General features: G+C 71.7%; 72 protein-coding genes, 1 tRNA gene, 2 rRNA genes and 1 pseudogene (1 of these 76 cut by a window edge). 23 read left to right on the forward strand and 53 right to left on the reverse strand.

Annotated elements, in window-relative coordinates; translation table 11 throughout:
• The 5 genes from TU31_RS29010 to TU31_RS29030 all read right to left on the reverse strand — a co-directional run.
• A protein-coding gene (locus TU31_RS29010) for an RNA polymerase sigma factor (protein WP_275451867.1) crosses the window boundary here: on the reverse strand, window positions 1–288 show its 5' end (the start). Its footprint begins 1,266 nt before the window's first position; only the first 288 of its 1,554 coding nucleotides appear in the window; the start codon lies at window positions 286–288; its stop codon lies beyond the left edge, outside the window.
• A gap of 403 nt (window positions 289–691) precedes the next feature.
• Window positions 692–1,693: a FadR/GntR family transcriptional regulator gene (locus tag TU31_RS29015; RefSeq protein WP_042159811.1), complete on the reverse strand. Its 1,002-nt coding sequence runs from the start codon at window positions 1,691–1,693 to the stop codon at window positions 692–694.
• An 828-nt stretch (window positions 1,694–2,521) separates the two neighbouring features.
• A complete protein-coding gene (locus TU31_RS29020; protein WP_181018681.1) occupies window positions 2,522–3,283 on the reverse strand; it encodes an NUDIX hydrolase in 762 nt (253 codons plus the stop codon).
• A 48-nt stretch (window positions 3,284–3,331) separates the two neighbouring features.
• On the reverse strand, window positions 3,332–5,335 hold the full coding sequence (locus TU31_RS29025) for a glycogen debranching N-terminal domain-containing protein (RefSeq protein WP_078886039.1): 2,004 nt from the start codon (window positions 5,333–5,335) through the stop codon (window positions 3,332–3,334).
• 216 nt (window positions 5,336–5,551) lie between these two features.
• Complete coding sequence (locus TU31_RS29030) at window positions 5,552–7,186, reverse strand: DUF4192 domain-containing protein (protein WP_245698848.1); 1,635 nt, start codon at window positions 7,184–7,186, stop codon at window positions 5,552–5,554.
• A 125-nt stretch (window positions 7,187–7,311) separates the two neighbouring features.
• On the opposite strand from TU31_RS29030, the gene TU31_RS29035 reads away from it, so the two are divergent.
• Window positions 7,312–9,477 carry a RecQ family ATP-dependent DNA helicase gene (locus TU31_RS29035; RefSeq protein WP_042159814.1) on the forward strand — a complete coding sequence of 722 codons (2,166 nt, stop codon included), beginning with the start codon at window positions 7,312–7,314 and terminating at the stop codon, window positions 9,475–9,477.
• 216 nt (window positions 9,478–9,693) lie between these two features.
• Entirely contained in the window at window positions 9,694–10,395 is a 702-nt protein-coding gene (locus TU31_RS29040; protein ID WP_042159816.1) for a hypothetical protein, read from the forward strand.
• A gap of 153 nt (window positions 10,396–10,548) precedes the next feature.
• On the opposite strand, the gene TU31_RS29045 is transcribed toward TU31_RS29040, so the two are convergent.
• The 5 genes from TU31_RS29045 to TU31_RS29065 all read right to left on the reverse strand — a co-directional run bounded on the left by TU31_RS29045 (window position 10,549) and on the right by TU31_RS29065 (window position 15,755).
• Complete coding sequence (locus tag TU31_RS29045; protein WP_042159818.1) at window positions 10,549–11,199, reverse strand: hypothetical protein; 651 nt, start codon at window positions 11,197–11,199, stop codon at window positions 10,549–10,551.
• Window positions 11,200–11,265: 66 nt separating this feature from the next.
• On the reverse strand, window positions 11,266–11,967 hold the full coding sequence (rnhB, locus tag TU31_RS29050; RefSeq protein ID WP_042159820.1) for a ribonuclease HII: 702 nt from the start codon (window positions 11,965–11,967) through the stop codon (window positions 11,266–11,268).
• A gap of 303 nt (window positions 11,968–12,270) precedes the next feature.
• Entirely contained in the window at window positions 12,271–13,182 is a 912-nt protein-coding gene (locus TU31_RS29055; protein WP_042159822.1) for an ADP-ribosylglycohydrolase family protein, read from the reverse strand.
• Between the two features lie 11 nt (window positions 13,183–13,193).
• Window positions 13,194–13,853, reverse strand: coding sequence for a histidine phosphatase family protein (locus TU31_RS29060; RefSeq protein WP_042159829.1), 660 nt, complete (start codon window positions 13,851–13,853; stop codon window positions 13,194–13,196).
• 267 nt (window positions 13,854–14,120) lie between these two features.
• A complete protein-coding gene (locus TU31_RS29065; protein ID WP_042159831.1) occupies window positions 14,121–15,755 on the reverse strand; it encodes an ABC-F family ATP-binding cassette domain-containing protein in 1,635 nt (544 codons plus the stop codon).
• 83 nt (window positions 15,756–15,838) lie between these two features.
• Between TU31_RS29065 and TU31_RS29070 the strand changes: the two genes are divergently transcribed.
• A complete protein-coding gene (locus TU31_RS29070; RefSeq protein ID WP_042159832.1) occupies window positions 15,839–16,570 on the forward strand; it encodes a TetR/AcrR family transcriptional regulator in 732 nt (243 codons plus the stop codon).
• A 12-nt stretch (window positions 16,571–16,582) separates the two neighbouring features.
• On the opposite strand, the gene TU31_RS29075 is transcribed toward TU31_RS29070, so the two are convergent.
• Both TU31_RS29075 and TU31_RS29080 read right to left on the reverse strand, forming a co-directional pair.
• Window positions 16,583–17,188 carry a YdbC family protein gene (locus TU31_RS29075; protein WP_042159834.1) on the reverse strand — a complete coding sequence of 202 codons (606 nt, stop codon included), beginning with the start codon at window positions 17,186–17,188 and terminating at the stop codon, window positions 16,583–16,585.
• Window positions 17,189–17,257: 69 nt separating this feature from the next.
• Window positions 17,258–18,670 (reverse strand): amidase, encoded by a 1,413-nt coding sequence (locus TU31_RS29080; RefSeq protein ID WP_042159836.1) that lies wholly within the window; start codon window positions 18,668–18,670, stop codon window positions 17,258–17,260.
• Window positions 18,671–18,808: 138 nt separating this feature from the next.
• Between TU31_RS29080 and TU31_RS29085 the strand changes: the two genes are divergently transcribed.
• Complete coding sequence (locus TU31_RS29085) at window positions 18,809–19,396, forward strand: TetR/AcrR family transcriptional regulator (RefSeq protein ID WP_042159838.1); 588 nt, start codon at window positions 18,809–18,811, stop codon at window positions 19,394–19,396.
• Window positions 19,397–19,600: 204 nt separating this feature from the next.
• On the forward strand, window positions 19,601–20,122 hold the full coding sequence (locus TU31_RS29090; RefSeq protein WP_042159840.1) for a TerD family protein: 522 nt from the start codon (window positions 19,601–19,603) through the stop codon (window positions 20,120–20,122).
• A 94-nt stretch (window positions 20,123–20,216) separates the two neighbouring features.
• On the opposite strand, the pseudogene TU31_RS37365 reads toward TU31_RS29090, so the two are convergent.
• The 3 genes and pseudogenes from TU31_RS37365 to nrdR form a co-directional block, all read right to left on the reverse strand.
• Window positions 20,217–20,378, reverse strand: a pseudogene (locus TU31_RS37365) (CGNR zinc finger domain-containing protein); the annotation flags it as partial.
• A gap of 188 nt (window positions 20,379–20,566) precedes the next feature.
• Window positions 20,567–23,443, reverse strand: a complete 2,877-nt coding sequence (locus TU31_RS29095) for a vitamin B12-dependent ribonucleotide reductase (protein ID WP_042159842.1) — start codon at window positions 23,441–23,443, stop codon at window positions 20,567–20,569.
• 124 nt (window positions 23,444–23,567) lie between these two features.
• Window positions 23,568–24,098 carry a transcriptional regulator NrdR gene (gene nrdR / locus TU31_RS29100; protein WP_042159844.1) on the reverse strand — a complete coding sequence of 177 codons (531 nt, stop codon included), beginning with the start codon at window positions 24,096–24,098 and terminating at the stop codon, window positions 23,568–23,570.
• Between the two features lie 547 nt (window positions 24,099–24,645).
• Here nrdR and lexA point away from each other — a divergent pair.
• A complete protein-coding gene (gene lexA / locus TU31_RS29105; RefSeq protein WP_042159846.1) occupies window positions 24,646–25,443 on the forward strand; it encodes a transcriptional repressor LexA in 798 nt (265 codons plus the stop codon).
• Window positions 25,444–25,563: 120 nt separating this feature from the next.
• Here the strand turns inward: lexA and TU31_RS29110 are convergent, their stop codons facing one another.
• From TU31_RS29110 to TU31_RS29130, 5 genes are all read right to left on the reverse strand, one after another.
• Window positions 25,564–27,540 carry an ATP-dependent DNA helicase gene (locus tag TU31_RS29110; protein ID WP_042159848.1) on the reverse strand — a complete coding sequence of 659 codons (1,977 nt, stop codon included), beginning with the start codon at window positions 27,538–27,540 and terminating at the stop codon, window positions 25,564–25,566.
• Between the two features lie 41 nt (window positions 27,541–27,581).
• Complete coding sequence (locus TU31_RS29115) at window positions 27,582–29,348, reverse strand: IucA/IucC family protein (protein ID WP_042159850.1); 1,767 nt, start codon at window positions 29,346–29,348, stop codon at window positions 27,582–27,584.
• A gap of 105 nt (window positions 29,349–29,453) precedes the next feature.
• Window positions 29,454–30,155 carry a GNAT family N-acetyltransferase gene (locus TU31_RS29120; RefSeq protein WP_042159852.1) on the reverse strand — a complete coding sequence of 234 codons (702 nt, stop codon included), beginning with the start codon at window positions 30,153–30,155 and terminating at the stop codon, window positions 29,454–29,456.
• A gap of 108 nt (window positions 30,156–30,263) precedes the next feature.
• Window positions 30,264–32,288: an IucA/IucC family protein gene (locus tag TU31_RS29125; RefSeq protein WP_042159854.1), complete on the reverse strand. Its 2,025-nt coding sequence runs from the start codon at window positions 32,286–32,288 to the stop codon at window positions 30,264–30,266.
• Window positions 32,285–33,673 carry a diaminobutyrate--2-oxoglutarate transaminase family protein gene (locus TU31_RS29130; protein WP_042159857.1) on the reverse strand — a complete coding sequence of 463 codons (1,389 nt, stop codon included), beginning with the start codon at window positions 33,671–33,673 and terminating at the stop codon, window positions 32,285–32,287. Before TU31_RS29130 ends, TU31_RS29125 begins: the two co-directional genes overlap by 4 nt.
• Window positions 33,674–33,954: 281 nt before the next feature.
• Between TU31_RS29130 and TU31_RS29135 the strand changes: the two genes are divergently transcribed.
• The gene (locus TU31_RS29135; RefSeq protein WP_042159858.1) at window positions 33,955–35,142 is read left to right on the forward strand and encodes a trypsin-like serine peptidase; all 1,188 of its coding nucleotides are present in this window, start codon (window positions 33,955–33,957) and stop codon (window positions 35,140–35,142) included.
• Between the two features lie 112 nt (window positions 35,143–35,254).
• Here the strand turns inward: TU31_RS29135 and hflX are convergent, their stop codons facing one another.
• From hflX to miaA, 6 genes are all read right to left on the reverse strand, one after another.
• Entirely contained in the window at window positions 35,255–36,742 is a 1,488-nt protein-coding gene (gene hflX, locus TU31_RS29140) for a GTPase HflX (protein ID WP_042159859.1), read from the reverse strand.
• A 181-nt stretch (window positions 36,743–36,923) separates the two neighbouring features.
• Entirely contained in the window at window positions 36,924–38,552 is a 1,629-nt protein-coding gene (locus TU31_RS29145) for a M1 family metallopeptidase (protein WP_063770839.1), read from the reverse strand.
• 143 nt (window positions 38,553–38,695) lie between these two features.
• Window positions 38,696–40,888: a RelA/SpoT family protein gene (locus TU31_RS29150; protein WP_042159861.1), complete on the reverse strand. Its 2,193-nt coding sequence runs from the start codon at window positions 40,886–40,888 to the stop codon at window positions 38,696–38,698.
• A 197-nt stretch (window positions 40,889–41,085) separates the two neighbouring features.
• A complete protein-coding gene (dapF, locus tag TU31_RS29155; RefSeq protein WP_042159863.1) occupies window positions 41,086–41,961 on the reverse strand; it encodes a diaminopimelate epimerase in 876 nt (291 codons plus the stop codon).
• A gap of 411 nt (window positions 41,962–42,372) precedes the next feature.
• Window positions 42,373–42,900: a hypothetical protein gene (locus tag TU31_RS29160; protein ID WP_042159865.1), complete on the reverse strand. Its 528-nt coding sequence runs from the start codon at window positions 42,898–42,900 to the stop codon at window positions 42,373–42,375.
• 108 nt (window positions 42,901–43,008) lie between these two features.
• A complete protein-coding gene (gene miaA / locus TU31_RS29165) occupies window positions 43,009–43,947 on the reverse strand; it encodes a tRNA (adenosine(37)-N6)-dimethylallyltransferase MiaA (protein WP_042159867.1) in 939 nt (312 codons plus the stop codon).
• 187 nt (window positions 43,948–44,134) lie between these two features.
• Here miaA and TU31_RS29170 point away from each other — a divergent pair, with 187 nt between their 5' ends.
• Entirely contained in the window at window positions 44,135–44,482 is a 348-nt protein-coding gene (locus TU31_RS29170; protein WP_158894771.1) for a hypothetical protein, read from the forward strand.
• A gap of 70 nt (window positions 44,483–44,552) precedes the next feature.
• On the opposite strand, the gene TU31_RS29175 is transcribed toward TU31_RS29170, so the two are convergent.
• The 3 genes from TU31_RS29175 to TU31_RS29185 form a co-directional block, all read right to left on the reverse strand.
• Window positions 44,553–45,263, reverse strand: coding sequence for a class III extradiol dioxygenase subunit B-like domain-containing protein (locus TU31_RS29175; RefSeq protein ID WP_042159871.1), 711 nt, complete (start codon window positions 45,261–45,263; stop codon window positions 44,553–44,555).
• Between the two features lie 68 nt (window positions 45,264–45,331).
• The gene (gene miaB, locus TU31_RS29180; RefSeq protein ID WP_042159873.1) at window positions 45,332–46,846 is read right to left on the reverse strand and encodes a tRNA (N6-isopentenyl adenosine(37)-C2)-methylthiotransferase MiaB; all 1,515 of its coding nucleotides are present in this window, start codon (window positions 46,844–46,846) and stop codon (window positions 45,332–45,334) included.
• A 94-nt stretch (window positions 46,847–46,940) separates the two neighbouring features.
• A complete protein-coding gene (locus tag TU31_RS29185; protein WP_052719096.1) occupies window positions 46,941–47,483 on the reverse strand; it encodes a DoxX family protein in 543 nt (180 codons plus the stop codon).
• A gap of 385 nt (window positions 47,484–47,868) precedes the next feature.
• On the opposite strand from TU31_RS29185, the gene TU31_RS29190 reads away from it, so the two are divergent.
• Window positions 47,869–48,864, forward strand: a complete 996-nt coding sequence (locus tag TU31_RS29190; RefSeq protein ID WP_042159875.1) for a TAXI family TRAP transporter solute-binding subunit — start codon at window positions 47,869–47,871, stop codon at window positions 48,862–48,864.
• Between the two features lie 84 nt (window positions 48,865–48,948).
• Here the strand turns inward: TU31_RS29190 and TU31_RS29195 are convergent, their stop codons facing one another.
• The 3 genes from TU31_RS29195 to TU31_RS29205 all read right to left on the reverse strand — a co-directional run bounded on the left by TU31_RS29195 (window position 48,949) and on the right by TU31_RS29205 (window position 51,536).
• Window positions 48,949–49,152, reverse strand: a complete 204-nt coding sequence (locus TU31_RS29195; protein WP_042160117.1) for a cold-shock protein — start codon at window positions 49,150–49,152, stop codon at window positions 48,949–48,951.
• Between the two features lie 211 nt (window positions 49,153–49,363).
• Window positions 49,364–50,779, reverse strand: coding sequence for a HAMP domain-containing sensor histidine kinase (locus tag TU31_RS29200; protein WP_042159877.1), 1,416 nt, complete (start codon window positions 50,777–50,779; stop codon window positions 49,364–49,366).
• Between the two features lie 16 nt (window positions 50,780–50,795).
• A complete protein-coding gene (locus tag TU31_RS29205; RefSeq protein ID WP_042159879.1) occupies window positions 50,796–51,536 on the reverse strand; it encodes a response regulator transcription factor in 741 nt (246 codons plus the stop codon).
• A 279-nt stretch (window positions 51,537–51,815) separates the two neighbouring features.
• On the opposite strand from TU31_RS29205, the gene TU31_RS29210 reads away from it, so the two are divergent.
• The 8 genes from TU31_RS29210 (at window position 51,816) to TU31_RS29240 (ending at window position 58,410) form a co-directional block, all read left to right on the forward strand.
• Window positions 51,816–52,601, forward strand: a complete 786-nt coding sequence (locus TU31_RS29210; RefSeq protein WP_042159881.1) for an amino acid ABC transporter ATP-binding protein — start codon at window positions 51,816–51,818, stop codon at window positions 52,599–52,601.
• Between the two features lie 56 nt (window positions 52,602–52,657).
• Window positions 52,658–53,566 carry a glutamate ABC transporter substrate-binding protein gene (locus TU31_RS29215; RefSeq protein WP_042160118.1) on the forward strand — a complete coding sequence of 303 codons (909 nt, stop codon included), beginning with the start codon at window positions 52,658–52,660 and terminating at the stop codon, window positions 53,564–53,566.
• Between the two features lie 132 nt (window positions 53,567–53,698).
• Window positions 53,699–54,346 carry an amino acid ABC transporter permease gene (locus TU31_RS29220; protein WP_042159884.1) on the forward strand — a complete coding sequence of 216 codons (648 nt, stop codon included), beginning with the start codon at window positions 53,699–53,701 and terminating at the stop codon, window positions 54,344–54,346.
• A gap of 73 nt (window positions 54,347–54,419) precedes the next feature.
• The gene (locus tag TU31_RS29225) at window positions 54,420–55,355 is read left to right on the forward strand and encodes an amino acid ABC transporter permease (protein WP_042159886.1); all 936 of its coding nucleotides are present in this window, start codon (window positions 54,420–54,422) and stop codon (window positions 55,353–55,355) included.
• 183 nt (window positions 55,356–55,538) lie between these two features.
• A complete protein-coding gene (locus TU31_RS29230; RefSeq protein ID WP_042159888.1) occupies window positions 55,539–57,332 on the forward strand; it encodes an FAD-dependent monooxygenase in 1,794 nt (597 codons plus the stop codon).
• Complete coding sequence (locus TU31_RS40685) at window positions 57,325–57,411, forward strand: putative leader peptide (protein WP_311044721.1); 87 nt, start codon at window positions 57,325–57,327, stop codon at window positions 57,409–57,411. Before TU31_RS29230 ends, TU31_RS40685 begins: the two co-directional genes overlap by 8 nt.
• A 79-nt stretch (window positions 57,412–57,490) precedes the next feature.
• The gene (locus TU31_RS29235; protein WP_042159889.1) at window positions 57,491–58,033 is read left to right on the forward strand and encodes a cupin domain-containing protein; all 543 of its coding nucleotides are present in this window, start codon (window positions 57,491–57,493) and stop codon (window positions 58,031–58,033) included.
• Window positions 58,030–58,410 (forward strand): rhodanese-like domain-containing protein, encoded by a 381-nt coding sequence (locus TU31_RS29240; RefSeq protein ID WP_042159892.1) that lies wholly within the window; start codon window positions 58,030–58,032, stop codon window positions 58,408–58,410. The genes TU31_RS29235 and TU31_RS29240 overlap by 4 nt, the downstream gene beginning before the upstream one ends.
• Window positions 58,411–58,626: 216 nt before the next feature.
• On the opposite strand, the gene recX is transcribed toward TU31_RS29240, so the two are convergent.
• The 4 genes from recX to TU31_RS29260 form a co-directional block, all read right to left on the reverse strand.
• Window positions 58,627–59,283, reverse strand: coding sequence for a recombination regulator RecX (gene recX / locus TU31_RS29245; RefSeq protein WP_042159894.1), 657 nt, complete (start codon window positions 59,281–59,283; stop codon window positions 58,627–58,629).
• Between the two features lie 6 nt (window positions 59,284–59,289).
• Window positions 59,290–60,408, reverse strand: a complete 1,119-nt coding sequence (recA, locus tag TU31_RS29250; RefSeq protein ID WP_042159895.1) for a recombinase RecA — start codon at window positions 60,406–60,408, stop codon at window positions 59,290–59,292.
• 243 nt (window positions 60,409–60,651) lie between these two features.
• Window positions 60,652–61,872 (reverse strand): AI-2E family transporter, encoded by a 1,221-nt coding sequence (locus TU31_RS29255; protein ID WP_285440662.1) that lies wholly within the window; start codon window positions 61,870–61,872, stop codon window positions 60,652–60,654.
• Window positions 61,873–62,006: 134 nt separating this feature from the next.
• On the reverse strand, window positions 62,007–62,201 hold the full coding sequence (locus TU31_RS29260; protein ID WP_042159897.1) for a DUF3046 domain-containing protein: 195 nt from the start codon (window positions 62,199–62,201) through the stop codon (window positions 62,007–62,009).
• Window positions 62,202–62,278: 77 nt separating this feature from the next.
• Here TU31_RS29260 and TU31_RS29265 point away from each other — a divergent pair, with 77 nt between their 5' ends.
• Window positions 62,279–63,199, forward strand: coding sequence for a hypothetical protein (locus tag TU31_RS29265; protein WP_042159899.1), 921 nt, complete (start codon window positions 62,279–62,281; stop codon window positions 63,197–63,199).
• A 30-nt stretch (window positions 63,200–63,229) separates the two neighbouring features.
• Here the strand turns inward: TU31_RS29265 and TU31_RS29270 are convergent, their stop codons facing one another.
• The 3 genes from TU31_RS29270 to TU31_RS29280 all read right to left on the reverse strand — a co-directional run bounded on the left by TU31_RS29270 (window position 63,230) and on the right by TU31_RS29280 (window position 65,359).
• The gene (locus TU31_RS29270; protein ID WP_042159901.1) at window positions 63,230–63,538 is read right to left on the reverse strand and encodes an AzlD domain-containing protein; all 309 of its coding nucleotides are present in this window, start codon (window positions 63,536–63,538) and stop codon (window positions 63,230–63,232) included.
• Window positions 63,535–64,368, reverse strand: coding sequence for an AzlC family ABC transporter permease (locus TU31_RS29275; protein WP_042159903.1), 834 nt, complete (start codon window positions 64,366–64,368; stop codon window positions 63,535–63,537). Before TU31_RS29275 ends, TU31_RS29270 begins: the two co-directional genes overlap by 4 nt.
• Window positions 64,369–64,447: 79 nt before the next feature.
• On the reverse strand, window positions 64,448–65,359 hold the full coding sequence (locus tag TU31_RS29280; RefSeq protein WP_042159905.1) for an AraC family transcriptional regulator: 912 nt from the start codon (window positions 65,357–65,359) through the stop codon (window positions 64,448–64,450).
• 135 nt (window positions 65,360–65,494) lie between these two features.
• On the opposite strand from TU31_RS29280, the gene TU31_RS29285 reads away from it, so the two are divergent.
• The 3 genes from TU31_RS29285 to TU31_RS29295 all read left to right on the forward strand — a co-directional run bounded on the left by TU31_RS29285 (window position 65,495) and on the right by TU31_RS29295 (window position 72,038).
• Window positions 65,495–70,267 (forward strand): Lhr family helicase, encoded by a 4,773-nt coding sequence (locus TU31_RS29285; protein WP_042159907.1) that lies wholly within the window; start codon window positions 65,495–65,497, stop codon window positions 70,265–70,267.
• Between the two features lie 125 nt (window positions 70,268–70,392).
• A complete protein-coding gene (locus TU31_RS29290; protein WP_042159910.1) occupies window positions 70,393–71,229 on the forward strand; it encodes an Fpg/Nei family DNA glycosylase in 837 nt (278 codons plus the stop codon).
• 32 nt (window positions 71,230–71,261) lie between these two features.
• The gene (locus TU31_RS29295; RefSeq protein WP_042159912.1) at window positions 71,262–72,038 is read left to right on the forward strand and encodes an SDR family NAD(P)-dependent oxidoreductase; all 777 of its coding nucleotides are present in this window, start codon (window positions 71,262–71,264) and stop codon (window positions 72,036–72,038) included.
• Here TU31_RS29295 and TU31_RS37370 read toward each other — a convergent pair.
• The 10 genes from TU31_RS37370 to TU31_RS29340 all read right to left on the reverse strand — a co-directional run bounded on the left by TU31_RS37370 (window position 71,986) and on the right by TU31_RS29340 (window position 86,749).
• Window positions 71,986–72,339, reverse strand: coding sequence for a hypothetical protein (locus tag TU31_RS37370; RefSeq protein ID WP_181018682.1), 354 nt, complete (start codon window positions 72,337–72,339; stop codon window positions 71,986–71,988). The genes TU31_RS29295 and TU31_RS37370 overlap by 53 nt on opposite strands.
• Before the next feature lie 168 nt (window positions 72,340–72,507).
• Window positions 72,508–72,978 carry a Dps family protein gene (locus tag TU31_RS29300; protein ID WP_042159914.1) on the reverse strand — a complete coding sequence of 157 codons (471 nt, stop codon included), beginning with the start codon at window positions 72,976–72,978 and terminating at the stop codon, window positions 72,508–72,510.
• A gap of 195 nt (window positions 72,979–73,173) precedes the next feature.
• The gene (locus TU31_RS29305; RefSeq protein WP_018092941.1) at window positions 73,174–73,557 is read right to left on the reverse strand and encodes a helix-turn-helix domain-containing protein; all 384 of its coding nucleotides are present in this window, start codon (window positions 73,555–73,557) and stop codon (window positions 73,174–73,176) included.
• Between the two features lie 94 nt (window positions 73,558–73,651).
• The gene (locus tag TU31_RS29310; RefSeq protein ID WP_042159917.1) at window positions 73,652–74,188 is read right to left on the reverse strand and encodes a CinA family protein; all 537 of its coding nucleotides are present in this window, start codon (window positions 74,186–74,188) and stop codon (window positions 73,652–73,654) included.
• Window positions 74,185–74,835, reverse strand: a complete 651-nt coding sequence (pgsA, locus tag TU31_RS29315; RefSeq protein ID WP_042159918.1) for a CDP-diacylglycerol--glycerol-3-phosphate 3-phosphatidyltransferase — start codon at window positions 74,833–74,835, stop codon at window positions 74,185–74,187. The genes TU31_RS29310 and pgsA overlap by 4 nt, the downstream gene beginning before the upstream one ends.
• Window positions 74,832–76,334, reverse strand: a complete 1,503-nt coding sequence (gene rimO, locus TU31_RS29320) for a 30S ribosomal protein S12 methylthiotransferase RimO (RefSeq protein ID WP_042159920.1) — start codon at window positions 76,332–76,334, stop codon at window positions 74,832–74,834. Before rimO ends, pgsA begins: the two co-directional genes overlap by 4 nt.
• 103 nt (window positions 76,335–76,437) lie before the next feature.
• Complete coding sequence (locus tag TU31_RS29325) at window positions 76,438–77,247, reverse strand: helix-turn-helix domain-containing protein (RefSeq protein ID WP_042159922.1); 810 nt, start codon at window positions 77,245–77,247, stop codon at window positions 76,438–76,440.
• Between the two features lie 224 nt (window positions 77,248–77,471).
• Complete coding sequence (locus TU31_RS29330) at window positions 77,472–80,237, reverse strand: DNA translocase FtsK (protein WP_245698850.1); 2,766 nt, start codon at window positions 80,235–80,237, stop codon at window positions 77,472–77,474.
• A gap of 92 nt (window positions 80,238–80,329) precedes the next feature.
• The gene (locus TU31_RS29335) at window positions 80,330–80,989 is read right to left on the reverse strand and encodes a response regulator (protein ID WP_042159926.1); all 660 of its coding nucleotides are present in this window, start codon (window positions 80,987–80,989) and stop codon (window positions 80,330–80,332) included.
• Window positions 80,990–81,244: 255 nt separating this feature from the next.
• Entirely contained in the window at window positions 81,245–86,749 is a 5,505-nt protein-coding gene (locus TU31_RS29340; RefSeq protein ID WP_078886040.1) for a HAMP domain-containing protein, read from the reverse strand.
• 261 nt (window positions 86,750–87,010) lie between these two features.
• Here TU31_RS29340 and TU31_RS29345 point away from each other — a divergent pair, with 261 nt between their 5' ends.
• Window positions 87,011–89,680 carry a SpoIIE family protein phosphatase gene (locus TU31_RS29345; protein WP_042159930.1) on the forward strand — a complete coding sequence of 890 codons (2,670 nt, stop codon included), beginning with the start codon at window positions 87,011–87,013 and terminating at the stop codon, window positions 89,678–89,680.
• Window positions 89,681–89,823: 143 nt separating this feature from the next.
• Window positions 89,824–90,870, forward strand: coding sequence for a YncE family protein (locus tag TU31_RS29350; RefSeq protein WP_042159931.1), 1,047 nt, complete (start codon window positions 89,824–89,826; stop codon window positions 90,868–90,870).
• Between the two features lie 66 nt (window positions 90,871–90,936).
• Here TU31_RS29350 and TU31_RS29355 read toward each other — a convergent pair.
• The 4 genes from TU31_RS29355 to TU31_RS29370 form a co-directional block, all read right to left on the reverse strand.
• Window positions 90,937–91,012, reverse strand: a tRNA-Thr gene (locus tag TU31_RS29355).
• 63 nt (window positions 91,013–91,075) lie between these two features.
• The gene (locus TU31_RS29360; RefSeq protein WP_042159932.1) at window positions 91,076–91,753 is read right to left on the reverse strand and encodes a DegT/DnrJ/EryC1/StrS family aminotransferase; all 678 of its coding nucleotides are present in this window, start codon (window positions 91,751–91,753) and stop codon (window positions 91,076–91,078) included.
• 114 nt (window positions 91,754–91,867) lie between these two features.
• A 5S ribosomal RNA gene (gene rrf, locus TU31_RS29365) occupies window positions 91,868–91,984 on the reverse strand.
• Between the two features lie 73 nt (window positions 91,985–92,057).
• Window positions 92,058–92,322: ribosomal RNA gene (locus tag TU31_RS29370) — 23S ribosomal RNA — on the reverse strand; the annotation flags it as partial.

Here is a 92,322-nt window from a genome sequence, read left to right on the forward strand (position 1 = left end):
CTTGGTGGCGGTGCGCTTCGCCGGACTCTTCGCTGCGACGCTCTTGCGGGTGCGCTTGGGCGCCTCTGCGGCACTGACCATCAGCGTCACACCCTCCTCGTCGAGGATCTGGTTGAGGCTGCGCAGAACGTTCTTCCACTGGGTTGGCGGAATCTGGTCAGCCTCGAAGGCCCGACGCACGTCATCGCCGGCGATCTGCCCATCTGCCTTTCCCCGCTCGATGAGCGCCATCACAGACTCGGACTCGGCGATCTCCGGCGGGAGCGTACGGGATGTGCTGGCCGACACGAACAACCTCTCGGAACGATGGAAACGGCTTCCGACCCCGTCCACTGTGGATCGGAGCCGACGACCGCCGGTGGGGATGGACCGACGGCGCAGGGGCAACCGGGGAGTTGAACAGCGTCACGAACGCCGCTCGTATTCCCTCCTCGGCTATCACCTCTTAAGTCATCGCGCTTCCCTGAAGAGCGTTACGCCCAATCTGCGTGGCCCGAGTCACACCCCATAACGACCCATTCCCAGTCATATGACATGCAACCCTCCCAAGGTCTCTCGCCGGATCCGGTCGACGACCCGGATCCGGCGATCTCGTGCGCCATCGCCGCGTACGGCGTGCCCTGCCCGGAGGGGTGTGCAGGGCACGGGGGCCGCGCGGCGCCTACTGTCCGTACGCGGTCGGGTACGGCCTTCAGTGCTCGCGGGGCGCGGGGACGACGTGGTCCACGGGCGTCCCGGAGCCCTGGCCGACGACCTCGCCGTGGGCGGCGAGGAGCTGCCGCATCGCGGATTCGGCCGCCGTGGCGTCGCCGGAGCCGATGGCGTCGACGACCCGCATGTGCTGCCCCACGGACGTCTCGACCGGTCGCTCACAGCCGCCGGCGGTGCCACCCGAGACGTGCAGGGCGGCGGAGACGATGCCCGAGAGGTGCTCGAGCATGCGGTTGCCGGCGAGCTGGAGCAGCAGCGAGTGGAACTCGGCGTCGGCGCGGGAGAAGGTCATGGTGTCGCCCTGGGCCGCGGAGTGGCCCATGATCTCGACCATGTCCGCCAGTCGCTGCTGGATGTCCTCACGGCCGTGGCCGGCGGCGAGCCGGGCGGCGAGGGGCTCGATCGTCCAGCGGAGCTCACACAGCTCACGGCGCTGGTCGTCACGCTGTGGCCCGTAGGCCCGCCATTCGATGATGTCGGGGTCGAGGAGGTTCCAGTCGCTGACCGGTCGCACTCGGGTGCCCACGTTCGGGCGGGCACTGACGAGGCCCTTGGCCTCGAGAACGCGCAGCGATTCACGGACGACGGTGCGGGAGACCTCGAAGCGCTGGCCGATCTCCTCGGGTACGAGCGGGCGGTCGGCGCCGAGATCGCCGGAGACGATCATCTGGCCCAGCTGCTGGACGAGTTGGCCGTGCAGGCCTCTGCCGCGACTGCCGGCCGCGCGACGGCCGACCCGGCCGATGTCTGCTTCGGAGCCGTCCCAGACCTGCGAAACCCGCTCGGCACGGTCCTGGCCGGCTGCGTTGTTGGCGTTCGCGGCGTTGGCCGCGTTGGCGTAGGGGTAGCGGTCAAGCTCGCCCGGGCCTGCGAGGCCGGTGTCGCCGGGGCGAGCCGCGGTCATCATGGTGTGCGCAAGGGTACTCACGCATCTTTTGTCGGCGACACCCTGAACACCCTTGAGGTCTTTGGTGAAAAGCACACGAAAGGGTGATCGCCCCCCATCCCTGAATTGACGCTTTATCGGAAAGAAATGCGCTCTCCCAGGCGAGTTGTGGACAGCGGCCACAACAACAGGACACCAAAACATATGCATTACTCGATCAGCAGCTGAAGCGGCCCGGCCCGGTGGACACATCACCGCAGACCAGGCCGGTCGACCCCAACACGGTTGCTCCACTTGCGGGTTGGCACGTGAAGCGCATCACGAACAGATGCACCTTGGTCGATTCCGAACGAGCCCTTGACGCGGCGACTGAACGGCGGGAGCCCTTCGGTCGCAGCGTTATGAGAAGCGCCGCGGACAATCCCATTGCGAGGGAACGGAATACGCCGATGCCCCAAACCTTCGCCTAGGTAAAATCGGCGGCAGCCGTCCAACTGGGGCCGCGAAAAGGCCACTCGACGACTGTGGTGACGGAGGGCGCCCGCGGCCGGCGTCGGACCGTGACGGGGAGACGGAATGCGGACGAGCGGCCGCCCGGCCAGGGCATGGGGAACGGCTCGTTCGGGCCGGCCGGGGCGGGCCGCGCTAGCGAGGAGGCACCCCGGTCGAGCGGCGCCGGGCGACCGGGGGTGCCAATGACGGCGGAATGCACGCCATAGGGGCCGCAAGGCGGCCCGGCAGCGCGGGGCGCCGCACCCCTCGCGGGGCGTGAGGCCGGTCGGGAGATACGGGAGATACGAGAGGACTCACCCGGCCAAGGTACCGCAATATGTCCTATTTTCTCGCAATTGCGCAATCTTGATGGCCCACCGTGTCACCGCGGGTGAAATTCAGCCCCACGATGCGCCGGGGCTGCCCCCGGACTCAGACCTCCGGGCGCAGCATCGGCGGGTTGAGCAGCGTCGCCCCACCGGCTCTGAACAGCTGTGCGGGACGGCCGCCCTGACGCGTCGTCGTGCCGCCCGTGGGCACCAGGAAGCCGGGGGTGCCGGTCACCTTGCGGTGGAAGTTGCGGGGGTCCAGCGCGACGCCCCAGACGGCCTCGTACACCCGGCGCAGCTCGCCGACGGTGAACTCCGGCGGGCAGAAGGCCGTGGCCAGCGAGGAGTACTCGATCTTCGAGCGGGCGCGCTCCACGCCGTCACCGAGGATCCGGGCATGGTCAAAAGCGAGGGGGGCCGCCAGCTCGCCCTCCCGGGTGGTGTCGTCCTGCTCCAGGAGGGTCTCGACCGGTGCCCAGCGTGCGCTGTGGGCGTCGCCGCCGGCCCGGGGAGCGGGGAGGTCGGGGGCGAGGACCAGGTGCGCGACGCTGACGACACGCATCCGGGGGTCCCGCTTGGGGTCGCCGTACGTGGCGAGCTGCTCGAGGTGCGCGCCGTAGATCGGCGACGCGCCCGCCGGGGTCTGGGCTTGCAGACCGGTCTCCTCGGTGAGCTCCCGGGCGGCCGCGGCCTCGAGGTCCTCATCGGCCCGGACGAATCCACCGGGCAGCGCCCAGCGGCCCTGGAACGGCGGCTCACCGCGGCGCACGGCCAGCGCGCACAGGGCGTGGCGGCGCACGGTGAGCACGACCAGGTCGACGGTGACAGCGAAGGGCGGGAAGGCCGACGGGTCGTAGGGAGGCATGGGCGTGATCATAGTCGTCCGCCTGACGATAAACAGGCCCGAAGCGCCTCACGAGCCCAGCCGCAGACCGTCCGCCGCCATTTCCACCACCCCCGTGCCGAGTCTGCTGATCCGTACGGCGAACGGTTGCTCCGCGACGCTCAGGCCGGTGAACTGAAGCGCGCCGAGCGGGGCCGTACCCGGTGGCCGCACGGACACCGTCTTGGCGGGCACATCGGGTCGCAGGCCGGCGAGCGCGACCAGTAGGTGCACCGCGCCGGCCGCCGCCACGGCAGCGGGGCGGCAGGCCGCCGGATGCGGCACGGGGGCGCTGCCGACGGTGCGCTGCTCCCCCGCGTACATCTCGGGTAGGCGGTACCCGAAGCTTTCCGCGGCATCGAGGACCCCTTTGGTCAGGGCGCCGGCTGTCCGCTCATGGCCGGCTGCGGCCAACCCGGCGGCCGCGACCGCCGTTTCGTGGACACGGACCGCGCCACTGCGGTGGCCGAACGGGTTGTAGCCGCTCTCCTTGGCGCCGAGCCCCCGCAGGCCCCAACCGGAGTCCATGGCCGGGCTGCCCAGCAGTCCGGCCAGCTGGTCGGTCCGGGCCGCGTCCAGCAGGCCGGGGGCAAGAGCGCCGCCGCCGAGCAGACCGGTGTCGAGGAGTGCGGCGGTGGTGGAGGCGAGGTGCGGGACGGGGCGTCCGTCGGCGGTGAGCAGGACAGCGGGGCGGCCGCCTGCGCCGTCGTCCAGCCAGAAGTCCGTACGGAACCGGGTGCGCAGTTCGTCGGCCCAGTCCCGTAGCGCTGCCGCGTCGGGGGATCCGAAGGCATCGAGGAGATCGGCGCCCAGCAGAGCGGCGCGATGAGCATGAGCCTGGGTCTCGCAGCGGTACGGTCCGCCGGGCGCGGGGTCGGGGACGTAGCCTCGGGGGCCGCCGCCCGGTGGGTCGGTGACGATCCTCAGCCATCGCAGACAGCGCTCCGCGGCGGGGAGCAGCCGCTCCGTCTCCCGTTCGGGCAGGCCCCAGCGGCGGGCCTCCGCGAGCACGACGGGGAACAGCAGGGTGGCCTCGATGCCGGTGCAGCTCGGTGGCGCGTGTGGTCCGGCGTCCCTGAGAGAGCCGGGGATTCGGCCGAAATCCGTCCCTGGAGCGGCTTGTTGACCACGGGCGAGGGCACGCAGTGTGCCCGCGGCGAGCCGGGTGCCCAGGGGAAGCAGCATCCGGGCGGCCCACAGCGCTTCGACCGGTGCCAGGCCGCAACGCCAGGGGAACCCGCCGGCGAGATACAGGTCCGCGGTGGCCACCGGGTCGCGCATCAGCAGGCCGTGGAGATCGTCGAGGCTGCCCGCCAGGAGCGCGTCGGCCCGATGGTCGTCGCACTCCAGCCGGGCCGCCGACCAGGGACGCGGTGGCCGGTCGCCACGCGTCCGCGGGGCCACCGGTCCCGTGCGGGGGCCGGGGATACGGGCGTCACCGGGGAGCCGGTGGTTGACCGGAGCGCCTCCCGGGCCGCCCCTGTCTCTTTCCAGGCCGACGCGCAGTTCGATGGTGCGTTGGGCGCCGGGTGGCAGATCCAGTTCCCAGCGCAGCAGACCCGCCGATGCCAGCGCGTCCGCGGGACCTGGGGTCGCGGACACCACCGCGTGCACACCGGGCCCGGACCAGCGGAGTCCGGAGCCGTGGACCGTCGCTTGCAGGCCGGGGCCCGGGAAGCCGACGGCGACGGACCCGAGCTCCGCGAGATCCGTGCCCAGCCGAATCTCGACCGGAAGCCGGACGGGCCGGGGGCCACTGCTGCGGAACGTGATCTGCTCGGTGCCGTCGGCGGACCGCAGCCGCTCCATCTGGATCTCCGGATCCGGCCCCCGCTCGCCGGTCCTGCGGATCGTCCCGACGAACCGGGCACGGTCCGCTCCGGTCAACCGCCCCTGGACGACGAGCGGTTCCGCGCCCGCGACCAGCAGTTCGCAACGGGACAGAACCCGCCGGCCGTCGCGGTAGAAGCCGTCCATGCCCTGGGCGGTCAGCTGCCCCGACGCCGGGGAGACGGCGAGGGACGGGAGGGCCACACAGACGAGTGCGGAGTGGACCGGTTGCGGTTGTGGGGCCCTGGGCGGTACCGGGCACCGCGCTCCGGGCAGCCGGCGGACCGGCTGAGCTGTGGGGACGAGGCCTGGCACGCGCTGTGCTCCCTGGTGAGGTCGGGGGGTCCGGACGGGTTACGCCACTCGGGTGAACGCACCGGTCGGCTCCCAGGTCACGCCGGCCTCGCAGCAGCGGCCCGGTCACCGTCGGCTCCCATCCCGGCCGGCCCGGCGCCTGCCGCGTCCGTCGGTCGTACGGCTGCCCGGGCCCGTGGCGCCGCGCGGCCCCCGGGGGCGGCCTGCGGCTCCGGAACGGGTCGGCCCGGAGCGCTTCGTGGGCCGCGGTGTTTCCTTGGCGGCCGGAGCGGTGGAAGACGACGTGGGCACCTCGGTGGCGGCCCCGGCCTCCTGGTGCTGCTCGCGCAGACAGCGGCGCAGCGGTTCCGGGTCGAGGCCTTCATTGATCGCGCGGTGCAGCAACTGGGCGAAGGTGTAGTCGGGGTCGAGCGACAGCGCGCAGTTAAGGGCAACGCGTGCCGACGGTCCGTCCTCGGTGGACCAGCAGACCCAGCCGGCGAGGGTGAGCGGGGCCACCGCGTGCTCGGCATAGCCACCGGCGCAGCGGCGGGCGAGGGCTCGCCAGAGCCGGAGGGCCGGCGCGGCAACTGAGCCGTCCATCCACTCCGCTGCCCGGTCGCGCGTGACCCGGTCCTGGAGGCCGAGGATGAGATCGGCGGCCTCGGAGTCGGTGATCAGCGCGTCGTCGCAGGCGTCCCTGGCCCGGTTGCTGCCCGAGGGAGTGTCCTGACGGAACCGGTGGATCATGGCGCCGGCCAGGTCGAGGGTGTTCCGCCGGACGGCCGCCGCGCCGTCCCTCTCGAGCATGCGCGGTACCAGCGCGCCGGCAGCCGCATCCAGCATCTTCTCCTGCTCCACGGCCCGCCTGCCGGTACGGGGCCTCAGCCTGGCCTCCATCTCCTTGAGGGAGCCGCGCACCTGCATTCCCGCGTATGCGGCCGCCGCGGCCATCACGGATGTGCCGGGCATGACCATGGGTGTGCCCTCCGCGGGGCAGCAGCGGAAGTCGGGACAGCAGTAGGACCAGAAGCGGCCGTTGGAGAGACAGAGGGCTTCCAGGACCGGTACGTCGAGAGCGCCGCAGGCGGTACGCAGCCGCTGGGCGAACGGGCGCAGCCGGTCCTTGACGTCCTTGCCGCTCTCGCCCGCCGCGGGCTCCTGGCAGAGGTAGACGATGATCGCCGCAGGCCGGTCGTCACGCTCCTGACCTGCCGAGATCAGGCAGTCGGCGAGCTGGTCGGCGACATCCGGCCACTGCGCGGTGTCGGACGGAATGCCGAGCCTGACCCGGCCGCCGAACCGGCCGCGCTCGCCGTGCAGGGCGACCATCACGACGCTGTCGTCCGGATAGAAGCCCAGGAAGTACGGCAGGGCGTCGGCGAGCTCGGCCGGGCTGCGCAGGGTGACCTGGGCGTCGGCGGACGGCGAGGTGCTCCCATCGGTGGAGGCGGAGGGGGCGGAGTGGGAGGAGTCGGACGGGCTCGCGCAGCCGGCGATGTAGGCGGGGTTGGAGAGCGCGGAGGGGGTGGTGGTGTGTGCGGGATCGGCCGGACCGGCCGGTTCCGCGGCGCTGGTGGAGTCAGTGGGGCCACTCGGTGCGATGGGGCGGGAGGGCTTGGTGGTGTTCGGCGGCTTGGCAGGGGGCGATGGCTTGGGCGGGCGGGGGGAGTTCGAGGGTGTGGGGGCGGACGAAGGAGAGGAGTTGGCAGCGGAGTTGGTGTCGCCGGTGCGCTTGCTCGGTTCGCTGTGCGGATTCATGACTCGAAGATCCCGCGGCCGGCCGCGGCGCCGCGACCCCTGTGGATAACTCGTGGGCGACGAGGTTATCCACAGGTTCGGGCGGGGGTTCGCGCGATGTCAGTGGCATCGGGTTGCATGGGGGCATGAGCAACGAAGATCTGCGTGCCGCAGCCGATGCCGTCCTGACCCGCCTCGTCGGAGACCCCGGCGGCGACGTCAGGCTGCGTGAGGATCAGTGGCGCGCGATCGAGGCCCTGGTCGCCGACCACCGCCGCGCCCTGGTCGTGCAGCGCACGGGCTGGGGCAAGTCCGCGGTCTATTTCGTCGCGACGGCGCTGCTGCGCGAGCGCGGCAGCGGCCCGACCGTGATTGTCTCCCCGCTGCTCGCCCTGATGCGTAACCAGGTCGAGGCGGCCGCGCGCGCCGGGATCCGCGCGCGCACGATCAACTCCGCCAACACCGAGGAGTGGGACACCGTCCAGGCCGAGGTGGCGGCCGGTGAGGTGGATGTCCTGCTGGTGAGCCCCGAGCGGCTCAACAATCCCGATTTCCGCGATCAGGTGCTGCCCAAGCTCGCCGCGGCGACGGGGCTGCTGGTGGTCGACGAGGCCCACTGCATTTCCGACTGGGGCCACGACTTCCGGCCGGACTACCGACGGCTGCGCACGATGCTCGCCGATCTCCCGCCCGGTGTGCCGGTGCTCGCCACCACCGCGACGGCCAACGCGCGGGTGACTGCCGATGTCGCCGAACAGCTCGGCACGGGCGAGGGCTCCACGGAGGCGCTGGTGCTGCGGGGGCCGCTGGACCGGGAGAGTCTGAGCCTGGGGGTGCTCCCGCTGCCGGATGCCGCGCACCGGCTCGCCTGGCTCGCGGACCATCTGCACGAGCTGCCGGGCTCGGGGATCATCTACACGCTCACCGTCGCCGCGGCCGAGGAGATCACGGCGTTCCTCCGTCATCGGGGGCACACGGTCTCCTCGTACACCGGCAAGACGGAGAACGCGGACCGCCAGCAGGCCGAGGACGATCTGCTCGCCAACCGGGTCAAGGCGCTGGTGGCGACCTCGGCGCTGGGCATGGGCTTCGACAAGCCCGACCTGGGGTTCGTGGTGCATCTGGGCTCGCCGTCGTCCCCCATCGCCTACTACCAGCAGGTGGGCCGGGCCGGCCGTGGGGTCGAGCACGCCGAGGTGCTGCTGCTGCCCGGGCGGGAGGACGAGGCGATCTGGAAGTACTTCGCTTCGCTGGCGTTCCCGCCCGAGGAGCAGGTGCGGCGCACCCTGGACGTCCTGGCGGCCGCCGGCCGGCCGGTGTCGCTGCCGGCCCTGGAGCCCCAGGTCGAACTGCGCCGCTCGCGCCTGGAGATCATGCTCAAGGTCCTGGATGTGGACGGCGCCGTGCAGCGCGTCAAGGGAGGCTGGATCTCCACCGGCCGCCCGTGGGCGTACGACGCCGAGCGCTATGCGTGGGTGTCGCGTCAGCGCGAGGCCGAGCAGCAGGCGATGCGGGAGTACGCCACCACGACGGGCTGCCGGATGGAGTTCCTGCGGCGGCAGTTGGACGACGAGGCGGCGGTGGCGTGCGGCCGCTGTGACAACTGCGCCGGGGCGCGGTTCACCACCGAGGTGTCCGCGGCATCGCTGGACGCGGCGCGCGGTGAGCTGGGGCGGCCGGGCGTGGAGGTCGAGCCGCGCCGGATGTGGCCGACGGGGCTGCCGGCCGTCGGTGTCGATCTCAAGGGGCGCATCCCGGCCGGTGAGCTGGCCGCGACCGGCCGCGCCCTGGGGCGGCTCTCCGACATCGGGTGGGGCAACCGGCTGCGTCCGATGCTCGCCCCGCAGGCCGCGGACGGTCCGGTCCCGGACGATGTGGCGGCCGCGGTGGTCACGGTTCTCGCCGACTGGGCGAAGGGGCCCGGGGGTTGGGCCTCGGGGGCGGCGGAGGCACCGGCCCGCCCGGTGGGGGTCGTCGCGCTCTCTTCACGCAGCCGTCCGCAGCTGATCCGGTCGCTGGCCGAGCGGATCGCCACGGTCGGCCGGATGCCGTTTCTGGGCACGGTGACCTCGTCGGACGACGGTGCCGAGGGCAGGATTCCGCGCAGCAACAGCGCCCAGCGGCTGCGGGCCCTGCACGGTTCGCTGGGTGTGCCGCCGGAGCTGACGCAGGCCCTGGCCGCGGCGGATGGCCCGGTGCTGCTGGTGGACGACTACGCCGACACCGGCTGGACCCTGGCCGTGGCCGCTCGGCTGCTGCGCCGGGCGGGAGCAGAGGGGGTGTTTCCGCTGGTCCTCGCCGTACAGGGCTGAGCGCGGGACGACCCGCGGAGACGCGCAGGGATATTTGGGATACCTGCGGCGATTCCGGTCATGGGCGGAAATTGCTCGTTGCCGCATGCGTGTACGACCGCGAGAATTGGAGGTGCTTCCCCTTACCGGCCGTCCGTGGTCAGGCAGGGCCATGCCGTGGTGCGTACCGCGCCCGGCCGCCGCCCGACGCGCGGACGCGTAGACGAAGGGAGGAACGTGACCTTCGGCTTCGCCTCGCCCTCGCATGTGCCCCCGCCCCCATCCGCCGATTCCGCCCGACTGGGACGGATGCTGGAGCCCGCCGAATGGGCCTCGGCCGGTATCCCGTTGCTGCGCAACCCCCGTGAGGTCGTCGCCGGCCTGCACGATCGTCATCGCCCGGGGCCGTCGACGGCCATCGTCGCCGTGCTCGATGCGCAGGAGCGGGTGACGGCCAGCGCTTCATTCACCGAGCACGCGGCCGCTCCCGACGGCTGGGGGTTCCGCAATGTGCTGCTGGCGCATCTGCGCCGGGTCACCCCGCATGACCTGCGGCTGCGGGCCCCGGTGCGGACCGCCGTGCTGCTCTACTGCCGTGAGGGCGAGCCCCGTTGGACGGAGACGGACGGGGCCTGGATGTGGGGGCTGCGCGATGCCTGCACCCTTCACGGGCTGCGCTGCGGGGCGTACATCACGCTGACCCCCGACCGCTGGCAGGTACTGGGAGAGGGCCGGGGCGGGCGCCGCCCCAGGCAGGCCCCGATGGATGAGCCGCCCGGAGATGCGACCGGGGTGAGCCGCCGGGAGATGCGTCGCACGACGGCCTCATTTCCGGATGCCCCGCGCACGGCCGTGGGTATTCCCGCGCAGAACCGGTCGGTGCCGCGGCGCACCGGTGGCGGCGCCCCGGAAGCCCATCGGCACACGGCGGCGCGCTGAGCGGTGCGGGCGCGCGCCCCGGGTTCCCGCGCACGGCGGGAACAGCAGGCCGCCCTCACTCGGCATCGGCGTACCGTCCGGGCCTCGGCTGTCGGGTACGCAAGCGAGCCCGACGGCCTCCAAGGCCGACGGGCTGTTGCGAACCGGCAGCGGTCAGGCGTGAGCGCCGAGCACGGCGTTGATCCGCTGCGGGTCACCGCAGACGATCAGCAGCGTGCCGGCACGGGCCATCGCCGCGGGCAGCGCCCGCCCGGTGACCTCGTCCGAACCACCATTGACGGCGACGACCACGACGGGCCGGCCGGTGGCACGCTCGGCCGTGGCGTCCGCGTAGAACACGTCGTCCGCGGCGTCGTGTTGGGCCCAGTAGGACGCCTCACCGAAGGACCGTTCATGCACGGCCCACGGATGGGTTTCGCCGGTGGTCAGCACCAGGATTTCGCCCGGCGCACGCCCGGATTCCAGCAGCAGGTCGACGGCCTCGTCGGCAGCGTCGACGGCGCCGTCGGCGGGGGCCGGGATCAGCTGGAGCTGCGCTCCCGCGGCAGTACCGGGCTTACCGGCAGGCGGCTGCGGGGAGTTGGTGCGCTGCGCCGGCGGAGCGGCGACAGGCCCACGCGGCGGGGCAGCAGGTCCGGGCTTGCCCGGACGGACACTGGACGCGGGCGCGCCACGCGGAGGCGCGGGGCGGGGACCGGGGCCAGGAACGGGGCGGGGGGTCGACGCGGTACGGCCGGCGGCCGGAGTTGCGCGGGGACCCGGGACACTCTCGTGAATCTGAGGCTCCTCGGGGATGAGAGGCATAAAGGGATGTCTATCAAACGTAAGTGCGGAACACGTCATCGGGTACCGAATTCATGTCCGCACCGCTCAGAAGTCGAAGCCGAGTTGGCCACCGGCTTGCAGAGCGGCTGCTTCGGGGGTGATGCGCACCTTCTTCAGATGCCGCCACCGGGGCAGGGCGTCCATGTAGGACCACGACACTCGGTGGTGCGGCGTAGGACCGTACTCCTCCAGGGCGATGCGATGGGTCGGAGAGGGGTAGCCGGCGTTGGCCGCGAAGTCGAAGTCGGCGTAGGCCAGGCCCAGTTCGGCCATCATCGCGTCGCGCCGCACCTTGGCGATCACGGACGCGGCGGCAACCGCGATGCAGGACTGGTCGCCTTTGATGACCGTGCGGACGCGCCACGGCGCGCCCAGGTAGTTGTGCTTGCCGTCGAGGATGATCGCGTCCGGCCGGACCGGCAGCGCCTCCAGGGCGCGTACGGCCGCGAGCCGCAGGGCAGCGGTCATGCCCAGCTCGTCGATCTCCTCCGGTGAGGAGTGCCCCAGGGCATACGACGTGACCCACTCGCCGAGCACATCGCACAGGTCGGTGCGGCGCTTGGGAGTCAGCAGCTTGGAATCGGTGAGTCCGTCGGGCGGCCGGCGCAGACCGGTGATGGCTGCGCAGACGCTGACCGGACCGGCCCACGCTCCGCGTCCGACCTCGTCGATACCTGCAACGATCTTGGCGCCCGTCGTGGCGCGCAATGATCGCTCGACGGAATGTGTGGGGGGCTCGTACGGCATGGCGCCAGCAAGGTTACGCCTATTCGGCCCAGCCGTCCGCATCGGATCCGAACCTGGCGGCAAACGGTGTCGGCGACCCCACGACCAGCGCCTGGCGGTGCCGCTACCGGCGGGTATGCCGAAGCGGGCGGGGGCGGCCCACGGACGCTGCTGTTCCACCTTCCCGCGCGCATCCGTACGGAGGCGAACTCACCGCACAGCGCAGCCTGTTGGAAGACACCGCAGGGCGCGAAGGCAGCCGCGGACGGTCAGGCTACGAGGGGCGCGGAAGGGGTAAGGGGTGTGGCGGTAATACGGCGGTGATCAGTCGGCGAGGGCGGGGGCCCACGACGGGAGGGGCTCGGTGCCGTCCAGCCACGCCTCGGGCGGGGCGCCGGCGGGACCGGCTGCGGCGACGATGCCGCCGACGATGGCGCATGTGGTGTCGACGTCGCCGCCCGCCTGCACGGTGGTCCAGAACGCCCGCTCGTAGTTGCCGAGATGCTGGGCGGCGGCCCACAGGGCGAAGGGCACGGTGTCATGGGCGCTGGTGCGTCGTCCGCAGCCCAGGACGGCGGCGACGGTGCCGGAGTCGGCGTAGTCGAGCATGTCGCGGGCCCGGCGCAGCCCGGCCTGTACGGCGCTGCGCGGGATCAGCTCCAGTACCCCGTCGAGCAGCTGCTCGGGACCGGTGCCGCGGGTCGGGTCAGCCACCAGGGCGGCCGCGGCGGCGACGGCCATGGCGCCGACGACGGCCTCGCGGTGCTGGTGGGTGGTGTAGGCGGAGATCTCCGCCTGGTGGGTGGCCTGCTCGGGATCATCGGCGTACCAGGCGCCGAGGGGAGCGATGCGCATCGCGGCGCCGTTGCCCCACGAGCCCTGGCCATTGAAGAGCCCGGACGCCAGCTCGCGCCAGTCGCCGCCCTCGCGGATCAGCCGCAGCATGCGGTTGACGGCAGGACCGTAGCCGCGGTCGAAATCATGGTGGTCGGCGAAGGAGCGGGCGAGGGCGTCCTGGTCGATCCGTCCGTGCGCGGTGAGGACGGCCAGGACGGAACAGGCCATCTCGGTGTCGTCGGTCCACTGCCAGGGGGCGGGAGGCGGCTCACGGCGCTTGAGGGAGGGGTAGTTCGCGGGGACGAAGAACTGGGATCCGAGGGCATCACCCACGGACAGTCCACGCAGGCTCGCCAGAGCCCGCTCACAGCGGTCTGCGTCACGGTGGTCGAGGGTCATCGGTGTGCACTCTAACCGGTGGCCCCATAAGGAACGGGTTCACACCAGCGCTCGAAGGGCCGGTCGAGGGTGTAGCGGCCGTCCGGGCCGAGCAGCAGGGTGCGCCACTCCGCATTGCCGGGGTTGGACAGCGACTCGAAGTCCGCCACCGTCCAGTGGAACCAGCGCATGCAGAACAGCCGCATGGTGAGCCCGTGCGTGACGATCAGGACGTTCGGCGGGTGCTGGGGGTCCTCGAAGCTGCGCCACAGGCTCTCCAGGAAGGCCCCGACCCGGTCGTAGACATCGGCTCCGGACTCGCCCTGGGCGAAGCGGTAGAAGAAGTGTCCGTAGGCGTCCCGATAGGCCTTCTGCCGGCGGACGTCCTCACGGTCCTGCCAGTTGCCCCAGTCCTGCTCGCGCAGCCGGGGTTCCTCGCGTACCCGGACCTTGGCGGGGTCGAGGCGGAGTTCGCGGAAGGTCTGGTGGGTGCGGCGATACGGCGAGACATAGGCGGAGACCCGCTCATCGCCGAACATCTCCCGCACCGCGCCGCCGGCCTCCGCCGCCTGCCGCAGCCCGGCCCCGGTGAGGGCGAGCGCGTGATCGGGTTCCCGCTCGTACACGGTGTCGTCGATATTCCCCTCCGACTCTCCGTGGCGGATGAGAACGATGCGTCGGGGCCGAGCCATGCCGCCAGCCTAAATCGGGTGGCTTGTGCATGTCGCACGCTGTCATGGTCGCGACCCGGTCGAGTGGCCGTCCGTCACCTTCCGGTCTCCTTACTGCACGTTTCCCGAACTGCACGTTTCCCGAGCGAGGCGTGGTTCGGGTGTCGGGGGCCCGTCGCCAGGGGTGGTCGTCGCCGTCGGATGTCCGTTGCCCGGGGCGCGGCCGGCGTCGATGCCCGGAGGCAGCGACTGCACGGAGGCCACGCCGGACCGTCGGGGCGTACCCGATCAAGGGGCGGCGGCCAGTGAGGCGGCCAGGGCCGGGCGGCCGTCGCGTATCTCGTAGGAGCGGCCGCCGAAGCGTCGCCGCAGCAGCCGGTCGTGGGAGACGACGACCAGGGCGCCGGGCCATGCCGCCAGCGCGGCTTCGAGCTCTTCGACGAGGCCGAGCGCCAGGTGGTTGGTGGGTTCATCGAGCAGCAGCAGGTCGGCCGGGCGGGCCAGCAGCCGGGCCAGAGCGAGCCGGCGCCGCTGCCCGGCGGAGAGCGCCCCCACGGGGACATCGAGGTCGCGTTCGCGGAACAGGCCGAAGGACAGCAGCAGGGTGGCGTGCTCCGCCACATCCCCGGCCAGTCCGCGTCGGAACACGGAGAGCAGCGGTTCGGCGGGACGGGAAACCGGTATTTCCTGCGCGAGGTAGCCGGTCCGCCCTCGCCGCCGCACCGTGCCGCTGTCCGGTGTGGTGACCCCCGCCAGCACCCGGAGCAGCGTGGTCTTGCCGGCTCCGTTGGCGCCGTGGATCAGCAGACGTTCACCGGCGGCGACGGTGAAGGAGTCCACCGCGAGCCGGTCCCCCACCCGCACCCCGTCGAGCCGGACGAGGGTGCCCTGGGCCTCGCCGATGTCCGGTGCGGCACGGAACCGGAGTGGGTCGGGCGGCCTGGGAACGGGATGCTGCCGGAGTCTGCGCAGCCGTTCCTGCGCGTTGCGCACCCGGCCGGCCACGGAGGCCTGGACGCGGCCCTCGGCCCGGTCGTACGCCATCTTGTTGCCGTCCTTCATGGCCCGGCCCTGCGCGACGTTCCGCGCCGCGCCCCCGGCGAACTCGGTGAGCTGCGCGATCTGTGCGCACCACTGGGCATGGTTCTGCTCCCAGCGCCGGCGGGCGGCGTCCCTGGCCGCGAGGAAGGTGCCGTAACCGCCGCCGTAGCGGACCAGGGTCCGGCGGTCGGCGTCGACCTCGACGAGTGCGGTGGCGATGCGCTGAAGGAAGAGCCGGTCGTGCGAGACGGCAAGGACCGTGCCCCGGTGGGCGAGCAGGGCGCCTTCCAGCCAGTCCAGGGCGGTGGCGTCGAGATGGTTGGTGGGTTCGTCGAGAAGCATGACCTCGGGGGCCGCGGCGATCAGACAGGCGATCCCCAGCCGGGCCTGTTCACCCCCGGAGAGGCTGCCGAGCACTCGGTCGTGACCCAGCTGCGCCAGCCCCAGGGCGTGCAGTGCCCGGTCGACGCGGGTGTCGGCTTCATAGCCGCCGCGCAGCTCGAAGAGGGTGAGCAGATCGCCGTACTCCTCCAGCCCGCCGGGCGTGGCCCGGTCGAGCCCGCGCTCCAGGGAGCGGAGCCGGCGCTCCATGTCCCTGAGGTCCGCCAGAGCGGCGTCGATCGTGTCCTGGACGGTGCGGTCCGGCGGGAGGTCAGGGGTCTGGCCCAGGTAGCCGATGCCACCGTCGGCCCGCAGCACCACCTGGCCTTCATCGGGCCGCTCGGCACCTGCGACGATGCGGAGCAGTGTCGACTTCCCGGCACCGTTCTCCCCCACGATCCCGATGCGTTCGCCGGGGCGCACCGACAAAGAGACGCCGTCGAGCAGCAGGTGGTCACCGTAGGACTTGGTGATGTCGTGCAAGGAAATCTGAGTGGTCACACTTCCCCCCGAGGCAAACGCAACCTCCGTCGCATTACGATGATGATGACAGACGGAAGCCGCTAACGCAACTGGAGTAGCAATTGCCTGACGAGACGGTGCCCGCCAGCGGCCGCGAGAGCGGCGGTTCCGCACCCTCCCCCGGTACCCGCCGCCCCGGCGGCCGCACCGCCCGCACCCGCGCCGCCGTCCGCGACGCCGTGCTCGCCGGCCTCACCGAGCACGGCTACCCCGGCCTGACCGTCGAATATGTCGCCGCCCACTCCGGCGTGCACAAGACGACGCTCTACCGGCGCTGGAAGGACGTCGAGGGCCTGGTGGCGGACGCTCTGGATCTTGCGGGGGAGGACAGCTGGGTCCCGCCCGACACCGGGTCCCTGGAGGGCGATCTGCGCGCCCTCGCCCAGGAGGTCGTCGATTCGTTCACCGACCCGGCGGTGGCCGCGTCGGGCTCGGCGATGATCGCCGCCGCCTTCCAGTCGGAGCGGGCGGCCGACGCCCTGCGCGACTACTACGCCGAGCGGTTCGCGCGCTGCGAGGCCCTCGTCGAACGCGCCGTGCGGCGAGGAGAGTTGGCAGCGGCCCCGGACGCCGCTGCGGAAGCCGCCTCCGGCGCCACCCCGCACCGTGGCATCGACGCCGGAGCGCTCGTCCGCTCCGTCTCCGCGCCGCTGTTCTTCCGCCTGTTCATCACCCGGGAGCCGGTCGACGACACCGTCGCCGAGCAGGCCGTGGCGGCCACGCTGGCGGCCGCCCGCGCCGGGGCGTTCACGGTCGCAGGCCGGACGGATGCCTCCCCCGGAGCGGCCCCTTGACCACGCCGCCCGTCACACCGTCCACGACGGTTCGAGCTGCACCACGTCCCCCGCGATGGCCCGGACATCCGCGGCTATCTGGGCACGCAGCGCCAGCCGCTCCACCCGCTCGGGCCGGTACTTCCCCCGCTCGGCCGCCGACTGCCACATCGACAGCACCAGGAACTCCTCCCCCGGAGCGCGTCCCAGCATCCCTCGCAGCATGCCCGGTGAACCCGCCATCGCCGGGTTCCAGACCTTCTCCTGCATCAGCATGAAGTGATCCACCCGGTCCTGGCGCACCTGGCAGTGCGCCAGCCGCAGGACGTCCACATCGCCGAACGACGGGCGGAAGCCCACCTTCACATCAAACTCGTGCTCGAACAGCCGGACCTGAGCATCCTTGTACGTGCCGACCTGGGAGGCTGCCAGCCGGTCGTGCGAGCGCGCCATGAAGGAGTCGTAGAACGCCCGGCTCTCCCAGAAGGCGACCAGATGCGCGACGCCCGGCCGCCCCCGGCTCCACCCCCCGCCCTGCCCCCGGAACCCCGGCTCACCCAGCAGCCCCGCCCATTTCCGCTGCCCCCGCTCGAACCCTCGACGGTCCACAACGGTGAGGCGAATCCACTTGACCAGCACCGCGCCATCGTACGGCCCAAGGGCGGACCGGGATCACTGCGCGTCACGTTCACACCACCCCGAACTTCCTTACGGGCGCGGATCGATGGGCGTGCGGACACCGAGTCGCCGCTCCACCGCCTCGGCCGCCGCCAGGCACAGGTCCTCCCGGTAGGAGCGCCCGATCAGTTGCACTCCGTACGGGAGCCCGTCCGCCACCCCGGTGGGGACGGCCACCGCGGGCACCCCGACGAAGCTCGTCGCGGTACACAGCCGCATCGCGTGCTGCACCCGCCGATAGCTCTCCTCGTCCCGTATCTCCTCCCCCGGAGCGAACGGCGGGTCGGTGAACACCGGCCCCAGGACCAGCGGATACTCGTCCAGAAACGCCGCCCAGTCCCGCTGGATACCCAGCCGCACCCCGGTCAGCCGCAGATACTCCGGCAGCTCCACGGGGGCCGACCTCGCCATCCCCCACTCGACATAGCGATGGCCGCCCTCCCCGAGCAGCGGCTTGACGGCCGGCCAGGTGGTGGCGAACTCCGTGAGCGTCATCCGGGCGTAGACGTCGAGGGCGTCGTCCAGCCGCGGCACGTCGGCCACTTCGCGCACCTCGTACCCCGCGTCCCGCAGCGCGTCCGCCGCGCTTTCCACGGCCCGGCGCACCACGGGATGCGCCCCGCCACCTCCGGGATCCGCCACCATCGCCACCTTGAGGGGACGCCCCGGCGGCGGCCCGTAGGGCGGCACCGGCACGGCCCGCGGGTCGCGCGGATCGGCCCCGGCCAGCACCTCGTACGCGAGCCGCAGATCATCGACCGTACGGGCCAGCGGGCCGTCGACCACGAGGAACTGGGCGGCGAGAGAGGGGTCGTCCGGGCCGATGCGGTGATCGGCGGCGAACCGCCCGTAGGTCGGCTTCAGCCCCGCGACGCCACAGAAGGACGCAGGAATGCGCACCGACCCCCCGGAGTCGTTGCCGAGTCCGAGCGGGGCCATGCCGCTCGCCACGGCCGCGCCGTCGCCGCCACTACTGCCGCCCGGCGTGACCGCGGCACTCCAGGGGTTCACGGTGTCCCCGAACAGCTCACTGCGGGAATGGATGCCGGCCAGGATGAGCGTCGGCATGTTGCTGTGCCCTATGGGGATACCGCCCGCCGCACGCAGACGCGCCACCGGGGGCGCATCGGAGTGCGCGACGAAGTCACGGAAGCGTTCCGCGCCGTAGGTCGTCGGCACCCCTTCGATGGCCGTGGTCTCTTTGACGGTGAACGGCACACCGGCCAGCGGCCCCAGCTCCGCACCCGCCGCCCGCCCGCGGTCGACCTCCGCCGCCTCGCCCCGCGCCCGTTCGGCGAGCAGCTGGGTGACGGCGTTGACGGCCGGGTTGACCTCGGCGATCCGCTCCAGGTGCGCCTCGACCAGCTCCACCGCCGACACCTCACCGGTGCGTACCGCCGCCGCCTGGGCGCGGGCCGTCCTCTTCCACAGCGCGTCGCGCATGTCCTCCCCTTCCCGTGGCCTCAGCAGGCCCTTCCCTGGGCCGCCAGGACCTTCCCCAACGTTCCGATGCACTTGCATCGGTTCAGCATCGTAACCTTGTTGCCGATTCGCACGCATCGAATAACCGGAGTACGGGGCATGCCCAAGCAGGTCGACCACGAGAGCCGGCGCCGCCAGATCGCCGAGGCGGTGTGCCAACTCGCCGACGAGAGCGGCCTGGAGGGCGTCACGCTCCGCGACGTGGCGGCCCGCGCACAGGTCTCCATGGGCGCCGTGCAGCGCTGCTTCCGGACCAAGGAGGAGATGCTGGTTTTCGCGCTCGGCCACATCGGCGAACGGGTCACCGCCCGGGTCTCGGCCCGGCTCGCCGCCTCGCCCGCCCAGTCGGCCCGCACGGCGCTGGGGCACGCCACGACGGAGGTGTCACTCCTCCGGGAGGAACATCGTGCCGAGGCGCGGGTCTGGCTGGCCTTCGTGGCGCAGGCCGCTGTCAGTCCGCCCCTGGCCGGAACTCTGCGCACCAACTATGCCGGTCTACAGGCGGTGTTCGCACGGCTGATCGCCGAAGCCTCCGACACCACCGACCCGGACCGCGCGGCCCGCACCCTCCTCGCCCTGGCGGACGGCCTCACCACCCATGTGCTGATCGGCCACCTCTCCCCCGCCGAGGCGCTGGACGTACTGGACGGCCAGCTCAACCGCCTCTGGGACGAGCGGACAAGCTGAGCCGCATCCGGCGCCCCCGTTGCCCCGACGGCACTTTCCAGCCACCTGAGCCTGAGACAAACCAGGTGTGACCAGGGGCAGTTCAGCCCGCCCACGGGCCGTGAGGCGTGGCACGATGGACAGCCAACGGGAAGCCCTGGGGAGTCGTCCGCCTGTCCGCGCAGGCCGCGCCACACCCCCGGGAGATGACGGGAGGGAAGTCCGGTGAGCACGCTCAGCAAAGGGATCGAGAAGGTCGAGGTAACGCTCAAGTGGGACCCGAGCCCCCTCGGGACGCCGGACAATGATCTCGACATCGTCGCGGCCACCTATACGGCCGACGCGCCGCACGGCGAGCCCGCCTATCTGGTGCACTTCGACAGCCGGTCGCCGGACGGGACCATCACCCTCAACCGGGACAGCAGGACCGGTCAGGGGTTCGGCTTCGACGAGATCATGACGCTGGAGCTGGACCGGCTGGCCGAGACCTACACCCGGGTGATCGTGGGGGTGGCCATCCAGCAGGGCGAGGGCCGCAAGGTCTTCGGCGATATCGCGAACACCGCCGTACGGATCCGCGAGGGATACACCGATCTGACGGAGCACGACTTCACCGAGGTCGCGGGGGCAACCGCCGCGACCGTCGCCGAATTCACCCGGGACGAGGGAGGGCAGTGGCGCTTCCACTCGGCTCTCCGGGGGTTCGACACCGACCCCAACGCGTTCACCTCGGAAATGGGCCGCTGACAGGCAAACGGCGCGCGGGCAGCGTCGAGCCCGAGGGCAGCAACGAGGGGGAGGTGGCCATGTGCCGCCTCCCCCGTTGCCATGCCCCGCGCCGTCAGCCGGCCGCCCGTTTGCGGCGGCGGTGCGCCGCCACCCGTTCCCGCGCGGCACAGGCCGTCGAGCAGTAACGGCGGGCGCTCCCGGGGCCGGTGCCCAGATAGAGCGTGCCGCATCGGGCGGACGCGCACTCACCCCAGGGGACACGGCCGTATTCGGAACGGCGCCCCAGCCCCGGCCCTCCGCCGACGAACGGCGGTCTCACACAGGCCGCCCGCTCAGGCCGTACCCACGCCTCGCAAGACGCCGAAGAGGGTGCCGACCGATGGTCGACACCCTCTCTCAGGTGCGGTGCGGCGCCCTCAGCGGCAGTTGCTCAAGGTCGCGTCGGACGCCGTTCCGTGCGTGTCAGCTGCAACCGCTGGTCGATCCGCAGCCCTCGCACAGGTAGCAGCTGCCGGCCCGCTGCATCTTCGTCCCGCAGGAGAAGCACAGGGGAGCATCGGCGTTGATGCCCAGCTGCATCTCGACGAGTTCGGCGTTGGTGTGCGCCTGCTTGGGAGCGGGGGCGGCGGCCTCCTCGACGATCTTCGTCGCCGGGGTGGACTCCTTCACCGACTCCGTCTGGCGGGGCGCCGACTGGGCCAGGCCCTCGACGTCGACCTCGTCGTCGGACGGCTCGTACGAACCGGTCTCCAGGTGGCGCTGGCGCTCCTCGACGGAGTGGATGCCGAGCGCCGAGCGGGTCTCGAACGGCAGGAAGTCCAGCGCCAGGCGGCGGAAGATGTAGTCGACGATCGACTGCGCCATCCGCACGTCCGGGTCGTCCGTCATACCGGCCGGCTCGAAGCGCATGTTGGTGAACTTCGAGACGTAGGTCTCCAGCGGCACGCCGTACTGGAGGCCCACCGACACCGCGATGGAGAAGGCGTCCATCATGCCCGCGAGGGTCGAGCCCTGCTTGGACATCTTCAGGAAGACCTCACCGAGACCGTCGTCCGGGTAGGAGTTGGCGGTCATGTAGCCCTCGGCGCCGCCGACCGTGAAGGAGGTGGTGATGCCGGGACGGCCCTTGGGGAGGCGCTTGCGCACCGGGCGGTACTCGACGACCTTCTTCTCGGCGACCGGCTCGGCCTTCTTCTCCTCCTCCTTCTTCTTGGCGGAGAGCGGCTGGCCGACCTTGCAGTTGTCGCGGTAGATCGCCAGCGCCTTCAGGCCGAGCTTCCAGCCCTGGAAGTAGACGTCCTCGATCTCCTCGACGGTGGCCGACTCGGGGACGTTGACCGTCTTGGAGATCGCACCGGAGAGGAAGGGCTGCGCGGCCGCCATCATGCGCACATGGCCCATGGCGGAGATCGAGCGCGCGCCCATGGCGCAGTCGAAGACCTCGTAGTGCTCGGCCTTCAGGGCCGGGGCGTCGATGACATTGCCGTGGTCGGCGATGTGGGCGACGATCGCCTCGACCTGCTCGGGCTGGTAGCCGAGCCGCTTGAGCGCCTTGGGGACCGTGTTGTTCACGATCTGCATGGAGCCGCCGCCGACCAGCTTCTTGAACTTGACCAGCGCCAGGTCCGGCTCGACGCCCGTGGTGTCGCAGTCCATCATCAGGCCGATGGTGCCGGTCGGCGCGAGCACCGACGCCTGGGCGTTGCGGAAGCCGTTCTTCTCGCCGAGCCGCAGCACGTCCTGCCAGGCCTCGGTCGCCGCGGCCCACACCGGGGTGTCCAGGTCGTCCATGCGCACGGCGCTGCCGTTGGCGTCCGAGTGCTGCTTCATGACGCGCTTGTGGGCGTCGGCGTTACGGGCGTAGCCGTCGTACGGGCCGACGACCGCGGCCAGTTCGGCCGAGCGACGGTAGGAGGTGCCCGTCATCAGGGAGGTGATGGCACCGGCCAGCGCGCGGCCGCCGTCCGAGTCGTAGGCGTGGCCGGTGGCCATCAGCAGGGCGCCGAGGTTGGCGTAGCCGATGCCCAGCTGGCGGTAGGCGCGGGTGGTCTCGCCGATCTTCTGGGTCGGGAAGTCGGCGAAGCAGATGGAGATGTCCATCGCGGTGATGACCAGCTCGACGACCTTGGCGAAGCGCTCGGCGTCGAAGGACTGGTTGCCCAGGTCGTCGTCGCGCAGGAACTTCAGGAGGTTGAGCGAGGCGAGGTTGCACGAGGAGTTGTCCAGGTGCATGTACTCGCTGCACGGGTTGGACGCGGTGATCCGGCCCGACTCCGGCGAGGTGTGCCAGTGGTTGATGGTGTCGTCGTACTGGATGCCGGGGTCGGCGCACGCCCAGGCGGCCTCCGCCATCTTGCGGAAGAGCCCCTTGGCGTCGATCTCCTCGATGACCTCACCGGTCATCCGGCCGCGCAGCCCGAACTTCGATCCGGTCTCGACGGCCTTCATGAACTCGTCGTTCACACGGACCGAGTTGTTGGCGTTCTGGTACTGGACGGAGGTGATGTCCTCGCCGCCCAGGTCCATGTCGAAGCCCGCGTCGCGCAGCGCGCGGACCTTCTCCTCCTCCTTGACCTTGGTCTCGATGAAGGCCTCGACGTCCGGGTGGTCCACGTCCAGGACGACCATCTTGGCCGCACGGCGGGTGGCACCGCCCGACTTGATCGTTCCGGCCGACGCGTCGGCGCCGCGCATGAAGGAGACCGGGCCGGAGGCGTTGCCACCGGAGGAGAGCAGCTCCTTGGAGGAGCGGATACGGGAGAGGTTCAGGCCGGCACCGGAGCCGCCCTTGAAGATCATCCCCTCTTCCTTGTACCAGTCGAGGATCGACTCCATGGAGTCGTCGACGGAGAGGATGAAGCAGGCGCTGACCTGCTGCGGCTGCTGGGTGCCGACGTTGAACCACACCGGCGAGTTGAAGCTGAAGACCTGGTGGAGCAGGGCGTATGCCAGCTCGTGCTCGAAGATCTCGGCATCCGCCGGGGAGGCGAAGTAACCGTTCTCCTCGCCGCTCTTCCGGTACGTCTTGACCACTCGGTCGATGAGCTGCTTGAGGCTGGACTCACGGGTCGGGGAACCCACCGCGCCACGGAAGTACTTGCTCGTGACGATGTTGACCGCGTTCACCGACCAGAAGTCGGGGAACTCGACGCCACGCTGCTCGAAGTTCACCGAGCCGTCGCGCCAGTTGGTCATGACGACGTCACGAGACGCCCACTCCACCTCGTCGTACGGATGCACGCCGGGTGTGGTGTGGATGCGCTCGATACGCAGACCCTTGCTCGCCTTGCTGCCCTTGGCGCGGGAGCCTCGTGCCGGGCCGCTCGTCGTCTCTGTCATTCCGCCTCCCTGTATACGGGCAAACGCCCATATGTGCGCACGCATTCCGTGGCACGGTGTATGTCTTTCTGCCACCGGGACGCCCTGCTCTCGCCCCGGTACAGGTCCTGGATGCGCGCCGAGCTCAGTCGGCGGCGGTGGCGGGCACGGGGACGGCCGGGCCGCCGGCCTCCCCCTCGGTCCCGCATTCCTGCCCGGGCGGCCCCTGCTCGCGCTGCTCCCGCAGCTCGGCGATGGCCGCCTCGAAGTCCTCGAGCGAGTCGAAGGCCCGGTAAACGGAGGCGAAGCGCAGGTACGCGACCAGGTCGAGTTCCTGCAACGGCCCCAGTATGGCGAGCCCGACGTCATGGGTGGACAGCTCGGCACTGCCGGTGGCGCGCACCGCCTCCTCGACCCGCTGGCCGAGCTTGGCGAGGGCGTCCTCGGTGACCGGCCGGCCCTGGCACGCCTTGCGCACTCCCGCGATGACCTTGTTGCGGCTGAAGGGCTCGGTGACCCCGCTCCGCTTGATCACCATCAGTGACGCCGTCTCGATGGTCGTGAAACGGCGGGAGCAGTCGGGGCACTGGCGGCGCCGGCGGATCGCCGTCCCGTCATCGGTGGTGCGACTGTCGACGACCCGGCTGTCCGGGTGCCTACAGAAGGGGCAGTGCATGGCTCCACCCTCCTCACCCTGTGATATACGGACGTACGTACGCCGACGGGCCCCGCGTACGGCGACAGACCTCTGACCGGTCCGTACGGGCCCTTCGGAGCAGTCACCAGCATAGGCGATTCCCGACCCCCTGAGGGACCAGGCACCACAACTTCTGGGTGACCGAACGCATCTAACCACTAGATGTGGTGTCGGGCCGCTTACATCTGCCTACCGCGTGTCGCGGTGGAGGCGGGCCGGGCGGTCGCCCATGAGAGTACGGGAAGCCACCCGGCCGGCGGTGCGGCGGGGCCGGGATGACAGAATCGACCGGGCCGGGACGGCCGGCCGCCGAGAGCTTCGCAGACGACGGTCCGGCCCGCCGCCCGGCCGGAAAAACCCGGCGCACGCAGTCCCCTGCGGGCCCGGAATGCCACTCGGCCATACACCCAGCCACTTGATCCGGGTAGGCAATAGGCGAATATTTCACTCGAACGTGTGTTTGGCGCAACCTTTCGAAAGCAACTACCGTTGGCTAACTAGGGAGAACATTTCGAGAGGGGCCGACGTGACCACCACCGCAGACAGCGCGACCATCACCGCACAAAGCCACTCCCAGAGCCGGTTCGAGCACCCGCAGAAGGCACAGCGGCCGATGGACGACGCCACGTTGGACTCCGAAGAGCAGAAGCCCCCCCGCGCCCTGCCCGGCCGGCCCCCAGGGATCCGCGCCGACAGCTCGGGCCTCACCGACCGCCAGCGCAGGGTGATCGAGGTGATCCGCGATTCCGTGCAGCGGCGTGGCTACCCGCCGTCCATGCGCGAGATCGGCCAGGCCGTCGGGCTGTCCAGCACCTCGTCCGTCGCCCATCAGCTCATGGCGCTCGAGCGCAAGGGCTTCCTGCGGCGCGACCCGCACCGCCCCCGGGCGTACGAGGTCCGCGGCTCGGACCAGACCAGCACCGCCGCGACGGAGACCGCGGGCAAGCCCGCCGCGTCCTATGTCCCACTGGTCGGCCGGATCGCCGCCGGCGGCCCGATCCTCGCGGAGGAGTCGGTTGAGGACGTTTTCCCGCTCCCCCGCCAGCTCGTCGGCGACGGCGAACTGTTCGTGCTGAAGGTCGTCGGCGACTCCATGATCGAGGCCGCCATCTGCGACGGCGACTGGGTCACGGTCCGCCGCCAGCCGGTCGCGGAGAACGGTGACATCGTCGCCGCGATGCTGGACGGTGAAGCCACCGTCAAGCGCTTCAAGCGCGAGGACGGCCATGTGTGGCTGCTGCCGCACAACTCCGCGTACCAGCCGATCCCCGGCGACGAGGCGACCATCCTCGGCAAGGTGGTGGCGGTACTGCGCCGCGTCTGACCCACCCCTCACGACCGAGCCCCGGAACCACTGCGCCGGTTCCGGGGCTCTGCGCTGTGCGCCTGAGCCGGCGCCGCTCTCGCGGGGAGTTGCGGTGCAAGACCCCGGATGGTGCGCCGTCTACGCGTCGGCCTGTGCGGCCTTCGCCGCTGCGTCGATGGCGGCCAAGGAGCGGCGGACCTGGTTGCGGTCGGTGGTGTACCAGAACTCGGGCATCGACTTGCGGAGGAAGGAGCCGTAGCGGGCCCGCTCCACCCGGGGGTCGAGGACGGCGACCACACCACGGTCGCCGGTGGCGCGGACCAGACGGCCGGCGCCCTGGGCCATCAGCAACGCCGCATGGGTCGCCGCGACCGACATGAAGCCATTGCCGCCGGCCTCCTCCACGGCCTTCTGCCGGGCGCTCATCAGCGGGTCGTCCGGCCGCGGGAACGGCACCCGGTCCATCACCACCAGCTGGCAGTTCGCACCCGGCACATCGACACCCTGCCAGAGGGACAGCGTGCCGAACAGGCAGGTACGGGCGTCCTCGGCGAAGGCGCGGATCAGCTCGCCGAGGGTCTCCTCGCCCTGGAGGAGGATCGGCAGGTCCAGCCGGCCGCGCAGCTCCTCCGCGGCGGCCTGGGCGGCGCGCATGGAGGAGAAGAGGCCGAGGGTGCGGCCGCCCGCCGCCTCGATCAGCTCGGTGAGCTCATCGAGCATGTCCGTACGGCTGCCCTCCCGGCCCGGCTGGGCCAGATGCTTGGCGACGTACAGGATGCCCTGCTTCGAGTAGTCGAAGGGCGAGCCGACATCGAGGCCCTTCCAGGGCGGGACGTCCTCGCCCTCCGTGCCCTCGGGGGCCAGCCCCAGGGAGGCGGCGACCCCGTTGAAGTCGCCGCCCAGCTTGAGGGTGGCGGAGGTGAGGGTCACCGAGCGGTCGTCGAAGAGCTTCTCGCGCAGCAGTCCCGAGACGGACAGCGGCGCCACCCGGAGGGACGCGCCGAAGCGGTCATGGCGCTCGTACCAGACCACGTCGTACTCGGAGCCGTTCGCGATGCGCTCGGCGACGGCATGGACGTTCTCCAGCGAGGCAAGGGCCTGCTTGCGGACGGCGTCCTCGTCCTGGACCGACTTGTCGCGGGTCGAGCCAAGGGCCGAGATGACCGTACGGGCCGCGTCCCGCAGCGCCATCAGGCAGTAGCCGAGGTCCTCGGGGATCTCCTCCAGGCGGCCGGGCAGGGCCAGCTCCATGAGGCGCTCGAAGGTCTCCGATGCCGTCTGGAGCTGGTCCGCGGCCTTCTCGTTGACGAGCTTGGCGGCCCGGCGGACGGCGCGGTTGACCTGGCCGGGGGTGAGCTCGCCGGTGGCGACGCCGGTGACCCGGGAGACCAGCTCATGGGCCTCGTCGATGATCAGGACCTCGTGCTGCGGGAGGACCGGGGCGCCCTCGATCGCGTCGATGGCGAGCAGCGCGTGGTTGGTGACGACCACGTCGGCGAGCTTGGCGCGCTCCCTGGCGGCCTCGGCGAAGCACTCCGCCCCGTACGCGCACTTCGAGGCACCCAGGCACTCCCGGGAGGAGACCGAGACCTGGCCCCAGGCCTTGTCGGAGACCCCGGGGGTCAGCGCGTCGCGGTCGCCGGTCTCGGTCTCGTCCGCCCAGTCGCGCAGCCGCAGCAGGTCCTTGCCGAGCTTGCTGGTCGGCGTGGCCTGCTCGAACACGTCGAAGAGGCCGTCCTCCTCTTCCTGCGGGACACCCTCGTGGAGGCGGTGCAGACACAGGTAGTTCGAGCGGCCCTTGAGCATGGCGAACTCCGGGCGGCGGCGCAGCAGCGGATGCAGGGCCTCGACCGTCCGCGGCAGATCGCGCTCCACGAGCTGGCGCTGGAGCGCCAGGGTGGCCGTGGCGACCACCACTCTTTCGCCATGGGCGAGCGCCGGGACCAGATAGCCGAGGGACTTACCGGTGCCGGTGCCGGCCTGCACCAGCAGATGGGCCTGGTCGTCCACGGCCTCGGCGACGGCCTCGGCCATCGCCACCTGGCCGGGGCGCTCGGTGCCGCCGACGGCGGTGACGGCGGCGTGGAGCAGATCGGGGAGGGAGGGCTTTGTCATAGCGCTGCAAGCCTACGCGGGACCACTGACAGCCGGGTCCGTCACGGCAGGTGGAGCGGATTGGGGACGGTGCCGTGCACGGCCGCGTGCGGGCGGTCGGTGCGGTCCCGGTAGCCGTCCACATGCAGACGGTTGCGGTTCAGACACAGCCGCTCGATCCGCGGGGTGAGCAGGTCGAAGGTCTCGTGCCGCTCCTTGAGAGCGGGGAAACGTTCGTGGTGGCGCAGGATCTCCGCCCGTACGAGTGACCAGAACTCGGCCTCGGGCACGCCCAGTTGGTCCGCGCACAGCGGCGCGAGGTAGCGGAAGACGCCGACGAACAGGCCGGAATGGATGAACTGGGTGAGGAAGGCGGGCGGTTCGGTCAGCAGCACCGCCCGTACGTCGTCCGGCATGGAGTCGTGCTCCGGGAGGGGCACGGAGCTGGTGTTGACGTCGTCGACGAAGTCCTTGACCGCGAGGCGGGTGGGGACGTCGTGCTCGTCGAAGACGACGATGGCGTTCTCGCCGTGCGGGGAGAAGACCGTGCCGTACCGGTAGAGGAAGTGCAGCAGCGGAGGCAGCAGCGCGGCGAACAGCCGGGCCAGCCAGGCGCGCGGGGCCAGCCCCGAGCGGCGCACCAGCTCCGCGGTCAGCGCGCGGCCCCGGGGGTCGGTCTGGAGCAGCGCGGCCAGGGTGCGGGCGCGTTCGCCGGGGTCCAGATGTCTGCTGACGGGCTCGCGCCAGATACAGCCGAGCAGCTCCTTGAACTGGTACGGGACTCCGGGCAGCCGGTCGTAGAGGGGGTGCTCGACGGTGACGGACGCGGTCTCGCCGAGCAGGATCACCCGGGTCTCGTCGCGCAGATACGGGTCGGCGTCGCGCAGGCCGTGGACCCAGCGGGTGACGGCCGGTGCGGCGAGGGTGCGCTCGGTGGGCAGACCGCGCCAGACGAGGGTGTTGAGGATGGACAGCGGCAGCTTGACCGTCCGGGCGTCGGGCCGGCTGAGGTTGAGGAAGGTGCGGATCGACTGCTGCGGCAGGCGGAGGTCGTTGTCAGTGGGCAGCGCGATGATGGATCTGTCCGCGAGTTGCGGGGCGAAGAGCGGGGCGATGGTCTCGTCCCATTGCCAGGGGTGCACGGGGAGATAGAGGTAGTCGGCGGGGTCGAAGCCCTCGTCGCTGATGGTGCGGGCGAAGGCGTGCCGGGTGGCGGGGTCGAGTTCCTCGCCGTAGAGACGGTCGGGGGTGGCCAGGGTGGGGATACCGCGGTAGTGGGCGATGGTGTGGTGCGCGGCGAGCCAGGGCAGGCGCCGGGCGGTGCGGGCCTCGGGGGCCCAGGTCGCCGCGTCGGTGGCGGAGAAGCCCAGCCGGCCCTTGTTCGCGACGAGCCAGGGGTGGCCGGTCTGGTGGCCTTCGAGGGAGGCGTAGTCCAGGTCGGCGAGTTCGGCGGCGCTGAGCGCGGTGGCGTCGAGGCGGGTGTCGGCGGCGAGGGTGGCGGTCAGCTCGCGGATGAGGTGGCCGGTGGTGTCGCCGGACAGGCCCAGCACGGCGTCGTGGGCGTGTGTGAGGAAGTGGAAGGGGTCGGCGTCCGGGGTGATCGAAGCGGGGTCGACGCGCCAGTGGCCGTAGGCGCCGCGTCGGGCACCGAAGCGGTAGACCAGGGCCTCGGTGACCGGCAGGCGGTATCGCGGCGTGCCGTCGGGGGCGGTGCCGTCGGGCTCGGGGGTGAGGACTTCCTCGTAGGCGAACTCCGCCAGGATCTTGGCGAACAGTCGGCGCGCGGCGTGCTGCCAGGCGCGGTGCGAGGGCTGGGGCTCAGGAGACAAGGCGGGACTCCTCGAAGCGGGACCGCCCCGGCTCGTACGGGGGACAACCGGGGCAGCGCGGTGGACGGCGGACCGGAGCGGGACCGTCGACGGACGACCCCGGGGTCAGAGCTGGTGGCGGCGGGCGCGGTCGCGGACCATCAACGCCGCGCGCTTCGCGGGCAGTTCGATCTCGTCGGCGCAGCGGAACCCCGCGCTCCGGAAGGCCGCGACGGAGGCGGCGTTCCGCAGATCGGGCTCGGCGACGACCCGGGTGCACTGCGGGCGGTGGTCAAGGATGAGATCGGCGGTGGCGCGCAGCAGGGTGCTGCCCAGTCCGCGCCCCCGGTCGCCGGCCCCGCCGATGAGCAGATGGACCCCGGTGTCCTGGGGTCGTGCGCGGTAGTGGCGGGCGAGGGGGTCGAGGTCGGCGCGGTAGATCTCCCAGTAGCTCATCGGGACCCCGGCCAGCACGCCCAGGCAGGGCACGCTGCGGCCGTCGCCGTCGAGCTGGCCGCGCAGATGGGCGGCGGTGATCTCCGGCGGACCCGCCAGCTCCCAGAAGGCCGCGACGGCCGGATCGTTCATCCAGCCGGTGATCCGGTCGAGATCGCGGTCCGGCCGGACGGGCACGAGCACGAACGGCCCGGCGGGTGTCTCGGCCGCTTTCCAGCCCGCCAGGTTGTCGAGCAGCGGGCCGGCGGCCGGGGCGTCCGGGGACACCGCCGGCCGCGGGCCGTCGTCGGACCGCGCGCTGCGTTCGGGCGGGTGCTGCCGGCCGAGGGTGTCGTCGGATCTGAGGCTGAGGCCGGAATCGGTGGGTGGCACGGCGACGCTCTCCTCTCGTGGCCGCGTGCCGCGTGGCCGTATGGGTCGCGGGGCGCCGGCGCCGGGGACGGGATGCGGTGGTCTGCTGTCGGGGGCCGTGGTGGGCGGCTACGGGGCGAGGGGGTTGGGCAGGGTGACGTAGACGGACTGGGTTTCGACCGGGCCGACGAGTTCGTCCAGGCCGTGCAGCCGGGTCGCCAGGTTGGCCTTGCAGCGCAGGGTGCGGGCGGCGAGCAACTGTTCCGGGAGCGGCGAGCGGTGGGCCCGCGGGGCCGCGGCGGCATCGGCGAGGAACCGGCGGAAGGCGGCGAGCAGGATCTCCTCGCGGACCAGGCGCTGGGAGCCGAAGGCCCCGATGAGGCCGAGGACGTTGTTGATACCGAGGTAGTAGGCGAAGCGTTCGTCGGTGACGTCGTCCGCGACGAAGCTGTCGCTGGCCGCGCCGATGCCGGGCAGCCGTCGTTCCAGTTCGGCGCGGCGCGAGGTGCGGAAGTAGTAGCCCTGGTTGTCGCGGTAGCGGCCGCCGACCGGCCAGCCGTCGGGGTCCAGCAGCACCACGGTGTTCTGCTGGTGGGCTTCCAGCACGATGCCCGCCGTGCCGTCGAGCCACAGCACGGGCCGTACGACCGCTTCGAGGTAGCGCAGGAACCACTCGGTGGCCACCGCGCCCAGGGGGCGGCCGGTGCGGGCGCCGAGCGTGCCGACGAGGTCTTCGAGCCGGGAGCGCACGCCGGAGCGGCCGGGCCAGGGCCGGGGGCAGGTGAGGCCGGCGATGCAGACGGCGTCGTCGGTGGTGCTGAAGGGGTTGTGGCGGATGACGACATCGAGGCCCTGGACGGGTTCGCCGTCGAAGCCGTCGACGGCGAGATAGGCCGGGTCGCGGACGATGTCGAAGCCGGGGTGGACGGTCTGCCACTGCTTGGCGAGCCCGGTGCGCAGCAGCCGGTGCACCTCGACCCCGCGGGCCAGTTCCTTACGGAGGTTCTCCCGGCGGGAGTTGGTGATGCGCAGCCCGAGGGAGAGCTTGAGCATGGCGTCCGCGTCGGGGCGGTAGACCGTGCGGACGGAGGAGGTGGGGTGCCAGAGCGGCCCGTGGGTGCCGAGGTCGTGCAGCAGACCGGCCTCGCGGAGGGCGGTGACGTCGGAGCGGTCGGCGAGTTCCCTGGCCTGCCAGGGGTGCAGCGGCAACGGCACGGTGTCGTCGGGGAGTTGGCAGCCGCTCCCCGCGAGTTCCCGGGTGAGCCGGTCGGCCGGTACGGGCTTGCCGCGTACGGTCCAGGCGGAGTCGGCGGCCAGGACGGAGCGGTGCACGGCCATCCAGCGCAGCGGGAAGGCGCCGCGCAGTTCGGGCGAATAGGCGCGGGTCTCGGCGTCGGAGAGCCCTTCGCGGCTCTTGGGTGTGGGGTGCAGCGGGTGGCCGAGGAGGAGGGACTGTTCGGCTTCGAGGAAGAGGGCGCCGTGGTCGTCGGCCGGCCGGGCGCGCCGGTCGGTGAGGAAGGCGGCGACATTGCGGACGGAGTTGGCGACCCGGCCGACGAGTTCGGTGCCGTCGCCGTCCGGTGCCTGCTGCGGTGTGGCGTCCGGTTCCGGCCGCTCCCCGCCGTCCGCCACCCGGTGCTCGCCGCCGTCGGACGCCCGCCGGTCGCCGTGCGCGGCCTCCCGGCGCAGCATTGCGGCGAGGGTGACGGCGTCCAGCGGGGCGGCGCCGGGCGGGGCGCCTTCGAGGATGGGGGCGCCCAGGCGGTGCCAGCCCGTGGGGGACCAGTAGCGGACGGGGATGATCAGGGCGCTCGCGGCGGCGGCCCGCAGCGGGAGGCGCAGCCGGCCCTCGGCGGGGTGGTGGGTGCCGCTCTCCCGGAGCCAGCAGCGCAGGAGGTGCTCGATACCCGCGGCGTCGGCGGCGACCGCCGGATCCGGGTGATCGAGCGGGTCGTGGTCACCGCGGGCGCGGTCGTGCGAAGCGGCGGCGCCATGGGGCACGGGCTGGTCCGGCCGCTCATGGGGCTGCTGGTGGCAGGCCTCGTCCGGGGCCCGCCGCTGCTGGCGCGGTACCGACTCGATGATGCCCGCACCCTGGTGGGCGGGGATGCGCTCGGCGGGCTGACCGCCGTCGGGGCCGGGGCGTTCGTTCATGGGGTGGTGCCTCGCATTGTCGTGGGGAACGAGCCCATCGGCCCGGGGGTGGTGCGGACCGCCACCGTGATGGCGTCGGCGAGGCGGTCGAGGATCGCGTCCGCCTGTTCGTCGGTGATGGTCAGGGGCGGCAGCAGCCGGACGACGGCGGAGTGCCGGCCGCCCAGTTCGACGATCAGGCCGCGGTCCAGGCAGGCGTCCCGGACGGCGGCGGCGAGCTCGGGGGCGGCGGGGCGGGCGCCGGTGGCATCGGCGTCGGCGTCGCGGTCGACGAGTTCGACGCCGAGCATCAGACCGCGGCCGCGGACGTCGCCGATGCAGTCATGGGCGGCGGCGAGGGAGGTGAGCCGGGCGAGCATCCGGGCGCCGAGCTCCCCGGCCCGCCGGTCCAGGCCGTTCGCCCGGACGTAGGCGAGGGTGGCGGCGCCGGCGGCCATGGCGAGCTGGTTGCCGCGGAAGGTGCCGGCGTGCGCGCCGGGCTGCCAGGCGTCCAGTTCCTCGCGGTAGACGATCACGGCGAGCGGCAGACTGCCGCCGATCGCCTTCGACAGCACGATCACGTCGGGCACGATGCCGCTGTGGTCCACCGCCCAGAAGGCGCCGGTGCGGCCGACACCGGTCTGCACCTCGTCCACGATCAGCGGGATCTGCCGGGCGGCGGTGATCTCCCGCATCCGCCGCAGCCAGCCGTCCGGTGCGGGGATCACCCCGCCCTCGCCCTGGACGGGTTCCAGGATCATCCCGGCCGGGCTGGGCACCCCGCTCTTGTGGTCGTCGAGGAGGTTCTGGGTCCAGCGCGCGGCGAGTTCGGCACCGCGTTCGCCGCCGGTCCCGAAGGGGCAGCGGTAGTCGTACGGATAGGGCAGCCGGACCACGCTGGTGTGCTGTGCTCCCCCGGACGCGGCGAGCGCCTCCGAGGTCATGCCGTGGTAGGCGCCGGAGAAGGCCATCAGGCCGTCCCGCCCGGTCGCGGTGCGGACGAGTTTGAAGGCGGCCTCGACGGCGTCCGTGCCGGCCGGGCCACAGAACTGGATGCGCGCCTTTTCGGCCAACTCTCCGGGCAGCGTGGCGAAGAGCTCGGTGGTGAAGGCGTCCTTGACGGGCGTGGCCAGGTCGAGGACGTGCAGCGGCGCACCGGAGTCGAGGACGGTGCGGATCGCTTCGAGCACCACGGGGTGGTTGTGGCCGAGCGCCAGGGTGCCGGCGCCGGAGAGACAGTCGAGATAGCGCCTGCCGTCGGCGCCCTCGATGGTGAGCCCGCGGGCGCGCACCGGGACGATGGGCAGCGAGCGCGCGTAGGTGCGGGCGGCGGACTCACGCAGGGACTGCCGGCGCAGGATCCCTTCGTGGGCCGGCGCGGCCGGCACGGTTTCGGTCAACGCCACGGCAGTTGTGTCCTCCTGCTGGTGAGCTGCGGAAGGCCGCGGGCCCTGCGGGCGGCCCGGCCGTCCCCCGTCCGTACCAACGACGGCGGCGACGTGGGATCACGGTTGTCGCCAAGATCCTTGGCGGCGTGGAACCGGGGACCCGAGTACCGCCGTCCCCATCGTCACCGGCATAGTGGGGTGTTGCACCGGGATCTTGAGGTTCATGACAAAGAACGGACCGGCGCAAGATCAGCTCACGTCACACCGGCACAGTCCGATTCACCAGGGGGAACTCACCCATGCGATCCATACGTCGGCCAGTCCTGGCCGCCGCCGCTCTCACCGCCGTCATGGCGCTGACCGCCACCGGTTGCGGGCCGGAGGGCGGCAACGCGGACGCCAAGCCCACCCAGGGCGCCGGCCAGGAAGCGGGCGGGGGTGACTTCAAGATCCCTCAGGACATCCAGGACAAGCTCAAGGCACACGGCGTCGACCTGGACAAGTGGAAGAACGGCGAGTGGAAGAACTGGGACCGGGACAAGTGGCTCCGGGAGGCCGGGGAGTTCATCAACCCGATCATCAAGGACTTCTGGGACAAGGACAAGATCGACAAGGTCAAGCCGCCCCAGGACCCCAGCAAGCCTGAGGACATCTCCGAGGACCAGGGCAAGACCGACCCCGAGCCGTCCGCCGTCCCGGCGCAGCCCGTCAAGACCCCTTACACCTCCACCGCCCCCGGCGTGGGCCTGCTGCTGTTCAGCACCCCCGAGGGCGATTCCCGCTGCTCCGCCACCGTCGTCAAGGACCCGGCGCACCCCGGTAAGTCCAACCTGGTGTGGACCGCGGCGCACTGTGTGCACGCCGGCAAGAACGGCGGCTGGTACCGCAACATGATGTTCGTGCCGAACTTCAACAAGACCGGTGGTTCCGCCGGCGAGTTGAAGAACAAGCCCTTCGAGGACCGGGTCCCGTCGGGCAAGTGGTGGGCGGACGACATGGCGACGTCCCAGCAGTGGATCAAGGCCGGCGGCGCCGTTCCGGGTGTCCCGATGGCTCCGTACGACTACGCGCTGATGCATGTGAAGCCGGAGCAGGGCACCGGCGGCAAGTCGCTGGAGGAAGTGGCCGGCGGCGCCTACGAGGTCGACTTCAACGCCCCGGCGATGGCCAAGATTCCGAGCCTGACCGCGCAGGGCTACCCGGCCGAGCCGCCGTTCGACGGTGCGGCGCAGCAGCAGTGCACCGACAAGCCGACCCGGCTGTCGATGGACGCCAAGAAGCCGACCATGTACCGGATCGGCTGCACCATGACCGGTGGCTCCTCCGGTGGCCCCTGGTTCGCCAAGGACGCGAACGGCAAGCAGGTGCTGATCTCCAACATGTCGATGGGTCCGCGTCCGGCCCGCTGGTCGGCCGGTCCGCACCTGGGCCCCGAGGCCAAGGCCCTGTTCGACAACATGAGCAAGAAGTGGGCGAGCAAGCAGTAGTCGCCTGAGGCGGGTGGTGCCGGACGGTGCCACCCGCTCCGCCCGTGAGCAGGACGAAGGCCCGCCCCCGGTCTCCCGGGGGCGGGCCTTCTGTCGCTCTACTACGGGCCCGTCAGGCAGCCGGCACGAAGGGCTCGAACTCGGCGGCCAGCTCCGCGTGCACCCGCGCCTTGAGGACCGTGCCCTCGGCGGTGTGCTCCTCGGAGATGACCTCGCCCTCGGCGTGCGCCCGCGAGACCAGGGCGCCCTGGGTGTAGGGCACCAGGACCTCGATCTCGACCTGCGGCCGGGGGAGTTCCTCGTCGAGCAGCTCCAGCAGCTCCGCCATGCCCTGGCCCGTACGGGCCGAGACCGCGAGGGCGTGCTTCTCCTTGCGCAGCAGTCGCTGGAGCACCAGCGGATCGGCCGCGTCGGCCTTGTTGACCACCACGATCTCGGGCACGTCCGTCGCGCCCACGTCGCGGATCACCTCGCGTACCGCGGCCAGCTGCTCCTCGGGCACCGGGTGCGAGCCGTCGACCACATGCAGGATGAGATCGGACTCGCCGACCTCCTCCATCGTGGAGCGGAAGGCCTCGACGAGGTGGTGCGGGAGATGGCGGACGAAGCCGACGGTGTCGGCGAGGGTGTAGAGCCGTCCGCTGGGGGTCTCGGCCCGCCGGACGGTCGGGTCCAGAGTGGCGAACAGGGCGTTCTCCACCAGGACGCCGGCCCCGGTCAGGCGGTTGAGCAGGGACGACTTGCCGGCGTTGGTGTAGCCGGCGATGGCGACCGAGGGGACCTTGTTGCGCCGGCGCTCCTGGCGCTTGATGTCCCGGCCGGTCTTCATCTCCGCGATCTCCCGGCGCATCTTCGCCATCTTCTCGCGGATCCGCCGCCGGTCCGTCTCGATCTTGGTCTCACCGGGACCACGGGTGGCCATACCGCCGCCCGCCGAACCGGAGCCACCGCCACCCATCTGCCGGGAGAGCGACTGACCCCAGCCACGGAGCCGGGGGAGCATGTACTGCATCTGCGCCAGCGAGACCTGCGCCTTGCCCTCCCGGGACTTGGCGTGCTGGGCGAAGATGTCGAGGATCAGGGCGGTCCGGTCGACCACCTTGACCTTGACGACATCCTCCAGGTGGATCAGCTGGCCCGGGGAGAGCTCACCGTCACACACCACGGTGTCCGCCCCGGATTCGAGGACGATGTCCCGCAGCTCCAGGGCCTTGCCCGAGCCGATGTAGGTGGCCGGGTCGGGCTTGTCCCGGCGCTGGATGACGCCGTCGAGCACCATCGCACCGGCGGTCTCGGCGAGGGCGGCGAGCTCGGCGAGCGAGTTCTCCGCCTCCTGGACCGTGCCCGTGGTCCAGACACCGACGAGCACCACGCGCTCCAGACGGAGCTGTCGGTACTCGACCTCGGTGACGTCCTCGAGCTCGGTGGAAAGGCCCGCTACGCGGCGTAGTGCGGCGCGTGCCGAGCGGTCGTACTGGTCGCCGTCACGCTCCCCGTCGATCTCGTGGCTCCAGGCGACGTCCTCTTCCATCAGGGCGTTCGCCCGAAGGCTCTCGGGGAGGCGCTGCCGGTCCTGCGGAAGGGAAGAAGAGGAGGTCATTTGATCCTTCGCGTCGTTGGGAAGCCCGCACGGGGGCCTGGCGGCCCCACCGGGACTGTCGTCGTGGCGACCGCCGCGGTGATGCCGCGACCGTCGCTGGTGTCAACGTCCGAGCCGTCCGGGAGATTCCCGGGCCGGCCCGGTGCCGACCTGACGATGGTCCCACGGCCGGAGAGGGCCGTCACGCGGGTTTTGCGGGGTTTCCGGCGGCCGCCTTGGGACCCCCGGGCGTCGGAGCGGGCTTCTTGGCGCCGGGGCCGGGGCCGGCTCCCTTGGCGCCGGGCTTGTCCGCGCCCTTCCTGGGCTGCCACTGCGGGTGCCCCGGCATCGGCGGCGTCCGCTCGCCGTAGAGCCACCCCTGGAAGAAGGCGGTGAGGTCCTGCCCGGTCACCTGGGAGGCCAGCTGGACGAAGTCGGAGGTGTCGGCCACACCGTCGCGGTGCCGGGCCACCCACTCGCGTTCGATCCGGTCGAAGGCGGCGGGGCCGATCTTCTGCCGCAGGGCGTAGAGGACCAGCGCACTGCCGTCGTAGACGACCGGGCGGAAGATGCTGATCTTCTCCCCCGGGCTGGGGGCCTTGGGCGCGGCGGGCGGTCCGCCCTCGGCGCGCCAGCCGTCGGACTGCTCGTAGGCATGCCGCATACGGGCCTCCAGCGAGGCCCGGTGGTCGCCCTTCTCCTGGGCGAAGAGGGCCTCGTACCAGGTGGCATGGGCCTCGTTGAGCCAGACGTCGGACCAGCGGCGCGGGCTGACGCTGTTGCCGAACCACTGGTGGGCCAGCTCGTGCACCATCACGGACTCGACGTACCAGTCGGGCAGCTGATCGGTGGTGAACAGGGCCTTCTCGAAGAGCGACAGGGTCTGGGTCTCCAGCTCGAAGCCGGTCCTGGCGTTGGCGATCAGCACCCCGTACGTCTCGAAGGGGTAGGGACCGACCTTGCGCTCCATCCAGGTCACGTGGCCGGGGGTCTTGGCCAGCCAGTGCGCGAGGGCGGCCCGGTCCGCGGTCGGTACGACATCCCGGACCGGCAGGCCGTGCGGCCCGTGGCGCAGCAGCACGCTGGACTTCCCGATGGAGACCTGAGCCAGCTCGGTGGCCATGGGGTGGTCCGTGCGGTAGGTCCAGGTGCGGCGCCCCGCGCGGGCGCCGGGGCGCAGCGGCAGCCCATTGGCGACGGCGGTCAGCTGCTGGGGCGCGGTGATGTGGAAGGTGAAGAGGGCCTTGTCGGAGGGGTGGTCGTTGCAGGGGAAGACCCGGTGTGCGGCGTCGGCCTGGTTGGCCATCGCCAGCCCGTCGGAGGTGCGGATCCAGCCGCCGTCGCTCTTGCCGCCGGGGTCGCTGGTGTGCTCGATCGAGATCTTCAGATCCTGCCCCCGGGAGATGTGGAAGGCCGGGGTGAGCACCAGGTCCTCGCCGTGCTGCTCGTGCCGGGCGGCCTGGCCGCCGATCTTCACGGAGCGTACGGCGCCGCGGGCGAAGTCGAGGTTGAGGTGGTCGAGCTCGCTGGTGGCGCGGGCGGTGATCTCGGTGGTGGCGTTCAGCGGCCGGTCGTTGTGGCCGGAGTAGTCCAGGGAGACGTCATAGGACGTGACGTCGTAGCCGGTGTTGCCGAGGGTGGGGAAGAGGCGGTCGCCGAGGCCCTGCGGCCCCACGGCCGGCGGCTCGGCCACCCCGAGGGTGGCCAGGGCGGCCAGCCCGAGGGCGGCGGCCCGCAGACCCGTCCACCGGCCCCGCCCGCTCGGGCCACGGGGCAGGACGGGGACGGGGCTGGCGGGGTCGCGGGACGGGCGGCGCAAGGGAAGGGACATGAACTACGGCTACCAACGCGGCCCCCTCCCCCGCGGGTGACGGGGCAAACGGCACCCGAACGGGCGGCGGATCGTCCACCCGTCTTACGCCGCCGGACGGAGGAGCGTCCGACGGGGCGTCAGCTTCCGTGCCCCCGGGCCCTTCAGGGGCGCAGGGCCGCGGGCTGCCGGGCCCGCCCGGCGCGCAACACATCGAAGACGCCGGGCACTTGGCGCATGGCGCGCATCAGGGACGGCAGCCCGGCGGCGTTCGGCAGATGCAGCGTGTAGGTGTGGCGGACCCGCTGTTCGTGCGGGGGTTCGACGGCGGCCGACACCACGGCGGCGCCCTGGGAGGCGATGGCTTCGGTGAGGTCGGCCAGGAGCTGCGGCCGGCTGAAGGCCTCGGCCAGGAGGGTGACCCGGCAGCCGTGGCCCCCCTGGCCGGCCCCGCGCCAGCGCACCCCGACCGGCTGCCGGCCGGTCGCCGCCATCCGCGCCACGACGGGGCACAGGGCGCGGTGCACGGTGACGGTGCCGCCGCGTACGGCGAAGCCGGTGACGGCGTCCGGCGGCACCGGGGTGCAGCAGCGGGCCAGCCGGACCGACGCGCCGGGCAGATCAGCCACCGCGAGGACCGAGGCGGGGGCGACCGGGTCGGCACCGGGGTGGTCGGGCCCCGCGGCGCGGCGGTCGGGGGACGCCACGCCGTGCCCCTCGCCGGGGGCTGCCGGGCGGGCGCAGGACTCCTGTGGCCCGGCCAGCCACCGGGCGATGGCGAGCCGGGCAGCGGGTGTCCGGGCGTGCTCCAGCCATTCGGGCGAGGGACCGGCCGCGGATTCCGGTGCCCTCAGCAGCTCCAGGCTGTCGCCGTCGTGCAGGACCGTGGAGAGGGTGGCGAGCCGCCCGTTGACGCGCGCGCCGATGCAACAGTGCGCCCCCTCGCCGTGCCGTTCGTACGCGGCGTCCACGCAACTCGCCCCGGCGGGCAGACCGATCACGCCCCCCGTGCCGCCGGACGAGCCGTCCGGCGGGGCGTCGGTGCAGAAGACGGTGATCTCCCGGTCCTGGGCGAGATCGTCGCGCAGCGAGGTCCAGAACGTGTCCGGGTCGGGGGTGGTGCGCTGCCACTCCAGCAGCCGGGAGAGCCAGCCGGGGCGGGTCGGGTCAGCCCGCTCACCCTCGGGGGCGTCCACGCCGTCCGGGGGCGCGTAGGGGTTGCCGAGCGCGATCACCCCGGCCTCGGCGACCCGGTGCATCTGGTGCGTACGGATCAGGGTCTCGGCGACCTCGCCGGACGGGCCGGTGACCGCGGTGTGCAGCGACTGGTAGAGGTTGAACTTGGGGACCGCGATGAAGTCCTTGAACTCGGAGATCACCGGGGTGAAGCAGGTGTGCAGCTCGCCGAGGACCGCGTAGCAGTCGGCGTCCTCGGCCACCAGCACCAGCAGCCGCCCCAGGTCCGCACCGGTCAGCGCACCGCGCGCGAGGCGCACCCGGTGGACGGAGACGAAGTGCCGGGGCCGGACGAGGACTTCGGCGTCGATACCGGCCTCGTCGAGGACCGTGCGCACCCGCTGTGCGAGGGCGGTGAGCGGGTCGGGCCGGGAGGCGTACTCCATGACCAGGGCCCGGGTGGTGGCGTACTCCTCGGGATGCAGGATCGCGAAGACCAGGTCCTCCAGCTCGGCCTTGAGCGCCTGGACGCCGAGGCGTTCGGCGAGCGGGATCAGCACATCGCGGGTCACCTTGGCGATCCGGACCTGCTTCTCGGGGCGCATCACGCCGAGAGTGCGCATGTTGTGCAGCCGGTCGGCGAGCTTGATGGACATCACCCGGACGTCGTTGCCGGTCGCCACCAGCATCTTGCGGAAGGTCTCCGGCTCGGCCGCCGCGCCGTAGTCGACCTTCTCCAGCTTGGTGACCCCGTCGACGAGATAGCAGACCTCGGCGCCGAACAGCTCCCGCACCTGATCCAGCGTCACTTCCGTGTCCTCGACGGTGTCGTGGAGCAGGGAGGCGGTCAAGGTCGTGGTCTCCGCGCCGAGTTCGGCGAGGATCAGGGTCACCGCGAGCGGGTGGGTGATGTACGGCTCGCCGCTCTTGCGCAGCTGGCCGCGGTGCGAGGATTCGGCGAGCAGATAGGCCCTGGTGAGGGTGTCCAGATCGGCGTCGGGGTGGTGGCCGCGGTGCACCTTGGCGACGTGTTCGAGGGCGTGCGGGAGGCCGTCGCGCGGGGCCGGGCCGAGCAGTGCGGCGCGGCCGATGCGGCGCAGCCCGCTGAGTTCCAGTCGGCGGCGGCCGCGCCTGCGGCCCGCTGCTCCAGGATTACCAGGGTTAGTGGCCTCTGCGCTCATGGGCACCTCCGGCAGCGTCGACCGGCGGTGGAACGCGTCAGTTCGGGCGCCCGGGCCGGTGCTTGATGCTACCGAGCCCATCACGCACCGCTGTCCGCCTCTCGCTCAGCGTGATTCGGATCACCCGTTCGAGCGAATCTTTTGGCCGGAACCCTTTCCCGGAGCGGGCCGGGGAGGCGGTACGCGGCGAGGCCGCGTCAGGCGAGCGCGCCGGCCAGCCAGGCGGCGTCGAAAGTGCCCTCGGCGACGATCTCGGCCGGGCCGGTCATCTCGACCGTGCCGTCGGGCCGCTCGGTGATGGACAGGCTGCCGCCGAGCACATCGACCCGGTACGTGGCGGGCGTACCGGTCTCGGCGGGGTCCAGACCGTCCCGGCGGGCGGTGGCCACGGCGACCGCACAGGCGCCGGTGCCGCAGGAGCGGGTCTCGCCCGAACCGCGTTCATGGACCCGCATCGCCACATGGCGCGGACCGCGGTCGACGACGAACTCGACGTTCACGCCGGCGGGATAAACCGACGCTGGGCTGAACGGCGGTACGGCCAGCAGGTCGCCGGCGTGGGCCAGATCCTCGACGAAGGTGACCGCGTGCGGATTGCCCATGTTCACGTTGCGGGCCGGCCAGCTGCGGCCGCCGAGGGTGACGACGACGCTCTCGTCGGGAAGTTCGGCCCGGCCCATGGAGACCGTGACATCGCCGGTCTTGGCGAGGTGCACACGGCGAACGCCGGCGCGGGTGGCGATGGCGAGGTCACCGGCCTCGACCAGACCGGCGTGCAGCAGATAGCGCGCGAAGACGCGGACGCCGTTGCCGCACATCTCGGCGATCGAGCCGTCGCTGTTGCGGTAGTCCATGAACCACTCGGCCTCGCCGGCCTGGTCGTGCGCCTCGGGGTGCGCGGCGGACCGTACGACGCGCAGCAGGCCGTCGCCGCCGAGGCCGGCCCGCCGGTCGCAGATCCTGGCGACGGCGGTCGCGGGCAGGTCGAGCCGCCCGTCCGGGTCAGGGACGATCACGAAGTCGTTCTCGGTGCCGTGGCCCTTGAGAAAGGCGAGGCGCTGCGTGCTGGTCACCCTTGCATCGTACGGGGAGGGCGGGGGTGGGGGTGTACGGGGCTCGGGGGCGGTGGCCCTGGCGCCCAGGGCCTGGGGCCGGGGTGCTCACCTGCGCCCGACCGCCCCGAAGCGCGAGTGCTCACCTGTACTCGCCCGCCTCCGAAGCCCGGGTGCTCGCCTGTATCCGGCCACCCCTGAAGCCCGGGTGCTCACCTGTCCCGCCCACCCCCCGAAGGGGGGTGGGCGGCGGGGAAACAACGGGAGGGGAAACAACAGGGGCCAGAACTGGAGGCGCCCAAGCTGGAGGCGCCCAAGCTTGAGACGCGAAAACCGAGGGCGCCCAAGCTTCAGGCGCGAAACCGAGTGGGTGCAAACGAGCGGCAGGAAGACGGTCTGCGTACCGACCGGCCGCCCCGCCCGGGCCACGCCTCAGCGCAGCCGGGCCACGCGCCATATGGCCAGCGATGCCGGGATGGCCACCAGGACGGTGTAGATCAGCACCACGCGCCAGCAGGCGCGGCGGCCGGAGCCCTGCGCGGGAAGGCCGGGCCAGGTGTAGCCGACGCGGCGGGCGGCCATCATGCCCCAGCCCGCGGCGCAGCAGCACAGCAGCAGGCCGAGCATCGCGATCATCGCGCCGCCGTCGCCGCCCAGCTCGAAGGCGAGCGGGAAGGCGAACATCAGCGAGCCGAGGGCGGCGAGGGCGACGATCGGGGCCAGCTGCCACAGCCGCAGACGGCGCGGCGGGCGCAGCTCCCGGAAGGACTCGCCGCCCTCCCCGGGGCCGTCGTCCGGTGCGTCGGAGTCGTCCAGGGTATCCGGGTCGGTGAGCGGTCCGCCGCCGACACCGCCGGGGCCGGACAGACCGTCGTCGGCGTCCGGACCGTCGTCGGTCAGGGGAGCCGTGTCGGCGCCGCTGTCCGGTTGCTGCGCTCCGTTGCGAGGGCCGGCCTCCATTGCCACGCGCCCTCCCCACTCCAGACTGCACGCCTCGATCGAAGGTCGATGATGACACGCCCTCAGGGGCCCGGATGACGGCCGGAGCGTCCCGATGCCATGACGTGATCAGGCTGTGACCGGTCGTTCGAGCAACGCCAGTGCCTGTCCAGGAAGTTCCCCCCGGTGCTCGGCGGCGCCGCTGAGCCAGTGGACCCGCGGGTCCCGGCGGAACCACGAGTCCTGGCGGCGCGCGAAGCGCTTGGTGGCGCGCACCGTCTCGTCGCGCGCCTCCTGCTCGGTGCACTCCCCCGCGAGCTGGGCGAGCACCTGCTGGTAGCCGAGCGCCCGGGACGCCGTACGGCCCTCGCGCAGCCCCTCGCCCTCCAGCCGGCGCACCTCGTCGACCAGGCCCGCCTCCCACATACGGTCGACCCGCCGCGCGATCCGCTCGTCGAGTTCGGGGCGCGCGACGTCGACGCCGATCTGGAGGGTGTCGTAGACCGCTTCATGGCCGGGGAGGTTGGCAGTGAAGGGGCGGCCGGTGATCTCGATGACCTCCAGGGCACGCACGATGCGGCGGCCGTTGCTCGCCAGGATCGCGCGGCCGGCCTCGGGGTCGGCGGCGGCCAGCCGGGCGTGGAGGGGGCCGCTGCCCAGTTCGGCGAGTTCGGCCTCCAGGCGGGCGCGCACCTCCGGGTCGGTGCCGGGGAAGTCGAGGGCGTCGATGGCGCCGCGTACGTAGAGGCCGGAGCCGCCGACCAGGACCGGGGTACGGCCCTCGGCGAGCAGCCGGTCGATCTCGGCGCGGGCCAGCCGCTGGTACTCGGCGACGCTGGCGGCGCGGGTCACATCCCAGATGTCCAGGAGGCGGTGCGGAACGCCCTGCTGCTCCTCGGGCGTGAGTTTGGCGGTGCCGATGTCCATGCCGCGGTAGAGCTGCATGGAGTCGGCGTTGATGACCTCGCCCCCCAGGTGTTGTGCGAGCGCGACGCCCAGATCGGACTTTCCGGCCGCGGTGGGACCGACGACGGCGATGACCCGCGGAGCGGGAACGGCGGTGTTCACCCCGTCAGTCTCGCAAACCTCACGCCCCCATCTCGAACGAGCGACGTGACGGGCCACCGATGACCTCGTTGCCTGTTGCGAGGTCCAGAGAGCCGGCGCAGCACCCGGCGCCCGCGGGCGGCGCAACGGTCCGCTCCCGGGCGGACCGGGATGTCACCAGATGAAGAGCGTAGGAGCAGTTATGGGTGTGTTTTCGCGGTTTCGCCGCCGTACGTCCGAGGCGCTGACGGAGGAGAGTGCCACTACGGCGGTGGCGGCCGAGGTGGAGGAGCCGACGACGCCGGCCGTTCCGTCCGAGTCCGGGGACGCCGATCACGCCGGAGACGCCGCGGACGGCACCGAGAGCCCGGCGGCGGCCGCGCCGGCAGCCGGGGAGGCGCCGGAAGCGCCGGAAGCGCCGGAAGCGCCGGAAGCGGGGGCGGCGGACGCCGGGACACCGCGCGCGGAGCAGGCCGGTGAGAGCGCCGGGATCCCCCGGCAGCAGTCGGCGGAGGCCGCCGCGGACAGCGAGAGCGCGCGGCACCAGGCGCGCTGAGCGGAGCACCGCCACGACGGCCGCGGGCGAAGCGCCTCGCGGCCGTGGGCATACCCCCCGGGCGGCCGCGCTACGACCAGGCCGCCACGAAGTAACCCACCCCGTAGGGCGCCTCCTCGCGGAGCAGCCGTCCGCTCCGGTCCGCGTTCTCCGCCGCCCCCGCCAGGACCTGCCAGCAGGCCCGTCCGGACGCCTGGAGGCCGGCCGCCCGCTCCTCGTCGAGCGCGGCCAGTGCGGCGATGTCGGCGCCGCCCAGGGCGCGGGCCACTTCGGCGTCGAAGGGCTCGGCCCGCTCGTCGAAGTAGCCGGGCGCCTTCACCGTCCGGCAGGCACTGCCGTCCCCCAGCACCAGCAGAGCGACCCGGGGAGCGGCCGCGGCGGCCTCCCGGCCCAGTTCCAGACAGCGGTCGCGGGGCAGCGATTGTGCCACTCCCAGCCCCTCCACGGGGGCGTCGTCCCAGTCCGTACGGGACAGCAGCCAGGCGCCGACGGCCAGCGACGGCGGGAGTTCCCGCTCCGGTGCGGTCTCCGCGGCGCCCAGCGGCACCTGGAGGTCCACCCCGAAGCCGCGGAAGGAGCCGGTGGCCCCCTGGGGGTACGGGCCACTGCCGGCCTCGTCGGTGGGGCCGAGGACGACCAGCCGGTCGGGGCGGGCCGCCGCGAGCACGCCGATCGCGTCCAGACAGGCGGCGCGCAGCGCGTCGAGTTCGGGCGCCGCCCCGGCGGCCACCTCCGGGACGAGCAGCGGCGGGCAGGGGCAGAGGGCGGCGGCTACGAGCATGACACGCAGCGTAACGCCCCTGGTGCGGGGCGGGTCGCCGTGCCCCGGGGCGCCCTGTGCGAGCCGGGTCAGTCGCAGCCGCAGCCGGCGGCGGGCGCCGGGCTCGGTGCCGGGGCCCCGATGGTGGGCAGGCCCAGTAGTACGCCCTTGGGCTTGTCCGCCGGGGCGGCGTTGCGCTTCTCCCAGGCGTCCCCGGCGCGGGTGCGGCGGACCGCCTTGGCCGGGCCCTCCGCCAGGAGGTGGTGCGGAGCGGCGTAGGTGACCTCGACGGTCACCACATCGCCGGGGCGGACCGGCTCGTCGGGGCGGGTGAAGTGGACCAGCCGGTTGTCGGCGGCACGGCCGGACAGGCGGTGGGTCGCCTCGTCCTTGCGGCCCTCGCCCTCGGCGACCAGGACCTCCAGGGTGCGACCGACCTGCTTCTTGTTCTCCGCCCAGGAGATCTCCTCCTGGAGGGCGACCAGGCGCTCGTAGCGCTCCTGGACGACGGCCTTGGGGATCTGGCCGTCCATGTCGGCGGCCGGGGTGCCGGGGCGCTTGGAGTACTGGAAGGTGAAGGCCTGGGCGAAGCGGGACTCGCGGACCGTGTGCAGGGTCTGCTCGAAGTCCTCCTCGGTCTCGCCGGGGAAGCCGACGATGATGTCCGTGGAGATGGCGGCGTCCGGCATCGCGGCGCGGACCTTCTCGATGATGCCGAGGAAGCGCTCCTGGCGGTACGAGCGGCGCATCGCCTTCAGGACGCGGTCGGAGCCGGACTGGAGCGGCATGTGGAGCTGCGGCATCACGTTCGGCGTCTCGGCCATGGCGGCGATGACGTCGTCGGTGAAGTCGCGGGGGTGCGGGGAGGTGAAGCGGACCCGCTCCAGGCCCTCGATCTTGCCGCAGGCGCGCAGCAGCTTGCTGAAGGCCTCACGGTCGCCGATGTCGGAGCCGTAGGCGTTGACGTTCTGGCCGAGCAGGGTGATCTCGCTGACGCCCTCGGAGACCAGCGCCTCGATCTCGGCCAGGATGTCGCCGGGCCGGCGGTCCTTCTCCTTGCCGCGCAGCGCGGGCACGATGCAGAAGGTGCAGGTGTTGTTGCAGCCCACGGAGATGGAGACCCAGGCCGCGTAGGCGCTCTCCCGCCGGGTGGGCAGGGTCGAGGGGAACGCCTCCAGGGATTCGGCGATCTCGACCTGCGCCTCTTCCTGGACGCGGGCACGCTCCAGCAGCACCGGCAGCTTGCCGATGTTGTGGGTCCCGAAGACCACGTCGACCCAGGGGGCCTTCTTGACGATGGTGTCGCGGTCCTTCTGAGCGAGGCAGCCGCCCACGGCGATCTGCATGCCGGGCCGCGCGGCCTTCTTCGGGGCGAGCTGACCGAGGTTGCCGTAGAGCCGGTTGTCGGCGTTCTCCCGCACCGCGCAGGTGTTGAAGACCACGACATCGGCGCCGTCGCCGTCCTTGGGCGCGGGCACGTATCCGGCCTCTTCCAGCAGGCCGGACAACCGCTCGGAGTCGTGGACGTTCATCTGGCACCCGTAGGTGCGGATCTCGTAACTCTTGTTGACGCCCACTGCCTGGCTCCGGTCGCTGCTGCTCATGCCACAAGGGTAGGCGGTGCCGGAAGTACCTCCTGACGCCGGAGGCCCGGCCGGGAACATCCGGTACCGGGCGCGGGAAGGCCCGGAGGCACGCTCAGAGGGCCAGTACGAGGGCGGCGCCGAGGCCGCCGGCTCCCAGGGCGAAGGCCGCGCTGCGCCAGCCGCCGCGCCCCCAGCGGAAGGGCCGGTCGAGGGCGTAGCGGCCGGGGCCGGTGGCCGCGACGGTCAGTGCGGCGACGGCGATGGTCAGCGGGTATTCGAGGCCGCCGGTCTCCGCCCAGAGTCCCTTGGGCGCCGCCAGGACCATGGCGTTGATCATCACGCCGATCAGTGCGGCGGCTGCCAGGGGGGTGAGCAGTCCCAGGGCGAGGCCGAGGCCGCCGAGGAGTTCCGAGGTTCCGGCGAGGCCGGCGAAGAAGGTGCCGGGCCGGTAGCCGAGGGATTCGAAGCCCTTGGCGGTGATATCGAGCCCCCGGCCGCCGAAGAGTCCGAAGAGTTTCTGGGCGCCGTGGCCGGCCAGGATCAGTCCCACGGCAAGCCGCAGGAGGAGCAGCCCGGCATCGGCGGCGACGGGGGGTGGGCGGACGGCTTCGGACCGGGCACGGGTGTCGGGCCGCAGTGCGGTGGGCGGTTTCATGAGGTGTCGCTTCCCGCACCGGCGCATCAGGGGGCCGTGGTGTGGGGGCACCGACGCCGGTGCGCTGAGGGTGGAGGGAGTTCTCTTGGCGTGCGCGCCGCAGGGCGCGCGGTAGGGACGTGCCGGGTCCCCGCTGGGTCCAGGTAGGGAGGGGCTGCCCGCTGCCGCCGGAGCGGATCGGGCGCCACTTCGCCACCGTAACTCCTGCTGTTGCGGGTGCAAGCGCGGCCGGTCCCGGGGCCCTGACGCCCGTCCGTTCCCGGCCCCCAAGGGCGGCGGCACGTGCCGCGCCGGCAGCCAGGAGAGCCGGTCCGGACGCCGGTGACCTCACCGGACCGGGCCCCGCCCCTCCCTTTCCCGCCGCGGTCCTGGCAGTATCCCGCCCATGGTCACAGCACTCCCCCGCACCGGTCGCCGGGCCGTCCAGGCGGCGATCGCGGCACTGGTCGCCCTCGGGCTGGGGCTGTGGTGGCTGCTGTCGACGGGCGGTACGCCCGCTCCCGGGGGCCGGGTGACGCTGGCGACGGGCGTCCCGACCGGCGTCTACGCGCGCTACGGGGAGCTGCTGAAGCAGGATCTGGCCCATGACCTGCCGGACGTGGATCTGCGGCTGGCCCGCACCGAGGGCTCGATCGACAATCTGCGGCAGCTGGTCGCCGGGCGCGCGGAGTACAGCATCGCGACGGCGGACGCGGTCGCCACGTACAAGATCAGGGGCGAGCCGGGCGCGGACCGGCTGCGGGCCTGCGCGCGGCTGTACGACGACTACATGCAGCTGGTGGTGCCGAAGGACTCCGCGGTGCGCTCGACGAAGGATCTGCGGCGGCTGCGGGTCGGGGTCGGGACCGACGGCTCCGGCGTCCAGCTGATCACCCGGCGGCTGCTGGAGGCGGCCGGACTGGACTTCGCCAGGGACATCGAGCCGGTGCGGGTCGGTATCGACCGGATGCCGCAGCTGCTGGAGCAGCACAAGCTGGACGCCTTCTTCTGGTCCGGCGGGCTGCCGACCACGGCGGTGCAGCACCTGACGCAGCGCTTCCCGGTGCGCCTGGTCCAGCTCGGGGATCTGAGCGAGGCGCTGCACCGGCAGGGCGAGCGCACCCGCTATTACCGGGCCGCGGTGATGCCCGCCGACGCCTACCCGAGGGCCCAGGGCGGGCAGGCCGTGAAGACGATCGCGGTGGCGAATCTGCTGGTGACGACGGACCGCCAGGACGCCGCGCTGACCGAGGGCATCACCCGGACCGTCATCGACAGCCGGGACTGGATCGGACGCCAGGTGCATGCCGCGCAGAAGGTGGATCTGCGGACGGCGGTGTTCACCGACCCGCTGGAGCTGCACACCGGGGCCCGGCGCTATTACGTGTCGCAGAAGCCCTGAGGCGTCCGCCCGGGCCGGCCCGCGAACGGAGCGGGGCCCGCACCGGACGTGCCGGTGCGGGCCCCGCTCACGGGACGCGGTGCGTCAGGCAGCGGCGATGTTCTCCGCCTGCGGGCCCTTGGGGCCCTGGGTCACGTCGAAGGTGACCTTCTGGCCCTCGAGGAGCTCACGGAAGCCCTGCGCGTTGATGTTCGAGTAGTGGGCGAAGACATCGGGGCCGCCGCCGTCCTGCTCGATGAAGCCGAAGCCCTTTTCCGAGTTGAACCACTTGACGGTGCCGGAAGCCATGTTTTTCTCCTTCATGGGGCAAACGGGAGACCGTACTGCACGGCCTCCTTGTCGCCGAGATGATTGCCCCATACCGGAACAGGTCCGGAAAACAAGGAACGCCCGGGGCATCCAGCCTCCGGGCGCGCACATCGTTCATGGGTACCACAACTGCAACGTCATCGACGGTAGCACAGTCGGCGGGGCCGCCGACGCCTGCGCACCGGCTCTCTCACGGTGCGGTGCGCGGCACGGTCACGGTGACCTTCAGCCCGTGCGGGGGGTGCGGGGCATAGGCGATGGTGGCGCCGCCCGCGGTGAGCAGCGCGCGGGTGATCGACAGGCCGAGGCCCGATCCGGAGACGTTCTGGTGGCGGCTGCTGCGCCAGAAGCGGTCACCGACCCGGGAGAGCTCGTCGTCGGTGAGGCCGGGGCCCCGGTCGGCGACGGTGACGTGGACACGCTCACCGTCCGGTGCGACGCCGACGGTGACCGGACGGCCCTCCGGGGTGAATTTCAGGGCGTTGTCGATCACGGCGTCCAGGGCGCTGGAGAGGGCCACCGGGTCGGCCCAGCCGGTGACGGCGCTCTGCCCCTCATAGGTGAGGCCGACGCCCTTGTCGTCGGCCAGCGGGCGCCAGGAGTCGACGCGCTCGGCGGTCAGCGCCGCGACATCGGTGAGCTGGAGGTCGGCGGCGGTGTGTTCGGCGAGGGCGAGGTCGAGCAGATCGTCCAGGACCCGGGCCAGGCGTTTGCCCTCGGTGCGGACCGAGGCGATCTCCGCGTTGCCGTCGGGGAGTTCGAGCGCCAGCAGCTCGATCCGCAGCAGCAGCGCGGACAGCGGGTTGCGCAGTTGGTGGGACGCGTCGGCGACAAAGGCGCGCTGCTGCTCCAGGACGTCCTCGACGTTGTCGGCCATCTCGTTGAACGAGCGGGCCAGCCGGCGCAGTTCGGGCGGGCCCGCGGTGGCGGCGACCCGGGCGTTCATCCGGCCGGTGGCGATGTCGTGGCTGGCCGCGTCCAGGACCCGTACGGGACGCAGCACCCAGCCCGTGAGACGGAAGGCCGCGGCGACGGCGACGAGCATGGCCGCACACTCGCCGGCCGCGATCAGCAGCCAGCCGCGCAGGACGTGCGAGCGCAGCTGGCCCGTGGGCGAGTCGGTCATCACGACGGCGACCACATCGCCGTCGCGGATCACCGGTGAGGCGACCGGGATGCGGCCCTTGTCGTCCCAGGGCCAGACCTGGTGCGGGTCATGGCTGCGACGGCCGGCCAGCGCCTCGCTGAAGGCTCGTGCGGCCTCCCCGTCCTGGGGTACCGGCAGGCCGACGGGGGCGGCGGCCATGGGGGTGCGATCGCGGTAGAAGACACCGGCACGTATGCCGTAGAGGTCGTAGTAGCGCGCGAGCTCGGTTCGGAGGGTGGCGCGCCGCTCGTCCTCCTCCGGGGTCTTGTGCCCGTCGTCCGCGTCGGGGCGGGCGGTGACGAACTGGGCGAGGGAGGCGAAGCGGGCGGCGTCGTCGATCCGGTCGACGACCACCCGCTGCTGCTCCACCCCGGCCGTGATGACGCCGAGCGGGATGCCGAGCGCGAGCAGGACACCGGCCATGAGGACGATGAGGAGTGGGAGGAGTCGGGTGCGCACGTGGTCGCGGCGGCCTTCAGGAGGCCGGGGCGGCAGAGGTGCGCACGCCCGGCCCGGCGGCCGGGACGACCAGACGGTAGCCGACCCCGCGCACCGTCTCGATCAGCGCGGGCATGCGCAGTTTGGCGCGGAGTGAGGCGATATGCACCTCCAGGGTCCGGCCGGTGCCCTCCCAGCTCGTGCGCCACACCTCGCTGATGATCTGCTCCCGGCGGAAGACCACACCGGGGCGCTGGGCGAGCAGCGCGAGCAGGTCGAACTCCTTGCGGGTGAGCGGGACCGCGGCGCCGTCCACCGCCACCTGGCGGGTGGAGAGTTCGACGGTGACCGCGCCCAGGCGCAGCGCCTCGCCGGCGGTGCTCTCCTCGGCGGCCTGCTCACCGCCGCCGGGCGCGTTGCGCCGGCTCACCGCGTGGATGCGGGCCAGCAGCTCACCGGTGTCGTACGGCTTGACGACATAGTCGTCCGCGCCGAGGTTGAGCCCGTGGATGCGCGAGCGCACATCGGAGCGCGCGGTGACCATGATGACGGGGGTGGCGCAGAGCTTGCGGATCCGGCCGCACACCTCGAAACCGTCCTGGTCGGGCAGCCCGAGGTCGAGCAGCACCACCGCGAACGGCTCCCCGTGGTCGGGCAGCAGGGCCTTGAGCGCGTCCTCGCCGTTGCGCGCATGCACGACGGCCAGGCCGTGCTTGGCGAGCACCGCGGACAGGGCCGCGGCGACATGATCGTCATCCTCGACGAGCAGCAGTCTCATCTGGCCTCCTCCCGGGTGCATGCGTACAGGCCACAGGGCATCTACGGCGATAGGAGGCCCATGCGTCAAGAGGTGGCCACCTCCGCGCCGCCATCCGTTACCCAGCCGGTACGCCGGGGACACCACCATGGCGTCCTGTCCACCGCGGACGGCGCGCTGCGCGCCCGGGGTCCCGTCGCGGCCGGATCGTTATGCTCAAGTTCAGCTCAGATGTAATGACGCTGGTCGCGGGGCGTCACTAGGGTCCTCCCCAATCGAGGAGGACGGAGCCACACGCCGATGAGCGAAGTATCGGTGACCAAGAACGCCGACGGTCCCGCGCCGGCAGCGGACCAGCTGGTCGTGCTGGACAACGTGAACAAGCACTTCGGCGCGCTGCACGTGCTCCAGGACATCGACCTGACGATCAACCGCGGCGAGGTCGTCGTCGTGATCGGGCCCTCGGGCTCGGGCAAGTCGACGCTCTGCCGCACGATCAACCGCCTGGAGACCATCGACAGCGGCAGCATCACGATCGACGGGAAGCCACTGCCGCAGGAGGGCCGCGAACTGGCCCGGCTGCGCGCCGATGTGGGCATGGTCTTCCAGTCCTTCAACCTCTTCGCGCACAAGACCGTGCTCGAGAATGTGATGCTGGGCCAGACCAAGGTCCGCAAAACGGACAAGGCGGAAGCCGCGAAGAAGGCCCGCGCCCTGCTCGACCGGGTCGGTGTCGGCACCCAGGCGGACAAGTACCCCGCGCAGCTCTCCGGCGGTCAGCAGCAGCGGGTGGCGATCGCCCGTGCGCTGGCGATGGACCCGAAGGTGATGCTGTTCGACGAGCCGACCTCCGCGCTCGACCCGGAAATGATCAACGAGGTGCTGGACGTCATGCAGCAGCTCGCCCGGGACGGCATGACGATGGTCGTCGTCACCCATGAGATGGGGTTCGCGCGCTCCGCGGCGAACCGGGTCGTCTTCATGGCGGACGGCCGCATCGTCGAAGAGGCCGAGCCGAACCAGTTCTTCAACAACCCGCGCAGCGACCGCGCCAAGGACTTCCTGTCGAAGATCCTCCACCACTGAGCCCGCAGTTGGGCCACCATCATTGCCAACACTTGCTGAACCAAAGGATGTTCACCATGAGGATTCGTAAGACGGCTGCGGCCGGTGCGGTGGTGCTCGCGCTGGCGGCGACGGCGACCGCCTGTGGCGGCGAGTCGGGCGCGGCGGGCGACAAGCCGGCCGGCGGCGATCTCTTCAGCGGCAAGTACAAGGTCGCCTCGGCGCCCAAGATCGACTCGCCGGTGCTGAAGAAGGCGCAGAAGGCCAAGAAGATCGTCATCGGCGTCAAGGCCGACCAGCCGTTCCTGGGCTTCAAGGACACCACCGGCAAGTACTCCGGCTTCGACATCGAGATCGCCAAGATGGTCGCCGCCGACCTCGGCTTCTCCGAGAAGCAGATCGAGTTCAAGACGATCGACTCCAACGTCCGTGAGACCACCATCTCCAACGGGCAGGTCGACTACTACGTCGGTACCTACACGATCAACGACGAGCGCAAGAAGCAGGTCGGCTTCGCGGGCCCGTACTACACGGCCGGCGCGGACCTCCTGGTGCGCAAGGACGACAAGGCCATCACCGGACCGGACACCCTCAAGGGCAAGAAGGTCTGCTCGATCGTCGGCTCCACTCCGCTCCAGGAGATCAAGAAGAAGAAGTACGGCGCCGTCACCAGCGAGCAGTCCAAGTACTCGGACTGCGTGAAGAACCTGCTGGACGGCCAGGTCGACGCGGTCACCACCGACGACGCGATCCTCAAGGGCTACGCCGCCCAGCGCCCCGAGAAGCTCCGGGTCGTCGGCAAGTCGTTCACCAAGGAGCCCTACGGCGTCGGCATGAACAAGGACGACAAGGCCCTGCGCGACGCGATCACCGACGCGCTGGAGAACCACATCAAGAACGGTGACTACAAGAAGGCGTACGACGGCACGCTCGGCAAGTCCGGGTCGAAGTTCGTCGCCCCGGAGACGCCGCTGCCCCGCGGCTGAGGCGCTCGCGAACCCACCGATCTGCGCCGCCCCGTACGCCCGCCGCGGCGGGTGTGCGGGGCGCGCGGTGTCTTCGCCCGCCGCTGACTCACTTCCCGCCGTCGACCCGATGACCGCTACCGCGGAGACCCCATGAACGTACTCCTCGATTATCTGCCCGAGTTCCGGGACGGATTCCTCGGAACGCTGGCGATCACCGCGTCCAGCGCCCTGCTCGCGCTGGTACTCGGCGTGCTCATAGCCGGTTTCCGGGTCTCCCCGATTCCGCCGCTGCGCGCCTTCGGGACGGCCTGGGTCACGGTGCTGCGCAACACACCGCTGACGCTGCTCTTCCTCGTCGCCTTCTTCGTCGTACCGCAGGTCCTCTTCCAGGGGGCGAGCCCCTACGTGCTCGCCACACTGGCGCTCGGCTTCTACACCTCCTCCTTCGTGTGCGAGGCGGTGCGGTCCGGCATCAACACCGTGCCGCTGGGGCAGGCGGAGGCCGCGCGCAGCCTCGGTATGACGTTCTCCCAGACGCTGAGCCAGATCGTGCTCCCGCAGGCCACGCGCACCGTACTGCCCCCGCTGAGCAGCATCTTCATCGCGCTGACGAAGAACTCCGCGATCGCCGGAGCGTTCGGCTACGGCGAGCTGTTCAACGTCTCCAAGCTGCTCAACGACAAGGGATACGCGATCGCCTGGATCTTCCTGTGGACCGCGCTCGCCTACCTCATCATCACCTTCGCCATCAGCGCCGTCTTCCGGCTGCTGGAGCGCCGTATGGGGGTGGCCCGATGAGCGGCCGCAAGGGGCGGATCAGCATGACGTGGGTGCCACGCGCAGGCGCGGCGGAACAAAGCGAGGTAAGGGCATGAGCGGCGCCAGCGTTCTCTACGACGTACCAGGACCGAAGGCGAGGGCACGCAACCTCGTCTACTCCGTGGTCGGCTCGCTCGCGGTGCTGGCCCTGATCGTCTTCGTCGTGCTGCGGCTGAACACCCAGGGCCAGCTCGCCCCCGAGGTGTGGAACATCTTCAACAACGCCGGTGTGCGGACCAACATCCGCGACGGCCTGGTGACCACGCTTCAGGTCTTCGCGGTCGCCGCGGTGCTGTCACTGGCGCTGGGCGTGCTGCTCGCGGTGGCGCGGCTCTCCGACCACCGGCCGGTCCGCTGGCTGGCGACCGGGTTCATCGAGCTGTTCCGCGCCGTACCGCTGCTGATCACCATCTATGCCCTGTGGGTGATCCTGCTCAGCAACCGGGGAAGCATCGGTCTGACCGGCGACCAGCCGCAGTTCTGGGCCCTGGTCATCGGCCTGACGGTCTACAACGGCTCGGTCCAGGCCGAGGTGCTGCGGGCCGGCATCCTCTCCGTCCCCACGGGGCAGCGTGAGGCCGCGTACGCCCTGGGCATGAGCAAGACGCAGGTCATGACGACGGTGCTGATCCCGCAGGCCGTGCGGGCGATGCTGCCGACGATCATCAGCCAGCTCGTGGTGACCCTGAAGGACACCTCCCTCGGCTACATCATCACCTTCGAGGAACTGCTCTTCACCGCCCGCCAGATGAGCACCAACATCATCGTCAACGGCAACGACACCTACGTGCCGTTCATCATCGTCATCGGCAGCATCTACGTCGCGATGTGCCTGGCGCTGTCCGCCCTCGCCAACTGGATCGAGCGGCGCGGCCGGCGGGCCAAGACGGGCATCGGTGTCGCCACGGCCGGCGAGCCGGTCACGGCCACCGACGCGATGGAGGTCTCCGACGCGGTGCCGGACGGCCCGGCCGCCACGAAGGACTGACGCACCCCGGGCCGCCCGCGGCCGATATCGATCCGTCCGGAGGCGGTGGCACCCTCGCCACCGCCTCCGTCACTTGACGCGAGCGGTCGCAGTGGGTTGCATACGCTGTGTGATCACGCACCGGGCTCCAACTGCCAGTTCCCGCATGTCCCGTACGTACCAGCGGCCCCGGGGAGCTGCGCCGTGGACCCGGTGATCGTCGTCGGGGCCGGCCCGGTCGGCCTCTCCCTCTCGCTCGCCCTCACCCGCCTCGGCGTCCCGACCGTCGTCCTCGACGAGACCACCGGCCAGGAGGAGACCCGGCCCGCCCGCACCGTCGTGCTCCGCCCGGACACCGCCGCCTTCGTCGCCCGGCTCGGCTGCGCCGACACCCTGGAGAGCGCCGGCACCCACTGGACGGCCTGGCGCACGATGCGCCGCCGGCGCCTGCGGGAACGCGTCGCCTTCGCCCCGCGGACCCCCGACGGCGCGGCCACCCCCGCCACCGCCTCCCCGCTCCACCTCCCGCAGCACGCGCTCACCCGCGCCCTGCGCGCCGCGCTCGCCCACGAGAAGCTCGCCGAGATCGTCACCGGCAGCCGGCTCGCCGACCTCGAACAGGACGAGCACGGCATCAGCGCCCACACCCGCGGCCCCAACGGCACCTGGTGGCGCGGGAGTTACCTCATCGGCTGCGACGGCCCCCGGTCGACCGTCCGCAAGCTGCTGGACATCCGCTTCCCGGGCCGTACGGCCGTCGAACGGCATGCGGTGGCCGCGCTGCGCTGCGAGCTCCCCTGGCCCGGCGAGGCCCTGCTGCACCGCTCGCCGCCCCGGCAGGGCGGCGGACCGGGCAACGAGGTCTCCGCCCGCCCGCTGGCCGGCCATGTCTGGCGGCTGGACTGGCTGCTGCCGCCGGGGCGCGAACTGGTCACCCCGGACGCCCTGGTCGCCCGGATCCGGGACTCGCTGGCCGGCTGGACCAGCGAGTCCCCGGCCGGCCCCGCCGACGAGACCGGCGCCGAGGGCGACGCCGCGCTCCCCCGGGGGCGCGGCCACGGTCGGCTGGTGCCACCGTACGAACTCCTCGACACGGGCGTGCACACCGTCCACCACCGGCTGGCCCGGGACTGGCGGCAGGGCCGGGCCTTCCTCGCCGGGGACTCCGCGCATCTGCTGGGCGCCCTTGGCACCCAGGGCCTGGAGGAGGGGCTGCGGGACGCCGAGAACCTCGCCTGGAAGCTGGGCCTGGCCTGGCATCACGGCGCGTCCGACGTGCTGCTCGACAGCTACCAGGCCGAGCGGCGGGGCGCGGTCGCGGCCCGGCTGCGCGCCGCGGACCAGGCGCTGCCGCTGCTGCGCGACGGCCGCGCGGCCCACTGGCGCACCGTCCTCCCGGGCGCGGCGCGCGGCCGCAGCACCCTGCTGACCGACGGCCACCTGGGCCGCGGCCCGCTCGGCGCCCCGCCCGTCTATGCCCGCACCCCGCTGGGACCGCCCGCCGAGCACACCGGCGGCCTCCTCGTCGAGACACCGCCCGGCGCGCCGGTCACGGATGTGGCGGTGACCGCGTCGGACGGCTCGGTGGTACGGCTGCGCGACCGGCTCGGGCGCGGTCTGCTGGTGGTGCTGGTGGCCCCCGGCACCGGCGTCTGGGACCGTCGGCACTGGCAGTCGGCCGGACTGATGCCCCGACTGGCCGACGCGGTCGACGCGTTGCCGATGGACGCCGAGATCCTGGTCACCGAGGCCTATCCGGGTGCCTCCGCGCACACCGTGCTGCTCGTGCGGCCGGACGGCCATCTGGTCACCGCGCTGTCCGGCGTCCGCCCGGCCGAGATGGCCGCGTGCGCGAACGCCGTACGGGGCGGGGCACACGGGCCGGTGACCGGGGCCGGCCGGGATGCCGCGGCACCCGGGGGCGACGCGGCCGGAGAGGGGGGCGCTTCCGCGGTTGACCCTGTGGGAAGCTCCGTGCTTCACTCCGAGAATGACTGATCACAGCTCGCGATTCTGGCGGAGGGTCCATCTCGACCTGGTCCGCTACGCGGGCTGCATGTGTCGTCCGTCCTGCTGATCCGCATCTTCCTTCCCCGCGCGGCCGCCCGCCTCTGACGGGCAGCCGCGCCTCTTCGCGATCACTCAGGACGGTTTCCGTGCCCGACGTACACACCCCTGCGCGCCCGCCTGCCCTCGGCGAGGACGGCGGGCCCAGCGCCTCCGAACTCCTCGACTTCGCCCGCCGGGCCGCCACCGACCCGGCCCTGGTCGCTTCGCTCCCGCTCGACCCCGAAGGCCGTACCTGGCTCCGGCTGGACGGGCCGGGCGGCAGCGAGGCCTGGCTGATCGGCTGGCCGCCCGGCACCGGCACCGGCTGGCACGACCACGGCGGCTCGCGCGGCGCCTTCGCGGCGGCCGCGGGTGAGCTGACGGAACAGTCGCTCGCCGCCGCACTGCCCACCGAGGGCTGGAAGACCCTGGAGCTCGCCGACGACGTGGACCGGGAGCGCCGGCTCAGCGACGGGCACGGCCGGGCGTTCGGCCCGCACCATGTGCACCAGGTGCTCAACCTCTCCGCGGACACCCATGCGGTGTCGGTGCACGCCTACTACCCGCCGCTGCCGCTGATGCGGCGCTACAGCCGCACCGGGCCGGTGCTGCGGCTCGAAGCGGTCGAGCAGCCGGAGGAGTGGGCATGAGCGCGGTCGATGCCCTGCTGGCGCAGGCCCGGCGCCAACTGGGGCACCGGGTGGATCCCCTGGAGGCCGCCGCCCTCCAGGAGGCGGGCGGGCTGCTGGTGGACATCCGCTACGCGGAACTGCGGGAGCGTGACGGCACCATCCCCGGCGCCCTGATCGTCGAGCGCAACGAACTGGAGTGGCGGCTCGATCCGACAGGCGCACACCGCGCCCCGGAAGCGACGCACCACGATCTGCCGGTCGTCGTCATCTGCAACGAGGGCTACGCATCGAGCCTCGCCGCCCTCTCGCTACGCCAGCTGGGGCTGCATCGGGCCACCGATTTGGCGGGGGGATTTCAGGCTTGGCGGGGGGCGGGGTTGGGGGTGGAGGGCTGAGGGCGCCCACCCCTGCGTCCGGCCCACGCCCTCGCCACGTCCGCCGCCCGCGCCGCGACGAAGTCGCCTTCGCCCTCAGTCAGTTTGCCCTTGGGCCCGGCGCCCCGCCGGCCCCAGTGCGCGGCCGGACCCAGTGCGTGGCCGGACCCAGTGCGCGGCCGCCCGGTCACCGGCCCCGCCGGGTTCGCTGACGGGTATGGCGCCGGCCGCCGCCCCTCAGCTGTCCAGCAGACCGTGCTGCTCCAGAAGATCCGGATCCTCGCCTTCCTCCTCCAGCGCCTGTTTGACGACGCGGAGGGCGAGGCCCTCCGGGTATCCCTTGCGGGCCAGCATTCCGGCCAGGCGGCGAAGGCGCTTCTCGCGGTCCAGGCCTCTGGTGGCACGCAGTTTCCGGTCGACCAGCTCGCGGGCGGTGGACTCCTCCTGCTCGGAGTCGAGGCGGCCGACGGCCACATCGATGAGGGCGGAGTCCACTCCCTTGGTGCGGAGTTCGCGGGCCAGGGCACGCCGGGCCAGGCCGCGCCCATGGTGGCGGGACTCCACCCAGGCGTCGGCGAAGGCCGCGTCGTCGATCAGCCCGACGTCCTCGAAGCGGGACAGCACCTCGTCCGCGGCCTCCTCAGGGATGCCCCGCCGGCGCAGGGCGTCCTCGAGCTGCTTGCGCGTACGTGGGTTCCCGGTGAGCAGGCGCAGGCAGATGGCCCGCGCCTGCTCCTCGGGCGTACGCGGTGGCCCCGACTCGGCCCTCGACGAGGAGGAGCCACCGCTGTCCTCACGGCCATGACGGCCCCTGCGTCCGCTACGGGTCTCGGCGTCGCCGGCAGCGCTGTCGATCTCGTCCTCGCTGCCCGGCCATTCCGTTCGCCGCGTCATGGCGGGCTAGCTCTTGGCCGCGGCGGCCTTGGAGCCCTTGGCGCCCTTGGCCGCCGGTGCCGGAGCCGCAGCCGGGTCGGCCGCCGCCACCGCGGCGTCCGTACCGGGCTCCGCCGCCGGGTCCTTCGGCTGCACACCGATGCCGAGCTTCTCCTTGATCTTCTTCTCGATCTCGTTGGCGAGATCCGGGTTGTCCTTGAGGAAGTTGCGGGCGTTCTCCTTGCCCTGGCCGAGCTGGTCGCCCTCGTAGGTGTACCAAGCGCCGGACTTGCGGATGAAGCCGTGCTCCACGCCCATGTCGATCAGGCCGCCCTCGCGGCTGATGCCCTGGCCGTAGAGGATGTCGAACTCGGCCTGCTTGAAGGGCGGGGAGACCTTGTTCTTGACGACCTTGACGCGGGTGCGGTTGCCGACCGCGTCCGTGCCGTCCTTGAGGGTTTCGATGCGGCGGATGTCGAGACGCACCGAGGCGTAGAACTTCAGCGCACGGCCACCGGTCGTGGTCTCCGGCGAGCCGAACATCACGCCGATCTTCTCGCGGAGCTGGTTGATGAAGATCGCGGTGGTCTTGGACTGGTTGAGCGCGCTGGTGATCTTGCGCAGTGCCTGGCTCATCAGCCGGGCCTGGAGGCCGACGTGGGAGTCGCCCATCTCGCCCTCGATCTCGGCCCGCGGCACCAGGGCGGCGACGGAGTCGATCACGATGAGGTCGAGCGCGCCGGAGCGGACCAGCATGTCCGTGATCTCCAGTGCCTGCTCGCCGTTGTCCGGCTGGGACAGGATCAGGGAGTCGGTGTCCACGCCGAGCTTCTTGGCGTACTCCGGGTCGAGCGCGTGCTCGGCGTCGATGAACGCGACGGAGCCGCCGGCCTTCTGGGCGTTCGCGACGGCGTGCAGGGTCAGGGTCGTCTTACCGGAGGACTCCGGGCCGTAGACCTCGATGACGCGGCCGCGGGGGAGGCCGCCGACGCCGAGCGCGACGTCGAGGGCGGTGGATCCGGTGGGGATGACCTCGATGGGCTCCTTCGACCGCTCCCCCATGCGCATCACGGCGCCCTTGCCGAATTGCCGTTCAATCTGTGCGAGCGCGGCGTCCAGCGCCTTCTCGCGGTCAGTGCCTGCCATGGGTTCCACCCGATTTGCTTGAGTCGATCGCTTCACGTCCATGACGCTAACGCCTGCCACTGACAATGCGCCCGGACCCGGCTCCGGCCTGTGGATAACTCCGCGAAAAGCCCGAGGACAGCGGCCGGAGCTCCCATGAGAATGGATGTTCGATTTTGGTGTCAAGCGGCCTCACCCACACGTCGTGGGCGGGGAACCGCCCCGCGCGAGGCCGCCCCGCCCCTTCGATGGTGCGCCCCTCCGTCAGCCGGCGTCCTGGCCCTCGGCCGGGGTGCCATCCGCCTTCCGGTCCTCCAGCGGAGCCGACGGCTGCGTGTCGTGCAGGTTCCGCCGCATACGGGCCAGGGCCCGGACCCCCAGCTCGCGTCTGCCGTGGACCCGGGGGTCGTCGGTGACCTCGTACCGCTTCACATACGCGCCGAGGAAGGCTTGCAGCGTCGCCGTCGCCGGGATCGAGATCAGCGCGCCCACCGCGCCCATCAGAGCCGTGCCGGCGACGACCGAGCCGAAGGCGACGGCGGGATGGATGTCCACCGTCTTGGCGGTGATCCGCGGCTGGAGGAGGTAGTTCTCGAACTGCTGGTAGATCACAACGAAGCCGAAGACCCACAGGGCGTACCAGGGATCGACGGTGAACGCGATCAGGACCGGCAGGGCGCCCGCGAGATAGGTCCCTATGGTCGGGATGAACTGGGAGACCAGGCCCACCCACATGCCCAGCGCCGGGGCGTACGGGACCCCCAGGATCTCCAGCAGCACGTAGTGCGCGATACCGGAGATCAGCGCCATCAGGCCGCGCGAGTAGAGGTAGCCGCCGGTCTTGGCGACCGCGATCTCCCAGGCGCGCAGCACCTCCGTCTGGCGGTGCGGCGGCAGCACGGAGCACAGCGCGCGGCGCAGCCGGGGCCCGTCGGCGGCGAAGTAGAACGAGAACAGCGCCACCGTCAGCAGGTTGAACAGACTGCCCAGCACCGTCGCGGAGACGGCCAGCACGTTGTTGGCGCTGTCCGTGACGTACTTCTGGAGCCAGTCCGACTTGAGCAGGTTGTTCTGCACCTGGACCCGCGAGAGGTGGGTGTGCAGGGTGTTGTTGATCCAGCTGATCACGGAGTCCAGGTACTGCGGGAACTCCTCGACCATGTTGGCTATCTGGCCGGCGAGCATGGAGCCCAGCAGCGCGAAGAATCCGGCCGCGGCGACGAGGATGCCCAGGAAGACCAGACCGGTGGCCAGCCCGCGCCGCATGCCCCGGGCGGCCATCCAGTCGACGGCAGGTTCGACGGCCAGCGCGAGGAAGAACGCGATCAGCACGTTCAGCAGCAGCGTGATCAGCTGGTGGAATCCCCAGGTGGCGAGCTGGAAGCAGGCCACCAGGGCGAGCGCGAGCACCATGGCACGCGGAAGCCAGCGCGGCATCCGCGCATCGGACCGGTCCTCGGGGCGTGGGACGTCGTTGCTGGGGATCTCATCTGACTCGGGCACGGACCCAAGTGTCGCGTACGGTCATGACATTCCCGGTCCCGGACCGTGCCCCGGCCCGCGCCGCCCGGCCCCCGGGCCCTCTTCCGCCCAGGTCAGAGCCCTGCGAAGGGATCCGTTCAGCGTTTGTCGGACGGCACCTCCATGACCGAGCAGACCACCCGCCACACCTCCTTGGCGCTCCACCCCGCGTCCAGCGCCTCGTGCACGGTCCGGCCGCCGAGGCCGGACATCACATGATCGCGCGCGAAGGAGTCGGCATACGCCGCACCGAAGTGATCCGCCATCCGCTGCCAGAAGACCGTCAACCGCATGCCTTCAGTATCCCGCCCTGGGAGGGCAGCGGTCGCGAGCCGGTGCCACCGGGAGGAAACGGCCCTACGGTCAGCCCATGGCCGAAAACGTAAGCTCACCTTCGACTCCTCTGGCGCGAGCCGAGCGATTCGTCTGGCTGACCGCCCGGGTACTCGAGCAGCGGCTCTTCGAGTACCACTTCCTCGGCGGCGGGGCCGACCCCGTGGAGACCGCGCTCGCCGCGTACCGCAACGACGACGACGGCTTCGGCCACGCCCTGGAGCCCGATCTTCGCGGCCCGGTCAGCCAGCCGCTGCACACCGCGCACGCCCTGAAGGTCCTCGATCTGATCGGGCGGTGCGACGGCCGCCAGGTGGAGCGGATCTGCCGCTATCTGACGAAGATCTCCACCCCGGAGGGCGCGCTGCCCGCGCTGCACCCTTCGCTGCGCGGCTATCCGTCCGCGCCCTGGATCCCGGTGGTCGACGATCCGCCGAGCGCCCTTCTGGCCACCGGTCCCGTGGTGGGTGTCCTGCACCGGAACGAGGTGTGGCACGCCTGGCTGTTCCGGGCCACGGACTACTGCTGGGCGGCCGTGGAGTCGATGGAGGAGACCCACCCGTACGAGGTCGAGGCGGCCGTGGCCTTCCTGGACGGCGCCCCGGACCGGCCGCGGGCCGCCGCGGCGGCGCAGCGGCTCGGCCGGCTCGTACGGGACCGGCGTCTGGTGCTGCTGGACCCGGAGCAGGCCGCGGACGTTCCGGTGGCACCGGGGTACGCCCCCGGGGAGCACCACCTCGCCTACGACTTCGCCCCCGCGCCCGGCTCACTGGCCAGGGACTGGTTCACCGACGACGAGATGGAGCGGGCGCTGGACCACCTCGTCGCGCTCCAGGAGGAGGACGGCGGCTGGCCGGTGAACTGGCGGGTGTGGGCACCCGGGACGGCGCTGGAGAGCCGTCCGATGGTGACGCTCAAGGCGCTGCTGACCCTCCGGGCGTACGGGCGTCCCCTCTAGGGCCTTCCGCACGAGGGCCTTCCGCGGCGCTCACCCTCCCAGGGCCCGCACCCCCGCGGTGACAGCCACGGCGACACCGATGACCAGGAGGAACGGCGCCCGCAGGACGAGCGCGACGGCCGCGGCGGCCACCCCCGCGGCCTTGGCGTCGAGCATCAGGTGCCGGCCGTCGCTGAAGGTCTGCTGGGCGGTGAGCGCGGCCAGCAGGGCCACCGGCAGCAGCGCGGCCAGCCGTTTGACCAGCGGGCGCTCCAGCAGGCCGGCGGGTGCCGCCAGGCCGAGGTACTTGACCAGGTAGCAGCCGACAGCGGTGACGGCGATCGCGATCCAGACGTTCATGCCCGGTCCTCCTCGTTGGCGGGGCGGCTCTCGGGGTTTCCCTCCGGGCGCGCGGGCGCCCCGGCGTCGTGGGCCGGGGCGCCCGGCTCCTGCGCCGTCCCCCGCCCGCGGCGCCCCTGGACGACGAGGACGGCGGGTGCGGCGAGCGCCGAGACCAGCACCGGCACGCCGGTGGGCAGCAGCGGCAGCGTCACCATGACCAGCACCACGGCGAGACCGGCCGCGACCCGCTCCACGGTGTCCTTGAGCATCGGCGCCAGCAGCGCCAGGAAGACCGCGGGACCGGCCGCGTCCAGGCCCCAGGCCTCGGTGTCGCCGAGCGCCTCGGCGCCCAGGGCACCGGCGAGGGTGGTGAGGTTCCACAGGACGTAGAGGGTCAGCCCGGTGACGGTGAAGCCGAGCCGGGCGGTGCGCCGGTCGGGCTGGGCCAGGGTGACGGCCGAGGTTTCGTCGATGACCCAGTGGGCGGCGAACGGTTTGACCGTGGCCCGGTACCCGAGGACGGCGGACAGCCGCAGCCCGTAGAAGGCGTTGCGGGCCCCCAGGAAGAACGCGCCGGCCGCGGCGGTGAGCGGGTTGCCGCCCGCCGCCAGCGCGCCTACCAGGGCGAACTGGGAGGCCCCGGTGAACACCAGCAGGCTGAGCGCGCAGGTCTGCACGAGGCTGAGCCCGACGCCGGCTGAGGTCACGCCGAAGGCGAATCCGGAGAGGCCGACGGCGATGCCGACGCCGAGCGCGTCCCTGATGACGGCGGCGTCGGAGGTCGCGGGCGGTGCCGGCGGTGGTGGCGCGGCCCGCTCCGTGGTGCGTATCTCTGTCTGTTCTGGCACGTCCCGGACCTTAGGTTCCGGGACTGTCGCAGGTCTTGTACGTTCTTGCGCCCGGCACGCACACCGCCCGACCGCGCACTCAGAGCCCGTCCGCTCGTACCGCCCGCCCCTGGGCCGACCGCTCCCTCCGGTACGCGCCGGGCGGTACGCCGACGATCCGGGTGAAGTGCCGGTTCAGATGCGGCTGGTCGGTGAAGCCGACGGCGAGGGCCGTATCGGCGGGTGTGCGGCCCGCTTCCAGGAGCCTGCGGGCCCGGCGCACCCGGGCGTCGGTGAGCCAGGTGTGCGGCGGCATGCCGTAAGCGCTCCTGAAGGCCCGCAGCAGCGCGAACGGGCTGGTGCCGAGCTCCTGCGCCAGCCGCTCCAAGGAGGGCGGGTCGGCCATCCGCTCCTCCAGGACGGCCCGGGCGCGGGCGGCGGTCCGGGCGCCCGCGGTGCGGGGCGTACGCGCCGGGAGGGGGCCTCCGTAGCGGCGCAGCAGCCGGGCGAGGACGGTCCGCAGCAGGCTGTCGGCGGCCAGGGCGTTACCGGTCTCGGCGGCCCGGTGAATCTCGGTGATCATGCGGCCGAGCTGTGGCTCCTCGGCGGTCGTGCGGTCGAAGCCCGGGGTGCCGCGCAGCGCTGTGGTCTCCTCGGCGATCTCCGCGACGAGCTCGTAGGACGGGTAGAGCGTGGCGTAGGTCCAGCCCTCGGGTGCGCCCGCCCGCGCGGTGTGCGCGACCTCCGGGTTGATCATGATGATGCCGCCGTGGCCGGCCCGGACGGTGCCCTGCCGGAGCCCGACCTCCTCGATGCCGGAGGTGACCGCGCAGACCACATAGCCGTCGTGCGCGTGGCGGGGGAAGGAGTGCCGGACGTAGCGGGCGCGCAGCAGGTCGAGGCCCGGCAGCCCGTCGTAGCGCCAGTGGCGCGCCCACTCGCCGCGCGCCCGCGGCACGGCCGCCGCGCCGGGCCCGCCGTCGGCCGCGCTCTCCCCGCTGACCATGACCATGCCGCCATTCTGCGTCCGCCGGACGTCCGCCGGCCGGCCCGTCCGAAGCGTGGACGGCCGGAAAAGGCCCGGTCGGCGGCGGTGGGCGCGGTGCGCGGGTCCGCGTTGTCAGTGGTCCGGTGCACGATGGGGGACATGGCCGAGGCAGCGTTCGAGACGTTCTCCCCCGCGACCCGCGGTTGGTTCGCCGGGGCCTTCAGCGCGCCCACGGCCGCGCAGGAGGGCGCCTGGCGGGCGATCGGCGCGGGCTCCGACGTCCTCGTGGTGGCGCCGACGGGCTCGGGCAAGACGCTGGCCGCCTTCCTCGCGTCCCTGGACGCGCTGGCGAGCACACCGCCGCCCGCCGAGCCGAAGAAACGCTGCCGGGTCTTGTACGTCTCCCCGCTGAAGGCACTGGCCGTCGATGTCGAGCGCAACCTGCGCAGTCCGCTGACGGGCATCCGCCAGGAGTCGGTCCGCCTCGGGCTGCCGGAGCCGGACATCACGGTCGGCATCCGCTCCGGGGACACCCCGCCCGCCGAGCGCCGGTCGATCGCCAACCGCCCGCCGGACATCCTCATCACGACCCCCGAGTCGCTGTTCCTGATGCTGACGTCCTCGGCCCGGGAGGCGCTGGCGGGCGTCGAGACGGTGATCCTGGACGAGGTCCATGCCGTGGCCGGCACGAAGCGCGGGGCACATCTGGCGCTGTCCCTGGAGCGGCTGGACGAGCTCCTGGCCCGCCCGGCGCGACGGATCGGACTGTCGGCGACGGTCCGCCCGGTGGAGGAGGTGGCCCGCTATCTGTCGCCGCGGCGCCGGGTGGAGATCGTCCAGCCGCCGTCCGGGAAGCGCTTCGACCTCTCGGTGGTCGTCCCGGTGGAGGACATGGGCGAGCTGGGCGGCTCGCCCGTCCAGGAGGGCGACACCGGTGAGAAGCCGTCCATCTGGCCGCAGGTCGAGGAGAAGATCGCCGATCTCGTCCAGGCCCATCGCTCCACGATCGTCTTCGCCAACTCCCGCCGTCTGGCGGAGCGGCTGTGCAACCGTCTCAACGAGATCGCCTACGAGCGGGCCACGGGCGAGGCCCTCCCGGAACACCACTCCCCCGCGGAGCTGATGGCCGAGGCCGGGGCCGCCAAGGGCGCACCGGCGCTGCTGGCCCGTGCCCACCACGGTTCGGTGTCCAAGGAGCAACGCGCCCAGGTGGAGGAGGACTTGAAGGCGGGCCGGCTGCCGGCCGTGGTCGCCACCTCCAGTCTGGAGCTGGGCATCGACATGGGCGCGGTCGATCTGGTCGTCCAGGTGGAGTCGCCGCCTTCGGTCGCTTCCGGGCTCCAGCGCGTCGGGCGGGCCGGTCATCAGGTCGGCGCGGTCTCGACGGGCATCGTGTTCCCCAAGTACCGCGGCGATCTGGTGCAGGCCGCCGTGGTCACCGAGCGGATGCGCTCCGGCGCCATCGAGGCGCTGCGGGTGCCGGCCAATCCGCTGGACGTGCTCGCCCAGCAGCTCGTCGCCATGGCCGCGATGGACACCTGGGACGTCGAGGAGCTGCTGGCCCTGGTCCGGCGTGCCGCCCCGTTCGCCGCGCTACCCGAGTCGGCGTTCACGGCCGTGCTGGACATGCTCGCCGGCCGCTATCCCTCCGATGCCTTCGCCGAGCTGCGGCCGCGCCTGGTGTGGGACCGCGTCGCCCACACCGTCACGGGCCGCCCCGGGGCCCAGCGGCTGGCCGTCACCTCCGGTGGCACGATCCCCGACCGCGGCCTGTTCGGGGTGTTCCTGGCGGGCGGCGACTCCGGCAAGGGCGGTGGTGGGAGACGGGTGGGCGAACTCGACGAGGAGATGGTCTACGAGTCCCGCGTCGGCGATGTCTTCACACTCGGCACGACGTCCTGGCGCATCGAGGACATCACCCGCGACCGGGTGCTGGTCACTCCCGCCCCCGGGGTGCCGGGGCGGCTGCCCTTCTGGAAGGGCGACCAGCTGGGCCGCCCCCTGGAACTGGGCCGCGCGCTCGGCGCGTTCCTCCGCGAGATCGGCTCGCTCGCACCGGAGGACGCCGGGGCCCGGCTGTCCGCCGCCGGGCTGGACGACTGGGCGGTGTCCAATGTGCTGAGCTACCTCGCCGAGCAGAAGCAGGCCTGCGGCCATGTCCCCGATGACCGCACGATCGTCGTGGAGCGGTTCCGCGACGAGCTCGGCGACTGGCGGGTGGTCATCCACTCCCCGTTCGGCGCGCAGGTCCACGCCCCCTGGGCGCTGGCCCTCGGCGCCCGCCTCGCCGAGCGCCACGGCATGGACGCCCAGGTGATGCATGCCGACGACGGCATCGTGCTGCGGCTCCCCGACGCCGATCTGATGGGCCTCGACCTCCTCGACGGCGACGGCGGTTTCGACCCGTCCGCCGGCCCGCCCGGCCACGGCGCGGAGTACGACCCCGAGCAGTCCCCCGTGGGGGCCGCCGATGTCGCCTTCGACCAGGGCGAGGTGGACCAGCTCGTCACGGACCAGGTCGGCGGCTCCGCGCTGTTCGCCTCCCGGTTCCGGGAATGCGCCGCCCGTGCCCTCCTGCTGCCGCGGCGCAGTCCCGGCAAGCGCACCCCGCTGTGGCAGCAGCGCCAGCGGGCCGCCCAACTCCTCCAGGTGGCGAGCGAGTTCGGCTCCTTCCCGATCGTGCTGGAAGCCGTCCGCGAATGTCTCCAGGACGTCTTCGATGTCCCGGGCCTGGCGGAGCTGATGGGGGACATCGAGGCCCGCCGGGTGCGCCTGGTGGAGGTGACCACCCCCGAGCCGTCCCCGTTCGCCCGGTCGCTGCTGTTCGGCTATGTCGCCCAGTTCCTGTACGAGGGCGACTCCCCGCTCGCCGAGCGCCGCGCCGCCGCCCTCTCCCTGGACTCCCGGCTGCTCGCCGAGCTGCTCGGCCAGGCGGAGCTGCGCGAGCTGCTGGACGCCGAGGTGCTGGCCGAGCTGGAGCGCGAGCTCCAGTGGCGTACGGACGACCGGCGGGTCAAGGACGTCGAGGGCGTCGCCGACGTCCTGCGGCTGCTGGGGCCGCTGACCGATGCCGAGCTGGCCGAGCGCGGTGCGGACCCGGCGTGGCCCCGGGAGCTGGCCGCCGCCCGCCGGGCCCTCTCCGTACGCATCGCCGGCGCCGACCACTGGGCCGCCGTCGAGGACGCCGGCCGGCTCCGTGACGCGCTGGGCACGGCGCTGCCGGTCGGTGTCCCGGAGTCGTTCACCGAACCGGTCAAGGACCCGCTCGGCGATCTGCTGTCCCGCTACGCCCGCACCCACGGCCCGTTCACCTCCGAGCAGGCCGCCGCCCGCTTCGGCCTCGGCACGGCCGTCACCGACGGGGCGCTCCAGCGTCTCGCCGCCGCCGGCCGGGTGGTCCAGGGCGAGTTCCATCCCGCGGGTATCGGCCAGGAGTGGTGTGACGCCCAGGTGCTGCGCAGGCTGCGCCGCCGCTCCCTCGCCGCGCTGCGCGAGGAGCTGGAGCCGGTGCCGCCCGCCGCGCTCGCCGCCTTCCTCCCCCAGTGGCAGCACGTCGGCGCACCGCGCCCGGCACCGGCCGGCGGTGTGTCCGCGCCCCTCGGCGGCGCCTCGCACAGCCTGCGCGGCATCGACGGCCTGGTGCGCGCCATCGAGCAGCTCCAGGGCGCCCCGGTGCCCGCCTCCGCCCTGGAAAAGCTGGTGCTGCCGTCCCGCGTCGGCGGCTACACCCCCGCCCTGCTGGACGAACTCACCGCCACCGGCGAGGTGTTGTGGGCCGGCGCCGGTGCGCTCCCCGGCAAGGACGGCTGGCTCTCCCTGCATCTCGCCGACTCCGCCCCGCTGCTGCTCCCGCCGCCGCTCCCGCTGGAACTGACCGCGCTGCACGAGTCGTTGCTGACCGCCCTCGCCCCCGGTTACGGGCTGTTCTTCCGCCAGCTCGCCGACCAGGTCCGCGCCACCACCCACCCCGACGCCACCGATCCGCAGCTGGCCGACGCACTGTGGGACCTGGCCTGGTCGGGCCGGCTGACCAATGACACCCTCGCCCCGCTGCGCGCCCTCCTCGGCTCGGGCCGTACGGCCGGCTCGACCGCCCATCGCGCCCGCCGCGCCGTCCCCCGGGGCCGGTACGGCTCGCTGACCGCGGCCGCGGGCCGCGGCGGCCGGCCCACCGCCTCCCGCTCCGGCCCGCCGACCGTGGGTGGCCGCTGGTCGCTCCTGCCCACCACCGAGCCGGACCCCACCCACCGCGCCCATGCCCTGGCCCGTGCGCTCCTGGACCGGCACGGCGTCGTCACCCGTGGCGCGGTCGCCGCCGAAGGGGTCGAGGGCGGGTTCTCCGCCGCGTACCGCGTACTCGCCGCCTTCGAGGAGTCCGGCCAGGCCCGTCGCGGCTATGTGGTGGAGGGTCTGGGCGCGGCCCAGTTCGCGATGGACGGGGCGGTGGACCGGCTGCGCGCGGTCAGCACCCAGCGGGAGCGCACCGCCGATGCCGCGCTGCCGGAGAGCGGCCCGGCGCAGTCCCGGCGCGGCGGGCCGCAGCGCGCCGTGGTCCTGGCCGCCGCCGACCCCGCCAACGCCTACGGCGCCGCGCTGTCCTGGCCCGAGCCGCCCGAGGGCTCGACCCACAAACCCGGCCGCAAGGCGGGCTCCCTGGTGGTCCTCGTCGACGGCGAGCTGACGCTCTACATGGAGCGCGGCGGCAAGACCCTGCTCATCTGGCCGCTCGGCCACACACCGGACCGGCCCGCCACGGACCCCCGTCTCCAGCTCGCCGTCGAGGCCCTCACGGATGCCGCCCGCGCCGGCGCCCTGGGCACCATCACCACCGAACGCATCAACAGCACCGCGGCCCTCACCTCCCCGTATGCCGTCACCCTGGAGACCGCCGGCTTCCACCCCACCCCCCGGGGCCTGCGCCTGCGCGGATGACCACAGCGGCGCCCCGCTCGGCGCCCGCCCCGCGGGCCGAAGGCTCCCGGCTCCCGGCTCCCGGCTCCCGGCTCCCGGCTCCCGGCTCCCGGCTCCCGGCTCCCGGCTCCCGGCATGATGGTGGCATGCCCGAAGGTGACACCGTCTGGCGCTTGGCCCAGCGGCTCCGCGATGCGCTGACCGGCGGCCCGCTGACCCGCTGCGATCTGCGCGTGCCCCGGCTGGCGACGGTGGATCTGACCGGCCGCGGAGTGCTGGACGTCCTCCCCCGCGGCAAGCACCTCCTCACCCGCTTCGAGGGCGGTCTGACCCTCCACTCCCATCTGCGGATGGACGGCGCATGGCAGATCTACGCCCCGGCCGAGCGCTGGCGCGGCGGCCCCGCGCACCAGATCAGGGCGGTCCTCGGCACCGCGGACCACACCGCCGTCGGCTACCGCCTCCCCGTGCTCGATCTGCTGCGCACTGCCGAGGAGTCCCGGGTCGTCGGTCATCTGGGGCCCGATCTCCTCGGCCCGGGCTGGGACCCCGCCGAGGCCCTGCGCCGCCTGCTCGCCACCCCGGAGCGCCCCCTCGGCGAGGCACTGCTCGACCAGCGCAATCTCGCCGGCATCGGCAATGTCTACAAATGCGAGCTGTGCTTCCTGCTGCACGCCTCGCCCTGGCTCCCCATGGGGGCACTCCCCCGGCCGGAACGCGTGCCCACGCTCGCCAAGAAGCTTCTCGAAGCCAACAAGCGACGCCCCGCCCGTATCACCACGCCCAGTGCCCGCCCCGACCGACGGCTGTGGGTCTACGGCCGGGCCGGCCGCCCCTGCCTGCGCTGCGGCACCGGGATCCGCACCGCCGACCAGGACCCCACCGCCGAGGAACGCGTCACCTACTGGTGCCCCACCTGCCAGCCGGACCCACGGGGCACCCGCCCCGCCGGCCGACCCGAAGGACCTCCGCACCCCAATTGACGCCCCGTCAGATCTCTCCCTACCCTCGTCCCATGCCTCTCACGGCGTACGACCTCACGGGCCGCACCGCGCTCGTCACGGGCGCGGCGAGCGGCATCGGCCGCGCCACCGCCACCCTCCTCGCCGACGCCGGAGCCACCGTCCACTGCGCCGACCTCGACGAACAGGGCGCACAGGCGACCGCCGCGGCCATCACCGCGGCAGCGGGCTCCGCGCACGCCCATCGGCTCGATGTCACCCGGCGCGAGCAGGTCGCCGCCGTCGTCGACGCCGCCCGCAGCTCCACCGGCCGACTCGACGTGATGGCGAATATCGCCGGAGTCATGCACTCCGCCCCCGTCCTGGAGACCGAGGACGCGGATCTGGACCGGGTCTGGAACACCAACTTCAAAGGCGTGCTGTACGGCTGCCAGGAGGCCGCCCGCGCCATGATCGCCACCGCCACCCGGGGCTCCCTTGTGAACATGGCTTCCGGCGCGATCGACACCGGCGCCCCCGGCCTGCTCTCCTACGGCGCCGCCAAGGCCGCCGTCGTCCAGCTCACCAAGACCCTGGCCACCGAGGTCGGCCGGCACGGCATCCGCGTCAACGCCGTCGCCCCGGGCTGGATCCGTACGGCGATGACCGACCGCCACACCGCAAAGGCGCAGCAGCAGGCGGAGGGACCGATGATCCGGATGTCGCCGCTGGGGAGGGTGGGAGAGCCGGAAGACGTCGCCCACACCGTGCTGCACCTGGCGTCGGACGCCTCGGCCTTCATGACCGGCCAGGTCCTCCGCCCGAACGGCGGCGTCGCCATGCCCTGGTGAGCGCCCCCCGGCGCTCCCGGACCCGCCGGGCCGCCCGCGCCAGGGCGCGATGGCAGAGGCCGTCCTTGCGGTTCTCCCGCGGTACGCAGTGCACCGGCAGCAGACTCAGCCCCCAGCCGCCCACCAGCACAGCACCCTCGACCACCCCCGCCGACTGCGGCCACACCACCAGCCGGACCGCGGCCCACCACCACAGCCCCCCGGCGACGACCCCGGAGAGGACTACGGCCGCGGATATCCGGCGCCCCGGCACGGCACCCGAACGCCGTCCGGCCGGTCCGCGGGCCTCACGCCACCCCATGGCTGCCTCCTCCGGCCGACGCTAGACGGGTCCCGCCGCCCGACGGGAGGGCGCACCGGGGCTTTTCCGGCGCGCAGCCGGTCCCGCAAGCCCCGGAACAGCCCTCGACGCCGCCGGCCCCGTCAGGCACACCCGAGAGCCCGGGGCCTCAGCACACGCCGCCGTCCGTCACTGGGCCTCGGCCTGGAACATCCAGTGGTGCTTCTCCAGGTCCGCGGTCAGCCCGATGAGGATGTCCTGGCTGACCGGGTCCGCCTCCGCGGTGGCGAGGATCCGCTCGCGCATCCGGCCGATGACCGCGCTCAGCGCCTCCACCATCGCCCGCACCACATCGCCGTCCTTGATCCAGCCGTCCTTGATCTCGCCGATGCCGCTGGTCTTGGCGACGGTGACCGCCCGCCCGTCAGGGGACACCCCGATCGCCGCCGCCCGCTCGGCCACCGTGTCGGCGTGCTGCCGTCCGCTGGCGACCACCTCGTCGAGCTGGAGATGTACGGAGCGGAAGCGCGGCCCGATGACGTTCCAGTGCACCTGCTTCGCGACGAGGGAGAGATCCACCAGGTCGACGAGGGCTCCTTGAAGGGCGTTGCCGACGATGCCGCGGTCCCCGTCGGACAGTGTGCTCTTGACGACAGACATCCAGATACTCCTGTTCGGGCGATTTATCCGGTTTAGCCATCGTATAAATGAATCGCCCGTTCCGAGCTGCCCGGACGGTCCGGCCGAGCGCCCCCGCCAGGCCCGGATTCACCACGCACACCCGCCCCCGTACGGGCAGCACAAAGCCCCGGCAGGCTGCGCCTACCAGGGCTTCGATGCGTACGAACAGGGGTGTCAGGCCGCGACGACATCCACGACGTCTGCCGGGGACTTGATGGTCACGCGGTCCTCCGGCACACCGGCCAGGGACGTGACGGACACCGAATTGAGCTTGGGCCGTACCGGTGCGGGCACCGGGTCGCTCGCGGCCGCGGACGCTGCCAGCTCGGCGAGCGCCAGCTCATCGCTGACCTCCCGCATGAGCTCGGACATCCGCACATCCAGCGCGTCACAGATCGACGAGAGCAGCTCGGAGGAAGCCTCCTTCTGCCCCCTCTCCACCTCGGACAAATAGCCGAGCGATACCCGGGCGGAGGAAGAGACCTCGCGCAGGGTTCGGCCCTGGCGCTGACGCTGTCGGCGCAGCACGTCACCCAGCAGGCGACGAAGCAGAATCATCGCTGGCTCCCTCCTCGGACCTCGGATCCGGATCCTTCTCGCCCCACCGTACCGCCTCGGGCGGTACCAGTGCCGGGCGCAAGTACGTGTTCACTCAGGGCTGCAAACATCCATTCCCCCCGTGTTGTTCCGTATCCTGTGCCCGCGTATTTTCTGTCAGTTCGCTCAACAACAGTGCGAGCACGGCGCGAATGGTGTCCTGGCGGATCCGGTCACGGTCCCCCGCCAGCGACAGGCGGCGCACCGCTCCGGCACCGTCCGGTCCCTGCACCGCCACGAAAACGGTGCCCACCGGATGCCCGTCCTGCGGATCGGGACCGGCCACACCCGTGGTGGCCAGACCCCAGTCGGCGCCCAGCACCCGCCGCGCACCGCTCGCCATCTGCCGGGCGACCTCTCCGTCCACGGCACCGCGCGCGGCCAGCAGGGCGCCGTCCACGCCCAGCACCTCCCGCTTGACCTCGGTCGCATACGCGGTGACCGAGCCCCGGATCACCCGCGAGGCCCCCGGGACCGCGGTCAGCGCGCCCGCCACCAGGCCGCCGGTCAGCGATTCGGCCACGGCCAGGCTCTGTCCCCGCCCGGCGAGCACCTCCAGCGCCCCGGCGGCGGCAGAACCCGGCCCGCTCACCGGGCCGCGTCCCGCTCGGCGCGCACGGCCCGCTCCCGGGCCAGCCCGGCCCGGCGCAACACCACGGCCTGCCGGACGTAGTCAAGTCCGGTGACGACGGTCAGTGCCACCGCCACCGCCATCACCCACCAGCGGAACGTGGCCAGCGGACCGGTCAGCACCAGGACGTACATCCCGACCGCGGTGCCCTGCGCCAATGTCTTGATTTTGCCGCCACGACTGGCCGGAATGACGCCGTGTTTGATCACCCAGAACCGCATCAGCGTGATGCCGAGCTCCCGGAAGAGGATCACGCCGGTCACCCACCACGACAGATCGCCCAGCACCGACAGACAGACCAGGGCTGCACCCATGATCGCCTTGTCCGCGATCGGGTCGGCGATCTTGCCGAAGTCGGTGACCAGGTTGTACGCACGCGCCAGATGCCCGTCAAAGACATCGGTGATCATGGCGACGGCGAAGGCGGCCCAGGCGAAGACGCGCCAGACGGGATCGGTGCCGTCGCCATGCATCAGCAGCAGCACGAAGGCCGGGACCAGCACCAGCCGCAGCATCGTCAGGACATTGGCGATGTTCCACAGCCCGGCCTGCCGGACGACCGGCGCCGTGCGCGGGCCGCCAGCTGCGGATGCCGGGACTCCGGTCATCTGCCCGCCTCCTCGGTACACCCCGTGCCCTCCACCGACAGCACCTCCGCGACGAGGTCCACGCCCTCGCTCGCCACCACCTTTGCTTCGACCATACGACCGGGCTCCAGTTCCCGGTCGGTCGACAGCAGGGTGACGCCATCGGTCTCCGGGGCCTGGTGCGCGGCCCGCCCGACGACACCGTCCTCGTCGTCGGTCCGGTCGACCAGCACCCGCACCGTCTCGCCGATCCGCTCCTCGGCGCGCTGCGCGGTCAGCTCCTCCGCCAGCCGCGAGACCCGCGCCAGCCGCTCGGCGACCACGTCCGGGTCGACCTTGTCCTCGTACGAGGCGGCCTCGGTGCCGTCCTCGTCGGAGTAGCCGAAGACGCCGATGGCATCGAGCCGGGCCTCGGTGATGAAACGCTCCAGCTCCGCCAGATCGCTCTCGCTCTCGCCGGGGAAGCCGACGATGAAGTTGGAGCGGGCTCCGGCCTGCGGCGCCTTGGTGCGGATCGTCTCCAGCAGCTCCAGGAAGCTGTCGGTGCCGCCGAAGCGGCGCATCGCCCGCAGCACACCGGGCGCCGAGTGCTGGAAGGACAGATCGAAGTAGGGCGCGACCTTGTCGGTGCCGGTCAGCACGTCGATCAGGCCGGGCCGCAGCTCCGCTGGCTGGAGATAGCTGACCCGGATCCGCTCGATGCCGTCGACGGCCGCCAGCTCCGGCAGCAGCGTCTCCAGCAGGCGGATGTCGCCGAGGTCCTTGCCGTAGGACGTGTTGTTCTCGGAGACCAGCATGATCTCCTTGACGCCCTCTCCGGCCAGCCAGCGCGTCTCCCCCAGCACATCGGAGGGCCGACGGGAGATGAAGGAGCCGCGGAAGGACGGGATGGCGCAGAAGGAGCAGCGCCGGTCGCAGCCGGAGGCCAGCTTCACCGAGGCCACCGGGCTGGTGCCGAGCCGGCGGCGCAGCGGGGCCCGCGGTCCGGAGGCCGGCGCGATGCCCTCCGGCAGGTCCTCGGGCGGGGCGGCCGGCTCGTCGGCACCCAACTGGGCGTGGCCGGGCAGGGCGACCGCGGCGGAGCCCTGGCGCTCGGCCGGGCTGATCGGCAGCAGCTTGCGGCGGTCGCGCGGGGTGTGGGAGGCGTGGATGCCGCCGCTCAGGATGGTCTGGAGCCGGCCGGAGATATCGCTGTAGTCGTCAAAGCCGAGCACCCCGTCCGCCTCGGGCAGCGCCTCGGCGAGCTCCTTGCCGTAGCGCTCGGCCATGCAGCCGACGGCCACCACGGCCTGGGTTCTGCCGTGATCCTTCAGATCGTTTGCTTCCAGCAGGGCATCGACGGAGTCCTTCTTGGCGGCCTCGACGAAACCACAGGTGTTGACGACGGCGACATCGGCATCGGCGGCTTCCTCGACGAGCTCCCAGCCGTCCGCTGCCAGGCGGCCTGCGAGCTCCTCCGAGTCCACCTCGTTACGGGCGCAGCCAAGAGTGACAAGGGCGACGGTACGGCGTTCGGGCATAGGGCTCAGCCTACTTTGTCCCGGCCACCCCCTTGGCGAGCAGGTCTCCGCCGCCGGTCCCGGGGCCCGGGGCCGGGCGGCGGACGCCTCCTGACAAGGGCACTCAGCCCGCCTGGGGGTCCCCTGGCGTGTAGCTGAGCCGCTCGACGGTGCCCTTCTCGCCGACCTGCTTGACCTCCTTGCCGTTGACGTACAGCTGCACGGCTCCGGCGTTACCGAGGACCAGGTCGATCCGCTTCTTGTCGGTGATCGTCTTGGACTCGCCCTGCTTGAGCAGACCGTCCTCCAGGAGCTTGCCGTTGGCGTCCTTGGCGGAGATCCAGCTCTGGCCGTCGCGGGCGGTCACCTTGATCGTGACCTTGTCCTTCGGCAGTCCGGCGACGGCGCTGTCGGAGGGCTCGGGGTCGGGCTTGATAGGCGGCTTGATCGTGGAGGGATGGCGGGTGGGAGCCGGCGCCTTCGCATGGGCGTCACCGGCCGCGACCGGGCCGCCGTTGCTCTTGTCGCCGCCCGTGAAGAGCGTGAAGCCCGCGAATCCGACCACGGCGACGATCGCCGCGACCATCGCCGCGGTCCAATTGGGGCGGCGCGGCTCGGAGCGGATCCGTTCGGCTTCGAAGAGCGGCGCGGCGGGGGTCGGCGCGGGCCGGCCGCCGTGCTCGGCGTCGAACTGGTCGATCAGGGGTCGGGGATCGAGGGATACGGCACGGGCGAGCGCCCGGATGTGCCCCCGGGCGTAGACGTCGCCGCCACAGCGGGAGAAATCGTCCTGCTCGATCGCGTGCACGAGAGGGATGCGCACCCGTGTCGTCGTACTGACCTCTTCGACGGTCAGTCCCGCTCCGATACGGGCCTTCTGGAGGGCAGCACCGACGGAAGGCCGGTCTGCTTCGGGGGAGTTGCCGATGGACACGGGGGCGCCTTTCGAGCGTGTAGCCACCTGCTGGAAGTTCAGTCTAGGGGTGGAGCGAAAGGGTCGGGCAAGCGGGAGAGCGGACTTTGTACGCCATCGGAACGCCGTCGGCGGTGCCCTCGGGCTGGATGGTGCGGCATCGTTCCCTCATCTCCCTCAACTTGACGTCGCGGCAGCAGAAACGGTTGCTTTCTTCTTCCCTACGAGTGACCCGGATGTCAGTGCTACTCGGTAGCCTCCCCCCGGATCACCGCCAGCACTCCGTCCAGTTCATCAGGCTTCACAAGAACGTCACGAGCCTTGGAACCCTCGCTCGGCCCGACGATGTTCCGCGACTCCATCAGGTCCATCAGCCGGCCGGCCTTGGCGAAGCCCACCCGCAGCTTGCGCTGGAGCATCGACGTCGACCCGAACTGAGTGGAAACCACCAGCTCAGCGGCCTGACACAGCAGATCGAGGTCATCGCCGATGTCCTCGTCGATCTCCTTCTTCTTCGCCGTGCCGACGGTGACGTCATCGCGGAAGACGGGCGCCATCTGGTCCTTGCAGTGCTGGACGACGGCCGCGACCTCCTCCTCGGTCACGAACGCGCCCTGCATGCGCACCGGCTTGTTGGCACCCATCGGCAGGAACAGCCCGTCGCCCTTGCCGATCAGCTTCTCGGCGCCCGGCTGGTCGAGGATGACCCGGCTGTCGGCGAGCGAGGAGGTGGCGAACGCGAGCCGGGAGGGCACATTGGCCTTGATCAGGCCGGTGACCACATCGACGGACGGGCGCTGGGTGGCGAGCACCAGGTGGATGCCCGCCGCGCGGGCGAGCTGGGTGATGCGGACGATCGAGTCCTCCACGTCCCGCGGCGCGACCATCATCAGGTCCGCCAGCTCGTCCACGATGACCAGCAGGTACGGGTACGGCGCCAGCTCGCGCTCGCTGCCCTCGGGTGAGCTGACCTTGCCGCTGCGCACCGCCTCGTTGAAGTCGTCGATGTGCCGGAAGCCGTAGGCCGCGAGATCGTCGTAGCGCAGGTCCATCTCGCGCACCACCCACTGGAGCGCCTCGGCGGCGCGCTTGGGGTTGGTGATGATCGGCGTGATCAGATGCGGGATGCCCTCGTACGCGGTCAGCTCGACGCGCTTGGGGTCGACCAGCACCATCCGGACGTCCTCCGGCGTGGCCCGCACCATCACCGAGGTGATCAGACAGTTGATGCAGGAGGACTTACCGGAGCCGGTGGCACCGGCCACCAGGATGTGCGGCATCTTCGCCATATTGGCCATGACGTAGCCGCCCTCGACGTCCTTGCCGAGCGCCACCAGCATCGGATGCTCATCGCCCGCGGCATCCGCCAGCCGCAGCACATCGCCGAGGTTGACCATCTCGCGGTCGGTGTTGGGGATCTCGATGCCGACCGCGGACTTGCCGGGGATCGGGCTGATGATGCGGACATCGGGGCTGGCCACCGCGTAGGCGATGTTCTTGGCCAGGGCGGTGATCTTCTCGACCTTGACGGCCGGACCGAGCTCGACCTCGTAGCGGGTGACCGTCGGACCCCGGGTGAAGCCGGTGACCGCGGCATCGACCTTGAACTCCTGGAAGACCGTGGTCAGCGCGGTCACTATGGCGTCGTTCGCGGCGCTGCGGGTCTTGCCGGGCCCGCCCCGGGAGAGCAGGTCCAGCGAGGGCAGCGAGTAGGTGATGTCACCGGACAGCTGGAGCTGCTCGGCGCGGGCCGGCAGCTCGCCCGAGGGCTCGGGCGGCGCCTTGGTGAAGTCCGGCACGGCCGGGGTGCGCTCGTTCGTGGACGGCTCCGGCTCCGCGCCGCGGGCCGGCGGCACCGTGCCGCTCTCCCCCGCGGTGTCCTCGCCGTCGCGGCCCCGGCGCTCCCCGGAGATGCTGCTGCTGAGGCCGGCGACGAGCGGTGACGGCTGGACTCCGTGCAGCACCGCGCCGTCCAGCGCGGCGGCGGCCGCGGCGGCGACGTCCACCGCGTCCATCGGCCGGGCCGGATCGGACTGGGCGGAGGCCCGCCGCGGCCGGCGCCGCTTGGCCAGCGCCGCTTCCTCTATCGCGTCCGGGTCGTGCGCGGCCGGTGCGGCGGCGCTGCGGCGCGGCTTGCGGGCGGGCTGCTCGCGCCATTCCTCCGCGTAGTCCTCGACCTCGTCGTGGTCCACCTCGGGATGCACCACGCCCAGCTTGATGCCGAGCGCCCGCAGCCGCTGCGGGATGGCGTTCACCGGCGTCGCGGTGACCACCAGCAGCCCGAAGAGGGTCAGCAGCGCCAGCAGCGCCACCGCCAGGGTCTGTCCGACGGTGAAGATCAGCGGCTTGGACGCGACCCACCCGAGATAGCCGCCCGCGTCCTGTATGGCGGCCAGCCCGTTGTCCCGGCCCGGCGAGCCACAGGCCATCGCGACCTGCCCGAGGACGCCGACCACCAGCGCGGACAGCCCGATCACGATCCGGCCGTTGGCCTCCGGCTGCTCGGGGTGCCGGATGAGGCGTACGGCGATGCCGCCCAGCAGTATCGGTACGACCAGATCGAGCCGGCCGAACGCGCCGGTCACCAGCAGCTCGACGAGGTCGCCGACCGGGCCGCTGAGGTTCGACCAGGTGCCGGCCGCGATCACCAGCGACAGCCCGAGCAGCAGCAGCGCCAGCCCGTCCTTGCGGTGCGCCGGATCGAGGTTCTTCGCGCCGCGGCCCACCCCGCGGAACATCGCCCCGATCGCGTGCGCGAGCCCCAGCCAGCAGGCGCGGGCGAGACGGTAGATGCCGCCGGTGGGCGACGGCGCCGGTTTCGGAGCGGCCTTCTTCGCGGCGGCCCTCTTGGCCGGTGCCTTCTTCGCGGCCGCCGCCTTCTTGGCCGGCGGCTTCGCGGGTGCTTTCTTCGCGGCGGTCTTCTTGGCGGCGCCGCCCGCGGTCCGTCCGGCGCGCTGCTTCGAGGGGCCCGCCGTGCTCTGGGTTCCCTTGCCGGACGTACGTGAGGCCATGGCGACGAGATTACAGGCGAACGCAGGCATGACACGAGCGCACGGCGCTTCACCCGAACGTGTCGCGCGCCCGTCTCATGAAGGGGCGTCAGTCACCCCGCGACGCTTCCCGACCCCGGCTCCAGGGCGTCCAGCGCCCTGCGCAGTCCGGTCAGTTTGCGCTCCAGATGCGCCGCGGTGGCGACCGCCGCCGCGTCCGCCGTCTCGTCCAGCTGCTTGGACAGCGCCTCGGCCTGCTCCTCGACCGCGGCCAGCCGCGCGGAGAGCTCGGCGAGCAGCCCCGCGGACTCCCGCGCCTCGTCGGCGCTCGGCCGGCCGCCCTCCAGCTGAAGCCTCAGCAGGGAGGCCTGCTCCCGCAGTTGGCAGTTCTTCATGTAGAGCTCGACGAACACCGAGACCTTGGCGCGCAGCACCCACGGGTCGAACGGCTTGGAGATGTAGTCCACCGCGCCGGCCGCGTACCCGCGGAAGGTGTGATGCGGGCCGTGGTTGATGGCCGTGAGGAAGATGATCGGGATGTCGCGGGTCCGCTCGCGCCGCTTGATGTGCGCGGCGGTCTCGAAACCGTCCATCCCCGGCATCTGCACATCGAGCAGAATCACCGCGAAATCGTCCGTGAGCAGTGCTTTGAGCGCTTCCTCCCCGGACGATGCCCGCACCAGTGTCTGATCGAGCGCGGAGAGGATCGCCTCCAGCGCCAGCAGATTCTCCGGCCGGTCATCGACCAGGAGGATCTTGGCCTTCTGCACCATGGCCCGTCCTCCTCGCCCCGGCATCGAACCGGACGCCGCCCCAGGGGACGACTCCGTCACGCCGCCCGTCCTTGTGCCGGTCATGGTAGCTGCACCCCGCCTGTCGCCACACCCTGTCACCGCGATGTCACTGTGCACGTTGCAGAAACGCAGACAGGGACCAGAAGGTTCCCCGAATCCCACGCTTCCACACGTCCGCGGCAACACTGAGTCAGCACGCGATGATCCCCTTTCCCCTCCATACTGGACGCTCCGTCACTCCGCCCGCATCCATTGCTCCATGACCGACAACAGATGATCGGTATCCACCGGCTTGGTCACGTAGTCGGAGGCTCCGGAGTCGATGCTCTTCTCCCGGTCGCCCTTCATCGCCTTCGCGGTCAGCGCGATGATGGGCAGTCCGGCGAACTGCGGCATCCGGCGGATCGCCGCCGTGGTCGCATAGCCGTCCATCTCCGGCATCATGATGTCCATCAGGACCAGCACGATGTCGTCGTGCTGCTCCAGGACCTCGATACCCTCACGCCCGTTCTCCGCGTAGAGCACCGACAGCCCGTGCTGCTCCAGGACGCTGGTGAGGGCGAAGACGTTGCGGATGTCGTCATCCACGATCAGCACCTTCTCACCGTGGAAGCCGCCCTCGAAGGCCGGGTCCACCAGATCCTGGCCGTTGCCGAGCCAGGGCTCCTCCGCGGGCTGCTGGGGAGCCGGCTGCGGCGGTGCCGGTGGCGCCTGCTGCGGCGCCGGGGACGGCTGCCGCCCGGAGAGCTCGAAGCGCCGCGGGGTCCCCTGAATCGCCCGGCGGCGGCGCCGGTTGAGGCTGGAGCCCTGCTCGTGCTCCTGCTGCTCCTCGGCCTCCTGCTGCCCGACCTCCGTCTCGCGCGCCTCCGCGTCCATCGCGATCCCGCCGGCCACCAGTCGCGGGTAGCCCTGCGGCGGCAGCCCGCCCGGGTTGTGCGGCAGGTAGAGGGTGAACGTGGAGCCACGGTTCGGCTCACTCGCGGCATGGATCTCGCCGCCCAGCAGCCGGGCGATCTCCCGGCTGATGGACAGACCCAGGCCGGTGCCGCCGTACTTGCGGCTGGTCGTGCCGTCCGCCTGCTTGAACGCCTCGAAGATGACCCGCATCTTGCTGGAGGCGATGCCGATCCCGGTGTCGGTCACCGAGAAGGCGATCATGTCCGCGTCCGGGTCGCGCAGCGAACCGTGCTCCAGCAGCTGCTCCCGGATGGCCACCGGGACATCCGCGCCGGCCGGCCGGATCACCAGCTCGACGGCGCCGCTGTCGGTGAACTTCACCGCGTTGGACAACAGATTGCGCAGCACCTGGAGCAGCCGCTGCTCGTCGGTGTGCAGCGTCGCGGGGAGCTCCGGGGAGACCCGTACGGAGAAGTCGAGTCCCTTCTCCGCGGTCAGCGGCCGGAACGTGGCCTCCACGTAGTCGACGAGCTGGACCAGCGCGATCCGCGTCGGGCTGACGTCCATCTTGCCGGCCTCGACCTTGGACAGGTCGAGAATGTCGTTGATCAGCTGGAGCAGGTCGGAACCGGCGCCATGGATGGTTTCGGCGAATTCGACCTGCTTCGGGGAGAGATTCCCCTCGGCGTTATCGGCCAGCAACTTGGCCAGAATCAGCAGGGAGTTGAGCGGCGTGCGCAGTTCGTGCGACATGTTCGCCAGGAACTCCGACTTGTAGCGCATCGAGACCGCGAGCTGCTCGGCGCGCTCCTCCAGGACCTGCCGCGCCTCCTCGATCTCGGTGTTCTTCACCTCGATGTCGCGGTTCTGCGCGCGCAGCTGCTCGGCCTTCTCCTCCAGCTCGGTGTTGGACAGCTCCAGCGCCTTCTGCCGGCTCTCCAGCTCACCCGACCGCTCCTTGAGCTGCTCGGTCAGCTCCTGCGACTGCTTGAGCAGCACCTCGGTCTTGGTGTTCACCGAGATGGTGTTGACGCTGGTCGCGATCATCTCGGCGATCTGGCTGAGGAAGTCCTTCTGGATCTGGGTGAACGGCTGGAAGGACGCCAGCTCGATCACCCCGAGCACCTTGTCCTCGAACAGCACCGGCAGCACGATCACATTCGCCGGCGGTGCCTCACCCAGCCCGGAGGCGATCTTGAGATAGCCGGACGGGACGTTCTCCACCAGGATCGTGCGCCCCTCCTCCGCGGCCGTGCCGATCAGCGTCTCGCCCGGCCGGAAGGTCGTCGGCATCCCGCCCATGGCGTAGCCGTACGAGCCCATCAGCCGCAGCTCGTACGCTCCGGCCTCGCCGCCGTCCGCGCCGATCTCCTGGCTGTCGGGCTGCGCGGCGAGGAAGAACGCGCCGTGCTGGGCGGAGACCGCGGGCGACAGCTCGCTCATGATGAGCGTGGCGACGTCCTTGAGGTCGCGCCGGCCCTGCATCAGACCGGAGATCCGGGCGAGGTTGCCCTTGAGCCAGTCCTGTTCCTCGTTGGCGAGGGTGGTCTCGCGGAGCGTGGAGATCATGGTGTTGACGTTGTCCTGGAGCTCCAGGATCTCGCCGGCCGCGTCCACGTCGATGCGGACGTTGTGATCGCCGAGGGTGACCGCCGCGGCGACCGCGGCGATGGCGCGCACCTGACGGGTCAGGTTGCCCGCCATCTCGTTCACCGATTCGGTCAGGTCCCGCCAGGTGCCGGCCACGCCGCGCACCTGCGCCTGACCGCCCAGCTGGCCTTCCGTCCCCACCTCGCGGGCCACTCTGGTGACCTGCTCCGCGAAGGACGACAGCTGGTCGACCATGGTGTTGATGGTGGTCTTCAGCGCGAGGATCTCGCCCCGCGCATCGATGTCGATCTTCTTGGTCAGATCGCCCTTGGCGATGGCGGTGGTGACCATGGCGATGTTGCGGACCTGGCCGGTGAGGTTGTTGGCCATCGAGTTCACGGACTCGGTGAGGTCCTTCCACGTACCGGCGACGCCGGGGACGCGGGCCTGACCGCCCAGAATGCCGTCGGTGCCCACCTCACGGGCCACTCGCGTGACCTCGTCGGCGAACGACGACAGCGTCGTGACCATCGTGTTGACCGTGTCGGCGAGCTGCGCGACCTCGCCGCGCGCCTCGACCGTGACCTTCTTCGTGAGGTCGCCGTTGGCGACCGCCGCCGAGACCTGGGAGATGTTGCGCACCTGGATGGTCAGGTTGTTGGCCATCAGGTTCACGTTGTCGCTGAGGTCCAGCCAGATGCCGGTGGCACCCGGCACCCGCGCCTGACCGCCCAACTGGCCCTCGGTGCCCACCTCGCGGGCCACCCGGGTCACCTGCTCGGCGAACGACGACAGCTGGTCGACCATCGTGTTGACGGTCGTGACCAGTTCGAGGATCTCGCCCTTGGCGTCGACGGTGATCTTCTTGGACAGGTCACCGCGGGCCACCGCGGTGGTCACCTCGGCGATGTTGCGCACCTGCGAGGTGAGGTTGTTCGCCATGAAGTTGACGGACTGGGTGAGGTCCTTCCACGTACCGCTGACGCCCTGCACCTCGGCCTGGCCGCCCAGGATGCCCTCGGTGCCCACCTCACGGGCGACCCGGGTGACCTGCTCCGCGAACGAGGAGAGCTGGTCGACCATGGTGTTCAGGGTGTTCTTCAGCTCCAGGATCTCGCCCCGGGCGTCCACATCGATCTTCTGCGACAGGTCACCGCGCGCGACCGCCGTGGCGACCTGCGCGATATTGCGGACCTGGGCCGTGAGGTTGCCGGCCATACCGTTCACGGAGTCGGTCAGATCGCGCCAGACACCCGCGACGCCCGGCACCTGCGCCTGACCGCCCAGCCTGCCGTCCGTACCGACCTCCCGGGCGACCCGGGTGACCTGCTCGGCGAAGGCGGAGAGCTGGTCGACCATCGTGTTGATGGTGTTCTTCAGCTCCAGGATCTCGCCGCGCGCGTCCACGTCGATCTTCTGGGAGAGGTCACCGCGGGCGACCGCCGTCGTCACCTGCGCGATCTGCCGCACCTGTGAAGTCAGGTTCCCCGCCATGAAGTTGACGGAGTCGGTCAGCTCCTTCCAGGTGCCGCTGACGCCGTCCACCCGGGCCTGGCCGCCCAGCCGGCCCTCCGTGCCCACGTCCCTGGCCATCCGCGTGACCTGGTCGGCGAACGAGGACAGCTGGTCCACCATGGTGTTCACGGTGTTCTTCAGCTGGAGCATCTCGCCGGAGACATCGACGGTCACCTTCTGCGAGAGGTCACCGTTGGCCACCGCGGTCGTCACCTGGGCGATGTTGCGCACCTGCCCGGTGAGGTTGCGGAAGGCGGTGTTCACGGAGTCCGTGAGGTCCTTCCACGTCCCCGCGGCACCGGGCACCGCCGCCTGTCCGCCCAGCTCGCCCTCGACCCCGATCTCCCGCGCAACGCGCGTCACTTCGGCGCCGAACGAGGAGAGCTGACCCACCATCGTGTTGACGGTGTTCTTCAACTCCAGCATTTCACCGGCGACATCGACGGTGACGGTCTGCGAGAGGTCACCGTTGGCGACCGCCGTCGTCACCTGCGCGATGTCCCGCACCTGCGCCGTCAGGTTGCGGAAGGCGGTGTTCACCGAATCGGTGAGGTCCTTCCACGTACCGGCCGCGCCCGGCACCTGTGCCTGACCGCCGAGCTGGCCCTCGGCGCCGACCTCGTTCGCCACCCGCGTCACTTCGTCCGCGAAGGTCCGCAGCGTCTCGGTCATGGTGTTGATCGTGTCGGCCAGCTGCGCGACCTCGCCGCGTGCACTGACCGTGACCTTCTGCGACAGATCACCGTTCGCGACGGCGGTGGTGACCTGCGCGATCCCCCGCACCTGCGCGGTGAGGTTGCCGGCCATGAGATTGACCGAATCCGTCAGGTCCTTCCACACGCCGGCGACGCCCGGGACCTGCGCCTGTCCGCCGAGCTCACCCTCCGTACCGACCTCACGCGCGACTCGCGTCACCTCGGAGGCGAACGAGGAGAGCTGGTCGACCATCGTGTTGACGGTGTTCTTCAGCTCCAGCATCTCGCCGGAGACATGGACGGTCACCTTGCGCGACAGATCACCCTTGGCCACCGCCGTGGTGACGAGAGCAATGTCACGCACCTGAGCCGTCAGCCGGGACGCCATGGTGTTGACGGATTCCGTGAGGTCCTTCCACGAACCCGACATTCCGCGCACCCGCGCCTGGCCGCCGAGCTTGCCCTCCGTACCGACCTCACTGGCCACTCTCGTGACCTCGTCGGTAAAGGCGGAGAGCTGGTCCACCAGCCCGTTGACGGTCCGGCCGACCTTCAGGAATTCACCCCGCAGAGGGTGCTCCGAAGAGCTGTCCGAACTGCGCGAGCGCAGATCCATCCGCTGTTCCAGGTCGCCCTCGGAGACCGCCGACAGCACCCGTCCCACCTCGGAGACGGGCCGTACGAGGTCGTCGACCAGCGCATTCGAGGCGTCGATCGCCGCGGCCCAGGAACCCTCGGCGGCGCCGACCTCCAGCCGTTCCGTGAGCTTTCCCTCACGGCCGACGACCCGGCGCACCCGCGTCAGCTCGCCCGTGAGATGCAGATTGCGGTCCGCGACCTCGTTGAAGACCGCCGCGATTTCCGACATGACACCGTCGCCGGAAACCGTGAGCCGTTTGCGGAAGTTCCCGTCCCGCATGGCAACCAACGCGACCAACAGCCGATTCAGCGCAGCCGTATCCACCTCGGTCGTCCCGTTGTTCCGGGATCGTCCGCCTTTCGCGCGTGTGCTTGCGCCCCGCGCCGCTGCGCCAGACTCCACGTTGTCCCTCCCGCAGGGTCGACCGTTCTACCCGGGCTTTCTCTTGATACTTGCCCAGTGTTTCACCATGGCTCAACCAGGCCATAACAGTTCGGCAGCATCGCACACCGTCCCGGTGCACGATTGGGGCGGAAACACACGTGACCGGCATCCTTGGGTGCGGCGAAGGTAAGTAACCTGGCATACGGCTGTCCACCGCCCCGGCCATGGAGCACGGGCGGTGGGGCGAGCACAACAGGTATTCGGAGGGGCGCCGCGACCATGGGGGAGCAGATCACCGACACACGCATGAGGAGACCAGTGATCACCGCGCGGGCCGCCGCAACCTTCGAGCCGGTCGGGCGCTCCGTCGCCACTGCCCGTGCGTTCGTCCGCGACACCCTCCAGGGCTGGGGCTGCGCCGACATCGTCGACGACGCCGTCGTCCTGACCAGTGAGCTGGTCACCAACGCGGTGGTGCACGCCGGCACCGCCGCCGATGTGCTGTGTCTGCGCAACGACGGCGGAGTGAAGATCTCCGTCGCCGACCGCTACCCCGAACGGGAGATCCCGCTCCAGAACGCCGGCCAGGTCGTCGTCCACCCCGACCGCGAGGGCGGCCGCGGCCTGCTGCTGTGCGGCGCGCTGGCCTCCCGCTGGGGCGTCGAGTACACCGCGGCCCAGAAGCACGTGTGGTTCCAGCTCGATCTCCCCGAGCGCCCGGCCGGCACCCGCTCGGCGGGCCCCGCGTTGCCCGTGGACGCCCTCCCGGTCGCCGACGCCCGGGTCCGCGTCGCCGTGATCCAGATCGACCGCGGCGGCTGCATCAGCTTCTGGAACGAGGACGCCCAGGACCTCTTCGCCTACGACCCCGAGCAGGTCATCGGCAAACCGCTCACCGACTTCGCCGCCTGGCCGCACACCCCCGGCACCGGCACCGGCATCGCCGAGGCGCTCCAGCTGTCCCGCTGGGAGGGCTCCTACGGCATAAGGGGCGCCGACGGCCGGGTCGTCCCCGTCTACGCCTCCCACCTGCGCGTCCGCGATGCCGACGGCGAGGCCTCCACGGTCTGCCTCCTGGTGCGCGACCACGAACGCGCGATCCTTCAGAGCCCGCAGCGCACGCCCGCCCCGGACGCCGCCTCCCAAGCAGCCCAGGCGGAGGGACGCCCGTCCGACCCGTTCGAGGTCTTCATCGGCTCCCCCGCCCCGGACGACCTCGACGGCCTGCTCCAGCGCACCGTCGAGCGCGCCCGCGACATGCTCGACGGTGACGCCGCCTACCTCCTCCTGGCCACCGACGACGAGACCGAACTGGAGGTCCGCGCCTCCACGGGCCTGCCCTCCGCCCGCCAGCGGTTCGCCCGCGTCCCCGTCGAGGCCGGATCCGGACGCTACGGCTCCGCCCGGATGCCCGCCGTCCACGAGGACCTCACCGCCGTCCCCGGCGCCGTCCCCCTCCTCAGCGGCACGGGCATGCGCTCGGTCGTCACCGTCCCGCTGAAGGTCGAGGGCCGGCTGACCGGCTCGCTCGGCGTCGCCGCGGAAGGCGCCGGCCGCTACACGAACGAGGAGGCGCTGCGGCTCCAGTTCGCCGCCGACCGCATCGCCCTCGCCGTCGAACGCGCCCGGCTGACCGAGCTGGAGAAGCTGCGCCGCGGCTCCCTCTCCTTCCTCGTCGAGGCCTCCGACCTCCTGGCCGGCACCCTCGACCGCGACCAGACCCTGGCCCTGATGGCCCAGATGACGGTCCCCACCCTCGCCACGTGGTGCGCGGTCTACACCGTCGCCGACCCGACCTCCGAGCCCGAACTCTCCTATGTCCTGCACGAGGACGAGGACCGGATCGACGGCCTCAAGACCCTGCTGATGAAGGTCGATCCGCCCGAGCCGGTGCCCACCCCCGGCGCGCGGGTGTGGACCGCCCCCGGCGACGCCGCCCACGACGCCGCACTGCGCACCTCGATGCGCAGCCTCGGCCTGGGCAACTCCGCCCGCCCGTCGACCGGTCCGGGCGCCACGCTCGCCACCGCCTCCGCCGTCGGCGGCGAGACCGTCGTGCTCCCCCTCGTCGCCCGTAACCGCGTCATCGGCATGCTCACCCTGGGCAAGCCCACCGAGGAGCACTTCCGCCAGGAGATCCTGGAACTCGCCGAGGACCTCTCCCGCCGGGCCGCGCTCGCCCTGGACAACGCCCGCCTCTACTCCGAGCGCACGGCCATCAGCCAGTCCCTCCAGCGCAGCCTGCTGCCCCCCGAACTCCCCGTCATCCCCGGCGTGGAGGTCGAGGTCATCTACCGCGCGGCCGGCGAGGGCAACGAGGTCGGCGGCGACTTCTACGACCTCTTCCCCATCCGCGACGGCGCGTACGGCTTCGCCATCGGCGATGTCTGCGGCACGGGCCCGGAGGCCGCCGCGGTCACCGGCCTGGCCCGGCACGCGCTGCGGCTGCTCGCCCGCGAGGGCTTCGGCGGCCCCGCCGTCCTGGAGCGGCTGAATGCCGCCATCCTCGACGAGGGCGCCCGCAGCCGCTTTCTGACACTCCTTTACGGCGAGCTGTGGCCGCAGGACGACGGCAGCGCCGTCCTCAAGGTCGTCTGCGCGGGCCACCCCCTGCCGCTCCGGCTGCGCCAGGACGGCACGGTTGAACCGGCCGCCGAACCCCAGCCGCTCCTCGGCGTCATGGACGACCTGGAACTCTACGAACAGACCGTCACCCTCGACCCCGGCGACGTCCTGCTGTGCGTCACCGACGGCGTCACCGAACGCCGCGAGGGCACCCGCATGCTCGGCGACGACGGCCTCACCGACGTCCTGACGACCTGTACGGGCCTCACCGCCGGCGCGGTCGCCGCCCGGGTGCTGCGCGCCGTGGAACGCTTCGCCGCCGAACCCGCCTCCGACGACATGGCCATCCTCGCCCTGCGCGTCCCCGAGTTCCAGGCCGGCTGACCCCGGGGCAGCGGCCCCTGTGAAGTGGCTCACAGCCGTCCGGCCGCTGCCCCTGTCACCACCTGGACCCTTGCGTGCGGTGCAAGGCACCCTTGCCCGACTTGCACTGGAGTCATCCCCAACGGCCGCCCACGATACGGACCATGACTTCCACACCCGCCGGCTCGCCCGGCGACCTGCTCGCCGTCGTCAGCCAGACCGGTCCGACCGTCACCTTCTTCGACGCCGCCACCCATGAACGCCTTGAGGTGCTGCCGGTCCCGCCGCAGCCCCACGAGCTCTGCTACGACCCGGACCACCGGCTGCTGTACTGCGCCAGCACCTACCGCTCCGGCTTCTACCACGCCCACCAGGGCCGGTCCCACCAGATCACCGTCATCGACGTCGACACCCGCAGCATCGTGGAGACCGTCGACACCGCCCCCGACCACGCCCCGCACGGCCTGGCCCTCGACCGCGCCCGCGGCCGGCTGTACGCCAGCGTGGAGGCCACCGACACCGAGCCCGGCGGCGTCCTGGTCCTCGACACCCGCACCCACACCCGCCTCGGCCGCATCTCCACGATGGCCCCCGGCCCGCACTGGTTCGCCCTCACCCCCGACGGACGGTACGGCTACGCCACCAACAAGGAAGCGCCCTTCGTCTCCGTCGTCGACCTGGTACGCGATGAGTGCATCGGCCGCATCCCGGTCACCGGCAGCGAAGGCCTCACCGTCGCCCCCGACGGCCGGCATGCCTACGTGGCGGCTCCGAAGGCCGACTTCACCGCCCCGCCCTCCGGGCCGACGGGCATCCACGTCATCGACACCGCCACCCACGAAATCATCCGCACCCTCCCCACCAAGGGCCAGGTCATGCCGGTCCACGCCACCTCGACCGGCCTGCTGCTGGCCGGCGAACTGCGCTCGGGCACCGCATCCGGCGCCCCCATGGACTCTCAACTCCCTGGAGTCCTGACCGTCTTCGCCGCCGATACCCTCGCGCCCCTGGGTGAGGTCGAGGTCGGCCGGCTCCCCCTCACCGTCACCTCCTCCCCCGACGGCCGCCTCGGCTATGTCTCCGCGAATCTCTCCAGCACCGTCACCGTCGTCGACCTCACCACGCTGAGCCCGCTCGCCACCCTGGAAGTCGACCGCACCGACATATCCGGCGCCCACGGCCTGGCCTATATCGAATCCCCGCAAAACTGACGCACATTGCGGCACCGCGTCCCCATACGACAAAGGCCCCCGCCATTTGGCGGGGGCCTTGTCCTCTGGAGCCCCAATACGGAATCGAACCGTAGACCTTCTCCTTACCATGGAGACGCTCTGCCGACTGAGCTATTGGGGCGCGGCAGCGGAATAGATATTACCCCAACTCGGCGGCAGGTTCGAACCGTACCCGGGCCACTCGCTAAAAGGCCGGCTGCAGCAATCCGCCCAGCGCATTGCACGCACCGACCATCCTGTGCAGCTCCCGCCGCGACATCCCCGCATGCACGGGCAGCGCCAGCGTCTCGTCCACCGCCCGCTCCGTCTGCGGCAGAAACACATCCCGCCGCAGCCCCGGCATGCGGTACACCGGAGCCAGCACGGGCACCCGGCACGCCACGCCCTTGGCCCGCAACGTCCGCGCGAACGCGTCCCGGTCCGGCCGCCCATTGCCCGGCACCCGCACCACATACTGCTCGTAGGTGTGCCCCGCCGCCGGCGTCGGCGTCCCGACGCCGTTGAGCCTGCCGTCCAGATAGGCCGCATGCGCCCGACGCAGGTCCGCGCCCTCCGGGTCCGCCCCGGGCTCGTCCTCCACCAGCACCAGCAGGCCGTGCCGTTGACCCACTTCACGGATCCAGCCGGCATCTGCCCGCCGCCCGAAGCGGTTGACCGCCACGACAGCGGCGGTCTGACTCGTCACCACATCGGCCACCGCGGCCGGGTCGAGGCAGTAGCTGTCGCCGTCCACATCGGCGAACACCGGCACCGCGCCCAACTCCACCACGGCCCGGGCCACCTCGGCGCTGCCATACGCCGGCACCACGACCTCATCACCCGCACGCACACCGGCTGACTTGAGCGTTCCTACTGTCCGCATGACACGGATCCTGGTCAGCTGAGATGAACTTCGAGTTACGCCCGTCACCCGGAGGGCAGAACAAAAAAGCTCCGGTCCCTGAACCAGAGGTTCAGGGACCGGAGCTGAAAAATTGTTCGGCGGCGTCCTACTCTCCCACAGGGTCCCCCCTGCAGTACCATCGGCGCTGAAAGGCTTAGCTTCCGGGTTCGGAATGTAACCGGGCGTTTCCCTAACGCAATGACCACCGAAACACTATGAAGATGACAACCCGGCACAATCACAGGTCGTTACTTCAGAACCTACACAGTGGACGCGAGCAACTGAGGACAAGCCCTCGGCCTATTAGTACCAGTCAACTCCACCCGTTACCGGGCTTCCATATCTGGCCTATCAACCCAGTCGTCTACTGGGAGCCTTAACCAATCAAGTTGGTGGGAGCCCTCATCTCGAAGCAGGCTTCCCGCTTAGATGCTTTCAGCGGTTATCCTTTCCGAACGTAGCCAACCAGCCATGCCCTTGGCAGGACAACTGGCACACCAGAGGTTCGTCCGTCCCGGTCCTCTCGTACTAGGGACAGCCCTTCTCAA

It is taken from the genome of Streptomyces lydicamycinicus (assembly GCF_000829715.2).
In the GTDB taxonomy this organism is placed as follows: domain Bacteria; phylum Actinomycetota; class Actinomycetes; order Streptomycetales; family Streptomycetaceae; genus Streptomyces; species Streptomyces lydicamycinicus.

Coding starts and splice junctions, on each gene's coding strand:
- TU31_RS29185 (WP_052719096.1), bottom strand. CDS start 47,483: ATGAAACCGCCCACCGCACTGCGGCCCGACACCCGTGCCCGGTCCGAA.
- TU31_RS37370 (WP_181018682.1), bottom strand. CDS start 72,339: ATGGGGTGGCGTGAGGCCCGCGGACCGGCCGGACGGCGTTCGGGTGCC.
- TU31_RS29085 (WP_042159838.1), top strand. CDS start 18,809: ATGCCCAAGCAGGTCGACCACGAGAGCCGGCGCCGCCAGATCGCCGAG.
- recA (WP_042159895.1), bottom strand. CDS start 60,408: ATGGCAGGCACTGACCGCGAGAAGGCGCTGGACGCCGCGCTCGCACAG.
- TU31_RS29035 (WP_042159814.1), top strand. CDS start 7,312: ATGAGCAACGAAGATCTGCGTGCCGCAGCCGATGCCGTCCTGACCCGC.
- TU31_RS29270 (WP_042159901.1), bottom strand. CDS start 63,538: ATGAACGTCTGGATCGCGATCGCCGTCACCGCTGTCGGCTGCTACCTG.
- TU31_RS29210 (WP_042159881.1), top strand. CDS start 51,816: ATGAGCGAAGTATCGGTGACCAAGAACGCCGACGGTCCCGCGCCGGCA.
- TU31_RS29240 (WP_042159892.1), top strand. CDS start 58,030: ATGAGCGCGGTCGATGCCCTGCTGGCGCAGGCCCGGCGCCAACTGGGG.
- TU31_RS29225 (WP_042159886.1), top strand. CDS start 54,420: ATGAGCGGCGCCAGCGTTCTCTACGACGTACCAGGACCGAAGGCGAGG.
- TU31_RS29265 (WP_042159899.1), top strand. CDS start 62,279: ATGGCCGAAAACGTAAGCTCACCTTCGACTCCTCTGGCGCGAGCCGAG.
- rimO (WP_042159920.1), bottom strand. CDS start 76,334: ATGCCCGAACGCCGTACCGTCGCCCTTGTCACTCTTGGCTGCGCCCGT.
- TU31_RS29175 (WP_042159871.1), bottom strand. CDS start 45,263: ATGCTCGTAGCCGCCGCCCTCTGCCCCTGCCCGCCGCTGCTCGTCCCG.
- TU31_RS29205 (WP_042159879.1), bottom strand. CDS start 51,536: ATGAGACTGCTGCTCGTCGAGGATGACGATCATGTCGCCGCGGCCCTG.
- TU31_RS29220 (WP_042159884.1), top strand. CDS start 53,699: ATGAACGTACTCCTCGATTATCTGCCCGAGTTCCGGGACGGATTCCTC.
- TU31_RS29285 (WP_042159907.1), top strand. CDS start 65,495: ATGGCCGAGGCAGCGTTCGAGACGTTCTCCCCCGCGACCCGCGGTTGG.
- TU31_RS29150 (WP_042159861.1), bottom strand. CDS start 40,888: ATGAGCGCAGAGGCCACTAACCCTGGTAATCCTGGAGCAGCGGGCCGC.
- TU31_RS29305 (WP_018092941.1), bottom strand. CDS start 73,557: ATGATTCTGCTTCGTCGCCTGCTGGGTGACGTGCTGCGCCGACAGCGT.
- TU31_RS29110 (WP_042159848.1), bottom strand. CDS start 27,540: ATGACAAAGCCCTCCCTCCCCGATCTGCTCCACGCCGCCGTCACCGCC.
- TU31_RS29080 (WP_042159836.1), bottom strand. CDS start 18,670: ATGCGCGACGCGCTGTGGAAGAGGACGGCCCGCGCCCAGGCGGCGGCG.
- TU31_RS29295 (WP_042159912.1), top strand. CDS start 71,262: ATGCCTCTCACGGCGTACGACCTCACGGGCCGCACCGCGCTCGTCACG.
- TU31_RS29190 (WP_042159875.1), top strand. CDS start 47,869: ATGGTCACAGCACTCCCCCGCACCGGTCGCCGGGCCGTCCAGGCGGCG.
- TU31_RS29260 (WP_042159897.1), bottom strand. CDS start 62,201: ATGCGGTTGACGGTCTTCTGGCAGCGGATGGCGGATCACTTCGGTGCG.
- TU31_RS29135 (WP_042159858.1), top strand. CDS start 33,955: ATGCGATCCATACGTCGGCCAGTCCTGGCCGCCGCCGCTCTCACCGCC.
- TU31_RS29345 (WP_042159930.1), top strand. CDS start 87,011: ATGGGGGAGCAGATCACCGACACACGCATGAGGAGACCAGTGATCACC.
- rnhB (WP_042159820.1), bottom strand. CDS start 11,967: ATGCCGTACGAGCCCCCCACACATTCCGTCGAGCGATCATTGCGCGCC.
- TU31_RS29330 (WP_245698850.1), bottom strand. CDS start 80,237: ATGGCCTCACGTACGTCCGGCAAGGGAACCCAGAGCACGGCGGGCCCC.
- recX (WP_042159894.1), bottom strand. CDS start 59,283: ATGACGCGGCGAACGGAATGGCCGGGCAGCGAGGACGAGATCGACAGC.
- TU31_RS29360 (WP_042159932.1), bottom strand. CDS start 91,753: ATGCGGACAGTAGGAACGCTCAAGTCAGCCGGTGTGCGTGCGGGTGAT.
- pgsA (WP_042159918.1), bottom strand. CDS start 74,835: ATGACCGGAGTCCCGGCATCCGCAGCTGGCGGCCCGCGCACGGCGCCG.
- TU31_RS40685 (WP_311044721.1), top strand. CDS start 57,325: ATGACTGATCACAGCTCGCGATTCTGGCGGAGGGTCCATCTCGACCTG.
- TU31_RS29055 (WP_042159822.1), bottom strand. CDS start 13,182: ATGACCCTCGACCACCGTGACGCAGACCGCTGTGAGCGGGCTCTGGCG.
- miaB (WP_042159873.1), bottom strand. CDS start 46,846: ATGAGCAGCAGCGACCGGAGCCAGGCAGTGGGCGTCAACAAGAGTTAC.
- TU31_RS29335 (WP_042159926.1), bottom strand. CDS start 80,989: ATGGTGCAGAAGGCCAAGATCCTCCTGGTCGATGACCGGCCGGAGAAT.
- TU31_RS29095 (WP_042159842.1), bottom strand. CDS start 23,443: ATGACAGAGACGACGAGCGGCCCGGCACGAGGCTCCCGCGCCAAGGGC.
- TU31_RS29280 (WP_042159905.1), bottom strand. CDS start 65,359: ATGGTCATGGTCAGCGGGGAGAGCGCGGCCGACGGCGGGCCCGGCGCG.
- TU31_RS29125 (WP_042159854.1), bottom strand. CDS start 32,288: ATGAACGAACGCCCCGGCCCCGACGGCGGTCAGCCCGCCGAGCGCATC.
- TU31_RS29195 (WP_042160117.1), bottom strand. CDS start 49,152: ATGGCTTCCGGCACCGTCAAGTGGTTCAACTCGGAAAAGGGCTTCGGC.
- TU31_RS29145 (WP_063770839.1), bottom strand. CDS start 38,552: ATGTCCCTTCCCTTGCGCCGCCCGTCCCGCGACCCCGCCAGCCCCGTC.
- TU31_RS29060 (WP_042159829.1), bottom strand. CDS start 13,853: ATGGCTCGGCCCCGACGCATCGTTCTCATCCGCCACGGAGAGTCGGAG.
- nrdR (WP_042159844.1), bottom strand. CDS start 24,098: ATGCACTGCCCCTTCTGTAGGCACCCGGACAGCCGGGTCGTCGACAGT.
- TU31_RS29160 (WP_042159865.1), bottom strand. CDS start 42,900: ATGGAGGCCGGCCCTCGCAACGGAGCGCAGCAACCGGACAGCGGCGCC.
- TU31_RS29030 (WP_245698848.1), bottom strand. CDS start 7,186: ATGAATCCGCACAGCGAACCGAGCAAGCGCACCGGCGACACCAACTCC.
- TU31_RS29300 (WP_042159914.1), bottom strand. CDS start 72,978: ATGTCTGTCGTCAAGAGCACACTGTCCGACGGGGACCGCGGCATCGTC.
- TU31_RS29215 (WP_042160118.1), top strand. CDS start 52,658: ATGAGGATTCGTAAGACGGCTGCGGCCGGTGCGGTGGTGCTCGCGCTG.
- TU31_RS29290 (WP_042159910.1), top strand. CDS start 70,393: ATGCCCGAAGGTGACACCGTCTGGCGCTTGGCCCAGCGGCTCCGCGAT.
- hflX (WP_042159859.1), bottom strand. CDS start 36,742: ATGACCTCCTCTTCTTCCCTTCCGCAGGACCGGCAGCGCCTCCCCGAG.
- TU31_RS29350 (WP_042159931.1), top strand. CDS start 89,824: ATGACTTCCACACCCGCCGGCTCGCCCGGCGACCTGCTCGCCGTCGTC.
- TU31_RS29020 (WP_181018681.1), bottom strand. CDS start 3,283: ATGCCTCCCTACGACCCGTCGGCCTTCCCGCCCTTCGCTGTCACCGTC.
- TU31_RS29045 (WP_042159818.1), bottom strand. CDS start 11,199: ATGCCTCTCATCCCCGAGGAGCCTCAGATTCACGAGAGTGTCCCGGGT.